Genomic DNA, 113,013 nt, shown 5'->3' with positions numbered 1-113,013 from the left:
ATCTCGCGAACCGCGGACACCGGGTCCATCCCCGCCTCGACCTTCTCGCTGACCAGATGGGCTACGACTTCGGTGTCGGTCTCGCTGGTGAAGGTCCGGCCGCGCGCGATCAGTTCGTCGCGCAGCGGCTTGAAGTTCTCGATGATGCCGTTGTGGACGACCGCGACTTCGCCGGTCGCATGCGGGTGCGCGTTGTTGGTGGTCGGGCCGCCATGCGTCGCCCAGCGCGTGTGCGCGATGCCGGTCTTGCCCGGCAACGGGTGCGCGGCGAGTTCATTCGCCAGGTTGACGAGCTTGCCCGATGCGCGACGACGCTCGATCGCGCCGTCGAAATCGGTGGCGATTCCCGCCGAATCATAGCCGCGATATTCGAGCCGCTTCAGCCCGTCGAGCAACCGCTCGGCGACGTCGGTCGTGCTGAGAATGCCTACGATACCACACATAACTTCTGTCCGTTCGTTCAGTCGACCGAGCGGAGCTGCTCGCCCCGCTCGATGACGACATGGGTCTGGTAATAATATTTGCCGGTCGGGCGACTGTCGGCGGTAAAATCGATCCGCACGCGGCGCGCCTCACCGTCGACGCGGATCGTACGTCCCTGCAACGCGGTTTCCGCAGACGCACCCAATCGGCTTTCGATCTGCGCCTGCGCGACCGGTCGCACCTCGAGCGAAAGGTTGCGCGGGTCGCGGTAATCGCTTTCCGAATTGAGATACAGGCTGGAACCCTGCCGGCCCGACGCGCGCACCGTCATCACGAACGTGCCGGGATAGCCGCCGGGGGCGAGCCCTGCGGCCCGCTCGATCGCCAGCATCGGCGGAATCGCATCGCCTTGCGATCGCACCGTGGCGCATCCCGCCAGCGCCAGCACGCCAAGTAGCGCGGCGGCCTTCATCCGCGCTTCTTCGCCAGCATCAGATCGCGAAAGCTCTTCGCCCAGCCCGGCTTGGCGACCTGCGGCGGGCGGACGAGCGCCAACGCATCGGCCTCGACGTCGCGCGTCACCACCGATCCCGCCGCGACGATCGCACCCGCACCGATCGTCACCGGCGCGACGAGCGCGGAGTTCGATCCGATGAACGCGCCCGCGCCCACGACCGTCCGGTATTTGAAATAGCCGTCGTAGTTGCAGGTGATCGTCCCCGCGCCGATGTTCGCGCCGGCACCGATGTCGGCATCGCCGATATAGGTGAGGTGGCTGACCTTCGCGCCGTCGCCGATAATCGCCTTCTTCACCTCGACGAAGTTGCCGACCTTGGCGTCCGCGCCCAGCTCTGCGCCGGGGCGCAGCCGTGCGAACGGGCCCACGCTCGCCCCCTTGCCGACGGTCGCGCCCTCGACATGGCTGAACGCGTGGATCGTCGCGCCGTCATCGACGCGCGCGCCGGGGCCGAAAACGACGTTGGGCTCGATCACGACGTCGCGGCCGATCACCGTGTCATGCGCGAACCAGACGGTATCGGGCGCGATCAGAGTCGCGCCGTCGGCCATCGCCTGCGCGCGCCGTATCGCCTGCCACGCGCCCTCGACCCCGGCGAGTTCGCCGCGACTGTTGACGCCGGCCACCTCGTCCGCGCCGGTTTCGATGACCGCGGACGCGCGGCCATCCGCGCCTGCCAGCCCGACGATATCGGTCAGGTAATATTCGCCCGCCGCATTGTCGTTGCCGAGCCGGTCGAGCAACGCGAACAGGTCGGTCGATCGCACCGCCATCAGCCCGGAATTGCACAGCGTCACCGCCCGTTCCGCCGCCGACGCGTCCTTATACTCGACGATCCGGTCCATCCGGCCGGCAGCATCGGCGATGACGCGACCATAAGCGCCGGGATCGGCGGGGCGGAAGCCGAGCACGACGACGGCCGGCGTGTCGTCGCCGTGCAGCCGGTCGATCATCCGCTGCATCGTCGCGGCGGTGACCAGCGGCACGTCGCCGTAGAGGATCAGCACGTCGCCTTCGAACCCAGCCAGCGCCGCGCGCGCCTGCGCGACCGCATGGCCGGTGCCGAGCTGCTCGGCCTGGAGCGCGGTGACGATGCCGAGCGGCGCGACCGCAGCCTCGACCTGCTCGCGCCCCGCACCCGTCACGACGACCGTTCTGGCCGGCTGCAACGCGCCTGCGCTCGCGACCAGATGCAGCAGCATCGGCCGCCCCGCGATCGGGTGAAGCACCTTGTGCAGGTCCGACTTCATCCGCGTCCCCTTGCCCGCGGCAAGGATGACGACAGCGACGGAGGCCGCATTGGGGTGGATCGGAATCGGCTGGTCGTTGGAATGCGTCGTCATGGAAGGATCGCTGCCACGAAAGCCTTGCCAATTCCATAGTGTCGCTGGCAGGTCCGCGCGCAATGACGCAATTTTTATTTAAGATCGTAGGCTTCGACCTCGACGGCACCTTGCTGGACACCAGCGGCGACCTTGCGGCGGCGGTCAACCACGCGCTGACATCGGTCGATCGTCCTGCGCTCAGCGTCGAACAGGTCAAGCCGATGATCGGCGGTGGCGCCCGCCACATGCTCAAGCAGGGCCTGACCGCGACCGGCGGCTATGACGAGGCGATGCTCGATACGCTCCACGCCAGGCTGCTCGCGTATTACGAAGCCAATATCTGCGTGCTGACCAGGCCTTATCCTGGCGTGGTCGACGCGCTCGATGCGCTGGCGGCAAAGGGCGTCACGCTTGGCATCGTCACCAACAAGATCGAACGGTTCGCGCGAACGGTGCTCGGCGAGCTTGGCCTGATCGACCGGTTCGCCTGCATCCTCGGCGGCGACACGATGTCCGAATCGAAGCCCTCGCCGATGCCGATCCACGAAATGGTCCGGCAATGCGGCGGCGGACGCGCCGCGTTCGTCGGCGATTCGATCTTCGACATCCAGGCGGGGCAAGCTGCGGGGCTGCCGACGGTCGCCTGCAGCTACGGCTTCCTCATGCAGCCGGTCGAAGACCTCGGTGCGGACGCGGTGATTGACGGGTTCGACGCGCTGATCCCGACGCTCGAAAGGCTCGGCGCATGAACCGCACGCTGCTCCTGCGCCTTGTACTGGTCGCCGCGGTCGTGTTCGCGGTCACGATGGCATTGCTGCCAAAGCCGCCGCATGTGCCGATCGACGAGTTCGGCGACAAGTTCGAGCATATGCTCGCCTTCGCGACGATCGCGCTGCTCGCGGCCTTCTCCTATCCGACCGCGCGGCTGTTCCGGATCGGCGAGCGATTGTCGTTCCTGGGCGCGCTGATCGAGGTGCTGCAATCGATCCCGTCGCTCCACCGCGACTGCGACATCCACGACTGGATCGCCGACACGCTGGCGATCACCGTGGTGCTGCTGATCGTCTGGGCGGTCCGACGCCAGCGCGGTGCGCGACTGCCGTAAGCCTCGTCCTCTAAGCCTTGCGGAACTTGGTCCAGAGATGCCGCGCGAGCATCGCCGGCGGCATCCGCAGCCAGTGCGAGCGGATATAAAAGGCCAGACGAGTAAGCGGTCGCGTCGGCCTGCCCCAGTTGTCTCGCGCGGTGATACGGCGGCGAAACAAGCGGTCTCTTGGCTGAGGCTCGAGATGAAAGCGGATCGGCAACGCATAGCCTTTGACCGGCGTGTCAAACATCTGGCTGGCCAATCGCAGCGCCCGAGCTACCTCATTCCGTAATCCGTGATGATGGCCAGCTTCCATCACGGTGAGACAGAAGTCAGGATCTTGATCGCCGAACTCCCGGCAGAGACGGTCGATATCCCACAGGTTGCGCAGTCCCCCGGCCAGATCGCCGTCGGCAAGTAGATGTGCCGCCGCGTGGACCACCATATTCTCGGGAGATAAAACGCGCAGCCCATTCTCCAGCGGCACGCTGTCGTCGATTAGCGCCACCGGATCGGGCGTGATCCGCGCGGTCAGCGGCAGGATCGTGTGATGGACGTCGATCATCCGGTCGCGCTCGCGGTGGATCAGCGGCGGCAGTTCGTGCATCCAGCGTCGATAATAGGCGTCGTCATACGGGTCGGGCTTCACCCATTCCCACCCCGCCGCCAGCAACGCCGCCTCGACCCTGTCGATCGACTCGCGCGGCACCAGGATATCGAGATCGCCGATCGAGCGCCCCTGCCCCGCCGACAGCCCCGCCGCGACGAACGCGGTGCCCTTCAGCAGGACGACGGGGCAGTCGACCGCGGCCAGTGCGCGCCGCGCCATCTCGGCCTCCCACAGCGCCGCGCGGCGCCCATGCTCGGCGGCCGCGCGGGCGTCGTCGAGAATGGCCTTCACCGCCGCCGGCATCGCCAAGCCGTCGACCCGCATCGCCAGCGTACCGATCAGCTGCTCGGCGCGCGCCATCGCCAGCAACGCGGTCCAGCCATCCGCATCGAGCCCGGCGACGCTCCCAGGATCGGCCAGCGCGCGGGCGAGTATCCGCGCGTCGTTCACAACGCGGACCATAAGGCTTCGACCTGCGCTACCGCGCTCATCCCGTCGGGATAATCGATGGCGACCGACGGAACCTGCGCGATCAGCCCGGTCAGCCCGCGGAACCCCGCTTCGCCGAGCGCGACGTAATTGGTCGAGGCCTGCGTCATCCGCACGAACGCCTCGGCCGGCGGTACCGGTCGGGTTTCGTTCGCAAATCCGTAACGCGGAAACGCCAGCAATGCGGGCGCGGCGGGCGTGTCCATCGCCGCGATCGCCCGCGCGTCGGGCACCATGTGGCGGATATCGCCCTTTGGCGTCGCGCGTAGCAGCGGCCCCATCCGCGCCGCGGGCCACGCCGCCTCGGCGGCCGCAATCCCCTCGTTCTTCAGGCTGATCAGCCGGGGAAAGGCGTGGACCAGCCCGGTCGCCGGGTCGAGCAGCGCGAACTCGTCGCCCATGAACCGCCAGCCCCTGGCGGCGAGCAGCGTCGCCAGCGTCGACTTCCCCGCTCCCGAAATCCCCGTCATCAGCACCGCACGGCCATCGCGCTCGACCGCCGACGCATGCAGCAGCAGATAGCGCCGCGCGCCCAGCGCCATCTGCAGGTTCATCGCCATTTCGGCCGCCAGCAGCCCCTGCCGCAGCGGCAGCGGCGCGGCTTCGGGCAGCATGTAGTCGCCACCGATCTCGACCGAGGGCCGAACGACCCGCCGCCACGGCCGCCGCGCGAACAGCCGGACGGTAAAGTCGGCGACGCCGTCGCGCGGGCCGGGATAGTCGCGGTACAACGTCTCGAGCGCGGCGATCGGCGCGCGCCAGTCGGAGCCGATGCGAAAGCCGACCGGGCCGATGCGGACGGAGAAGGCGTGCCTCATAGCCGCGCAACGAGCCCCGCCTCGACCAGCTCGTCGAGCCGCGCCGCCAGCGCCTCGCGCGTGCCATCGGCCAAGTCATAGTCCCGCTCGAGCCGGTCGAGCAGCGAGTCGAGCGACAGCGCCCTCTCCTGCAGGATCGCCAGGATCTGCGGCGCGGGCTCGGTCAACAGATGCGTAATGCCCGATGCCCGGTGATACACCGCGGTGAACGCGTCGAGCGGCGCGATCAGCAGCCCGTCCTCGGGCGGACCGCGGTAAAGCGCATCGGGCACGGCGTCAGCCGCGCGGCATCTGCAACGATGCGAAACAGGTGAAACCGCCCTGACCGCGCTGCAACCGGCGGATATAATTGACGTACGCCCGGCTGCGCTGCGAATCGGTGCCCGGCAACGTGCTGCCATTGGCCATCGCCCGCTTCACCTCCTCGCCCTTGAACGCGCGGGGCGATGGCGGGAAGGCGCCCTTCGTCCTTGCGGGCACGGTCTTGCCGTCCGGATCGATATAGCTGCCCGCGCGGCTCGGATCGGGAACCGGGATCTCGCAGTTCAACACCGACCCGACGGTCTGCGCGAGCGCAGGGCGGATCGACACGACCGCGCCTGCCGTCACCGCGCCAAGCGCCAGCACCCGGCGCCGCGTCGGCGTGCCGGCCGAGTCACCCGTGGCTGGGCCAGCGGCCGAGCCAGTATCTGGGCCAGCTACGGGAATCGGGTCCTGATCGGATCGCGTATCGTCGCTCATGCTACCCCTGCTAGACCACAGCCCTTTCACAATCCTGAAGCGCTGACAATATGGCCCCGCCGATCGTGCCGAAGCAGGACGGTCGTGGCGAGCGGTGGCGGTGCGCAGCGACACGACGGGGAATACCGGATTGCATCCGATCGCTGTAAGGCGGCCGGGTGGACGCCATTTCCGTCCCAGGAGACCGAGATGCTTTCCGGATTTGGCCTGCGCACCTTCTGGGCGATCGTCGTCGTCATCGTCGCCGCGATCGCAGTGTTCGCGATCACGCGCGACATCCAGGGCGCGATCGTCGCGGTCGTCGGCGGGATCGCCGCAGCGCTGGTCGCGGCCGGCACCGGCGACGAGACCGCGGCGCCCGACGAGTCCACCACGATGACGCCCTCGGTGCTCGACGATGTGCTCGATGCGATCGTCGCGCCGGTGATGCTGGTGCAGGACGGCCGCGTGGTGCTCGCCAATCGCGCCGCCCGGACGTTGCTCGGCACGCACATCCTCGGCGAGGACGCGCGCGTCGCGATCCGCCATCCCGCTGCCGCCGAGCGGCTGGGGACGCCGGGACCGATCGACGGCGAGCGACCGATCGAACTCGTCGGCTTGGGCACGCGCGACCAGCGCTGGGAGATGCTGCTCAGCGAGACGTCGGAGGGGCAGCGCATCGTCTATCTCGTCGACCAGACCGGCAACTATGCCGCCGAGCGGATGCGGATCGATTTCGTCGCCAATGCCAGCCATGAGCTGCGCACGCCGCTCGCGTCGATCCTCGGCTTCATCGAAACGCTACGCGACGAGGCGGGCGAGGATGCCGAGGTCCGCGCGCGGTTCCTGAAAGTCATGGACGACGAGGCGCGGCGGATGCAGCGGCTTGTCGAGGACCTGATCTCGCTGAGCCGGATCGAGGCGGAGAAATTCCGCCTACCCGACCAGGCGGTCGATCTTGCGCAGCTCGTCGAGGAAACGCGCGAGGAGCTCGCCGATGCGGCAGGCGATCGAGGCCAGGATCTGGTCGCGACGATCGCCCCGAACCTGGCCCCGGTGTCGGGCGACCGCGTCCAGCTGTCGCAGATGCTCCACAACCTCATCGGCAACGCGATGAAATATGGCCGTGCGGGCACGCCGGTGACGATCGCGTTGAAGCGCGACGATGCGGGCATGATCCGCCTGTCGATTCGCGACGAGGGCGACGGGATCGCCGCGGTGCACATTCCGCGGCTGACCGAACGCTTCTATCGCGCCGATGCCGGGCGCAGCCGGTCGCTGGGCGGCACCGGGTTGGGGCTCGCGATCGTCAAGCATATCGTCGAGCGCCATCGCGGACGGCTCGATATCGTCAGCCAGGTCGGCGTCGGCACCACCGTTTCGGTCATCCTGCCGCCCAGCAGCGCGACGCCCAAGGGCGGTGTCATAAAAGGGTAACCCAACTGTCACACAGGAGCGTCTTTAGTACCGCTAAGGCCGGTGCATGACGGGGATTCTGGTGCAGCGGTTTGTTCTTCTCGGCCTGATGGGGGCCCTTGCCGCGTGCGTCGATCAGGCAAATGGCGGCGGTGCGGGCTCGCGCGACCAGATCACCGCGGTCGGATCGTCGACCGTCTATCCGTTCACGACGATGATCGCCGAACAGCTCGTCGCCAACGATCCCGACGCCAAGGCGCCGGTGATCGAATCGACCGGCACCGGCGCTGGGATGAAGCTGTTCTGCGCCGGGATCGGCGCCGCGCATCCCGATATCGAGGACGCCTCGCGCCGGATGAAGGCGAGCGAGTATAAGAGCTGCGCCGCCAACGGCGTGCACGACGTCATGGAAATCCAGGTCGGGATCGACGGCATCGCGTTCGCGGAGGCGAAGAACGGCCCCAAGATGCAGCTGACGCCAACCGATCTCTACAAGGCGCTCGCCGCCAGTCCCGGCGGCAAGACCAATACCGCGCGCGTCTGGCGCGACGTCAATCCGGCGCTGCCCGCGGTGCCGATCCAGGTCTACGGGCCACCCGCTACGAGCGGCACGCGCGACGCGCTCGCCGAGCTGATCCTGACCAAGGGCTGCGAGGCGAGCGATCCGACCGCCAAGCCGCTCGCGACGTCCGATCCCGACGCGCACAAGGCGCTGTGCACGCGCGTCCGCGAGGACGGGGTGTATGTCGATGCGGGCGAGAACGACAATCTGATCGTCCAGAAACTCCAGTCCAATCCCAATGCGATCGGTGTGTTCGGCTACAGCTATCTCGAAGAGAATAAGGACGACGTGAACGGCGTGTCGATCTCGGGTGTCGCCCCGACCTATGCGACGATCGCGGACAATGCGTATCCCGGGTCCCGGCCGCTGTATATCTACGTGAAGAAGGCGCACCTGACCGCGATCCCAGGCCTGCGCAACCTGCTGAAGCTTTACGCGGCAAACTGGGGCATGACCGGACCGCTGGTAAAGCGCGGCCTGATCGCCGCCCCCACCGCCATCCAGGCGCGCTCGGCCGCGATCATCGCGAACGAGACGGTGCTCGATCCGGCGGTGCTGAAGTGATGCGTTCCCCCGCCCCTCTCGTCTTTCTAGTTCCCCCGCGAAAGCGGGGGCCCAGGAGCCACGCAAGCAACCCAGCCTTAGCTGGGCCCCCGCGTCCGCGGGGGAACGGAAGCTGGATGGCGATCTCATATCTCAAAGCCACCACCCCGGCGAAGGCCGGGGTCCAGTTGGGCACCGTTACCTTGGCTAAGGCTGCGCACCGTTACCCCGACCTTCCCACCTGGGCCCCGGCCTCCGCCGGGGTGGCGGCTGGCCGCGTGGCGGGCGGCGGAGTGGCGGCTGGCGGGGTAGCAGCGGTCGCGGCGGACGCGGTCACGCATATCCAGATCAAGCATCAGAGCGGGCGGGACCTGTAATGTCAGCCATCGCCCTCCTCTTTCTCGTCCTCGGTCTCGGCCTGATCGGCTGGCTCACCGCGCGCGTCCGCGCCACGCGCTTCCGCGCCGGCAGCACCGCGCGGTTCAGTTCGCTGCCCTCGCACCACGGCTGGTACGTCGCGCTGTGGACGGTGATCCCGCCGCTCGTCTTCCTCGTGATCTGGTCGATGACCGCGCCCGCGCTCGTCACGGACGCCGTGCTCGCCACGCCCGCCGCGATGCAGCTCCCCGCGCCGGGCTTCGATCGCGCGTCGATCCTGTCGGAGGCGCGCAGTCTCGCCGAAGGCCGCAGCTTCGGCGCGTTCCACGGGCTCGCGCAGACGCTGGCCCCCGCTTACGCCGCCGCGCAGTCGCGCTACGACTGGATTGCGAGCGCGCTCGCGTTGCTGCTCGCGTTCGCCGGCGGCGCGTTCGCGTTCACCCGCGTCAGACCCGGCTTCGGCGCCCGCACGCAGATCGAGCGCGTCGCCATGCTGCTGCTGCTTGGCGCCTCGCTGATCGCGATCCTGACCACGGTCGGCATCGTCGCCTCGCTGCTGTACGAATCGGCGCGGTTCTTCTCGGTCGTGCCGATCACCGATTTCCTGTTCGGCACGCACTGGAGCCCGCAGGTGATTGATGCGCGCGATCCCGGCGCGTCGCTCGGCGCGGTGCCGCTGTTCTGGGGAACGTTCTTCATCGGCGCGGTGATCGCCATGATCGTCGCGATCCCGTTCGGCCTGATGAGCGCGATCTACCTCACCCAATATGCCGCCCCGACGACGCGCAAATGGATGAAGCCGATCCTCGAGATCCTCGCGGGTGTGCCGACCGTCGTCTACGGCTATTTCGCCGCGCTCACCGTCGCCCCCGCGGTGCGCGACGTCGCGGTGTCGATCGGGATCAGCTGGGCCTCGTCCGAGAGCGCGCTGGCCGCCGGGCTCGTAATGGGGATCATGATCATCCCGTTCGTTTCGTCGATGGCGGACGATTCGATCGCCGCGGTCCCCTCGTCGATGCGCGATGGCAGCCTGGCGATGGGCGCGACTCAATCCGAGACGATCCGCCGCGTGCTGCTGCCCGCCGCGCTGCCCGGCGTCGTCGGCGGCGTGCTGCTCGCCGTATCGCGCGCGATCGGCGAGACGATGATCGTCGTCATGGCCGCGAGCGGAGTCGCCACGCTCACGCTCAACCCGTTCGCCAGCACCACCACCGTCACCAAGCAGATCGTCGACCTGCTGACCGGCGAGGCCGAGTTCGACAGCCCCAAGACGCTCGCCGCGTTCGCGCTGGGCCTGACATTGTTCGTGGTCACGCTCCTTCTCAACATCGTCGCGCTGCGCGTCGTCAAACGGTACCGCGAAGCCTATGAGTGACACGCTCGTGCCCCAGATCCCCGTGTCCAATGCGGAACCCGTGCGCCGCGTGCCGACCGACTGGACGACGCAGGCGATGCAGTCGCGGATCCGCCGCCGCTATGCGTCGGAGCGCCGCTTCCGCTTCGCCGGGCTCGCCGCCGTATGGCTGTCCGCGGCGTTCCTCGCCTATCTGCTGTTCTCGATGGTGAGCCAAGGCGCGAGCGGCTTCGTCGAGACGCGCGTGTCGCTGCCCGTCGATCTCGCCGCCGCCAAGCTGCCGGTCGAGCCCGCCCGCCTCGCCGGCCGCGGTGCCGATCTCGCGCTCGCGGGCGCAGGTCTCGAAGGCACCGTCGACCTCGCCGCCACCAAGGCGTTCGGCAAGGACGGCACCGACCTTCTCTCCGACGGCGCCTGGGCGGTGGTCCGCGACGCGATCAAGGCCGATCCGTCGCTGCTCCAGCGCAAGACGGTGTTCGACGTCCCCGTCTCCAGCCCGATCGACGTCGCCGCCAAGGGCAACGGCACGCGCGATGCAGAGGCCGTCGTCGCGCGGTTGAAGGCGAAGGGCGTTCTGACGCGCGGCTTCAACGCCGGCTTCCTGACCGCGGCGGACTCGACCGACGCCACGCGCGTGGGGATCTGGGGCGCGTTCAAGGGATCGCTGCTGACGATGGTCGTCACGCTGCTGCTCGCCTTCCCGATCGGCGTGCTGTCCGCGCTGTATCTTGAGGAATATGCGCCCAAGAACCGCTGGACCGACCTGATCGAGGTGTCGATCAACAACCTCGCCGCGGTCCCCTCGATCATCTTCGGGCTGCTGGGCCTCGCGGTATTCCTGGGCACGTTCGGCATGCCGCGCTCGGCGCCGATCGTCGGCGGCCTGACGCTGGCGCTGATGACGATGCCGGTGATCGTCATCGCCGGCCGCAACGCGATCAAAAGCGTGCCGCCGTCGATCCGCGACGCCGCGCTCGGCATCGGCGCGTCGCCCGTCCAGGTCGTGTTCCACCACGTCCTGCCGCTCGCCTTGCCCGGTATCCTCACGGGGACGATCATCGGCATGGCGCGCGCGCTGGGCGAGACCGCGCCGTTGCTGATGATCGGCATGCGCGCGTTCATTGCGGCGCCGCCGTCGGGCCTGAATGATCCCGCGACCGTGCTGCCCGTCCAGATCTTCCTGTGGTCCGATCAGGTCAGCCGCGGCTTCGTCGAAAAGACGTCCGCCGCGATCATCGTCCTGCTCGTCTTCCTGCTCGCGATGAACGGCGTCGCGATCTACCTCCGTAACCGATTCGAGACCCGCTGGTGATGCCAAAACCCATGAAAGCCCCCGTCCTGAAGATGACGGCGCGCAACGTCTCCGTCGCGTACGGCAGCAAGATCGCGATCAACGACGTGTCGATCGACGTCGACCAGGACGAGGTCGTCGCGTTCATCGGCCCGTCGGGCTGCGGCAAATCGACCTTCCTGCGCACGCTGAACCGCATGAACGACACCGTCGCCAGCGCGCGCGTGACCGGCGAGATCAAGCTCGACGGCCAGGATATCTATTCGCCCGACATGGACGTGGTGCAGCTCCGCGCGCGCGTCGGCATGGTGTTCCAGAAGCCGAACCCCTTCCCCAAGTCGATCTACGAGAACGTCGCCTATGGCCCGCGCATCCACGGGCTGGCGGGCGCGAAGGCGGATCTCGACCGGATCGTCGAGAAGTCGCTGCGCCGCGCCGGGCTGTGGGACGAGGTCAAGGACCGCCTGAGCGACAGCGGCACCGCGCTGTCGGGCGGGCAGCAGCAGCGACTGTGCATCGCCCGCGCGATCGCGGTCGACCCCGAGGTCATCCTGATGGACGAGCCGTGCTCGGCGCTCGATCCGATCGCGACCGCCAAGATCGAGGAGCTGATCCACGAGCTGCGCGGCCGCTATGCGATGGTGATCGTCACGCACAACATGCAGCAGGCCGCGCGCGTCAGCCAGAAGACCGCGTTCTTCCACCTCGGCACGCTGGTCGAATACGGCAACACCTCCGACATCTTCACCAATCCCCGCGAAGAGCGGACCAAGGATTACATCACCGGCCGGTACGGCTGAGTGGAGGACCACGCATGAACACGCATACGGTCAAGGCCTTCGACAACGATATCGGCGAGCTGCGCGGGTTGATCTCGCAGATGGGCGGGCTCGCCGAGGACGCGATCGACAAGGCGATGCAGGCGCTGCAACGCAACGACATCGCGCTCGCCGAGCAGGTGCGCGCCGCCGACAAGCAGATCGACATGATCGAGTCCGAGGTCGAGCGGCTCGCGGTGCGGATCATCGCGCTGCGCGCGCCGATGGCGGTCGACCTGCGCGAAGTCGTCGCCGCGCTGAAGATCGCGGGCGTCGTCGAGCGGATCGGCGATTACGCCAAGAACATCGCCAAGCGCGTGCCGATGATCGATGGCGAGCACCGGATCGAGCCGATCTCGATCCTGCCCGCGATGGGCCGGATGGCGAGCGAGATGGTCCACGACGTACTCGACGCGTTCGCCAAGCGCGATTCGGCGGAAGCGGTGCGCGTCGTCGAAAGCGACGCCGCGCTCGACGATTTCTACGACAGCATCTTCCGGACGCTCGTCACCTACATGGTCGAGAATCCGAAGACGATCAGCCAGGTCGCGCATCTGCTGTTCGTCGCGAAGAATCTCGAACGGATCGGCGATCACGCCACCAACGTCGCCGAGATGGTCTATTTTGCCGCCACCGGCACCCAGATGACCGACCGCGACCGCGGCGGTCTGCAGGAGTAATCGACATGGCCCGTGCAAAGATGCTGCTCGTCGAGGACGACGCCGCGCTCGCTGAACTGCTGGTCTGGCATTTCAAGCGCGAGGATTTCGAGATCGCGCACACCCCCGACGGCGAGGAAGCGTTGCTGCTCGCCAAGGAAAAGGTGCCCGACATCGTCCTGCTCGACTGGATGGTCGAGGGGCTGTCGGGGATCGAGGTGTGCCGCCGCCTGCGCCGCGCGCCCGAGACGCAAAACGTGCCGATCATCATGCTCACCGCGCGGGGCGAGGAAGAGGATCGCGTCCGCGGGCTCGAGACCGGCGCCGACGATTACGTGACCAAGCCCTTCTCGCCGCGCGAACTCGTCGCCCGCGTCGGCGCGGTCCTGCGCCGCGTCCGCCCCGCGCTCGCTGGCGAAGCGCTCAGCTATGCCGACATCGAGATGGACACGGTCGGCCACAAGGTCCGCCGCTCGGGCGAAGTCGTCTCGCTCGGACCGACCGAATTCCGGCTGCTCAAGCATTTCCTCGAACATCCCGGCTGGGTGTTCTCGCGCGAGCGGCTGCTCGACGCGGTGTGGGGCCATGACAGCGACATCGAGAGCCGCACCGTCGACGTCCATATCCGTCGGCTGCGCAAGGCGATCAACGTCGGCGAGCGTCCCGACATCATCCGCACCGTCCGTTCGGCCGGCTATTCGCTCGATACGGGGGGCTGACGACTCTGTCCCGATACGGGTCTGGCGGCGGGGCGAATGGAATCGGATGCGAAACGAAGGACCCAAGCGCGACTTAGTGCGTTGAGATGGCGCGCTACCAAAATGGTGCACCCATTTAGGAGATTCCTATGAAGTCCATCCTTCTCGCCGCCGCCGCTCTTCTCGCGTCGCCCGTGATCGCCCAGACGACGCCGCCGGCAGACCCCGCCGCGCAGACTGCGCCGGCCGATCCCGCGATGCAGACGGCACCGGCGGACCAGGCCGCCCCCGCGGATCCCGCAGCACCCGCCGATCCGGCAATGGCCGCACCGGCCGATCCGGCAGCAGCCCCCGCCGCACCGATGGCCGGCGCACCGATGGCAGGCGCAGGTCGCGTCACCTTCGGTCAGCCGACTGTGACGCCGCCGACCCCGGCACCCGCCGAGTATCCGGTGTGCTCGAAGACGGTCAAGGACGGCTGCCGTAACCGCGGCGGCAAGTAACTGACAGCCAGGCGGGCGGCGGACGATCCGCCGCTTGCACGGCCAGCTTTACGTTCTAGGAAAGGCGCTCCAACGATAAGAGAGGAGCGCCTTTTCCATGTCCGGAAACTTTGGGTCCATTCGCTTTGACGGCAAGGTGGCGATCGTCACCGGCGCTGGCGGCGGTCTCGGTCGCGAATATGCGCTCGAGCTCGCCCGTCGTGGCGCAAAGGTGGTCGTCAACGATCTCGGCGGCTCGCGCGACGGCACCGGCCATTCCGACGCCGCGCTGAAGGTCGTCGAGGAAATCGAGGCTGCGGGCGGCACCGCGATGTCGAACGGCGGCAGCGTCACCGACTATGACCAGATGGTCGAGATGGTCGCAAAGGCCTCAGAAGCCTGGGGCGGCGTCCATATCCTCATCAACAATGCCGGCGTCCTGCGCGACAAGAGCTTTGCCAAGATGGAGCCCGCCGACTTCAAGTTCGTCGTCGACGTCCATCTCAACGGCTCGGCCAACGCTACCAAGGCGGTGTGGGACATGATGCGCGCGCAGAATTACGGCCGCATCCTGATGACCGCATCGTCGACCGGTCTCTATGGCAATTTCGGCCAGGCGAATTACGGCGCCGCCAAGCTCGGCCTTGCGGGGCTGACCAAGACGCTCGCGATCGAGGGCGCGAAGAACAACATCCGGGTCAACACGATCGCCCCGACCGCGGGCACGCGGATGACGCAGGACATCTTCCCCGAGGAGGCGTTCAAGGCCTTCTCCCCCGACAAGGTCGCACCCGCGGCGGTGTTCCTCGTCTCGGAGGACGCGCCCACCAACATGATCGTCGGCGCAGGCGCCGGCGTGTTCCAGGCGGCCTATGTGACGCTGACGCAGGGCGCGCTGCTGACCGGCGACGACCTGTCGGCGGAAGGCGTCGCGGCACATTGGGACTCGATCATCGACCGCACAGGTGAGATCGTCCCGCAATCGGGGTCGGAACAGTCGATGACCATCCTGACCAAGCTCCAGGGCCGGTAACCAGACGCGGCTATCTACACCGTCATTCCGGCCACGACGCGCCGGTCGGGATGGCGGATAGGCGGGCCGCGATGCCGCTATTTCGCGTAGGGGTCGTTCAACTCGGCGAGCCATCCCGCTGCCGGTGGCGTGACGACATCGCCGGCGCTGCGGCGCAGCCGCGCCTGCGCGACATCGATCGGTTTGTGGAACCGCAATCCGGCAAGCCCGCCGCGCACCCAGACCACGTCCGCGGCGACCGGTGCGATCTGCCCGATCGCCACGACCACGGCGCTGCCGACTTCGAGCGCCTCGGCCTGCACGATGCAAAGCCCCGTCTCGGAGATATTCGTGACCCGGTGGCTTTCGGCGCCGGTGCGGTTCAGGCGAAATATGTCCGCCCTCAACATGACACTCGTTCGCGTCGCGCGCGATAAGGGAACGGCCCGGTCCATCAGTCACTCGATCGTTACGCTCGAGGTGCTAATCGCAAGCTCGGCCGTGCAGCGCAATACTATTCCGCGGGGCGTCAAGGTTGCGGTCGATCGGCTCCGTCTAGGGACTGGAGCGACGGCGTTCTTGCTCGTCCGTACGTCGCTCCACCCATTGCCTGACGCGGGCCTAGTGACCCCATTCGGCAGGCGCTCCGGTCATTTCGGGCCGTCGCCCCGCAGCGGCGCGACCGCGTCCTTGCCGAAACGCATGATCATCTCGCCGATCTCGCGCGCCTGGGTCATGCTGCGCTGGCTCTGCTCACGCAGGTAATCGCCCTGGATCTTCATGACCTGCGTCAGGTCCTTTGCGCTGGCCGCCTCGCGCATCGCCGCGAACGCCTCGCGCGCATTCTGCTCGGCCTGGTCGATCATCGTCTTGCCGATCGTCGCGCCGCCCTCGGCGATCTTGCCGCCGGTTTCCTTCATCGCTTCGCCCGCGCGCTTGGCCGGATCGACGACCTTCTCGGTAAAGGCATCGCGCGCCTGCTCGGCGCCCTGCCGCATCCTGTCGGTCGCATCCTTGGCGGCGCTCGCGGCGCGGTCCGTCGCCGCCTTGCTCTGCTCCGCACCCTTGTCGATCGCGCTCTTGATATCCTCTGCCATGCTATCGCTCCTCTGCGGTGAAGGATGTTGATGCCAGTTCAACCGGCGCGGTACCATTTGGTTGCGCGGGTGCGGCGCTGCCCGGGGCCCCGGTCCTTACAACTTCCCCGCGGGTCGCTTGCATGCCCCCGATTTTGACCCAATAGGGAGCGCGGGTTTCGAGGGACTTTGACTATGCGCATCACAATGATCGGTTCGGGCTATGTCGGTCTGGTGTCCGGCGCGTGCTTCTCCGACTTCGGACATGACGTCTGCTGCGTCGACATGGACCAGGCCAAGATCGACGCGCTCCACGCGGGCCGCATGCCGATCTTCGAGCCCGGCCTCGACCTGCTCGTCGCCTCGAACGTCGCGGCGGGCCGCCTCACCTTCACCACCGATCTCGCCAGCGCAGTCGCGGGCGCGGATGCGATCTTCATCGCGGTCGGCACCCCCTCGCGGCGCGGCGACGGTCATGCCGATCTGCGCTATGTCTTTGCCGCGACCGAGGAAATCGCCGCGGCGATCACGGGCCCGACCGTGGTCGTGACCAAGTCGACCGTCCCCGTCGGCACCGGCGACCGGGTCGAGGCGATCCTGCGCGAAAAGCGGCCAGACATCGACGTCGCGGTCGTCTCCAACCCCGAATTCCTGCGCGAGGGCGCCGCGATCGGCGATTTCAAGCGGCCCGACCGGATCGTCATCGGCACCGACGACGAACGCGCGCGGCAGGTGATGCGCGATGTCTATCGGCCGCTGTACCTCGGCGAATCGCCGATCCTGTTCACCAGCCGTCGCACGTCCGAGCTGATCAAATATGCAGCGAACGCGTTCCTCGCGACCAAGATCACCTTCATCAACGAGATTGCGGACCTGTGCGAGGCGGTCGGCGCCGACGTGCGCGACGTGTCGCGCGGGATCGGCCTGGACAACCGCATCGGCAAGAAGTTCCTCCATGCCGGGCCCGGCTATGGCGGCTCGTGCTTCCCCAAGGACACGCTCGCGCTGCTGAAGACCGCCGAGGACTACCAGACCCCGGTCCACATCGTCGAAGCGGTGGTGAAGGTGAACGACAGCCGCAAGCGCGCGATGGGCCGCAAGGTCCTGCACGCGCTCGGCGACAATCCGCGCGGCAAGACCGTCGCGCTGCTCGGCCTGACCTTCAAGCCCAACACCGACGACATGCGCGACGCGCCGAGCCTCGCGATCGCGACCGCGCTCGCCGATGCGGGCGTCACGGTGCGGACGCATGACCCGGAGGGCATGGGCCCGGCCAAGGCGATGATGCCCGATCTGGTCTATTGCACCGACGCCTATGACGCGGCCGAAGGCGCCGACGCAGTCGTGATCGTGACCGAATGGGATGCCTACCGCGCGCTCGATCTGCCGCGGCTCAAGGGGCTGATGGCCGGCCCGATCATGGTCGATCTGCGCAACGTCTATCAGCGCGCCGACGTCGAGCAGGCCGGGTTCACCTACACCGCCGTCGGCCGCTAAGGCCAGCCCCACCGCTGCGCCGTCGCCCCCGATCAAGTCCGGGGTGACGGCGCAGGGGCGGCGACCCGCTCAATACGCCAGCGCGCACCCGTCCGCGCGCATCTCGCTGGCCGCCGCATACACCCGTGTCGGCCCGTCCATCCGGTGCTCGACGCATTCGTAGCGGCCGAACCCGCCATCGGGATCGCCGATCGTCCAGCCGATCTCGGCCAGCCTATGCCGAGTCGCAAGCGGTACGCCGCTCTCCAGCCGCAACAGCCCGGTCGCGCCCAGCCCGGGCGAATCCTCGCCCATCGACTGCGACGAACCCTCATGATGCCAGCGCGGCGAATCCCCCGCCGACTGGATCTCGAGCCCGTAATCGACGCGGTTGACGATGATCTGCGTCTGCCCCTGCGGCTGCATGTCGCCGCCCATCACGCCGAAGCTCATCCAAGGATTGCGCCCCCGCGTCGCAAAGCCCGGGATGATCGTCTGGAATGGCCGCTTGCCCGGCGCATAGATGTTGGGATGCCCGTCCTTCAGGCTGAACAACTGCCCGCGATCCTGGAACATGAAGCCCAGCGTCCCTCCATCCGGCCCATCCGCGACCAGCCCCGATCCCATCCCGCGGAAATTGGACTGGATCATCGACACCATCAGCCCGTCCTTGTCGGCACAGCTGAAATAGGTGGTGTCGCCGCGGCTCGGCGCCTGCCCCGGATAGACCGGCGTCAGGATCCGGTCCGGCCGGATCAGCTGCGCCCGCTCGGCCGCATAGTCCTTCGAGATGAGCCACTCGACCGGCTGCTTGGCGAAATGCGGATCGGCATAATAGCGCGCGCGATCCTCATAGGCCAACCGCTTGGCCTCCGCCTGAAGGTGGATCGACAGCGCCGACTGGAACCCCGCCCCCTTCAGGTCGAAGCGTTCGAGGATGTTGAGCATCTGCAAGGTCGCCAGCCCTTGCGTGTTCGCGCCGAGCGCATGCACCGTCGTCCCGCGATAGTCGGTGCGGTTGGGCTCGATCCATTCCGATCGATGCGCGGCAAGGTCCTCGTAGCGCAGCCAGCCGCCGATCCGCTTGAAATACCGGTCGACCGTCCGCGCCAGATCGCCCTGGTAGAACGCGTCGCGGCCACCCAAGGCGATCGCACGATAGGTCCGCGCGAGATCGGGATTGCGGAACACCTGCCCCAGCGCGGGCCCCTTGCCGTCGGCCAGGCCGTAGGTACGCAGCGCGTTGGCCACTTCCTCCAGCCCGTTGTCCGGTCGCCGGAACGCGGCCAGGCTGCGGCGGATATAATAAGCGATGATGTCGGGCACCGGCGCGCCCGCCTCGGCATGCCCGATCGCGGGCTGGAACAGGTCGGCCCAGGGCAGCTTGCCGTAGCGCTGGTGCATCGTCCACCAGGCATCCACCGCCCCCGGCACCGAGACGCTGAGCGCACCCAAGGCCGGCAGCGCGCCGTTCTTCGCCCTAGCGCGCACCGTCTCCAGGCTCAGCCCGCGCGGGCTCCTGCCCGACCCGGCCAGTCCGACCACCTTCTTCAGCTTGGGATCCCAGATCATCGCATAGGCATCGCCGCCAATCCCGCTCGACGTTGGTTCGAGGAAGCCGAGGCACGCGTTGATCGCGATCGCCGCGTCGACCGCCGATCCCCCGCGCTTGAGGATGTCGATCCCCGCCTGCGTCGCCAGCGGATGCGCGGTCCCCGCCGCGCCGTTCAACCCATAGGCCGCGGTGCGCGACGCAAAGCTCGCACCCACCGGCCGATCGCCTGCATGTACGTCGGGCCGGATGAAGCGATCTTGGCCCGCCTCCCACACCGGCGGCAAGCGCGCTTCCGCGGCGGTCGCGGGCTGCGGCGCGCCGCCCTGCCCCGGCCCCTGCGCGCCTTGGGCACCCGGCGTCCCGCGCGTGCCGGACTGGGCTTGCCCGATCGCCGGCAACAGGGCGGCGGCGGGCAGAGCCGCGATGAAAGTCCGACGTTGCATGCTCTACTCCCGTGACTGCCGCGCATCCTCCCCCGCGTCGACGCGAAGGGCAACCCCGAAGGTCGGTCGCGCGCATCTCAACGCATTCTACTCGCTGGACCTTTGGCCCCGCATCCCTATATACCGAACGGTATGAATAGGCTTTGCACGCTCACCGCCCCCAAGGGCCGCCCCCGCGAGTTCGATCTCGACGTGGCGCTGGCGGGTGCGCTGCGCGTGTTCTGGCGCAATGGCTATGAGGGCGCATCGATGGCCGAGCTCACCGCGGAGATGGGCATCACCAAGCCCAGTCTCTACGCGGCGTTCGGCAACAAGGAGGCGCTGTTCCACAAGGCGCTCGACCTCTACGAGCGCGAGAAGCTGGCCTATATGACCTCCGCGCTCGAGGCGCCGACCGCGCGCGACGTAGCGGAAAGGCTGCTGCGCGGCGCGCTCCAGATGCAGATGAGCACCTGCGATCCCAAGGGGTGCCTCAGCGTCATCAGCAGCGTCGCGTGCAGCGCCGAAGCCGAGCCGATCAAGGCCGAAGTCGCCAAGCGGCGCGCCTCGTCGGAGGCCGCGCTCATGCGCCGTTTCGACGAGGCCAAGGCTGCGGGCGAGTTCCCCGACGGCCTCGAATCGCACGCGCTGATGCGGTATCTCTTCGCGATCATGCAGGGCCTTTCGATCCAGGCCGGATCGGGCGCGACGTGCACCGAGCTGAACCAGCTCGTCGAGACCAGCCTGTCGGTATGGCCGACCCGCTAAGCCCCGTCGGTTTGCCGACACGCCAGATCCGTCGGCACCGCCGACCGGGCACCTCCCCCATACACCGACAAAAAAGTCACGGTTCGTTACGGGCGCGATAAATAATACCGTCCGGTACAAAACTGTGTTGACGAGATGAACGCCAGGTTTATATACCGACTGGTATCGAAGCTTCCTCCTACTTCGGAAGAGGCAACCGGGGACACGCATCCATGACCACGGTTCAAACCTAAGACAGATCCAAGACCGGGCCTCATCGCCCGGACCAATTCTCCAACCATCCAAGCGGGCAAGCGCGGCACGATCCCGTGCCGGCAACGACCGCGCACGCCTTGCGACCAGCTGCCGTCGGTGGACCGCCCACCGACGAACGCCAGCGCTTGCCCAAAATCAAAAGGGGGACACTCCCATGGCCTATCTCGATCTCGACAACATGTTCGCTTCGCCCGTCACCAGCCGCGCGCAGACGGCAGCCGCCCCTGCCCCGACCGGTTTCTCGGCGCTGGAATGGAGCGTCATCGCGCTCGCCAAGCGCGATACGTTGCGCAGCCTCGCCGGCCCCAGCCGCATGTCGCGCGCGATGGGCAGCCTGTTCGGGCTCAGCACCGCATCGAGGCTCGCCGATCCCCGGCTGGAGGCGTTGCGCCGTCTGGCGGTGTACGCCTGGCGCCGCGGGTTCGCGCTGCCGATGGCCGAGATCCAGGGCTTCCTCGCCGCCGGCTTCGTCGAGGCGCAGATCGAGACTCTGGTCGAAAGCGTGACCGGCATGCGCGTCGGTGCGCAGCAGAAGCGGAGCATCGCGGCATGAACATGCTGACCACGATCACGGCCGCGAACGACGCCGATGTCGTCGCGACGCCGCCCGCCGGCCGCCATCGACGCCCCGGGTGGCAGCGCGGCGCGATGGTGCTCGTACCCGTCGCGCTGCTCGGTGCGGTCGGCGTGAAGCTGTTCGACCATCCCGACGCGGCGATGGCAGCCCCCCCGCCCGCCTCGGTCACCGTCGCCGCACCGCTCGTGCGACAGGTGAGCGAGTGGGACGATTATGTCGGCCGGTTCGCGCCGAGCCGCAGCGTCGAGATCCGGCCGCGCGTGGCGGGCGAAGTCACCGGCGTCCACTTCCACGACGGCGATATCGTCCGCAAGGGACAGTTGCTCTTCACGATCGACTCGCGCCCATTCGCAGCGGCCCTTGCCGAAGCCCACGCCAACGTCGCAAGCGCCAAGAGCGCCTTGTCGCTCGCGCGTACCGACCTCGGCCGCGCGCAGCGACTGGTCGCCGACGAGGCCGTCTCGGCGGGCGAAGTCGACGCGTTGCGTGGCAAGCTCGAAGCCGCCACCGCCGCGCTCGCTGCCGCGCAAGCGCGCGAACGCGCACGCGCGCTCGACGTCGGCTTCACGCAGGTTCGCGCGCCGATCGGCGGGCGCATCTCCGATCGCCGAGTCGATGCGGGCAACCAGGTCGCGGGCGGCGAAGGCACCGGCGGCACCGTGCTCACGACGATCAACGCGCTCGACCCGATCTACTTCAATTTCGACGGGTCGGAGGCGCTGTATCTCAAGACGCAGCGCGCGCGTCAGCCCGGCGCGACCCCCGCGGCGGTCGAGATCCAGCTGCAGGACGAGACCGAGCACCGCTGGAAGGGCAAGCTCGACTTTACCGACAACGGGCTCGACCAGCGCTCGGGCACGATCCGCGGCCGTGCGGTGATCGCGAACCCCGGCTATTTCCTGACGCCGGGGATGTTCGGCAACATGCGTCTCGCCAGTGCGGGGACGCGGCAGGCGTTGCTGGTGCCCGACGACGCGGTGCAGACCGATCAGGCGCGGAAGGTGCTGCTGACGATCGATGCCAAGAACCTCGTGAGCCAGAAGCCGGTCGAGCTCGGGCCGGTGGTCGATGGCCTGCGGATCGTCCGCTCGGGGATCGGGCCGAACGACCGGGTCATCATCCAGGGCACGCAGATGGCGATGCCGGGCGCGACGGTTGCGCCGAAGGCGGGCCGGATCGCGGTCGCGACCGGGGCGGCTGCGCCGGCCTCGGTCCAGCCCATCTCGGGTGAGGCCACGCTCTCCAAGTAACCACCGTTCCCCGGCGAAGGCCGGGGCCCAGGTGGGATAGCGTTTCGATTGAACACTGCGGTTCGCCCAACTGGACCCCGGCCTCCGCCGGGGAACGGCTGGTGTTGCGCGTCTCGCTCGCGAGGTCGCGCCCCCCTCTACCGAGGAAATTCTCATGCGCTTCTCGCGCTTCTTCATCACCCGGCCGATCTTTGCGGGCGTGATCGCGGTGATCATCACGATCGTCGGCGCGATCGCCTATATGGCGCTGCCGGTGTCGCAATATCCCGACATCGTCCCCCCCACCGTCACCGTCAGCGCGACCTATCCGGGCGCGTCGGCCGAGACGGTCGCAGAAACCGTCGCCGCGCCGATCGAGCAGGAGATCAACGGCGTCGACAACATGCTCTACCAGTCGTCGCAATCGACCGGCGACGGCAAGGTGACGATCACCGTCACCTTCAAGATCGGCACCGACCTCGATGCCGCGCAGGTGCTCGTCCAGAACCGCGTCGCGGTCGCGGTCCCGCGCCTGCCCGAGGACGTCCAGCGCCTCGGCGTCGTCACGCGGAAAACCTCGCCCGACTTCCTGATGGTGGTGAACCTCGTCTCGCCCGACAACTCGCTCGATCGCGGCTACATCTCCAATTACGCGCTGACGCAGGTCCGCGATCGCCTCAGCCGCATCGACGGCGTCGGCGACGTGCAACTGTTCGGCGCGCGCGACTATTCGATGCGCGTGTGGATCGACCCCGGCCGCGCCGCCGCGCTCGACCTCACCGCAGGCGAGATCGTCGCAGCCTTGCGCGCACAGAACGTCCAGGTCGCCGCCGGCACGCTCGGCCAGCCGCCCTATGACAAGGGCAACAGCGCGTTCCAATTGAACGTCGAGACGCAGGGCCGCCTGACCGATCCCAAGCAGTTCGCCGACGTCGTCATCCGCACCGACGCGCAAGGCCGCCAGGTCCGCGTCTCGGACGTCGCGCGCGTCGAGCTCGGCGCGCAGGATTACGGCGCCAACACCTATCTCAGCGGCAAGCCCACCGTCATCGCCGCGGTCTTCCAGCGCCCCGGCTCGAACGCGCTCGGCGCCGCGCAGGCCGTCACCGCCGAGATGGAAAGCATGTCGAAGCGCTTTCCCAAGGGCCTCGAATACAAGGTCATCTACAACCCGACCGAGTTCATCGCGCAGTCGATCGACGCGGTGAAGCATACCTTGTTCGAGGCGATGATCCTCGTCGTGCTCGTCATCCTCGTCTTCCTGCAGAAATGGCGCGCGGCGATCATCCCGATCGTGGCGATCCCGGTCTCGCTGATCGGCACCTTCGCGGTGCTCGCCGCGTTCGGCTACAGCCTCAACAACCTGTCGCTGTTCGGCCTTGTCCTCGCGATCGGGATCGTCGTCGACGACGCGATCGTCGTGGTCGAGAATGTCGAGCGCAACCTCGAACACGGGCTTTCGCCGCTGGAGGCCGCGCGCACGTCGATGGACGAGGTGTCGGGTGCGCTCGTCGCGATCGTGCTCGTGCTGTGCGCGGTGTTCATCCCGACGGTGTTCCTCACCGGGCTGTCGGGCGCGTTTTACCGCCAGTTCGCGGTCACGATCTCGACCGCGACGATCATCTCGCTGCTCATCTCGCTGACGCTGTCGCCGGCACTCGCCGCGATGCTGCTCAAGCCCACCGCCCCCGCCGGCTCGGGCAATCGCCTGACCCGCGCCGGCCGCCGCGCGGGCGACGCGTTCAACCGCGCGTTCGAGCGGATGAGCGAGCGTTACGCCCGCCTCACCGCACGCCTCGTCGCCGCGCCGAAGCGGATGATGATCGCCTATGCCGCGCTGATCGCGGTCACCGTCGGCGTCTTCATGGTCACCCCGTCGGGCTTCGTCCCCGCGCAGGATCAGGGCTATTTCCTGACCGTCATCCAGCTGCCGCCCGGCTCGTCGGTCGAGCGCACCGACGCGGTGATGCAGAAGGTCGCGAAACGCATCCTGCCGCTCGCCGGCGTCAAGGGCGCGGTCATGCTCGCAGGGTTTGACGGCCCGTCGCAGACGCTCGCCCCCAATTCGGCCGCCGCCTACATTCCGCTCAAGAGCTTTGCCGAGCGCAAGAAGCTCGGCGTCACGCTCGCCAGCATAATGGCGGAATCGCAGAAGGCGACCGGCGACATCACCGAGGCGCGGCTGCTGATCGTCCCGCCACCCTTGATCCAGGGGATCGGCTCGGCCGGCGGCTATCGCCTGATGGTGCAGGACCAGGGCGGCCACGGATACGGCGACCTTGGCAAGACGAGCTACGACCTGATCGGCAAGGCAAACCAGACCAAGGGCCTGGCGCAGGTCTACACCTTCTTCGACACCGCCACGCCGCGCATCTTCGCCGATGTCGACCGCGCCAAGGCCAATCTGCTCGGCGTCCCCCCCGAGCGCGTGTTCGAGGCGTTGCAGGTCTATCTCGGCTCCGCGTTCGTCAACGACTTCAACCTGCTGGGCCGCACCTACCGCGTCACCGCGCAGGCCGACGCGCCGTTCCGCAACACCACCGCGGACATCGCCAACCTCAAGACGCGCTCCAACTCGGGCCAGATGGTCCCGGTCGGCTCGGTCTCGACGTTCCGCGACAAGACCGGCCCGTACCGCGTCGTGCGCTACAACCTCTTCCCCGCGGTCGAGGTCGATGGCGACACCGCCAAGGGCTATTCCTCGGGCCAGTCGCTGGTGGCGATGGAGAAGCTCGCCGATGCGTCGCTGCCCACGGGCTACGCGCATGACTGGACCGGCATCGCCTACCAGCAAAAGGCCGCCGGCAGCACCGCCGCATTGGTCTTCGGCATGGCCGTGCTGTTCGTCTTCCTCGTGCTCGCCGCGCAATATGAGAGCCTGACGCTCCCGCTCGCGATCATCCTGATCGTGCCGATGTGCCTGCTCGCCGCGATGACCGGGGTGAACCTGCGCGGCATGGACAACAACGTCCTCACTCAGATCGGCCTGGTCGTGCTGATCGCCCTGGCTGCGAAGAACGCGATCCTGGTGGTCGAGTTCGCCAAGCAGGCCGAGGAACAGGATGGCCTGTCCCCGGTCGAGGCGGCGGTGCGCGCCGCGAAGGACCGGTTGCGGCCGATCCTGATGACGAGCTTCGCGTTCATCCTCGGCGCGGTGCCGCTGGTGATCGCCGATGGGGCCGGCGCCGAACTGCGCCAGGCGCTGGGCACCGCGGTGTTCTTCGGGATGATCGGCGTGACCGGCTTCGGCCTGCTCTTCACCCCTACCTTCTATGTCGTCGCGCGCGGCCTGGCGAAGCGGTTCGAACGCCGCCGCCCCGCTCCAGTCGCCCCTACGCTTCAGCCAGCCGAATAGGACCAGCCTCATGAAGTCCCTGCTTCTCGCGAGCCTCTCGGCGCTGACGCTCGCCGCGTGCGCCGCCGGCCCCGACTATGTCGCGCCGCTTACCCCGCCCAAGGCGACGGCGTCGTTCGTCACGGCGAACACGGCAACCGTCACGACGGCGCCCGACAACGACTGGTGGCGGATGTACCGCGACCCCGTCCTCGACGGCCTCGTCGCCGACGCGCTGGCGGCGAACACCGACCTGCGCGTCGCCGTCGCCCGACTCGACAGCGCCCGTGCGTCGCTGCGCGGGGCGAAGACCGACCGCGAGCCGCAGGTGAACGCGGGCGCAAGCGGCAACTACGCGCGCACCTCGCAACTCCAGAACCTGCCCGGCTTCGACCGCGAGCGCGCCACCTACGATGTCGGGCTCGACGTCAGCTACGAGGTCGATCTCGCCGGCCGCGTGCGCCGCAACGTCGAGGCCGCGCGCGGCGATGTCGGCGCGGCGCAGGCCGATGCGGACGCGGTCCGGGTTTCGATCGTCGCTGCCACCACGCGCGCCTATGTCGACGCCGCCTCGTCCGCCGAGCGCCTCGCGGTGGCGCAGCGGATCGTCGAGCTGCTCGAGAAATCGAACACGCTGACCGGCAAGCGAGTCGACGCCGGCCGCGCCGCGCGCCTCGATCAGGTCCGCATCGCTGCCCTGCGTGATCAGCGCGCCGCGAACATCCCGCAGATCGAAGCCGAGCGCCAGGCAGCACTCTTCCGCCTCGCCACGCTCACCGGCCGCACCCCGCAGGATCTCCCCGCCAGCGCCGGCGCGCGCACCACCACACCGCGGCTCGACCGGCCGATCCCAATCGGCGACGGCGCAAGCCTGCTCGCGCGCCGCCCGGACGTCCACGCCGCCGAACGTCGCCTCGCCGCCGCCACCGCGCGGATCGGCGTGCAAACCGCCGCGCTTTATCCGCAGATTGCGCTCGGCGGGTCGATCGGCTCGACCGCGCTCAGCGTCGGCGACGTGTTCACCGGGGGCCCGATCCGCTGGCTGCTCGGCCCGTTGCTCAACTGGTCGGTCAACCAGTCCGCCGCGCGCGCGCGCATCGCCGGTGCGGAGGCCGACACGCGCGGCGCGCTCGCCAATTTCGACGGCAGCGTGCTGACCGCGCTCGAGGAAACCGAAACCGCGCTGTCCAACTACGCGCGCGAACTCGATCGCCGCACGCAACTGCAATCCGCGCACGACAACGCCGCCACCGCCGCGCGCATCACCCGCGCCCGCCAGCGTGAAGGCCAGATCGACTTTCTCGACGTCCTCGACGCCGAACGCACGCTGGCCGACACCGATACGGACCTGGCGGCGGCGGACGCGCGGATCGCCGGCGCGCAGGTCGACCTGTTCCGCGCCCTGGGCGGCGGCTGGCAGACGCGGTCCTGACCCCATGATCCTCCCCCGCCCGGGGGAGGATCAGCCCATGCGAGCCCTACAGCCCGATCTGCAGGCTAGCGCGCAGCGACAGCGCCACGCGGCCCTGCTGCTGTTCGGCCCCGAACTCGCCGCCCATCCGGAACGCGGACCCGCCGCCGACCGCGCGCAGCTTGCCGACCCAGCCGCTCGTCCGCTCCTCGGGCGTCAGTATGAACGACGGCCCGCCCTCGAACGATGCGCTCGTCGCACCCAGCCCGCCGCCGACCAGCTCGCGCCGGCCACCCTCGGCCTCGACACGGAACCAGCCCTCGTCCGGGCTCGTGCCGCCGAAGTTCAGCCCCAGCGCGGTGCTCGCGGTCACCGCCAGCTCGTCGCTGGTCCGCGACTGGACGACCAGGTCGATCGCCTTGCCGCCGCCGGTCTCGCTGTAGCCATCCTCCTTGAGCATGTAATAGTCGATCGCGAGCACCGGCCGGAACACGAAGATGCCTTTGCCGCCGTCCCACGAGACGCCGCTCGACGCCGAGTAGAGCCTCCCGTTCCAGTCGCCGCGCGACGTCCGGTCGACGACTTCGCTGCCGATCGCGCCTGTGAAGTGGCGCGTGCCGTCGAACGTGATCTTCGCGCCCGACACGCGTGCATTCGCCTGCAGGTCGCCCCAATGCCCGCGCCAGTATCCGGCCAGTTCATACTGGCCCGACCGGACTTCGTTGTCGGTGCCGTCGTCCGCGTCCTGCCCGTTGAGATAGGCGAGCGACGTGCCGAAATTGCCCACCCCGGTCTTGTATTCGGCGCCCGCCGAAACGCCCCAGCCGCTGATGTCGTAGCCCGCGGTATCGGCGACGCTCTTCGACGTGCCCCATGCGACCTGAGTCACCCAATAGCCCCAGCTGCCCTCGTCCTTGAACGGCCCGTGCGGATCGGCGAGCACGCGGGCGGTCGCGCGCGAGCCCATCGTCACCGCCTCGAACGTGCCGCCGGCATGGTCGGGCAGCATCTGGCGAACCGAGCCCCGGAATGCGTCGCCATCGGTGATGTTCAGGAACGCACCGCCGACCTTCGCGTCGTTGCCGAGCGCCTTGTACACCGCGTCATAGGCCGATGCCTGCGAGCGGTTGAACCCGAGCTCGGTCGCCGATTTGCGCGCGACGTCGACGGCCAGGTCGTTGCCGGTGCCCGTCGCGATGCTCCCCTTGTACAGGAACGGCAGCAATGTCGTGGTCGCGGTCAGGTTCGCAGCGCCGGTCAGCGTCCCCGCCTTCAGCACGACGTAGCGGCCTTCCGCGTCGACCACGCTGGTCAGCTTCAGCGCGAGCTTCGAATCCTGGTCGAACGACGCGGTCCCCGCGACCTGGATCATCGTGCCCGTGCCGCCGGTCTTGTCGAGCGTCACCGCGAGAACCCCGCCGCCGCCGACCGACAACGACGCGATCGACGCCGCCTTGGTGATGTCGAGCGTCCCGCCAGTGACCGCGACCGCCAGCCCGCCGGCGTTCGCCAGCGTCCCCGAGAAGCGCGACGTGCCGCCCAGCGTCAGCGTATCGCTGCCGCCGCCGAAGTCCGCCGCGCCGCTGAAGACCGACGTGCCGGCCAGCGCGAGCGTATCGTTGCCCGCGCCGAACACCGTCCCGCCGGTGAAGATCGCGTCGCCCGACAGCGCCAGGCGGTTGGTGCCGCTGCCGAACCGCGCGATGCCCGCGACGGTGCCGTCGGCGACCTCGAACACATCGTTGCCGCTGCCGAAGCGGACGTCGCCGACGATCGCCGGCGCGGCGATGCCGGTGGCGACCGCGGTCTGGCGGACGATCGTCCCGGTCGTGGTCGCCGACAGGTCGATCGCGACGTTGCGCTCGGAGGTGGCTAGCGCCCCCGATGCGCCGATCGCGCCGCTATTCTCCACTAGGGTCACCGTGCCCGACCGGTCGATGATGCCGATCGCGGTGCCGTCGGCGGCCTGCGCGGTCGCCTTGATCGTACCGCTGTTGCGGATCGTGCCGACCGACGCGCCGCTGTCGACCAGCACCGCGGTGGATACCGATGCGGTCGTGCCGCCGCCCGCCGCGGAGATCGTGCCGGCGTTGCGGATCTCGGAAGTCGACGCACCGCGGCCCAACTTCAGCGCGGTCGCGCTCGCGCCGTTCGCGGTCGCCGCGACGGTGCCGTTGACGCCGATCCCGCCGGCGATCGTCACCGCTCCGCCAAGCCCGCCGATCGCCAGGCCATTGCCCTCGATGCCGCCATAGACGCCACTTCCCGCGATGCCGCCGTCGACGATCAGGCCGAACCCGGTGCCCGTTCCCGCCACCGCGCCGATCGCGACCGCGCGCGTGGCCGAACCGATCTGCACCGCCGGCGCCGCGCCGTACGACGTGATCGCCGCGGAGCCTTCGGTGCTGTCGAGCAGCCCGTCCTTGTCCTCGTCCGTATCGGTCGTGCTCGCATCCTTGGGCGGCACCGCGAAGATGATCCCGCCCGACACGTTGCCCGCAACGACCAGCGCGGACCCGCCCTGCAACAGATCGTCCGCATCGAGCTTGGACACGTCGGCCGGCGGCGTCACATAGCGATAGCCGGTCGACCCGAGCGCGCCCTGCACCACCAGCGCGCCCGCAATGTCGCCATCGACTCGCGCGGCGACCGCGTTCTGGCCGATCGCCGCGATCGTGCCTGCCAGCCGGACGTTGCCGGTGACGTCCGCGATCCGCACGCCGGTCGACCGATCGCCGGTGACCGATGTCTGGCCGTCATGCGTGAACGCGCCGGTCAGCGGGCCACCCAGCCAGATGCCCGCGGAGTCATTGCCCTTCACGGTGATCGCGCCGCTGTTGACGATCGCGCCGGTATAGGCGCCCGCGGTGCGGATCCCGGTCCGCCCGGTGCCCGCCGCGAACGGCCCGTCCAGGTCGCCGTCCTTGTCGGTGTCGGTCGCGACATAGCTCTCGTCGACGATGATCTTGCCCGCCGCCGCGTTGGTGATGCCGCCGCCGGTGCCGGCGTTGGCCAGGATGCCGGTCGATCCGTCGGCGTTGGTCACCTGGATCGTGCCTTCGTTGGCGATCGAATTGACGCTGTCGATCGTCACCGCGGTGCCGCTGGTCGGCGTCACCGATCCCGCCGCGACGATTTTCAGATTGTCGGGCGCGCCCGCCTTGATCGTCGACGTGCGCACCGCGTCGGTCCGCTTGGTATCGATCACGGTCTGCGCGTGCAGCGACGAGGGGATCGCGAACAGGCAGGTAGTGGTCAGCAGGAGACGACGCATACGGAACCCTTTTCGATGTGTTTTCGAAAGGAGGACGGAGGCGTCCGCGGCCAACCTTGGAGCCCGTCGCATTATCGCACGGCACCAGGATCGCGGCGGCGCGTTGTCGGCCGACATGTTCAGGGATTTATACCGCTATGATCAACACCATCGCCGAACTCGACCGCATCCGCGACGACAGCAAGAAGCTCGTCACCACGCGGGCGATGGTGTCGGCGGGGGCCGCGGTCGTGCCGATCCCGGGGGCGGACATCGTCGCGGACATCGGCCTACTCACCAAGCTGCTGCCGGAAATCAGCAAGCGCTTCGGGCTCGACCACGATCAGGTGCAAAAGCTCGAGCCGCAGCTTGCGCAGCAGGCGTTCGTCATGGCGTCGAGTCTGGGCAACACGATGATCGGCCGCATGGTCACCAAGCGCATCGTCGTCGCGCTGCTCCGCCGCATGGGTGCGCGCATCGCGGTCGGATCGATGGCGAAGTTCATCCCGTTTGCCGGCTCCGCGGTCGCCGCGACGATCAGCTTCGGCGCGATGAAGCTCGCCGGCAACTCCCACGTCGACGACTGCTACAAGACCGCCTTGGCCCTGCTCCCCGCCGACCAGCGCGCGCTGGCAAACGCCTGACCCCAATCCTCCCCCGCAAGGGGGAGGATCGCAACGCTAGAAGGCAGCATCCAGGCCGATCCGGATCGTCCGCGGACGCTGCGGCGTGATCTGCCCGTTCCCCAGCTGGAACGGAGTCCCCAGCGCGAACCGGTTGCCGACGCTGTCCGTCAGGTTCGTTACGCCGAGCGTCACCCCCAGCGACGGCCGCCCGACCCGCGCGGTCAGCGCCGTATCGAGATAATCCCCCTGCTCCTCGCCGAGCACCGGGCCGACACCCAGCCGCGACCGCCCGACATAGCGCGCCCAGCCGTACACGCGCAGTTCCAGATCCTTGCCCATATCGCGTCGGTAATCCGCGCCGAGCCGTCCGGCATAGCGAGCGATGTTCGGCACCTGGCTCATCCGCGCCAGCGCCACGAACAGCGCCGCGCTCGGCTCGGTCACGCGGCTGTCATTGTAGGTGAAGCCCGCGTCAAGCGTCAGGCCGGCCACCGGCTTCCACCCGCCCGCCGCGCTGAACGTCCAGATCCGCCCGTCGCCGATGTTCGCGGTGCTCGGCAGGCCGGTCGCATCGATGAAATCCGCCTGGATATCCTTCCAGACCGTGTGCGAGACGCTCGCCGACAGATAGGCGGTATCGGCACCCGCCAGCCCATAGCGGACGCCGCTTTCGAGCGTGGCCACGCGATCATTCTCGAACCGTCGTACGAAATCGCTTTCGATCGCCAGCCCGCCCGGCCGGAATCCCTGCTGATACCGACCGTAGAGCGACACCTTGGGCAGCACCGCCGCGATCAGCGAGGCGGTCGGAAGCACGCTCGTCTCGATCCGGTCCGCGGTCACGCGCGCGCGCGCTACCGCGACCGACTCCAGCCGCGCCGGCGCGATATCCTCACCCGTGCCCGCCAGCGATGCGCGCGTCACGCGTGCGCCCGCCGTCGCGGTCAGCCCGCGGACGAGCTGTACGCTGCCCTCACCGTACAGCGTCGCCTCGTCGATGCTGTTGGTGACGCCCGTCACGGGCGCGGGTGAATCGATCGGCCCAAGCGAGCGCGACAGCCGGGTCCGGTTGTGCGTGAAGCTTCCGCCCACCACCCAGCCGAAGCCGTGCCGCATCGGCCGCCACGCCCGCGTCTCGTTGGCGATCAGCGTGGTCGCGTTGCGCTGCGCGAACACCCGCGCATCGCCACCGGGCATCGTCGCGTCATAGCGTTCGGTCAGCGTCTGCCCGACGATCCCGGTCGACGACTTGACCCTCACCCCGCCGATCGCGCCCGACACGACCGCCTGCCCCATCGCATAGTCCGCCGAGAACCCTTGCACGATCGCACTCGACCGGGTCAGCGCGCCACGGCCGAGGCTCGGTGCATCGCGGTCGGCATATTGGCTGTCGTCGCCCTTGGTCCACTGCCCGATCCCGCCGAGATCGACGCTCCAGCCATTCCCCGCATCGAGCCGCAGCGCAGCGCGACCGCCGCCGATCCGCGTCCGGTTCACATCGCGCCGCGCAAGCACGGGATTGTCGATATAGCCGCCCTCGCTGACGCCGTAGCCGACCACGCGCAGCGCCACCCGTTCGCCCAGCGGCAGGTTCAGCGTCGCGCCCAGATCGGCCCCCGGATCGCCATGCCACGTCGCCGACAGCCCCCCCGCGATCGACGCCGACACCGCGCCCATCTCGGGCGCGTTGGGCACGGTGCGGATGATCCCGCCCAGCGAGCCTGCGCCATACAGCGTCCCCTGCGGCCCTTCGAGGACCTCGACCGAGGCGATATCGTACAGCCGCAGGTCGGGATCGGGCGCGTTGTAGCTGAGCCTCAGGTCACCGAAATATTGCCCGACCGTCGTCTGCGTCGGCCCGGTGAAGCTGGAATCGGCGATCCCGCGGATGAACAGCTTGTTGCGTCCGGCGCCGAGATGCGTCGACGACACGCTCGCCAGCCGCGCGAGGATCGCGTCGGTCCCCCCCGCACCGCCAAGCGCGAGATCGACGCCGTCGAGCAACGCCACCTGCCCCGCAAAGTCGCGCAGCGCCACGTCGCGCTTGCTGCCGGTGACGACGATGTCCGCGCCCGCCACCACCGGCGTCGCGACGCGGACCACTTTTGGCCGCGCCACCCGGACGGGTGCACGGCGCGCCACGCGTGGCACCAACCGCCAGCCGACCGATCCTGCCGCGACGACATCGGCGTTCGCCGCATCCGCCAGCCGGTCGAGCGCCTCGCGTGCGCTCATCCGCCCGCGCACCGCGGGCACGCGCCGCCCCCATAATCCCGGATCGCCGACGACGATGCTCGTCCCCGATTGCCGCCCGAGCGCGAGCACCGCATCGCCCAGCCGCCCCGCCGGCAGGTCGACCGCCCCCTGCCCCGCAACCGCAGGTGCGGCGACAACGAGCGCCGCGACGACCAGACACCCCTGCATTCTCACGAGCGCGCGGACATCACCCAGTGGCCACCCCGCTTGCGGATCGCGACGCCCAGCAGCGGCGCGGCCAGCGCCGGGTCGCCCGCCAGCTTTGCGGTCGCGATGCTGCCGCTGAACGCGCGCTTCGCCACGGTCGGATCGGCGCGCAGATCGACGCCGAGCGCGCGCGACAGATCGTCGGCGACCTCCGCCAGCGGCACGCCGTCATAGGCCAGCACGCTATCGCGCCACGATCCCACGCTGGCCACGTCGACGCTCGTCACGGTCGCCTTGCCGCCGCGCACGAGCAGCCCCTGCCCTTGCACGAGCCGGATGGCGTCGCGCCCCGGGTTATAATCGACCGCGCCCTCCGACACCGCGACGCGAGTCTCGCCGCGCGCGTGCTTCACGTCGAACGCGGTACCGACATCGACCAGCCGTGCGCCACCGACGCGCACCTCGAACGGATCGCGCGCATCGTGCCGAACCACGAACATCGCCTCGCCATGCTCCAGCGTCGCGGCGCGCGGGTCGTCGCGATCGAGCACCAGCCGCGTCGCACCGCCCATCGCGATCGAACTGCCATCCGCCAGCCGGATCGTCCGCATCGACCCCGCTTCTGTCTCGACCGCATAGGGATGCGACCGCGTTTCGATCGCCTCATACCCGACGAACAGCGCCAGCGACGCGGCGATCGCGCCGCCGGTCCACACCGGCCAGCGGCGCCGCACCGGCCGCACATCGACCGACGCGACCGGCACTGGCGGCACCGTCGCCGCGACGTCCTCGATATCCAGCGCCATCGCATGATAGGCCGCGGCATGACTCGGGTCCGCCTCCAGCCACGCATGGAATGCCGGCCAATCCTCGAACGCATCGCTGCCGGTCCGGACGACCCAGTCCAGCGCGCGCGTCTCCAGCGCGGTCAGCGCAGGCGCATCGGTATCGTCATGCTCCGCCATCATGGCCTCCTATAGCCGAAGACGGAGACGATCGGATCAAGCCTCATCATACCGCTGCTTCGCCTCGATCATCGCGCGATACGCCTTGCGCAGGTCGCCCTCGACCGTGCTGAGGCTCACCCCGAACTCCGCCGCGACCGCGCGCTGTTCGACCCCGTCGATGCGGTGGCGCCGGAAAATCCGCGCGGCGCGGTCGCCGACCGATTGCAAGGCGGCCTCCGCCAGCGCTGCCTGCTCGCGCGCGATCACGACGCGCTCTGCCGACGGTTCCTCGGAGCGATCGAGCGACGCGCCGCCCGTCGCCTCGGTCCAGGCGCGCTCACGCTTCTCCGCCTGCCGCACCGTGCGATGCCGGTCGAGCACCACGTTGTTCGCCATCCGGTACAGATACGAGAGCGGCGCCGCGATCGGGCCGGTCGGCGCCGACTGGATCCGCACCCATAGCTCGTGCAGCAAATCTTCCGCATCGCTCGCGCCAAGCGAACGGAGGAACCGCAGCAGCGTGTCACGGTTCGCGAGGAAAACGGCCTCAAGGCCCGAGGAGTCCATGTTTCGCCCGTGTCGATAGGCCGCCGATCGGCGCTCGACGGCGCCGTGTTCGCGGCGGGACCTACCGCGCTTGGGCCAACCACACAATCCGGACGCCGGTCCCCGGCTAGCTCCGGCGCGACCGCAGCTGATAGTCCGGGTGATCGCTCTGCACCGCGGCGAGGTGCGAATCCATCACCTGCCGCATCGTCTTCTCGGTGTCGGCAATCCCGGGCCCCGGCGTCCCGTCGCGATTGGTCGAGGCGGCATTGCACGGCGGATCGAGCAGCGTGACGATCCCCCGCTCCATCGCGCGCAGGTGCGGATCGAGCGTCGCCTTGTCCATTCCCGCGAGCCGGCCGTGCAGCGACGGCCGCAGATACACAAAGGCAAAGCGCGCCAGCATCGCCGGGTCAAGCAGCGCGAAATCGTCCCAGTGCCGCGACGCGAACCGGAACGTCGCATACTGCGTCTGCAGCATCCCCGCAGTCTTCGACAGCCGCGCCCGATCCGCCTCGAGCAGCAGCGCGCCGAGAGCCGACGGCGCATCCTCGGCAATCTGGTGGAGCGCGCGCTCGCCGATCGTGACGCCGTGGCCGCGAAAGGTCATGCCAGCGACGTGCTTAGTCCAGCGCTCGCGCGCGACGTTGCCGTTGGTCGGTCGCCCGGTGCCGGCAAACGTGCCGATGTAGAACAGCTCCCGGTCCCAGAAGCACGCATAGAGCCCGGGCCCGCTATGCCCGTCGCGCGCGATCGCCCGCTCGCCGGTGTCGGTCGGTCGATAGTCGACGCGCAGGTTCGCCAGCGCGTGCGTGCCGGGGGCGGTCGTGTACCGCAGTGCCAGCAGGTCGTCGCCGCGGACCGAGATCGTCGGCAGCACCATCGGGCTGATCTGCTCGCCCTCGATATTGTGATAATAATTCATAGTGCGTGGGCCGACATCGCATTTCCCGGACACTGGATCTGAAGTCCGTCGGTAGGCGTGACGCGATGGCGTCGTCAGTCAGGGAAAAACCCCCGGTCAGACGCGCCGGCCGGTACAATCCGGTTCATTCCGGGTATTTCCCTAGTTCTGCCGCGCGTGGTTCGCGGTATCGAGGTGGGGATGGCTTCCGTCCCCCTTCCTCCTGCCGATCGTGCGACCGCCGACATCGACGCTGTCGACGCACCCGGCGAGGCGCCATCGCTCCGCAGCCGCTCGCCATGGCTACCGCGCGATCGCGAATGGGTGGTACTGGCCGGCTATGGCGTGACCTTCCTCGCGCTCCACCGGCTCGCGATCCTGTGGGGCGGCGTCGGCTATTATTCGCTCTGGTTTCCGGCGGCCGGCGTCCGCCTCGCCTTGTTCTGGCGGTTCGGCGCGCGTCTCGCGCCTGCCACCGCGCTGACCGAGATCATCGTCCAGTGCCTGACCGGGATCATCGTCTTCACGCAGCCCGAATGGCCGCGCGGTATCTTCGGCGTCGCCAGCCCGGTCCTGGCCTATGGCATCGCGGTCGCGGTGGTGCGCCGGGTTGCCGACGGCGCCACCGGCAGCTTGGCGACCGCGCCGATGCCGCTCGGGCTCGCGTCGGTTCTCGCGCCGCTGATCGCCGTCGCGTTCGCGCTGCCATGGTCGATCGTCCGGCCCGACATCACCAACGTCGCCAATGTCCGCGACGTCATCGTCTCGCTGACCGGGTTCGCGGTCGGCGACATGCTCGGCGTGCTGCTCGTCGCGCCGCCGCTGTTGTGGATCGCCGATCTGTCGAGCGGCAGCACCGCAATGCCCGCGATGGTCCCGTCGCGCCGGGATATCGCCGAAGCCGTCATCGTGCTCGGCCTCGCGCTCGGGCTGGTCGGGATGCTCGCGTCGATCGGCCTGGGGCTTCCCGCGACGCCGGTATTGCTGGCGATCGCCTGGATCGGGCTTCGGTTCGGCCGCGCCGCCGCCTGGGCCGCGATCGTCGTCACCGCGATTCTCGTCCTGCCCGAAACGGTCGGGGCGATTCCGGTCGATCAGCGGCTGGCACTCCACATGAGCCTCGCCGCGGTCACCGTGGTCGGCTATCTCGCCGGCAGTTTTGCCGATGCCGAAGCGCGCGCGCTGGCGGCGGTGGCGCGGCGCGACCGGATGCTGTTCCAGGCCGAACGCCTCAAGACGCTGCGCGCGATGTCGGTCGCCGTCATTCACGAGATCAGCCAGCCCTTGTCGACGCTGGCGATCGAGGCGCGCCATCTGGTCGAGATCAGCGCCCATGCCGATCCCGATATCGCCGAGACCGCGCGGCTCATCGAGCGCAAGACCGTGACGCTGTCGACGCTCGTCCGTCGCCTCCGCCGGTTCGGCGGGCGCGCCGTCGACGAGCCGTCGCTGCTGCCGGTCGGGGCCCTGGTCGACACCGTCGCGGCGCTGGCCCGGCCGGAGGCGAGCGTTGCGGGCGTCGCGATCCGGATCGCCCCCGTAGATCCAGAATGGACCGTGCTGGCGCAGGAGATCGAGATCGCGCAGGCGCTCGTCAATCTGGTCCGCAACGCCGTGCAGGCGACCGACGACGGCGTGGTCGAAATCGCCGTCACCCGCCGCGACGAACGGGTTGCGATCGCGGTGGTCAATCACTGTGCCGATCACCCCCTCGTCCATGAGGGCATGGGTGTCGGCTCGCTCGTCGCCAAGGCGATCGTCGAGGCGCATGGCGGCACGCTGTCGCGCGCCGATCGCGGGCTTTTGCGGATTGCGCATGTCGTCACCCTTCCCCTCGTCGGAACGCTCACCGGAGACGCCGCGTGACCCTTTCAGCCTCCGCACCGGCGACGGTGTACGTCCTCGACGACGATGCCGATCTCGGCGCCAGCGTCGCGCGCCTGCTCGTGCGGCACGGCCACGCCGCGCGCGCCTTCGTCGAACCGGTCGCGCTGCTGCGCGATTATCCGCGCGATCCGGCCGCGTGCATCATCTCCGACGTGATGATGGGCGACATGGACGGCTTTACCTTTGCCGATGCGGTGCGCGAGCTCGATCCCGACGTCGCCTTGGTGTTTATGACCGCCTGGCCGACGACCGCCAACGCGGTCGACAGCGTCCGGCGGTATGGCGGGCTCGACTATCTCGAAAAGCCGATCGACGAGGATCGGCTGCTGACCGCGGTGGCCGAAGGCGTCGCATGGTCGAACGGCCGCCGCCTGCTGAACAGGCGCACCGCGCTGCTGACGGCACGCGAACGCCAGGTGTTCGACATGCTCGTCCGCGGCCACAGCAACAAGGCGATTGCGGGCGCGCTGGGGCTCAGCATCAAGACGATCGAGAACCACCGTGCCGCGGTCGTCACCAAGACCGGCACCAACGGTCTCGCCCAATTGATCGCGCTCGTCTCATGAGCGGGAGCCTGATTGCCGATGCACAGCGCACGCGGCACCAAGCTTTGGAAAAGTCTCTCTTTTTCTGGCGTCATCATGCCTCCCTGTCTCACAATTGAGCCCGGTAGGCATTTCGCGATTGTACAATTGAGATCAAACATTGGCCGTGGCGATGGCGGTGCGGCGGGGGTCGCCCAGGCTTGAAAATGGCCCAGGCTCGAAAATGGATGTGACGATGCTGATTGTTCCGATGCGATCGACGACGACCACCGACGGGGTGCTGGTTACGGCCCGCTCGGTCGAGGGCGAATTGCGCTCGCGGATCGATGCGCTCGGGATCGTCCACCCCCGGTCGACTGGCGCCTTCGAAATGTCGCGTCTGCCAGGGACCGCGCGGATCCTGATCATCCCGGAGAGCACGCGGGTATCGGCGCGGATCCGCAACCGCTTCTATGACCGGCTGACCGACGTCGTCGTCGTCGGTCCGTCGAGTCGCCCGGTCACGTTGCAGATCGAAGGCGCACCGCTGGTCGAGATCCCGCTGAGCCCGCTCGACTGGGCGCGGCTGACCTCCGTCGCCGCCACCGCGGTATCCGACCGGATCGTCGCCGCTCAGGATCTGGGCATAAAGTGCCTCGACGGCGTGGCCGACCGGGAGGCGAACGACATCGCCCGATTCGCGATCACCCGGCTGGCGGACGCCGTGGTCGCGCGCGGCACCGCGTCCCTCGACGCGACGACGACGACGCTGATCGCGCAGCTGACGGCGCTGATCGACGAGGGGCTGGTCTATGATGCGGCGACGGCCGCCGAGCAGGTCTTGACGACGCCGCATAATCTTCGCCGTATCGCGCTGCGCTGGTTCGGTTTTCCGCCGAAGACATTGCTGATGCGCCGCCGCTTCATTGCCGCACTCGGACGGTTTCAGGAAACCGGGATGGATTTCACCGCGATCACCCAGTTTGGCTATTTCGACGCCTCGCATTTCCTGCGCGACGCCAACCGGTTTCTGGGCACCACGCCGCGCCGCTATCTTCGCCGCATGGACGGCTCGTCTGGTGGCAAGGCGGCATCCATCAGGACCGTTTGACGGTAGCGGATCTGGCAGTGAACTAACCCAGATCAAGTTTACCTGTAAGGACATGCGGATGACAAGCGACCGGCGCGATCCCCCTACCCCGGCGCAGGCCTGGTCGGACCGGGTCGCCTACCACCGCGACCGCGCAGTTCAGGAGACGCTGCTCGCCGAACGTTCGCAGACCGAGGCTGGCCGCGCCGCGCACCATCTCCTCGCCGACCGGCACCGGCAGATGATGCGGTCCGCCGAACTCGCGATGACGATGGCAGATCCGGAAATGCCGGAGAGCACCTCGCTCCACATGACCGGCTGGCTCATGCGGCAAAGCTATGGCGATCAGGGCTGACTGCCGTCCGGCGACGCATCCGCATCGATCTTGCCCAGGTTGATGCCGTCATACAGCGCCAGCAACGCGGTCACTTCCTCGACGACCGTTTCCTGCTCGGCGCGCCACCGCGCGGTGGCGTCGTGCTGCGGCGTGCCGCCATGACCGTCGTGCAGGGTAAAACCCTGGTCGATCAACCAGATCGAATCCGCCGCCCGCGCGCGTTGCCGGCGCAGGTGAAAGACCCATTGTTCAATGATCCCCGATGGAACCAGCCTGTCTAGATCGCCCATCCGCATCCGGTAGGGCAAGCGCCACGCCAATGCCAGCGTGCAGCGCCGGCAATCCGCTCGGTACCGAAAATCGCCTGCAATCAACATCCTGTCAGCGGGCGTACGGCGATCGACAGCGGGCGGACACGCCCGTTCGCGTTGCGTCGGGCCGCACAAACGCGCCGACGACGCTTTGCGCGCGGCACGCAGGTCGCTAGAGCGCGCGGCGATGACCGACCCTTCCATTATCCGCCGCCTCTATGGGCGACGCCAAGGCCACAAGCTTCGCCTCGGCCAGGCCGCCCTTGTCGAGGAAACGCTCGCCGACCTCTCGGTGCCCGAAGAGGGTCCGATCAGCGCCGCGATGCTGTTCGGCGAAGACCGTCCGCTGCATGTCGAGATCGGCTTCGGCGCAGGCGAGCATCTCGCCGCGCAGGCCGCCGCAAACCCCGATATCGGCTTCATCGGCTGCGAACCGTTCCTCAACGGCGTCGTCGGCGCGCTGTCGCACATCCGCGATGGCGCGCTGACCAACGTGCGGTTGTACATGGGCGACGCACTCGAGGTGATCGAGCGGCTACCCGATGCGAGCCTCGACCGGCTCTATCTGCTGCATCCCGATCCGTGGCGGAAAGCGCGCCATGCCAAACGGCGCATGGTCAATCACGGGCCGCTCGACACGATCGCCGCCAAGCTGAAGCCTGGGGCCGAATTCCGGCTCGGTACCGACGATCCGACCTATTGCCGCTGGTCGATGATGATCATGGCCGCGCGCCGCGATTTCGTCTGGCAGGCCGAGACGCCGCATGACTTCCTCACGCGCCCCGACGACTGGCCGGAGACGCGATACGAACGCAAGGCGCGGCGGCAGGGCCATGAGGTCTGGTATTACCGCTACGTCCGGGTCTGACCGCCGGCAGGCCTGCGCATATCTCTGACACGCCGGGACAATCATCGACGGCGTCGGTGATTGTCCGGCATGCGGCTTCTCGCCTACAAGGGCGGTAACGAGGCGCGTCGGCTCGCGGTGCGCCCAGGGAGAGATCATGCCGCGCCAGCTCGAACGGTTCCCGAACCTCGTCACGATGTTCTTCGTGCGCGCTGCGGAAAAGGGCGAAGCGCCCTTCCTGTGGACGAAAACCGGCGGCGCCTGGGTCTCCACCAGTTGGGCCGATGCCGCCCGCCAGGTCGCCAGCCTCGCCACCGCGCTGACCGCGATCGGCCTCAAGCCCGGCGACCGGGTCATGCTGGTCAGCGAGAATCGCCCCGAATGGTGCCTCAGCGATCTGGCGATCATGGCGGCGGGCTGCGTCACGGTGCCGACCTACGTCACCAACACCGAACGCGATCACCTCCACATCATCGAGAATGCGGGCGCCTGCGCGATCATCGTCTCGACCGCCAAGCTGGCCAAGACGGTGCTGCCCGCAGTGCTGCGTTCGAACCAGGCGCAGATCGTGATCGGGCTCGAGGAGATGCGAGTCCCCGCCGCGATCGATTTCCACAACTGGCACGCGCTGATCGCCGCGCACCCGACCCCGCCCGAGGCCGCCGCCGCCCGCGCGAATTTTGCCCGCGAGGATCTCGCCTGCATCATCTACACCTCGGGCACCGGCGGCGCACCGCGCGGCGTGATGCAGCATCACGGCGCGATCCTGCACAATTGCGCGGGCTGTGCGGCGGTGATCTCGGAGGATTTCGGCTGGGACGACGAGGTCTTCCTGTCGTTCCTCCCCTTGAGCCACGCTTATGAACATACCGGCGGCCAGCATTTCCCGATCTCGCTCGGCGGCCAGATCTATTATGCCGAGGGCCTAGAAAAGCTCGCCGCCAATATCGAGGAGACGCGCCCGACGATCATGTTCGTCGTGCCCCGGCTGTTCGAGGTGCTGCGCACGCGCATTTCGAAGACGATCGAGAAGCAGGGTGGCGCCTCCGCTTATCTGCTCGCGCGCGCGCTCGACATCGGCGGCAAGCGTTATGCCGGCCGGCTACGCCTGATCGACCGGCCGATGCAGGCCGCCGTCGCGACGCTGTTCAAGCCGAAGATCGCCAAGAAGTTCGGCGGCCGGATGAAGGCGATGATCTCGGGTGGTGCACCGCTCAACCCGGAGGTCGGGCTGTTCTTCGAATCGATCGGGCTCACCTTCCTGCAAGGCTATGGCCAGACCGAGGCCGCCCCCGTCATCTCGTGCAACCGGCCGCAGGCGGGTGTGCGGATGGACTCGGTCGGCCCGCCGCTCAAGGACACCGAGGTCCGGATCGCCGAGGATGGCGAGATCCTAGTGCGCGGCGAGCTCGTCATGCACGGCTATTGGCGCAACGATGCCGAGACCGCGAAGGTGCTCAAGGACGGCTGGCTGCACACCGGCGACATCGGCGAGATCGATGCGAAGGGCCGGATCCGGATCACCGATCGCAAGAAGGACCTGATCATCAACGACAAGGGCGACAACGTCGCCCCGCAAAAGGTCGAGGGGATGCTCACGCTCCAGCGCGAGGTCGCGCAGGCGATGATCGTCGGCGACAAGCGGCCCTATATGGTCGCGCTGATCGTGCCCGATCCCGAATGGACGCAGGAATGGTGCGCGGCGAACGGCGATGCGTGTAGCTTTGCCCGGCTCGCCGAGAACAGCGAGTTCCGCACCGCGATCGGCCTCGCGATCGAGCGGGTAAACAAGGACCTGACGGTGACCGAGCGCGTGCGCCGGTTCGTGCTGGCGGACGGTCCGTTCACGATCGAGAACGAACAGCTCACCCCCAGCCTGAAGATCCGCCGCCACGTGCTCAAGCAGGCCTATGGCGAGCGTCTGGACGCGTTGTACAAACCCTAAAACCCCTCTCCCCTCGGGGGAGAGGGAGGGGCCCGCACGCGCTTGCGTGTGGGAGGGTGAGGGCAAGTGAGGCTCGGACCGTTCGTCCCAACGCCCCTCACCCTTCCGTCGCCAACTAGCTCCTCCCTCCCTCTCCCCGACGGGGAGAGGGACTAATCGGTCACTTCTTCGCCGGCACCGCAGTCGGCACCACCGCCATCGTCCAGTCCTTGTCCGGCCGCAGATACTTCGCGGCCGTCGCCTGCAACTCCACCGGCGTCGTCGCGACCAGATCGGACGCGATCCGCTGCGTCGCGGCGATCCGGCGTGGGTCGAACGTCGCGCCGCCCAGCTGCTGCAGCCAGAACTGGTTCCCGGTCGATGCGCGCAGGATATACTGCCCCATCGGCTTCTTGATCCGGTCAAGTTCGTCTGCCGCGATCGGCGTCGACACCAGCTCGGCCGCAATCTGCCGCGCGATCTGGAAAAAGAACGACACCTTGTCGGGCGCCACCTGCCCAATCGCGACCATCCGGCCGCCGGTGCTCATCCCGACCGGCCACTGGCTCGACACGTTGGGGCTATAGCTCGCGCCCGCTGCCTGCCGCAGCCGCTCGAACAGCCGGTCGCTGAACACCTGCGCCAGCACGTCGAGGCGGCGTGCCTCGACGATGTTGTCGATCCCGCCGCCGGTCGGCCAGGCGATCACCGCCGCCGCCTGGTTTTCAGGACCCGTATGCGCGCGCATCACCGGCGTCGCGTTATGCGCCGGGAAGCCGACCGGCGCGCCGATCATGCTCACCGCGGTCCGCGGCTTCATCGCGCCGAACGTCTTGCCGACTGCGGCGATCGCATCCTCGGTCTTCACGTCGCCGAAGATCGAGACCTCGATCGGTCCCGTCTTCAGGATCGGCTCCCAGAACGCGCGGAAGTCCTTCGCGTTCAGCGCCTCGACGGTTGCCTTGGACGGCGTCCCCCAGCGCGGATCGCCCGCGCGCAACAGGCCTTCGAGATCGCGCGACAGCACGCCGTCGGGCGACGAATCATAGCCCGCAAACCCCGCCAGCGCCGCAACGCGCGCGCGCGCGACGGGCGCCGGATCCCAGGCCGGGAACGCCAGCTTGGCCGCCATCAGCCGCAGCTGGTCCGCATAATCCGCCGGCGAGGTGATCGCGCCGAGCGTGAACGCGTCGTCGTCGATCCCGAAATCGAGCCCAATCCGCCGCCCTGCGGTCAACTGGTCGAGATCGCCCTGGTCCAGCTTGCCGATACCGCCCGCGACCAGCGCGAGATCGCCCGCCCAGGCCGGGGTCGGCCGGTTCGACGGGATCGCGGTATAGCCGCCGCCGAACCGCACGCGCACATAGACGCGCCCGGTCTCGCCGGCGTTCGGGAACAGCAGCAAGCGCGTGCCGTTGGCGAAGTTCACCTGCTCCATGTCAAACGCGGCGATCTTCTCGCGACTGGCCACGATGCCCGGCTTGCCGAGCGACGGCAACTTCGAGAAATCGACCGCGGCCTGCGCGCGCCGCTTGCCCGCCAGCCCCGAGACATCGGCCTTCAACGCCGTCGCCAGCTTGCTCGCCGCGCCCGGATCGAGCGTCTGCGTATTGACCAACGCGCGCGTCGCGGTCCCCTCGAAGATCGCCTTGCTCGAAGCGAGCAGCGTGGCGGGGGTGAACATGCCCTTTGCCTTCGCGTCCTGCAGGATCTTGTACGACGTCTCCGGCCCCGCGACCGTCTCGCGGATGTCGAGCGCGCCGACCATGTCGTCCGCCTGCTTCGATCCTGCCTCGACCTTCGCGGTCTCGACGCTGGTCCGCATGATCGTGTCGAAATCGGCATATTCGCGATCGACTTCGGCCTGGCTCGGCGCATTGGTCTGCGCATCGGCGATCACCGCGCGAACGTCCTTCAACGCCGCCGCCCAGTCGGTACCGATCGGCACGATGTTGACGCTCGTCAGGTTCGCAGAACGCGAGACGTCGTCGATCGACACGCCCGCCTGCAGGAAGCTCCCGCCCGCCCGCGCGCGAGTCTCGAGGCGGCGGCTGATGAGCCGCGTGGCCAGCACGTCGACCAGCCGCTTCTGGTTCATGATCGCGGTGTCGTCCTTATACTCCCACGGGCGCACGACGCCGAGCGTCACGACCGCGGGGATCGCCGGCTCGGCGATCGTCGCCGACACCGGCGCCTTGGGATCGGGCTTGCCGAAATCGGGTGCGGGCGTGAACGGACCGATCGCCTTCCAGTCGGCGAAGTTCTTGACGATCAGCCGCCCGAACAGCGCGGGGTCCATGTCGCCCGAGATGATCACGACGGTATTCTCGGGGCGGTACCAGCGATCGTGGAACGCCTTTACGCTGCCGCCGGTCGCGGCCTCCAGCGTCTTGATGTTGCCGATCGGCGACCGATCCGCGAGCGGCTGCCCGGCGAAGAAAGTGGCGCGGATCGCATCGCCGAACCGCACCTGCGGCCCCGGCTGCTCGCGCTGCTCGGCGAGCACGACGGGGCGCTCGGCGGTCACCGACGCATCGGTGATGACGGGCTTTTCCATCATCCCCGACATGATCTTCAGGCTCTCGTCGAGCCCCGCCTGTGTCGCCGACGGCAGATCGAGCTTGAACGTGGTCGAGGTCGGCGTGGTCTGCGCGTTGGTGTCCGATCCGAACGTCGCGCCGAACCGCTGCCACACGCGCTTGGCCTCGCCATCGGGGACGTATTCGGACCCCCGGAACGACAGATGCTCGATGAAATGCGCAAAGCCGCGTTCGCTGTCGGTCTCGTTGAGCGATCCCGCATCGATGCGTACGCGCACCGAGACCTGGCCCGGCGGCACGCCGTTCTTGCGGACCGCGAAGCGCAGGCCGTTGGGCAACGTACCGAACTTCCACTCGGGGTCGCGCGTGAGGTCGCTGCCCTTGTAGAGCCATGCGGTCGTATCGACACCCTGCAGCTCGGGAAGCGTCGGCGCTTCCTTGCCCCCCCCCTCGGCAGATGTGGAGGCGGCCTGCTGAGTCGCCATCTGCCCGCTCGCCGGGATAGCGAGACCGAGCACGAGGGGGAGCAGAACGGGAGCGCGATACAAGCGCGGGAAGGATACCATCGCGCATCTGTAGCGCCCCCGCGCACGCATCGCCAGCGCCGCGCCCCGCTGGCCGTTGCAACTGCCATCATTTCGTCCAACACCGGCGGTATGTCGTGTCCGAACAAGGGGATCGGCGCCGCGGTGCGCCTGGATGCAGGGTAGAGATGACGGTCGAAGCCGAACTGAAGCAGTCGTCATTGTGGCGGGATTTGGGCGAGCCCACCGCTCGGCGCAGCGCCCGCAAGCCTGATCTCACCATCATCTCCGGTGCACCCAAACCCGGCGCACCGATGGTGGCGGAGTCCAACCGGCCGCTGATCATCCGCGTCGGCAAGCATCTGCGCGGCGTGTTCGACAGGATGATCGCCACGTCCTCGCTGGTGTCGAACGACCCGGTGCTCGACGTCCGCGACTTCGCCTGGACCGCAGGCCTGCGCGAAAGCTGGACCGAGATCCGCGACGAGGCGGTGCAGGTCGCGCTGCAAGGCGAGGCATCGCCCAGCCTCGCGACGATCTCGCCCGATCACCGCTCGATCGCCGAGATCGACAAATGGCGGTCGTTCTTCCTCTACGGCTATGGCTACCCGATCGAGGAAAGCCTCGCGCGCTGCCCCCATACGGCGGAGGCGGTGGCGCGCATTCCCGGCCTCAACAGCGCGTTCTTCTCGATCCTCGCGCCCGGCACGCATATCCCCGAGCATCGCGGCGTGACCAAGGGGCTGATCACCTGCCATCTCGGCCTGATCGTACCGCGCGACGGCGACGTCCGGATGCGCGTCCACGATCGCACCGTCCGCTGGGCGGAGGGCGAGACCTTGGTCTTCGACGACACCTACCAGCACGAGGTGTGGAACGACACGAGCGGGACGCGCGTGGTGTTGTTGATCCAGTTCGAACGCCCGTTGCGCAACCCGGGCAAGTGGATCGCCGACCTGTTCCTCGGGATCGTCCGCCGTTCGGCGTTCGTCCAGGACGCGGTGCGCAACATCGGCAGCTGGAACGCCGCGGTGAAACAACTCGACGTCTGACGTTAAAGACCAGGCTGGACAGACAAGGCCGGGCGCCCCTCCCCACACCGCCCGAAAGAAACCGTTTCCCGTTCGGCGCTTGATCCCCCGCGTCCGCCGGGCCACATGCATCCCATGCTGATCGAAACGGAATCCACCCCGAACCCCTCGACGTTGAAGTTCCTGCCGGGCCGTACCGTCATGGACGCCGGCACGCGCGACTTCGCCACGCCCGAGGAGGCCGAGACCAGTCCGCTGGCCGAGGCGATCTTCAATCTCGGCGACGTCACCGGCGTGTTCTTCGGCCGCGATTTCGTCTCGGTGACCGCCGGGCCGGGCGTCGCCTGGTCGGACTTGAAGCCCGACGTGCTCGCGATCCTGCTCGATCACTTCTCCGCCGCGATGCCGCTGTTCAAGCCGGCGCGCGCCGGCTTCTCGGTCCCCTCGGACGAGCCGGCGCTGTCGGACGATCCCGCCGATGCCGACATCGTCGCGCAGATCCGCGAGCTGATCGACACGCGCGTCCGCCCTGCGGTTGCCAACGACGGCGGCGACATCGTCTATCGCGGCTTCGACAAGGGCAAGGTGTTCCTCCAGTTGCAGGGCGCGTGCGCCGGCTGCCCGTCGTCGAGCGCCACGCTCAAGAACGGCATCGAGCAGCTCCTCAAATATTACGTCCCCGAAGTCACCGAAGTGCGAGCCGTCTGATGATCCTCGACGATAGCGTCCTCGACCACGTCTTCCGCAAAGCGCGCAGCTACAACGGCTATACCGACGAGCCCGTCGCCGAGTCCGAGCTGCACGCGATCTGGGACCTGATGAAATGGGGTCCGACATCGGCCAACCAGCTTCCGGCGCGGCTGATCTGGGTGGTCAGCGACGCGGCCAAGCAGAAGCTCGCCGACGCCTGCAGCGCACAGAACCAGCCCAAGATACTGAAGGCGCCCGTCTCTGTGATCATCGGCATGGACACCAACTTCCACGAGCATCTGCCGGAGCTGTTCCCGCACGCCGATGCGAAGGCCTGGTTCGACGGCAATGCCGAACTGCGCGAGGCGTCCGCATTCCGCAACTCGACGTTGCAGGGCGCCTATTTCATCATCGCGGCGCGGATGCTGGGGCTCGATACCGGGCCGATGTCGGGCTTCGACGCGGGCAAGGTCGACGCCGCGTTCTTCCACGAGACGCCGGCAGTACGGACGAATTTCATCTCGACGCTCGGCCACGGCGATCCCGCGACGATCTACGGCCGCTCGCCCCGCCCCGACTTCGCGAAGTTCAATACGATAGCCTGAAGCGGGACCTACGCCCTCTCCCCCGCGGGGAGTGGGTCGGGGTGAGGGGCAGTTGGGAAGGACAGCGCTCGCGGCGCCCCTCACCCTAGCCCTCTCCCCGAGGGGGAGAGGGAATAAGACGTGCGCACCTTAGTCATCGAAACATCCACCACCGCCTGCTCGGTCGCGCTCATCGAAGCGGGTGCGGTCATCGCCCGCACGCATGACGTCGTCGGCCGCGGCCATGCCGAACGCCTGATCCCGATGATCGCCGACCTCCCCGATGGCGGCCGCGCCGACCGTATCCTCGTCGACTGCGGCCCCGGCAGCTTCACCGGCGTCCGCGTCGGGATCGCCGCCGCGCGCGGGCTCGCGCTCGGGTGGGGCGCGGAGATTGCAGGCTTTTCCTCGCTCCCGCTGATCGCCGCCGCGGCTTTTTCCGAGCGACCAACCCACGATATTGCGGTGGTGATGGAAGGCGGGCATGGCGAGGTCTTCATGCAGGCCTTCTCCGCCGATCTGTCGCCGCGCACCGACATGGTGTCGTTGAGGCCGGACGCCGCGCTTGCCGCGCTCGCCGGACGTCGCGCGGTCGGCAACGGCATCCGCTGGCTTGCCGCACTCGACCCCATGCTCGATCTCACCGAGGCGCTACCCGATGCCGCCGCCGCAATCCTGCTCCCGGATTCGCTGACCGCGCTGCCCCCCAGCCCGATCTATGGCCGCGCGCCCGACGCCAAGCCGTCGGTGCCGAAATAATGGCCACGCGACAGGTCACGACGCGCGCAGTGGCACTGCGCACCGGCGACGCGCGCGATCTCGCAATCGTCGACGCGCTGATGACCGAGGCGTTCGACCCGCGCTATGGCGAGGCATGGACGCGCAGCCAGTGTCTCGGCGTGCTCGCGCTGACCGGCGTCCAATTGACGCTCGCCTTCGTCGACGAAGTCCCCGCCGGTTTCACGATGACCCGTGCGGTCGCCGACGAGGCCGAATTGCTGCTGATCGCGGTCGCACCCGCGCAGCGTCGGCGCGGCGTCGGCACCGCGCTGATCCGTGCCGCGATCGCCGAATGCTCGGCGGGCGCCATTGCCAAGCTTCACCTCGAGGTGCGCGCCGGCAACGACGCGGTCGGGCTGTACCGGGCACACGGCTTCACCAAGGTCGGCGAGCGCCGTGCCTATTACCGCGGCAAGACCGGCGTCGCGCATGACGCACATACATATTCGAGAGATATCAACAGCTAAACCTTATTGCGAGTCACTATCCCTTTTCGCAACAGCGCGAACGCCCTACATGGCCCCTAACAAGGGAAAGACACATGCCGCGCAAGATCGATCTGGAAGCCCTCTGCAACGAGAAGGGCCTGCGCATTACCGAGCAGCGCCGAGTCATCGCCCGCGTGCTGTCCGAGGCGGACGACCACCCCGATGTCGAGAAGGTCTATGAGCGCGCGTCGCAGATCGATCCCGGTATCTCGATCGCGACCGTGTACCGCACCGTTCGCCTGTTCGAGGAAGCCGGCATCCTCGACCGCCACGATTTCGGCGATGGCCGCGCGCGCTACGAGCCTGCACCCGAGGCACATCACGACCATCTGATCGACGTCGAGAGTGGCAAGGTAATCGAATTCGTCGATCCCGAACTCGAACAGCTGCAAAAGGCGATCGCCGAGAAGCTTGGCTTCCGGCTCGTCGACCATCGCATGGAGCTCTACGGCGTCGCGCTGACCCGCAAGGACTGACGCGATCGGCCGGCTCCGCCTTGGCGCGCGGTTGGCGGCGCTCCTGCTGGCGTTGCTCGTCGCGCTGCCGTTGCATGGCGCCTGGCGGGTGCTCGGTCGCAAGTCGCCTTGGCCGCCGCGGTTTCTGGGGCTGGTCGCGCGAATCGTCGGCGCCAGGGCCCGCGTCGCCGGAACCCCGCTCTGCCACAATGTCGTCTTCGTCTCGAACCACCTGAGCTGGATCGACATCCTGCTCCTGTCCGGCGCGACCGGCAGTGCGTTCGTGGCGAAATCCGAACTGCGCGGCGTACCGCTGGTCGGCTGGCTCTGCACGCTCAACCACACCATCTTCGTCAGCCGGGCCGACCGCATGGCCGTGACCGCACAGATCGCCGAAATCCGAGGCGCACTGGCGGCGGATTGGCCCGTCACGCTGTTTCCCGAGGGCACGACCGGCGACGGCACCACGCTCCTCCCTTTCAAGGCCGCGTTGCTGGCAGCGCTCGATCCGCCGCCGCCCGGAGTCAGGATCCAGCCGGTCCGGATCGACTATGGCGCGGCGACGCACGAACTCGCCTGGGTCGGCGACGAGCCCGGCCAACACCACGCCGCCCGCGTACTGAAACGCCGGGGCAGCTTCGTGGCGACGCTGCACTTCGCAGAAGATTTTAATCCCGCGGACTATGGCGACCGGAAAGCCATCGCCGCCGAAGCACGCCGCCGCATCGAAGCGCTCTGACGCCATGTTTCCCCGCGAAGGCGGGGATCCAGTCTGGGCTCCCGCCTTCGCGGGACCAGGGGGGACCGAGTTGCCCTCCAAACCGCAAACACCACCCCGGCGAAGGCCGGGGCCCAATTGGAGAGGTCGCAGTAACAAAGCGCCGCCCTCGGTTAGCGACGTCCCCCAACTGGGCCCCGGCCTCCGCCGGGGAAGTGCAGGTGGTTCGTGTCGTTGTTGCACTCTCGACTGCGTAGCAACGCCCCCTCCCCCCGCCGCCGCAAATTTGATAGGGCGCGCGCATGACCTCGAAACCCAAGACCTACCACGTCAAGTCGTTTGGCTGCCAGATGAACGTCTATGACGGCGAGCGCATGGCCGAACTGATGGCCGCGCAGGGCCTCACCCAGGCCGATGCGGTCGACGCCGACGTCGTCGTGCTCAACACCTGCCACATCCGCGAACGCGCCACCGAAAAAGTCTATTCGGACATCGGCCGCGTTCGGAAGGACCAGTTGCGCAAGAACGGCAAGACGCCAATGATCGCGGTCGCCGGCTGCGTCGCGCAGGCCGAGGGGCAGGAGATCTTCACCCGCGCCAAAGTCGATGTCGTCGTCGGCCCGCAGGCCTATCACAACCTCCCCGACCTCGTCGCCAAGGCGGCCGCGGGGACGCCGTCGCTTGACACCGACATGCCGCTGCTGTCGAAGTTCGGCGCGCTCCCGACCCGCCGCAAGGTCGCGCCGTCTGCGTTCCTGACCGTGCAGGAAGGCTGCGACAAGTTCTGCACCTATTGCGTCGTCCCCTACACGCGCGGCGCCGAGATCAGCCGGCCGTTCGCGGCGATCGTCGACGAGGCGAAGGCGCTCGTCGACGCAGGCGCGCGCGAGATCACGTTGCTCGGCCAGAACGTCAACGCGTGGTCCGAGAATGCCAATACTCCAGAAGGGCGCGGCCTCCACGACCTGATCCGCGACCTCGACCGCATCCCCGGTCTCGCGCGGATCCGCTACACCACCAGCCACCCCAACGACATGACGCAAGGCCTGATCGACGCACACCGCGACGTCGAAAGCCTGATGCCGTTCCTCCACCTCCCCGTCCAGGCGGGCAGCGACCGCGTGCTGAAGGCGATGAACCGGTCGCACACCCGCGACTCCTATCTCCGCCTGCTCGACCGAGTCCGCGCGGTGCGCCCCGACATCGCGCTGTCGGGCGACTTCATCGTCGGCTTCCCCGGCGAGACCGACGCCGAGTTCGAGGACACGCTGAGCCTCGTCGACGCGGTCGGCTATGCGCAGGCCTACAGCTTCAAATACAGCCCGCGCCCTGGCACCCCCGCAGCGGCGATCGTCGAGCAGGTTCCCGAGTCCGTCATGGACGAGCGCCTCCAGCGCCTCCAGGCCGCGCTCAACCGCGACCAGCACGCCTTCAACGCCGCCACCGTCGGCCGCAGCTGTACCGTCCTGCTCGAACGTCCCGGCAAGCTGCCCGGCCAGCTGATCGGCAAGTCGCCCTGGCTGCAATCGGTCCACCTGATCGGCGACCACGCGATCGGCGACCTGGTCGAGGTAACGCTCGCCGCCGCCGGCCCCAACTCGCTCACCGGCATCGAGCGCATCGCCGAAGCCGCCCGACCCACCCCACTAATCCTCCCCCGCCAGGGGGAGGTGGCAGGCGCAGCCTGACGGAGGGGGAGGAAAGGGAAACCGCCGTTGCGCATCCTCCCCCTCCGTCGCCTACGGCGCCACCTCCCCCTTGCGGGGGAGGATCGAGCAGCCCCCGACTGAGTCCCCACGGCAACACTCAAACGCCCTCCCCACAGCCCCCCGCGATTTCGCTGTCCCCCACCCAAATCCCCTGCCACACTCGCCCCCGATGCAGCTTCGCCCACGCGACTCGAATCATCTCCACGCAGGCGCCCCGGCGCCGCTTGAACGCGCGGGCTCCCATGCTCATCTTTGGTCGAACGCCATCCCAGGCGTGATGCGTGTCGGCCCGGCCATACCCGATCATCGATCCGACACGCCTGCCCCCGAAAGGACCGCATGAGCCGTAAACCCGTTCCCGCCCAGTCCGGTGACCGCGCCCGAGTCGAACTGCTGTTCGACAAGCCCCAACTCCTCGTCCGGCTGTTCGGCCAGTACGACCAGAATCTGGTAGCGCTCGAAAACCGCCTCGGTGTGTACATCACCGCGCGCGGCAACAAGATCGGGCTGGAGGGTACCGCGGAACAGGTCGCCAAGGCGCGCGACGTGCTCCACGATCTCTATGCCCGGATCCAGCGCGGCGAGGATGTCGATACCGGCCTCGTCGACGCGTCGATCGCGATGGCCGACGAACCCGTGCTCGAAGGGATCATTCGCGCGGATGCCGGCGGCGGCGCTGCGCCTCCGATCATGATCCGCACGCGGAAAAAGACGATCGTCCCGCGCACGCCGGCGCAGGCGCATTACATGCGCGAGCTGACCAACAACGACATGATCTTCGCGCTCGGGCCGGCGGGCACCGGCAAGACCTATGTCGCGGTCGCGCAGGCGGTGCAGCAACTCATCACCGGCAGCGTCCAGCGCCTCATCCTGTCGCGACCCGCGGTCGAGGCGGGCGAGCGGCTCGGTTTCCTCCCCGGCGACATGAAGGAGAAGGTCGATCCCTATCTCCGCCCGCTCTACGATGCGCTCTACGACTGCCTCCCCGCCGAGCAGGTCGAACGCCGTATCGCATCGGGCGAGATCGAGGTCGCACCGATCGCCTTCATGCGCGGCCGGACGCTGGCGGACGCGTTCGTGATCCTCGACGAGGCGCAGAACACCACACCCGCGCAGATGAAGATGTTCCTCACGCGCTTCGGCCAGAACAGCCGCATGGTGATCTGCGGCGATCCCAAGCAGGTCGACATCCCCGGCGGCGTCGCGGCCTCGGGTCTGGCCGACGCCGTGCGGCGTCTGGAGGGGGTGGAGAGCATCTCGATGTGCCGCTTCACCGTCGGCGACGTCGTCCGCCACCCGATCGTCGGCCGCGTCGTCGAAGCCTATGAGGGCAGCGACGCCTGACCCCGCGCGCGGCTATCCCGGACACCCCGGGATAGCCGCCGGGCCATCCGCATACCGCAAGGGGTGCGGAACTTTGCCACATGTGTAATGATTTCGCCCTGACGTTTCCGCCGGAAGGACCCGCATGCTCGAAATCGCGCTCTCTTCGGAGGCTCCCTGGCCCGACCAGGATTGGGACGGCCTCGCCCAGCGCGCCGCGACCGCGGCGATCGAGCGCACGCCGCACGGCGAACTGCTGACCAGCGCCGCCACGGTCGAGATCTCGTTCCGGCTCGCCTCGGACGATGAGGTCCACACGCTCAACAAGCAGTATCGCCAGAAAGACAAGCCGACCAACGTGCTGTCCTTCCCGATGGTGCAGGCCGACCTGCTCGAAACCATCACGCAGAATTCGGATGATGGCGAGGTGCTGCTCGGCGACATCATCCTCGCGCACGGCGTCTGCGTCGCCGAGGCGGCGGAGCGCGGCATTTCGGTCGAAGATCATGCGATGCATCTGATGGTGCACGGCACGCTGCATCTGCTAGGCTATGACCATATCGACGACGACGAAGCGGAGGGTATGGAGCAGATCGAACGCGACGCACTCGCCGCGCTCGGGCTCCACGATCCCTATTTGATAACAGAGGACTGACGACCACGATGGCCGATGGCCCCACTGCCGGAAACGGCGATAGTACCGACAGTATCTGGCGCGGGCTGAAAGGCCTGATCTTCGGCACCCCCGACGAATCGCTGCGCGACCAGCTCGAGGAGGCGATCGACCGGCACGAGGGCGATCCCGCCCCCGATGCCAAGGGCGATCTCACCCCGCTCGAACGCCAGATGGTCCGCAACCTGCTGCATTTCAGCGAGCGTGACGCAGGCGATGTCGGCGTACCACGCGCCGACATCATCGCGGTCGAGGAGGACACACCGTTCGCCGACCTCGTCAAGCTGTTCGCCGAAGCGGGCCACAGCCGCCTGCCGGTCTACCGCGACAATCTTGATACGATCATTGGTATGGTCCACATAAAAGACGTCTTCAACATCCTGGCGACCGGCGCCGAACACCCCGCGTCGATCGCCGGGCTGATCCGCGAGCCCCTGTACGCGCCGATGTCGCGCGGGGCGCTCGATCTGCTCGCCGACATGCGGCAGAAGCATGTCCACCTGACGATCGTGCTCGACGAATATTCGGGCACCGAGGGCCTCGTCACGTTCGAGGACCTGATCGAGGAGATCGTCGGCGATATCGAGGACGAGCATGACGACGCGCCGCAGGTCTTGATGACGCCGATCGACGGCGGTGCCTGGGACGTCGACGCGCGCGCCGAGCTGGAAGACGCAGCCGAGCTGATCGATGCGCGTCTGGCCGAAGTCGATGGCGATATCGACACGCTGGGTGGATTGGCGGCGTTGCTGGCCGGCCACGTGCCGCAAGTCGGCGAATGCGTCGATCATCCCAGCGGGTGGAAGCTTGAGATCACCGACGCGGACGAGCGGCGCATCAATAGGTTGCGCCTGCATCCGCCGGTGGTGCCGGTTGAGGATGACGACTGAGGGACGTGTCACCTTGCTGTTATCCCGGTGCCGTCATGGTCGTTCCAGAGCGCTCAACGCTACCACGACACTTTGACAATGATCCCAGAGAGAGTAGGGATCCCCGGGTTCGGGCCACCGCATTTGCCTCGTGGATATCCCCGCTTTCGCTGTAATGACGGAGGGGGCAAGTTTTGGGGCAACGAGGGGGCGCCGTGACCATTGCCCCCGCCCTCTCGCCCCCCTAATCTCCCCCTCATGCGCAAACACATCCTCATTGTCCTCGGCTTGATCCTTCTCGTGATTGCCGGGGGCGTTACCTATCTCGCTTGGCCCGACACGGCCGAACTGTCGGTCGACCAGGTCGCCGGCAAGCTGCCCAAGATCACCGATCCGCGCATCCAGACAATCCCGACCGTCAAGGTCGCCAAGGTGGTCGGCTGGCAGAACGGTACGATGCCGACCCCCGCTGCGGGCCTGAAGGTCCAGTCGTTCGCGACCGGGCTCGATCACCCGCGCTGGATGTACCGCCTGCCCAATGGCGACGTACTGGTCGCCGAGACGAATTCGCCACCGCGCGAAGGCGGCGGGATCACGGGGTGGGTGATGAAGGTGCTGATGGGCCGCGCCGGCGCCGGCGTGCCCTCGGCCAACCGCATCACGCTGCTGCGCGACGCGAACGGCGATGGCGTTGCGGAGACGAAGTCGGTGTTCATGACCGGCCTTAACTCACCGTTCGGCATGACTTTGCTCGATGGCCAGCTCTATATCGGCAACACCGACGCGCTCGTTCGCGTGCCCTATACCGAAGGCGCGACGAAGATTACCGCCAAGCCCGAGCTCGTCATCAAGCTCAACCCAGGCGGCAACCACTGGGCGCGCAACGTCATCACGGCCGCGGACGGCAAGACGCTGTACGTCGGCGTCGGCTCGTCGTCGAACATCGCCGAGAACGGCATGGACGCCGAGAAATACCGCGCGAACATCCTGCAGGTCTGGCCAAAGGACAAGAACTGGCGGATCTATGCCGCCGGCCTGCGCAACCCCAACGGCATGGCAATCAACCCCAAGTCGGGCGGGCTGTGGACCGTGGTCAACGAGCGCGACATGCTCGGCTCCGATCTCGCGCCCGATTACATGACGCAGGTCGAGTTCGGCGACAATTTCGGCTGGCCCTGGTATTATTGGGGCGGCTATCCTGACAGCCGGGTCGAGCCGAAGAACCCCGCGCTCCAGCAATATGCAAAGCGCCCTGACTATGCACTGGGGCCACACGTCGCAGCCCTCGGCCTGACCTTCTCGGCCGATGCCATGCTCGGCGCGAAGTTCGCCAACGGCGCGTTCGTCGGCGAGCATGGTTCGTGGAACCGCAAGCCCGTCTCCGGCTACAAGGTGGTCTACGTGCCGTTCGGCGACACCGGCTTCCCGGCGGCGAACGCCAAGCCGGTCGACGTGCTCGGCGGGTTCCTGAACAAGGACGGCGACGCGCAGGGTCGCCCGGTCGGGGTCATCACCGACAAGACCGGTGGCCTGCTCGTGGCGGACGACGTCGGCAACGTGATCTGGCGAGTCAGCGCTGGGCGGTAGGAGGCGGAACAGCCCGCTTCAGTCACTGCAAGACAGCTTAAGACGGGTCCTATCAGCAAACACCACCCCGGCGAAGGCCGGGGTCCAGTCGGGAAACGGGCGTAACGACGGGCTGCGCCTAGTTACATCGACCTCTCCAACTGGACCCCGGCCTTCGCCGGGGTGGTGGCTATTGTTAGGGATATAGCCGGCACCCAGATGTCGGCAAATTACGCGCCGCCACCGTCCGGCAAGACCGTCGCAACGCGCACCGGCAACCCGTCGATGCTCTTGGTCCGCCCGGCCCATTTTGCGAGCCGCTCGGTCCCAGCCTGTGCCGCGTGATATTTCGACAGAGTCTGCCGCTCGCGCTCCAGCGCCATGAACGGCACGCCCCAGCCGCAACTCGTCTGCACCTCACCAACCGAGATCACGAAGATCTGTCGCGTGCCCGGCAGAGGCGTGAACCTCGCGTACAGTTCCGCCCATTCGGTATCCTGCGGCAGCACCGCGCGACCCGTGCCATAGATCCGGAAGATCAGCGCGGGCTGGTCGAAGGCGCAGAACATGATCGTGATCCGCCCGTCCGCGGCGAGATGCGCGTTGGTCTCGTTCCCCGAGCCACCGACGTCGAGATACGCGACGGTGTTCGCATCGAGCACGCGAAAGCTGTCCATGCCCTTGGGACTGAGGTTGATCCGCGCGCCCTCCGCCGCCGTCGCGACGAAGAACACCGGCTGCCGCGCAACGAATGCGCGGTGATCGTCGGTGAGCGCGGGGAAGAATTCCATCGATCGACTCCGGATTGACGCGCGCCAGCTACGCGCATAACTTGTGCGCATGAAGCATGATCCCATCGCCACCGGCAAGCGCAAATCGGTCAATATGTCGCTGGATACCGGCATTGTTGCGGCGGCACGGGAAGCGGGACTCAACCTTTCGCAGATCAGCGAACAAGCGATCCGGCACGCCACGAAGGTCGAGCAGGAGCGGCGCTGGAAGGAAGACAATCGTGAAGCAATCGACGGTTGGAACCGCTGGTACGACGAGAATGGCGATCCGCTCGCGCATCTGCGGCCGCTCTGAGTGGCACAGTTCGACGTCTATCGAGTCCGAGGCAACGTGCTGGTCATTGATTGCCAATCAGATCTGTTGTCCGACCTTCAGACGCGCTTCGTGGTGCCGCTCCGTCCAACCGACGCGGTCATCGTTAAGAGGCTGACACCGAGCTTCACAATCAACGGCCAAGCCCTGACAATGGTCACGCCGCTAGCCCGTGCAATCGACATCCGCGATATCGAAGCCATCGTGACCACGCTCGAGGCGGCACAGTCCGAGATCAAGGCCGCACTCGATATGCTGATCTCAGGCTATTAAGCCGCCGTCCCGCCGACCGTAAGCCCGTCGACCAGCAACGTCGGCTGGCCGACGCCCGCGGGCACCGACTGCCCGCCCTTGCCGCAGATCCCGATACCCTCGTCGAGCGCGAAGTCGTTGCCGATCCCGCGCACCTTGGTCAGCGAGCTCGGCCCGTCGCCGATCAGCGTCGCGCCCTTGATCGGTGCGCCCAGCTTGCCGTCCTCGACCAGATACGCCTCGGTGCAGCTGAACACGAACTTGCCCGACACGATGTCGACCTGCCCGCCGCCGAACGCCTTGGCGAAGATGCCCTTCTTGACGCGACTCAGCAGCTCGGCGGGATCGTCGTTGCCCGCCTTCATGAAGGTGTTGGTCATCCGCGGCATCGGCGCGTGCGCATAGCTTTCGCGGCGGCCATTGCCCGTCGCCTCGACGCCCATCAGCCGCGCGTTGAGCCGGTCCTGCATATAGCCCTTGAGAATGCCGTCTTCGATCAGCACGGTCTCGCGCGTCGGCGTGCCCTCGTCGTCGATCGTCAGCGACCCGCGGCGATCCTGGAGCGAGCCATCGTCGACCACGGTCACGCCCTCGGCCGCGACGCGCTCGCCGATCCGCCCCGAAAACGCCGACGTGCCCTTGCGGTTGAAGTCGCCCTCGAGCCCGTGGCCGATCGCCTCGTGCAGCAGGATGCCCGGCCAGCCATTACCGAGCAGCACGGTCATCTCGCCCGCGGGTGCGGCGATCGAGTCGAGATTGACCAGCGCCTGCGACAAAGCCTCGTCGATCGCGCGGTTGTACGTCGCGGGCTCGAACAGGTCGGTGTAGAGATAGCGGCCGCCGATGCCGTAGCTGCCCGTCTCGCGCCGGCCATTCTGCTCGGCAACGATCGAGACGTTGAGCCGCACCAGCGGCCGCACGTCGGTCGCGACGAAACCGTCGGCGCGGACGATCTCGACCACCGACCATGTCCCCGACAGGCTGACCGAGACCTGCGCCACGCGCGGATCGCGCGCGCGCGCGGCGGCGTCGATCGTCTGGCACAGGTTCACCTTGTCCGCGAACGGCACGAGGTCGAGCGGGTCGGCGGCAGTGTAGCGGTAGCGGTTGGTGCCCTGTGGTGGGCCCGCCTTGGCCGCGACGCCCGGCTCGATCAGCGCCATCGTCTCGGCGGCGCGACGGATCGCGGCGGGGGTCATCTCGTTCGAATGCGCGAACGCGGTCATCTCGCCGGACACCGCGCGGAGGCCGAAGCCCGAGCTGGTATCGTAGGACGCGGTCTTCAGTCGTCCGTCGTCGAACCCGAACGCCTCGGCCTTGCGATATTGGAGATAGAGTTCGCCATCATCGGCCTTGCCGAGCGCCTTGGCGGTCAGCGCCTGCGCCTGCTCGGGGTCAAGCGTGTCGCGGTAGAGGAACGAGCGGGGATCTGCAGCTATCGTCATCCGATAGATATAAGGGGCTTAGCGGCCCGCGCCATCCCCATGGTCGCGCAATGTCGACTGGTCCGCGCCATCGGCGGCCCCGCCGACCAGGATGAAGCGCCGATCGCAATAGCCGCAATCGACATATCCGGTCTCGTCGATCTGCAACCACACGCGGGGATGGCCGAGCGCTGCGCCGCCGGGAATGTCGGTGGCGCCATCGCAGGCGACGCGGGCGTGGGTGACGCGGGTGGTTTCGAGCGGCGGATGCATGCCGGCGCGATAGCAAGCGCGGGCGGGGCGGGCAATTGGTTCTTCTGTGTCGGGGAGAAGGAAGGATTTGTTCACGCGGAGGCGCGGAGGTGTTGCGCTGGTCGCGAAGTGACCCTCACATCAGGAACGGCTGGACAGGAAGTGCGTCTCCCGACCGACAGGCTGGATACGACATCTCCGCGCCTCCGCGCGAACAAATCTTCTTTGCGACGCCCGAGGGGATGACCCGCCCTTCCCGCCCCGCTATGCCGCAGCCATGACCGAAGCCGCGATCGCAATCTCGAATCTCTGCAAGACCTACGCCCCCGTGGGCACGGCGGCACCCAAGCGCGCGCTCGACGGCGTGACGTTCGACGTGCCGCGCGGCCAGATCTTCGGGTTGCTTGGCCCGAACGGCGCGGGCAAGTCGACGCTGATCAACATCCTCGCAGGACTCGTCAACAAGACCGACGGCAACGCCGCGATCTGGGGCTTCGACACCGACGAGCATCCGCGCAACGCCAAGGCCTCGATCGGTATCGTCAACCAGGAGATCCTGTTCGATCCGTTCTTCTCGCCGTTCGAGACGCTGGAAATCCAAGCTGGGCTTTACGGCGTGCCCAAGGCGAAGCGCCGGACGATGGAGCTGCTCCGCGCGGTGCATCTGGAGGACAAGGCGCACGCCTATGCGCGCACGCTGTCGGGGGGCATGAAGCGCCGCCTGATGGTGGCTAAGGCGATGGTCCATTCGCCCCCCGTGCTCGTGCTCGACGAACCGACAGCGGGAGTCGACATCGAACTGCGCCAGCAGCTCTGGACCTATGTCCGCAGCCTCAATGCGGCAGGCGTCACGGTCGTCCTGACGACGCATTATCTGGAGGAAGCCGAGGAGCTCTGCGACCGGATCGCGATCATCAACAACGGTCGCCTGATCGCCAACGAACCGACGCGTGAGCTGGTCGGCAAGGCGCAGGAGAAGATCGTCGCGGTGACGGTCGACCGCGACGTGACCGATATCCCCGCGAACATTTGCTTCGAGAAGATCACGCTCAAGGGCGATCGGACGCTTGAGATCACATACAAGAAGGATCGCGTCAACGCTGGCCAGGTGCTGGCGGCGATCCAGGGCGGCGGGTTCGGGATCGTCGACGTCTCGACCAAGGAACCCGATCTCGAGGACGTCTTCCTGAGCCTGACGCGCGCCGCCAACGCCTGACATCACGGCAGGCGCTACACCGCGGGCCGGTGTCGTGCGCCTGCGGGTTCGGCAGGACCGAGCGCTGCGGCGTAGCCAGCGAGCGCGATCGCGACCAAGGCGGCGATCCACAATCCGTCGGTGCCAAGCCGCGCATAGGCGAGCGCACCGCCGATCGCCCCGCCGACCAGCGCGGCCCATAGCACCAGATAGGGCAGCCACGCCCAGCGCGGCCCGCCGATCAGCGCGCCCGCCAGACGCTGGCCGAACTTGACGAGCGTTCCGGTCATATAGGTCACGCCGATGCTGACCTCGCCCGCGCGCTGGAAGACAGTGTTCGCGGATCCCATCGCCGCTGCCATCATGGTCGTCGTCCAGCCGATCGAGGCGCGGCCGTCGATGCCCGCCGCGATCGCCAGGACTGCGGCGACGAAGACCAGGACGGCGGACTTGCGATAGCGGCCGGCGATCTCGGACAGCAGCGTGCCCGCGACAACCCCGCCGACGAACCCGAGCACGAGCCGCCCCGCCATCGCCGCCATTGGCGGATCGAGCACCGCGCCGACCGCAAGCTGGGTCGAATTGCCGCTCATGAACGACACGAACAGGCCACCCAGCTTGAGGAAGCCGATCGCGTCGACATAACCGGCCATGCCCGACAGGCCGGCGGCGAGACTCCAGAAGCGCGCGTCATAGGTCTTCACGCGCTCCAGCCTAGGCGCGATCCGGTCCGTGTTCGACCCCCGGAACTCGGGTTCGCGCATCGACGCGGCTTGGCGTCTGCGGCAAACCCTGTCCTGCCGCCCCGTTTTTGTGCCACAGCGGCGCAATGCAGGATTTTCTTCCCTCGTCGCGCGACGATACGCGGCCTTCCGACACGACCGGCATGACCAGCGATATCCTCATCGTCGGATCGGGTGCCGCCGGACTGACAGCCGCGCTTACGCTCGCCGATCGGCTTACCGTGACGGTGCTGGCCAAGGGCGCGCTGAATGAAGGGTCGACCGCCTGGGCGCAGGGCGGGATCGCCGCGGTGCTCGAACCCGGCGACACGTTCGAGAATCATGTCGAGGACACGATGGTCGCGGGCGCTGGGCTCAACGACCGCGCGATCGTCGAGATGGTCGTCGAGGGCGCCCCCGCCGCGATCGAGCGGCTCAGCCGTCTCGGCGTGCCGTTCGAGACCGAGGGCAACGCGCTCCACCTGACGCGCGAAGGCGGGCACAGCCATCGCCGGATCGTCCATGTCGCCGATGCGACCGGCTGGGCGGTGCAGGAGGCGCTGCAACGCGCGGCCGAGGCGCATCCCAACATCACGCTGGTCCCCGATCAGATCGCGATCGACCTGGCAACCGGGCGGCATGAGCTACGCTATTCGGGCGCGGGCAATGTGTGGGGGGTGTACGCGGTCGACCGCAAGACCGAGCGCGTTGGCCTTTACACCGCGCGCGCGACGATCCTGGCGACGGGCGGTGCGGGGCGGACCTATCTGTTCTCGACCGCGCCGCGCGGCGCGACCGGCGACGGGATCGCGATGGCATGGCGGGCGGGTGCGCGGGTCTCAAACATGGAAATGATGCAATTTCACCCGACCTGCCTCTACAATCTGGAGGTCAAGAATTTCCTGATCACCGAGGCGGTTCGCGGCGAAGGGGGGCGGTTGATCAACCCGTCGACGGGCAAGCGCTTCATGACCTATTACGATGCGGCGCGGATGGAACTCGCCCCCCGCGATATCGTCGCGCGCGCGATCGACGCGGAGATCAAGCGCTATGGTCTCGACTACGTCCATCTCGACATCAGCCACATGCCCGCCGACTTCATCCGCCATCACTTCCCGAACATCCACGAGAAGCTGCTGACGGTCGGCATCGACATGACCACGCAGCCGATCCCGGTCGTCCCTGCGCAACATTACACGTGCGGCGGGATCGTCGTCGACGAGCACGGCAAGACCGACCTGCCCGGCCTGTATGCCGCGGGCGAATGCACCGAATCGGGTCTGCACGGCGCGAACCGGCTGGCGTCCAACTCGCTGCTCGAATGCTTCGTGTTCGGCGAGGCGGCCGCGGACAGCATCGCCGCCGCGTGGGACAGCCTGCCCCTGCCCCCGCCGATCCGTCCCTGGGACGAAAGCCGCGTCACCGATTCGGACGAGGAGGTGGTGATCAAGCAGACCTGGACCGAAATCCGTCGGTTCATGTGGAATTACGTCGGCATCGTCCGCACGACCAAACGGCTCGAACGCGCACAGCACCGGATCAAGCTGCTCAACGACGAGGTCGCCGAATATTACCAGCATTTTCGCGTCACGCCCGACCTGATCGAACTGCGCAACCTGCTCCAGACCGCCGAGTTGATCGTCCGGTCCGCGCTGCACCGGCATGAAAGCCGCGGACTGCATTTCACGCTCGATTATCCCGACACGTTGCCCGACGCGGTCGACACGGTTCTCGTTCCCTGACCGCGGCGCGATTGGGCGCAACCCCCGCGCGCTTCGTCGCAGCGGTGCGGAGGCGCTGTTTCGCGCGCCCGAGCAACCGATAAGGATCGATGCTCCAGTGCAGGGCCTTCAATCCATCATGACATCGGCGAGTGCGTTCAAGCGTCTTCTGGCAACCACCCTGTTCGGTGTGGCGCTCGCCGGATGTGGATCGGCATCGCGGCCCACCCCGCCTGCGGTCAGCCCGGTGAATCAGGCCGGGGGATTCGTCTCGATTCCGGTGCCGCCGCCGCTGCCGCGCACGGCGCGCCCCGCGCCTGCCAGCCTGGTCAACGCAATTTCCGAACTGCAGAGCGGCTTCCAGGGCAAGGCGGGAATCGCGGTGCGCGCGGTCGACGACGGCTGGACGGTCGAGGCGGGCGGGCGCCAGTTGCTGCCGCAGCAATCGGTGAGCAAGCTGTGGGTCGCGTTGACCGTCATGGACCTGCGCGACCAGGGCAAGATCCGCCTCGACGAGCCGATCGTCGTCCGCCCGCAGGACCTGACGCTGTTCCACCAGCCGATCGCGATGCTGGTCAAGGGCGATGGCTATCGCACGACGGTCGGCGACCTGCTCACGCGCGCGCTGACGCATAGCGACAATACCGCGAACGACCGGCTGCTCACGCGCGTCGGCGGATCGGCCGCGGTGCGGTCGATGATCGCGCGCAAGCAACTCGGCGCGATCCGGTTCGGGCCGGGCGAACGGCTGCTGCAGAGCGGGACCGCGGGGCTGACGTGGCAGCCTTCCTATGCGGTCAATGGCGGCTTCCTGACCGCGCGCAACCAGCTGTCGCCGGCGGTGCGCGCCGCCGCGCTCGACGCCTATGTGCGCAATCCACCGGATGGCGCTGCGCCGATCGCGATCGCCGATGCCATTGCGCGGCTGGCGAAGGGGGATCTGCTGTCCGAGACCTCGACCAAGATCCTGCTCGATACGATGGGCCGGTCGGTCACCGGTCGTGCGCGGTTGCGCGCGGCGCTGCCCGGCGGGTGGGAGATCGCGCACAAGACCGGGACGGGGCAGGATCTCGGGCGGCGCAACGCGGGCTTCAACGATGTCGGGCTGCTGACCGCGCCGGATGGGCGTCGCTACGCGATCGCGGTGATGATCGGCGACACGATCCGGCCGATGCCGGAGCGGCAGAAGCTGATCCAGAATGCGGCGGCCGCGGTGGCGACTTATGCGGGGTCCACGCGGCCGTTGAACTGAGCCTGCCACTAGAACCCGGTCACTAAACCCCCGTCATCCTGACGAAAGTCAGGATCCAGAGCCAGATACGGTATCGCCCGTAACCCTGGATCCTGACTTTCGTCAGGATGACGGAGTGGGGGGACGCCGCGGAATGGGGAGATGCGGCGCGCGCCCTCAGTCGAAGCCGTTCGTCAGGAACCGCTCCGCCACCGCGCAGTGCATGGCGATGCCGTGCGCCATCACGCGTTCGTTGATCGCCATCCTCGTGTTGTGCAGCGGCGGATTGGTGCGCGGGTCGCTCCCCTCGGGCGCGGCGCCGATGAACGCCATCGCGCCGGGGAGCTTCTGGAGCACGTAGGAGAAGTCCTCCGCGCCCATCATCGGCGGCATCACCTGATACGCGCCCTCGCCGCCGATCGCGGTCGCGCACGCCTTCATCAGGTCGGTGGCGCGTTCGTCGTTGACGGTGACCGGATAGCCTTCTTCGATCGTCGGCGTGCCCACCGCGCCGTGCGCGGCGGCGATGCCCTCGACCATGCGGATGAACGCCGCGCGGACCTGCTCGCGCGTGCGCTCCGACAGCGTGCGCATCGTGCCGAGCATCTCGACGGTCGACGGGATGACGTTGTGCGCGGAGCCTGCGTTGAGCTTGGTAATCGACAGCACTGCCGGGTCGGTGACCGCCACCTGCCGCGCGACATAGGTTTGGAGCGCGGTGACGATCTCGCACGCGATCGGCAGCGGATCGAGGCAGTCATGCGGCATCGCTGCATGGCCGCCGCGCCCGGTGATCGTCGCGCGCAGCGTGTCGGTCGAGGCCATCAGCGTGCCTGCGCGGCTGACGACATGACCCATCGGCATGTTGGGCGAGATATGCAGCGCGAACCCCGCCTCGGGCAGCGGCGCATCGAGCAGGCCGTCGGCGATCATGTGGCGGGCGCCGTGATGCCCCTCCTCGCCGGGCTGGAACATGAAGACGACGGTACCGGGAAGGTCGTCGCGGCGGGCACACAAGGCTTTGGCCGCGCCGACCAGCATCGCGGTGTGCGAATCATGGCCGCAGGCGTGCATCGCGCCGTCGATCTTCGACGCGAAGGGGAGCCCGGTTTCCTCCTGCATCGGCAGCGCATCCATGTCGCCGCGCAGCAGGACCGTGCGGCCGTTGCCGCCGGCGGTGCCGCCGCGTCCGCCGCGCAGGATCGCGACGAAGCCGGTGGTCGAATTGCCCTCGCGAATCTCGAGCGGGAGGCCGGCGAGCGCGGCCTTCACCTTGTCCGAGGTGCGCGGGCAGTGGAGGCCGACTTCGGGGTCGGCATGGATCGCGCGGCGCAGCGTGATCGCATCGTCGAGGCTGTTCTCGCCGATGCTGGTCCAGTCGGTGGTGGATTCGAAATCGAGGGACATGGTTTGACTCCTTGAACGGCTTGACCATCACCCCGGCGAAGGCCGGGGCCCAATTGGGAAGGTCGATGTGACGGAGCGCCTCCCGACGTTACCTCCGTTCCCCAATTGGGCCCCGGCCTCCGCCGGGGTGGTATAATTGTTTTGAGGGCAGCCCGCCCCCGGTCACGCTGCAGTCTACCCCCGGAACAGCCCGCCTAAAACCCCGCGCAGCACGGTGCCGACCAGGCCGCCGCTCGACGACCGCCGGCGCGACGTCGTGCCGAACACCTGTTTGCCGATCTCGTTCGCGACCTGCCGGCCGATCGACGAGCTGGCCGCCCGCGTCGCTGACGAGGCCATCTTGGTCCAGGGCGAGTTCGCCGCCGCGCGGTCGTCCTCGCGTTGCTGGCGATCCGCCTCGCGCTGGTCCGCGACACGCTGGCGTTCCGCCTCCTTCGCCGCCTTCGCATCGACCTTGGCCTGCGCCGCCGCGGCCTTCTCCGCCTCGGTCGTCGCCTTCGCCTCGGCCGCCGCGGCGCTCGCTTCCTCGGTCTTGGCCGCGAGCAATTCCTCCGCCGATTCGCGATCGACCAAAGTGTCGTATTTCGCGCCGATCGCATCGGTCTCGATCATCACTTTGCGCTCGGCGGGCGTGATCGGTCCGACGCGCGACGCGGGCGGCTTGATCAGCGTGCGCTCGACCGGGGTCGGCGCGCCGTCGGTCTGGAGCAGCGACACGAGCGCCTCGCCGACCTTCAGCTCGGTGATGACCGTGGCGACATCGACGCCCGGATTGACGCGGAACGTCTCCGCCGCCGCGCGCACCGCCGCCTGGTCGCGCGGCGTGAACGCGCGCAGGGCATGCTGGACGCGGTTGCCGAGCTGGCCGGCGACGGTGTCGGGAATGTCGATCGGGTTCTGCGTGATGAAATACACGCCCACCCCCTTCGAGCGGATCAGCCGGACGACCTGTTCGATCTTCTCGAGCAGTGCCTTGGGCGCGTCGTCGAACAGCAGATGCGCCTCGTCGAAGAAGAAGCAGAGCACCGGCTTGTCGGGATCGCCGATCTCGGGGAGATGCTCGAACAGCTCGCTCATCAGCCACAGCAGGAACGTCGCATACAGCTTGGGTGAAGCCATCAGCTTGTCGGCAGCGAGGATGTTGACGATGCCCCGACCGCGATCGTCGACGCCGATGAAGTCGTTCATCTCGAGCGCGGGCTCGCCGAAGAAATTCTCCGCGCCCTGGGTGCGCAGCTGGAGCAGCGACCGCTGGATCGCGCCGATCGACTGCTTCGAAATATTGCCATAGGTCACCGTCAGCTCATCCGCGCGGCCCGCGCACTCGGTCAGCATCGCCTGCAGATCGTCGAGATCGATCAGCAGCAACCCCTCCTTGTCGGCGACGTGGAAGGCGATCGTCAGCACGCCCTCCTGCACGTCGTTCAAATCCATCAGCCGCGACAGCAGCAGCGGCCCCATCTCGCTGATCGTGGTGCGAATCGGATGCCCCTGCTCGCCGAACAGGTCCCAGAACTGCACCGGATTGTCGGCATAGGCCCAGCTGTCGTCGCCGATCGCCTTGGCGCGCTCGGCGAACGTCGCATGCGTCTTGGCGGTCGGCGATCCGGCCATCGCGAGGCCCGACAGGTCGCCCTTCACGTCGGCGACGAAGCACGGCACGCCGTTTGCCGAGAACCCCTCGATGATGCCCTGCAGCGTCACCGTCTTGCCGGTGCCGGTCGCGCCCGCGATCAGGCCGTGGCGGTTCGCGCGCTTCAACGCCAGCATCTGCGGCTTGCCGTCCACGCTTGCGCCGATGAAGATGCCGTCGCTCATGCTCTCGTCCTCGTTATCCGGCACCGACCCTATCCCCGTAGCCTGCAAAGAAAAAGGACCGCCGCTCGGGTGAGCGACGGTCCTTTTCGGATCAGTCGTGACGGTCGTGGATTACTTGATCTTGACCGGCAGGAACTGTGCCGGGCTGCGTCCACGCTTTACCTGCAGCAAGACCTGCGGGCGACCCGCGGTCTTCGCGGTGTTGACCGCGTTCTGGAGGTCGGCCGCGGTGCGAACGGGCGAGCCGTTGACCGACATGATGACGTCGCCGCGCTTCAGCTTGCCAAAAGCGTCGCTGGTCTGCGCAACGACGGCGATGACGACGCCCTGCGTGCTCGCCTCGACGCCGACCGCCTGCGCGATCGCCGGGGTGAGCGGCTGTACGCCGATCCCGAGCACGGCGCCCGCCGTCGGTGCGGCGGTGGTGGCATCATCGCCGTCATCGCCATCGTCGGTGCCGAAGCCCTGTGCATCGCCGCCCAGCGTCGCGGCCAGCTTGTCCGCGCTCGGACGCGGCACGACGACCACGTTGGCGACAACAGGCTTGCCGTTGCGCAGGATGTCGAGACGCGCGGTCTGGCCCGGCTTCACGTTGGACACGAGATAGGACAGCGACTGGTCGACGGTCACGACCTGGCCGTTGACCTTGGTCACGACGTCGCCTGCGCGGACGCCGGCCTTCGCCGCGGGGCCGCCTGCGGTCACGTCGTTGATCAGTTCGCCCTGGTTCTTGGCGATGCCGAGTGCGGCCGCGGTATCCTCGTTGATCGTGCCGCCCGGCTGCAGCTGGACGCCAATATAGCCGCGCTCGATCGTGCCGCCCTTCATGAAGGTGGCGATGATCGGCTTGGCAACGGCTGCGGGAATCGCGAAGCCGATACCGATATTGCCGCCCGACTGGCTGAAGATCTGCGAGTTCACGCCGATCACGTTGCCGTTCAGATCGAACATCGGGCCGCCCGAATTGCCCTGGTTGATCGACGCGTCGGTCTGGATGAAGCGGTCATACGCACCGCCCTGACCGGTGACGCGGTTGATCGCCGAGACGATGCCCGCGGTCACGGTGCCGCCCAGGCCGAACGGCTCGCCGATCGCGACGACCCAGTCGCCGACGCGCGCGCCGTTCGAATCGCCGAACTTCACGAACGGCAGGTTGGCCGCGTCGATCTTGAGCAGCGCGAGATCCGATTCCTGATCCTTGCCGATGACCTTGGCGACATATTCCTTCTTGTCACTGAGCGTCACGGTGATCGAATCGACCGTCGCGCCCTGCGCGCCCGGCGAGATCACGTGATTGTTCGTGACGACATAGCCGTCGGGCGAGATCAGGAAGCCCGAGCCGAGCGAGGCACCCTCGCGCTTGACCGGCGCGCCGCCCTGGCCACCACCGCCCATGCCGCCGAACAGGTCGCCGAACGGCGTGCCCGCGAACGGATTGGCCTGCTGCTTCTGGACGATCGTCTGCTTGGTCGAGATGTTGACGACCGCGGGCTGGAGCCGCGCGACCATGTCGGCAAAGCTCATCGGCGCGCCGGGCTTGGGCGACACGGCCTGGATCGCGCCCGGCTCGTTCTGCGCGACCTGCGCACCGCTTGGCTGCAGCGCGAGCGTGGCGGTCGCGCCGCCGAGGAGAAGAGCACTGGTAATGGCGTAGGCGTAACGCACTAGATGTTGTCCTCTCGTTTCATCAATCGAAACAGATCGCCGTTAGGCGGGCCGTCCTGAATGATGCTTGAATATGAACGGCGTTCGAAGGTTCCGCAGGCTTAACGCCCGCGGCCCTCGAATTCCCTCAGATAGCTGTTGTTCGGCGAAAGAATGATCGAGGTCGATCCTTCGGGTGCCGCCCCGCCATCCGCGCCGAACGTGTGCCGGTACGACTGCATCGCGCGGTAGAAATCGTAGAAGTCGGCATCCTTGCCGAAGCTCTCGGCATAGATCTTCGCCGAATCCGCGTCGGCCTGCGCGCGGACGATCTGCGCCTGCTTCTGGCCTTCGGCGCGGATCGTGATCGCCTCCTGCTGGCGTGCGCTCGACATGCGCTTGAGCGCGCTTTCGAGCGGCAGGCCGACGGGCAGGTTCGCCTGCTTGATGCGGACGTCGACGATCTCGACGCCGTACTGGCTCGCGACGCGCTGGAGGCCCTTCTGGATGTTGTCCATCAGCTCGGAGCGCTCGGGGCTCAGCAGTTCGACGAAGCGCCGCTTGCCAAGTTCGTTGCGCAGCGCCGAGCCCAGGATCGGGCGCAGCTGATCGGGGATCCGGTCCTCGCTGCCGACCGCGTTACGCATCTTGCGCGGATCGACGATCCGGTAGCGCGCATAGGCGTCGACCTCGAGCCGAAGCTGGTCGGTCGACAGCACGAGCGTGTTGTCGAGTTCGAGATCCTGGACGCGCTTGTCGATCCAGACGATCCGGTCGACGAACGGAATGCGCGCGATCAGCCCCGCGCCGGTCTGGCCGAACGGCGTGTTGGGCTGCCAGGCGTTCACCGTGCGGATCGGCTGGCCGAACCGCAGGATCACCGCCTGCTTCGTCTCGGGGACGATCGCGAAGGTCGATGCGGCCAGGATAACCAGCAGCAGCGCGACGATGCCGGCCACGATCGGGTTGCGGAAACTCACGGCGTTCACTGGGCAGCTCCGGACTGGGGGGCAGCCGTCGCCGCGGCCGGCGCTGGCGTCGCCTGGACAGCCTCTGGGTTCGGCAGGCGCTTGGCATTCGACAACGGCAGGTACGGCACCACCCCGCCCGGCGTCTCGACGATCGTCTTGTCGCTCTTGGCGAGGACCGCCTCCATCGTCTCGTAATACATGCGGCGACGAGTCACCTCGGGGGCGAGCTTATACTGCTCGTACACCTTGTCGAACGACGCGGCCTCGCCCTGCGCGCGCGCCACGACCTGCTGCGCATAGGAGCGCGACTGGTTGAGGTTGGCGATCGCCTCCTGCTGCGCGGCGGTGACGGCGTTGAAGTCCTCTACGATCCGGGCGGGCGCGGCCGCCTGCTTGATTGCGACGCCCTGGATGCGGACTCCCGACTTGTAGTCGTTGAGGATCTGCTGGGTCAGCTCGGCCACGCGCTGTTCGATGACCGTGCGCCCCGTGCCGATCGCCTGGTCGAGCGTGGTGGTCGCGACCACCGCGCGCATCGCGCTCTCGGCGGCCGCGCGGACGGTGTCGTTCGGCTCGGCGAGCTGGAACACGTAATCGCGGGGATCGGCGATGTCCCAGCGGACCGAATAGGCGAGGTCGATGATGTTCTGGTCGCCGGTCAGCGTCAGATTCTCGCCGTCGCCGACGGGGAAATTGTCGGTGCGGATCTTCTGGACGTCGACCACCGTCACGTCGGCGATCGGCGCTGGCATCGTCAGGCGGACGCCCGGGTCGAGCGTGCCGGCATATTTGCCGAAATAGGTGACGACGCCACGCTGCTGCGGGCCGATCTGGTGCACCGAGGTGAACAGGATCCAGACGACCGCGATGATCGCAACGCCGATCGCCCAGAGCGCACGGGCATTGGCGCCCGACGGCATGCCGCCGAAACCGCCATTGCCGCCACCGCCGCCGCCCGACCCACGCGCCTTGCGCAGGAATTCGTCGAGCGCGGTGGGCTTGGCGGCGGGTTTGCGTCCGCCGGGGGGAAGCGCCCATGGATTGCGCGGACCGTTGCCGCCAGTCTTGCCGTCGTCGCCCGAGCCGCCCCAGGGGCCTTTCGGAGTTTCGGTGGCAAGGATATCGGGGCGCTGGAACCAGCGCGAGAAGATCGTCATGCTAACCTTTATAGGTAGGCGGCGGCGGAAAAACAGTGCCAAGCGGCCCCGGCGGCCCTATCTGGCCCCGATGATCGATCTAGAAGCGGTAAAGGCGGCAGTTGCCGCAGTGGCGGGCAAGCGGGCGACCGTCCGGCTCGAAGGGACGCGTGCGGGCATCATCATCGATGCGACCGGGCTCGACCCGCAGGAACGCGATGCGCTGGAAGCGACCGTCCGCATGGCGGCCACTCAGCCCGGCGTCACCGAGGTGCGGATCGCCGTCACTGCCGAACGCTCGACCCGCAGGCTGATCGCGGTCGCCAGCGGCAAGGGTGGCGTCGGCAAGTCGACGTTGGCCGCCAATCTCGCTATCGCGATGTCGCGCGCCGGGCGCCGCGTCGGCCTGGTCGATGCCGATATCTACGGGCCGTCGCAGCCGCGCCTGATGAACGTCGAGGGCACGCGGCCGACCGCCAAGGACAAGGTGCTCGATCCGGTCCCGACGCCGTACGGCGTACCGTTGCTGTCGATGGGGCAGCTCGTCGAGCCGGGCAAGGCGATCGCATGGCGCGGACCAATGGCGGCAGGCGCGCTCGGCCAGCTGGTCGAGGCGGACTGGGGCGCGACCGACACGCTCGTGCTCGATCTGCCACCCGGCACCGGCGACGTGCAGCTGACGATGGTCCAGAAATACCGGCCCGCAGGCGCGGTGATCGTTTCCACCCCGCAGGACCTCGCGCTGATCGACGCGCGCCGGGCGATCGACCTGTTCGAGAAGGCAGGGATTCCGATCATCGGGCTTGTCGAGAACATGGCGGGCTATGTCTGTCCGCATTGCGGCGAGGCGTCGGACCCGTTCGGCAATGGCGGCGCGGAGGCGGCGGCGCGCGAACTGGGCATCCCGTTCCTCGGCCGCGTGCCTTTGAAAATCGGGATCCGCACCGCCTCCGATGCGGGTACGCCGCCCGCGGCGGATCCTGATGATCGCATTTTCATGCCGATTGCGGCTCAGGTCGTCGCATGGCTCGGAAAACTGTGAAACCCGCGGGGCTGATCGACGTTGTCTCATTACCGGTCGTACCCGACGCGTAGAGTTGCGGTACGAGCGGACCAGGTTTCCCCCGATAGGAGGCATCGATGCCGTTGACCGCCGATGCCGACATCAAGGCTCTGCTCGAGAGTGCGCGGACGATCGCGATGATCGGCGCCTCCGATCGCCCCGATCGCGCTTCTTACGGCGTGATGGCCAAGCTCCAGGCGCATGGGTACCGCGTGATCCCGGTCAATCCGCAGATCACCGGTGAGCATGTCCATGGCGAGTTCGTGTTCCGCGACCTCTCGCAACTCGGTGACCCGATCGACATCGTCGACATCTTCCGCAATTCGGCTGCGGCCGGCGACGCGGTCGATCAGGCGATCGCGGCTGGCGCGAAAGCCGTGTGGATGCAGCTCGGGGTGATCAACGAGGACGCGGCGGCGCGTGCCGAGGCGGCCGGACTGAAGGTCGTCATGGACCGCTGCCCCGCGATCGAGATCCCACGGCTGGGCGTCGCCACGATCGGGGAATGACTCTTGCCCCCGCCGACGAACGCGCCCAGTCTGCGCGTCTGTCCGGGAGGCGCTCATGCTCGCGATGCTGTTGTCGATGATGATCGAGGACCCGCTGATGGCCGTCGCGAAGGCTCGGATGGCTGCCGAGCAGACGTGTACCCCGAGCGCTGACGCTACCGATATTACGGTCTGCGGGCTACGGACTGCCGACCGGTTCCGCGTTCCCTTCATCGTCCATGATCCCGGCGATCCGGCGCATGAGAGTCTCCGCGACGAACGCACCCGCCTGCTTCACCGTAGCACGCCGCTTGCCGATCTGAGCCCGTTCCAGGTCGGCGGCGGCATGGCAGGCGTCACCATGACCGTCGGGGGCGGAGGCAGCACTTCGTTCCGCAAGTCTGCGCCCTAAGGATTCCGATCATTCTCGCACCCATCCTGTTCGCGCTGCTCCAGCTGGCCGCAACAAGCCCCGCCCCTGTGCCGCCGCCCGTCCCCGAGCGCTTCTCGATCCTGGTCGACCCGTGCGCCACGCAGACGCAGGACGGCAACGAGGTCGTCGTCTGCGGCACGTCGGCGACCACCACCCCGCGCTTGCCGATGCGAGACGATCGCGGGCCGCCCGACCACCCAGTCGCCTCCAATCCCGAACTGAGCGCGGTCCGCGCGCTGCAACTGGAGAACACGCCCTGTGCGGCCACCCAATGGGGATGCCAGGTCGGCTTCGGACCGCCGATCGCCCCGATCGCGAAGGCGGCGGTCGGGCTGATCAAGAGCGCCCTCGCGAAAAAGCCGGACAAAAGGGGCCGCGTACCGATCGACCTCGATGGCCCGGTCGGCACCGTCAACTAGGGTGAGGCGCTTGCGATGATCCTAATGACACTGATGCTGCAATCCGCGACCGCATCCGCCACCCCGATAGTCGCCCCGCCGCCGCAAAGCTGGTCGATCCTCACCCCGCCTGCCTGCCCCGGTTCGAGCCCGTCCGAGGTCGTCGTCTGCGGTACCAACGGTACCCCCGCGCCGCGCCTCCCGCTCCCCGACGAACGCCTGCCGCAGGATCGCCCGCGCCAGCCCACCGGCGATCCGCGCGCGGCGCTCGACAATGCCGGCCCCGTCTGCCCGCCGGGTGGCTGCACCGGGGTCGACCTGCTGACCGTCCCGGTCGTGCTGATCCGCGGTATCGGCGCGCTGATCGATCCGCATAGCTGTTGCGAGAATGGCGAAGGGAAGGATCCGATGGCGCTGCTCCGCGACGTCGGGCGGAAATTCCGGAAGAAGCCGGACAAGGCGAACCGAGTTCCGATCGTGCTGGACGAGCCGGTTAGGTAAGTTCGTCCTTCCATGTTTCCCCGCGAAGGCGGGGACCCAGACTGGGCTCCCGCCTTCGCGGGAGAACAAGCGGGAGGCTGCGTTACTGTCCTCCACCCCGGCGAAGGCCGGGGCCTAATTGGTGTGGACGCAGTAACGACGCGTGCCCTTCGTTAGTACCGTCCCCCAATTGGGCCCCGGCCTTCGCCGGGGTGGCGGCCATGAAAGAAGCCGCACACGGCCTCAATCCAGGATATGCATCCACATCGGCTGCCCGACGAGGCTCTGCGACCCGCGCAACTTCTCCAGCGCCTGCGCGATCGAACGTTCGGGGCTTTCGTGCGTGACGATCGCCACCAGCACGCTGCCATCCGAAATCGCACCGCGCTGGATCAGGCTCTCGATCGACACGCCTGCATCGCGCATCGCCGCCGCGATCTCCGCGAGCACGCCGACGCGGTCCGCCACGGTGAAGCGCAGATAGGCACGTCCCCGCCGTTCGCCGCTGTCCGCCTTGGGCGCGGCCGACAGCGAGGCGACCGGCATCGCGAACGGAGGCCCGAACTCACCGCGCGCGATGTCGATCAGGTCGGCGACCACCGCGCTCGCCGTCGGGCCATCGCCCGCGCCAGCGCCCTGGAACAGCAGCCGGCCGACGAAGTTGCCCTCGGCCACCACGGCATTGAGCGATCCGGTGACGTTCGCGAGCGGATGATCGATCGGCACGAGATGCGGATGGACGCGCTGGAACAAGCCGTCCGTCCCCGCTTCCGCCAGCCCCAGCAGCCGCACGCGGTAGCCGAGCGCCGCCGCCTCGGCGATGTCCGCGCCCAGTAGGTGCCGGATGCCGCTGATCGCGACGTCGTCGAACGCCGGCTGCGTCCCGAACGCGACCGCCGCCAGGATCGACAGCTTGTGCGCCGCATCGACGCCATCGATGTCGAAGCTCGGATCGGATTCGGCAAACCCCAGCGCCTGCGCTTCGGCGAGCACCTCGGCGAAATCGCGGCCTTCCGATTCCATCTTCGACAGGATGAAATTGCAGGTGCCGTTGAGGATGCCGTAGACGCGCGCAATCTCGTTCGCCGCGGCGCCTTCGCGCAGGCCCTTGATGACCGGGATGCCGCCGGCGACCGCCGCCTCGAACTTCAGCGCGACCCCCGCGGCTTCGGCCGCCTGCGCCAGCTCAAGCCCGTGATGCGCGATCATCGCCTTGTTCGCGGTGACGAAATGGCGTCCCGCCGCCAGCGTGCTGCGCGCCAGCGTCAGCGCCGGGCCGTCCGACCCGCCGATCAGCTCGACCACCACGTCGGCGCCCGGCTGCTTGGCCAGCGCAGTCGTGTCGTCGACCCACGCGAACCGCGACAGATCGACGCCGCGATCCTTGCCGCGATCGCGCGCGGAGACCGCGACGATCTCGATCTCGCGCCCGGCCCGCCGCGCAATCAATTCGCGGTTCGCATCCAGCAATCGGATCACACCGCCGCCGACGGTCCCGAGCCCGGCAAGGGCCACACGCAATGGTTCGCTCATTTTCGTCCTCCACTCGCGCGTCCGGTTACGTTTCGCGGGCAGTTTGCGCAATCCTGATGACGCATGGCACTGCGCACCCTATCTGGGCGCAATGTCCGGCCGCTTCGATCACCTCCCCAACCGTCGCACGATCATCGATCGCCGCGCCGTCGCCGAAACCATCGCAGCGCTGGAGGGCGTCGATCCCACCGCGCTGCGCCGCGACGCGACCATGTTGCTGAAGGCGGCCCTCGAGAAAGGCCGGATCGAGGTCGAGCGCCGCCTCGTCGAACATCCGTCGCGTGGGCTCGAAGCGTCGAGCGCGCAGGCCTATCTGATCGACCAGCTGCTGCGTATCCTGTTCGATTTCACCACGCACAGGCTCTACCCGCTCCCCAATCCCACCGCCGGGGAGCGGCTCACGCTGATCGCGGTCGGCGGCTATGGCCGGGCCGAAATGGCGCCGCATTCCGATGTCGATATCGGCTTCCTGACGCCCGGCAAGCAGACGCCCTGGGCCGAGCGCGTGATCGAATCGATGCTGTACGCGCTGTGGGATCTCGGGCTGAAGCTCGGCCAGTCCAGCCGCTCGCTCGACGAGATGGTGCGCCAGGCCAAGGCCGACGTCACCGTACGCACCGCGCTGCTCGAGGCGCGGTTCGTCTGCGGCGACACCGAGCTGTACGAACAGGCCTCGCACCGGTTCAAAACCGAGGTCCAGGCCGACACCGCGCGCACCTTCATCGCCGACAAGCTCGCCGAACGCGACGCGCGCCACCGCAAGATGGGCGACACGCGCTACGTCGTCGAGCCCAACGTCAAGGAGGGCAAGGGCGGCCTGCGCGATCTCCACGCGCTGTTCTGGATCGGCAAATATATCTACGACGTCCAGCGCGCCGCCGAACTGGTCGAGGTCGGGCTGTTCACCAAGGCCGAATATCGCCTGTTCCACCGCGCCGACAACTTCTTCCAGGCGGTGCGCTGTCATCTGCACAGCATCACCGGCCGCGCCGAGGATCGCCTCACCTTCGACCTGCAACGCGAGATCGCCGACCGGATGCGGTTCTCCGATCGCCCGGGCAAGTCGAAGGTCGAGCGGTTCATGCAGTTCTATTTCCTGCAGGCCAAGACCGTCGGCACGCTCAGCGGCGTCTTCCTCGCGCATCTCGACGAGAAGTTCGCCGCGCGCGGACGGCGCTTCGGCCTGCCGACTATCCGCCGCTCCCCGCGCAAGCTCAACGGCTTCGTGCTCGATCGCGGTCGGCTCGCGCTGCCGAGCGACGACTATTTCCAGGCCGATCCCGAACGCCTGATCGAGATCTTCCAGCTTGCCGACAAGCATGGCGTCGAGATCCACCCGCTCGCGATGCGCGCCGCCGCGCGCGACGCAAAGCTGGTCGACGACGTCCGCACCAGTCCGACCGCCAACGCGCTGTTCCTCGACGTGCTGACGTCCCCGCGCGATCCCGAACTCGTGCTGCGCTGGATGAACGAAGCGGGGGTGTTCGGCCGGTTCGTGCCCGATTTCGCGCGCGTGGTCGCGCAGATGCAGTTCGACATGTACCATCACTACACCGTCGACGAGCACACCATCCGCGCGATCGGCCTGCTCGCGCGGATCGAGAATGGCGTGCTGAAGGAGGATCATCCGCTCGCCAGCGCGATCTTCGAACAGATCGTGTCGCGCCGCGCGCTGTACGTCGCGGTGCTGCTGCACGACATCGCCAAGGGCCGTGGCGGCGATCATTCGATCCTGGGCGCCGAGGTCGCACAGCGGCTGTGCCCGCGCTTCGGGTTGACGCCGGCGGAAACTGAAACGGTCGCCTGGCTGGTTCGCTGGCACCTGCTGATGTCCGCGACCGCGTTCAAGCGCGACCTCAGCGACTTCAAGACGATCCTCGATTTCTGCGACGTTGTGCAGAGCCCGGAGCGGCTGCGGCTGCTCCTGACGCTCACGATCGTCGATATCCGCGCGGTTGGTCCGGGCGTGTGGAACGGCTGGAAACGCCAGCTGCTCGGCGATCTGTACGAAGCCGCGGAAGAGGTCCTCCGACTGGGTCACAAGCAGAAGGGTCGCGCCGAGCGGATCGCCGCCAAGCAAGACCATCTGCGCGACGCGCTCGGCTGGGACGCGGAGTCGTTTGCCACGCTCGTCCACCGCCTGCCCGAAGCCTATTGGATCGCCGAGCCCGAGGACGTGCTCGCGCACAATGCGCGCTTTCTCGCGACCACGTTCGATGCGCAGCTCGCGATCGACGCGCATGTCTATCCGGGGCGCGGCGCGACGCTGGTGACGATCTACGCGGCGGATCATCCGGGGCTGTTCTACCGTATCGCCGGCGCGATCCACGTCGCGGGGGGCAACATCATCGACGCGCGCATCCACACGACGCGCGACGGGATGGCGGTCGACAACTTCCTCGTCCAGGATCCGTTCGGGCGGCCGTTCGATGAATCGGGCCAGCTGTCGCGGCTGAAGACCGCGATCGAGGATGCGCTGGCCAACCGCGGCAAACTGGCCGACCGGCTGGTCGCCAAACCCCTGCCCCGCACGCGCGCGGAGGCGTTCGACATCGTTCCCAACGCGCTCGTCGACAACAAGGCGTCGAACCGCTTCACCGTGGTCGAGGTCAACGCGCGCGACCGGCCCGCGCTGCTCAATCAGCTCGCCAACGCGCTGTTCCAGTCGAAGGTGACGATCCATTCCGCGCATGTCGCCACCTATGGCGAGCGCGCGGTCGATACGTTCTACATCACTGACCTGACGGGCGACCGGATCACCCAGCCTGCGCGATTGAAGACGCTGGAGCGGCGATTGCTCGCGGCGGCAGCGGGCGAGGATATCGACCTCGCGGCGTAGCGATCACTGCGCATCCTCCGTCGTCCCCGCGCCGTCGGGAATGACGCGGCGCAGGACACGAAAAAGCCGGCCCGCAGAGACCTGCGAGCCGGCTTTTCCCGTTAGGCTACCCGATCAGAAGCGCGAGCGCAGCGTCAGGCCGTAGGTGCGCGGCTCGGCGAGGAAGGCCGAGTAGAGCGCGTTGCCGGTGCCGCCATAGGCTGCGACGTTGGCCGACGACCCAGCACCCTGGAACGGCGTGTTGAACGCGACCTGGATGTAGTTCTTGTTGAACACATTCTGTGCCCAGAACTCGAGTGCCCAGATCTGGTCCTTGCCGCGCAGACCGACGCGGGCGTTGACCACCGCAAAGCCATCCTGCTTCTTCTCCGGCGCCAGATCCGACCCGGTGTTATAGTCCGACGACAGGCGGCTATCGACGTAGAACAAGCCCGACAGGCCGTTCTTGCCGATGTCCGGCGTCCACGCGAACGACGTGGTCACGACGTTCTTCGGGGCGTTCGACAACTGGCTTCCCGGGAGCAGGAAGAGAGCGCGGTCGAGCGCCTCGCCGGTAGTCGAGCTGCCGACCAGGTTCTTGCGGGCAAACGTGTCGGCATAGGTGTAGCCTGCGGTGAAGGTGACCTGCTTGATCGGCGACATCGTCGCTTCGAGCTCGACACCCTGCGAGATCACGCCTGCCTTCTTCGCCCGGTTCGGGGCGCAGGTGCCGGTCTGCGCACCGGTGACGGGGTTGAAGCCGTTATCGCTGTCGAGACCGTTGAGGTTGTCCTTGCAGCCCTGGACGTTCTGCACGACGAAGATCGAGCCGTTGAACGTGTTGAGCTGGAAGTCGGTGAATTCCTGGCGGAACGCAGCGACGTTCAAGGTAAACTGGCGCGTGTTGAACTTCGCCCCGATCTCGTAATTGTTCACCTTCTCGGCGTTGAAGCGCAGGCCAGCCGCATCGGCGTTGCTGCGCGCCGAGAGCACGCCGTTGACGCCGCCCAGATCGGACCGGTCGAGATTGTAGCCGCCCGCCTTGTAGCCCTTGGCATAGGAGGCATAGGTCAGCAGCTTGGTGAACGGCTTCCACGAGAGGACCGCCGTGCCGGTGAATTCGCCGTCACCAAAGCTGTCGTTGAGGTTCAACCCGTTCAGCGCGGTGCTCGAATTGCCCGTGCAGGTCAGCGTAACGATGCCCTGTGCGAACGCCGTCGCGCCGCTCTGAGTCCGGGTCAGGGGCGCGAGCGCTGCCTGCTGGATCGGGCAGACGCTGTTGTTGTTGTTGAACTTGGCGTTGAATTTCTTCGTTTCGTGCGTGTAGCGAAGACCGCCCGTCAGCGACAATTTGTCGGTCAGGTGGAGAATGTTGTGCGTGAAGAACGCGTAGTTCTCGCTCTTCTGCCGGTAGATCGAGCCCGAATCGCCCACGTTGTTCACGCCGCCGCCAAGCCCCGGACCACCCGTCAGCCGATCGAGTGCCGAGGTGATCAGCCCACCCGCCGCGCCGAACGCACCGGTGATCGTCGCGCGGCCAATGGTGCTCATGCAACCCGGATTGTTCTGGTTCTGCAGCGCCACGTTGGGGCTGACCGTCGCGACGAGGCGGCAAGCCGCGAACTGGCCGTATTGCGAGCCGAACACCGCATTGTCGACGAGCTTCAGATTCTCCTTCGAATAGAAGCCGCCGACGAGCCAATCGAGCTTGTCGTTGAACAGCGAGCCCTGCAGTCGCGCTTCCTGCGTGAAGGTGTGGAACTGGCGATACGCGTTGCCGTCGTCGGCGCGGTGGGTCAGATCGATGTTGGTATAGTCGATGTCGCTCGCATTGCCCGACTTATACTCGCGGTACGCGGTGATCGAGGTGAAGGTCGCGCCGCCCAGATCCCAGTCGGCCTGCACCGAGCCGCCATAATCCTTGGTCGTGTTGCGATAGGTCTGGCCCGGAGTCACCGCGACCTGGCGGCTGAACGGATCAGCCTTGTTGCCCGCGAGCGGGAACACCGCACCCTGACGACGCAGGATATCGACGATGCGGTTGCTCGCATTGTTTGTGACCGCGCCGTCGGCGTTGACGGTGCCGAAGAACGGCGCGACGCCAGCGGTATTCGCCGTGGGATCGGTCGTCTCGACCTGGCTGTAATAGACCGCGCCGCAGCAGCTTTCCTTGCGATGCGAATAATCGCCGATCACGCGGAAGCTCAGCTGGGAAGTCGGATTGAACAGCAGCTGGCCGCGAACGAAATAGCGATCGCGGTCGTTGATGCGGCTTTCGGTGCCGTTGGCGGCGGTGACGTTCTTGTAGAAACCGTCGCGCTTCACATAGACGCCGTCGACACGGAAGGCGAGCTTCTCGGCGATCAGCGGTCCGGTGATGCCCGCTGCGATGCGCTTCTGATCGTAATTGCCATAGGTCGCCTCGGCATTGCCGTGCCAATCGAACTCGGGCGAGCGCGTGATGATGTTGATCAGGCCTGCCGACGCGTTGCGCCCGAACAGCGTTCCCTGCGGACCGCGCAGCACCTCGACCCGGTCGATCTCGCCGAGTTCGTTGAGGCCGACGCCGGTGCGGCTGCGATAGACACCGTCGATGAACACCGCGACCGAGCTCTCGAGGCCGGGATTGTCGCCGACCGTACCGATACCGCGAATACGCGCCGACGCGTTCGATTCATTGCCCGTCGACGAGATCAGCAGCGACGGCGCGAGCTGGTTGAGCGAGCGAATGTCGCTGCCGCCGGAATTCTGGAGCGCGGCCTGACCGACCGCGGATACCGCGATGGGTACGTTCGACAGACGCTCCGAACGGCGGGTCGCGGTGATCACGATGTCGCTCGAGTTGCCGGTCTCGCTAACTGCGCTGGCAGCACTGGCTGCGCGCGTCGTGTCGGCGTCCGTCGCTGCGTTGGTCTGGCCATCCACCGATGCATTCGCCGTCCCCTGCGACGGCGTGGTCTGCGCCTCGACGGTCGAGGTCGCCTGCTGCGCAAAGACCGGCGTGACGAGCGTCGTGGTTGCTGCTGCGGACAACAGATATGCGATCATGCGCATCGGCGTTCTCTCCTGAGTGTTCGAACTTTTCGAACTTATGGTTTGGACGTTAGGTAGAGGCCTTCTGTTGTTGGCGTCTAGCAATTTCCGCAAACGGAAACCGATTTTTGAACATTGTGTCTCAAAACCGCCACAGAGTGACAGGCAGCAAACCCTAGTTTCAAATCACAACTGGTTTGACGGGATTGTCGTAAGCCGGTGCGGCGGCTGGAAGCACCCCGCGAGGACGTGCGAGCGTAGCAATGTGACGGAGCAGACAGGCCGCCGCCACTACGCGCAGGAACTCTTCAAGGCATTCGTCCGCCCAGGGGCTGCAGAGCAGGCCTAGCAGCCTCATAGGGGCGCCTCGCGCACGCCACACAGCACTAAGCGCCCCCCGCGGGCGCGGGGGGCGCTAGGCACGATCAGACTATTAGAGAGCGGCGCGCCGCCGGGTCAGGCCTGCGCGAAGACCTTTGTTCCGACGATCCCGACGACGGTGAGCGCCATGAAGCAGGCCTGGATACCGCTGACCTTGTCACCGAAGAGCAGGACGCCGCCGATGATGACTCCGATCGCGCCGGCCCCCGTCCAGATGGCATAGGCCGTGCCCGCAGGCAGGCCGCGCATTGCCAGCGCAAGCAGGCCCATGTTGACGAAGCTCAGGATGATCGGGACGCTCGATGCCTGCCACGTGGCGATGGTGGCCGCCCATTTCAGGCTGAGCGCCCAACAGATTTCAGTGACGACGGCGACCGCGAGGATGAGCCAGGACATGATTCTTCTCCAACGGGCTCAGATTGGAGACTCGGCCGCCGGAAACCCGGGAAGAGACGGCCGTCAAACATGTTTGCGTGGGAGGGACACATGCCCTCACCGTCCCACTGCTTTGCAGCGGGCCCCTTCCTCTCCCCCGAGGGGAGAGGAGAAGACTTAGTTCAGGCGGGCCAGGCCCGAGATCGAGCGGTCGACCATCAGGCGGTCGGCGGCGGCGTCGTGGTGTTCCGCAATCAGGATACCAGCAGCCTTGGCGGCGGCATCGGCTGCGCGGGCGCGGACTTCGGCGATCGCAGCGCGCTCGGCAGCGGCGATCTTGTCCTCGGCCATCTTCGCGCGGCGAGTCATCAGGTCTTCGGCACCAGCCTTGGCCTTTGCGATGATCGCGGCGGCCTCGTGATGTGCATGCGCCTTCATAGCCTCGGCCTCCGCGTGCGCGGTCTTGGCCTTTGCTTCATACTCGGTGCGGATCGCCTCGGCTTCGGCACGGAGCGCCTTGGCCTCGTCGAGCTGCGTACGGATACCGGCGATGCGCGCGTCGAGCATCTTGCCGATCATCCCCGGAACCTTCTTCCAGATCATCAGCACGATCACGATGATCATCGCCACCGCGACCCAGCCGGTCGAGGTCAGGCCGAGCGCGGTAGGATCGGCGACATGCTCGACGCCGCCGGGTGCAGTCGTGTGACCCTGGATGCCCTGGTTGTCGATCGCACCTTCGGGCGCCATGCCCTCCTCGTGGATCACCTTGGCTGCTGCGTCGGGATTAGCCATGCGCCGTCGTCCTGCGTACCGCGTCACTCGCCGCATCCAGGCTGACCTGGAGTCCGGCGACCTTGGCGGCCAATTGCTGTGCTGCTTCGGCGACGACGCCCTGAAGGTTCGAGAGTGCCTCGGCCTTCGCGTTCGCGACCGCGAGATCGTGATGACCCAGACGCTCGGCGAGCTCGGCGTCGGCGGCATGCACCTGCTGCTCGAACGCCATCGCCGCACGCTTTGCCGCCGCGGCGGTTTCGGCATGGGCTGCGGCGCGCGCCGCGTCCATTTCGGCCTGCCAGTTCGCCTGGACCGTATCGGCCTGCGCACGGGCAGCGACCGCCGCCGCCAGATCACCGGCGATTCGGCCTTCGCGCGAGTCCACGTTGGACACGATCTTGGGCACCATTCCCTTGCCGATCCCGAAATACAGGATGCCGAAGGTGAGCAGCAGCCAGAAGATCTGCGAGGCGTAGGTAGCGGCTATCTGGGCAATCTGGGGCATTGGTCTGTCCTGCGTTAATCCGGCCGGGCGCGGTTGCCCGGCCAAATCACCGAGTGGTTAGGCGACGAACACCAGGATGATCATGGTGACGAAGGCGAGCAGGCCGAGAAGCTCGGCTGCTGCGAAACCGATGAACAGACGGCCCTGCTGGCTGTCGGCTGCGCCCGGGTTGCGGAGAGCGCCGGCGAGGAACTGAGCGAACACGTTGCCCACGCCGAGTGCGGCGAGGCCCATGCCGATCGCTGCGAGGCCGGCGCCGATCATCTTTGCTGCGTTGACGTCCATGATAAATTCCCTTTGAAAATTAGGTAGGTAAACGGAAAACTTAGTGAAGGTTGACGGCGTCGTTCAGATAGACCGACGTCAGCAACGCGAACACATAGGCCTGGATCGCGGCGACCAGCAGCTCGAGCAGCGTGATGCCGATCATCAGCAGCATGCTCGGCGCGGTCACCAGACCGATGTACATCCCGCCGAGGTTCAGGCCATTGATCACGAACGCGGCCAGCACCTTGAGCAGGATATGGCCCGCGGTCATCGCCACGAACAGTCGCAGACCGAGCGAGAAAGGACGCACCAGGAACGACATCAGCTCGACCACGAAGATCAGCGGGATCATCAGCGCGGGCGTGCCGCTCGGCACGAACAGCGAGAAGAAGTGGAAGCCATGCTTGCCGAAGCCGACGATCAGGACGATCGCAAAGCTGATCAGCGCGAGCACGCCGGTCACCGTCATGTGGCTGGTCACCGTGAACGGGTGGACGCCGGGGACGATGCCGAACGGCAGCAGGCCGATGATGTTGGCGAACAGGATGAACATGAACAGCGAGAAGACATAGGGCACGAAGCGCTTGCCGCCGGGGCCGACATTCTGCTCGAGCATGCCCGAGATGAAGCCGGTAAAGCCCTCGACCGCCATCTGCCACCGGCCGGGAACGAGCTCGCGCTTCATCCCGCCGATCATGAACGCCCACAATGCGACCAGCGTCACCACCATCCACAATGCGGAATTGGTGAAGGACAGGTCGTAACCACCTACGATCCAGTGCGAGCCGAACGCCGGCTCGATCAGGAACTGGTGCATCGGATCGATCTTGCCGCCCTGTTCTGCCGCCACGTGGAATCCCTGCCGTCTTGATACGACAAACGCCCGGTTACTCCGGGCGTTCGCCTGAAATTCGAATGATCTGCCTGAACGCGACCGCTATCCCGAGGAACAGCAACACGATCAGTCCCCAAGGGCCAGTACCGAACCAGCGGTCTATCAACCAGCCGATCAGCGCACTGCCGACGAGACTCCCGATCAGGGCGGAAATGACGCGATTGCCTTGCGAGTATCCCCGCTCGGCGTCCGCCCCCTTCTGCCCCTTAGCGAGCGTCTCCCGAGCCTTGACCTCTCTCAATCGCTCATCGAGCGCGGAAAGTCGCGGATCGTCAACACCCTGGGGGTCCTGTCCGGGTTCGATCTCCGCCACGCACGTTCCTCCACCTGATTTCGCATCGGGGAGGAAGCAAGCAGCGACGAGCGATCCCGCCAAGGCGCGGTCCGTTTAGAAAAGGGGGGGGTGCAAGTCAACCGGTGTGACAGGGGCGTCATCAATCGGGCTTTTGGAGGCGCCCCGCTTCCCACCTCCCCGGCGAAGGCCGGGTCCAGCCGGGAAGGCCATGGTAACGAAGAACCGCCCTAAACTATCAACCGCTCCCAACTGGACCCCGGCCTTCGCCGGGGAGGTGCCCCTGTTGCGACTCCCGCCGACTGTCAGACGCAGCGCGAATCACGCTCCGGGGCGGCCGCCGTGCGGGTCTTCCAGACACCACCCGGCGTCTTGTACTTCTCGCCGGCGTTGGTCTGCAGGATCAGGTTGCAGCCGCTGGTGAACGCCAGCTGCTCGACCGTTGCGCCGCTCGCCTGCGCCTTTTGCGTGTACGCCGACTTGCGCTGGATATTGATGTTGTTGACCAGCGCGCGCAGGTCGCCGCTCGCCGCACCGACTAGGCCGAGATAGCCGTCAGGCTGTTCGCCGACCTCGCCGCCCGCGCGCGCCGCGGCATAGGCCGGGTCGCGCTGCGCCGAGGCGGCCACCGAAAGGCCGCCGAGAGCCACCGCTGCGGCAACCATCATCATGACCTTGGTCTTCATCTTAGAATATCCCTGGATTCTGCTGGATCAGCGACTTCGCCTCGCCATCGAGACGATAGACCACTTCCTGCGTCACGTTGATGTTGAGGTTGATCTCGATCGGCTTGTCGGGGGCCGACACGTTGATGCAGCCCGGCAGGGCGGCGGTCAGCCCGATAATCGCGATCGTCCTCGTCATCATCCGCAAGATCGGCCTTTGCTCCAGCTTCTTCAATCCTGTTTCGGTCATGGCACAATACTGCTTTCCGGGGCCTGAATGGTGGGGGGTTTCGGAGGCGGCGGCGCGGCTTGCTGCTGGAGCAACGCGGGCAGGTTGCGCTGGATCAGCCGCTTGGGATCATAGAAGCTCTGTGCCGAATCGAGCAGCCCGCGGAACGGCGCCTTGATGCGGATATTGAACACGAATGGCAGCTTCTGCAGGCGGCGGACGATGAAGTTCGACTTCGCGCCCTCGCCCTGGCTGATCCCGGCGAAGCGCACGTCGGTGACCATCTCGCCCGCCAGCGGGCCGTTCATGCCAACTCGCAGCGACTGGTAGCGCAGCGACTTGAGCGCCTGGAACGCGATGTTCGCCCAGATGCCGAGATCCTTCTGGCTCAGATCGCCGACATAGGCGAGCGTCCCGCCGCCCGGCCGCACGCGCAGGTCGCCGCCCTCGATCCGGCCGCCGGTCTCGTCGAAGATCATCGGCAGCACGCCGTCGAAGATGCCGGTCGCGTCGAGATTCTTGAAATCGAACTGCTGGAGGAACTGGTCGGCGGCCATGTTGGCGACGTGGAACGTCATCCGCCGCTCGGACGCCGCGGAGAAATCGAGCAGCGTCGGGTCGAGCGTCAGCGATCCGCCCGCGAACGGCCACGCGCCGCCCTCGACCTGCACGCGCGCGCCGGGCAGCGTCTGGTAGCGGATCGTGCCGTCGGTGACGGGGATGCCCGGGTTGAGCGTGCGGATCGTCGCCACCTGCCCCGGCGCGCTCTGCAGATTGAGCAGGTCGGTGAAGCGGATCTCGGTCGCGATGCCGGTGACCGGGCCGAACGCGGCGGCGAGGTCGGTGCCGGCGGTGCGGAACACGCCGTTGCTCGTCACGCCATCGGGGTTCCAGACGATGTGCCCCTCGCCGCTGACGGATCCGTTGACGTCGGCGATCACGCCGAAGGTCAGCGGGGTGAGCGCGTCGGGTTGCAGCCTGTCCTTGGCGAACGCGATTCCGGGGACGGCGAGGTCGGCCTTGCCCGCCCCTGCCCCGAGCGCGTGGGTGAGCGTGACGTCGGCGACCTTGGTGTTCGTCGTCGGCTCGAACAGCGTGCCCGCCGCGGTGATCGTGCCGTTGACCAGCGCGAGCGTCACGGTGCGCGCGGCGAGCGGCTTGAACCGCGGGGTCGGCGCGGCATCGGACACGCCCATCGCGCCGGTGAGGTTGAGTGCGCCGCCGACCAACGTCCAGTCGCCGGTCGCGTCGCCGAGCAGCAGCGGCACGTTGGCGATCTGCCCCGCGCCGCCGGTAAACGCGCCCGCCAGCCCCTTCGGGGTCATCCGGCCGGTGACGGTGCCGAAGTCGAGTCGCGTGACTCGCTCGGGCGCACCGATCCGCGTCTGCACGCGCTCGATCGCAAACCCGCGATCGGCGAGCCGCACGGTTGCTCCAGCGGTCGCGAGCGTGATCGGGGTGGTGCCGAGCCGTCCGGTCAGGCGTGCCGCCGCAATCCGGGCGCCGCCGCCGATCCGCGTACCCTTCACCTGCACCAGCGCGCCATCGACCGGGCACAAGGTCAGTCGCGACAGGTCGAGCACCAGTCCGGATAGCGCGAACCGCTGCACCGCCAGGGGCGTGCAACCGGTGTTGACGACCAGTCGGCCGCGACCGTCCCACAGCGCGGCAACCGGCATCGCCAGACCATCGACCCGGTTGGCGGATCCGCCGCCGCCGATCGGCCCCGAAAGCGTCACGCGCGTCGCGATCGACGTCGCGCCGCCCGGAGTCGCGCTGAAGGAGACGGGGGTCAGCGCCAGACGCGCGGCCCCCGCCACATAGGGCGCGATGGTGGCCACACCGCGGATCGCCGCACCGGGTTTCGCCTGCGCGAGCGACACGCGCGCCTCGGGCAAGCCGCCGCCGCGCATCGCGAGGTTCGTGTCGAGCCGCACGCTGCCCTTCGGCCAGTCCAGCGCGACCCCGCTCCCGCCGCCGAGCGCCACGCGCGCACCGCTGGCAGACGCGAGCGCGAGACGGGACAGCAAAGCCTTGCCGCGGCCGCCCTCGATCTGCACGCGCACGTCGGCATCCGCCGCAAACCCGCGACCTGCCTTCTGTATCGCCTGCGCCGCTGCGGCCGCCAAGGGTGCAACGGGCGTCCCCGCGGCCGCGCCGCCGATCCCCGTCAGTCCAGCGAGTCGTTTTTGCGCCACGGCGGCACCGCTCGCCTGGACGCGCCCGTCGAACGCGATCTGCTTGCCGATCCGGTAGGCGCCCGCAACCGAAACCCGTCGCGCGCCGCCCTCGAGGGTGCGCACGGTATCCGCGGCCATGTCTACCTTCCCTGCGGTGGCCGCCGCGCTTCCGGTGAAAGCGATCGTGCCGCTCGCGCCCGCCAAGGTGCCGCCCGGCGTCCGTGCCGCGCCCGTCTTGAGCGTCGCCTTGCCCTGCCAGCGGTCGAGCGCCGCGGAGAGGCCGACGTCGAGGTCTGCCACCAGCCGGTCGACTCGCGTCGTGCCGCAGGCGAGCCGTGACACGCGCACCGGCCCCGTGACGGTCGGCTTGGCGGCGTCGATCCGCAGTTTGACGGTCGCCGCGAGCCGGTCGATCGCGCACCCGCCGATATCGAGTCGCTCGCTGATCGCCGCGAGCGTGCCGCGAAACCCGTCGTCGAGCTTGCCCGACCCGGCCAGCTTCAGCCCGACGATCCCTTGCGGAGTCTCGAGCCGCATCCGCCCGTCGGCGACCGACACGTCGAGCGCGGGCAGCGCAAACGGCTTGCCCGACGACGGCGGCAGCAATTTGTCGATCGCGCCGAGCGAGACTTTCCCGTTAATTAGCCGACCGCGCAGCCGTACCTTCCCCGCGCGCACGCCTTCCAGATAGGGGCCAAGCAAGCCGATGCCCGTGCGGGTCTCGACCCAGTCGGCGACGAGATCGGGATGCTCAGGATCGCCGATAACGACATTGGTCAACCGCTGGCCGCCCAGCGCGAGGTCGGCGATGGCGTAGCGCGCCGGCACGCCGGCCTTGGCGAGCTCGCGGTCGATGAACCCTTCGGCGATCGGCTTGCGCCCCAGCCACAAGACGAACAGCCCGGCGAGAAGAAGCAGCGCGATCACGAGCGCGACGCGGCGGGCAGTCGCAGGACGGCGAGGGTTGCCCCCTGTCTCGCTCGTCTCGCTCACCCACGCACTCCGCTACAGTCGAAGCCCTGCATAGGCGGGTGCAGGGGCGTCATGCAATTGCGCAGCGATGTGCTAGCATCGCGCCATGGCCGAACCGGACGACGACGCCGCTGCCCTGGGGAATGATCTTAAGGGTCATCGCGGACGCTTGCGCAAACGGCTGTTCGACGGCGGGGGCGATGCGCTGCTCGACCATGAACTCATCGAGTATCTGCTCGCGATCGCGATTCCGCGCGGCGATACCAAGGCGCTCGCCAAGGCGCTGATGCGCGAGTTCGGCGGGATCGGCGGGGTGCTCACCGCGGATGCCGAGGCGCTCGGCCGCGTGAAGGGGATGGGCGAGATCTCGACCGCGGCGATCAAAATCGCGCACGCCGCCGCGATCCGCCTGCTGCAATCGCAGGTCAGCGACCGCCCGGTGCTCGCCAACTGGCAGGCACTGCTCGATTATCTCCGCGCGGACATGGCGCACCACGCGATCGAGCGGTTCCGGGTACTGCACCTCAACACGAAGAACATGCTGATTCGCGACGAGGTCATGAGCAAGGGCTCGATCGATCAGGCCGCGGTCTATGTCCGCGAGGTCATCCGCCGCGCGATCGATCTCGGCTCGGCTTCGATCATCCTTGTCCACAATCACCCGAGCGGCGACCCCTCCCCGAGCCGCGCCGATATCGAGATCACGCGCACGATCGCCGAGGCGGGCAAGCGGCTCGGGATCACGGTCCATGACCATATCGTCATGGGAACCGCCGGCCATGTCAGCCTGCGTGCGCAAGGCTTGATCTGACGGCGGCCGGGCCTTTTTACGTGCTCCGTCGTTGTCGCTGCGAAGGACGTGCACCATGGACAACAAGATTCACAACGAGCCCTCAACTGTGATCGCGGAAAACGGGCAGGTTCTCGTCGACGGCCCGGACGGGGTGGCCGTTTCGCTGACGCCCGACGCGGCGGTCGAGACGTCCGAGCGCCTGCTGCAGGCAGCGGTCGAGGCGCAGGGTCAGATGCTTGGCGAGGCGCGGGTCGAGAAGGAACGCGCGGCGCGCAAGGCCCTCTGACGTACGGCGCCCGAGTGGTGGCGGATCGACGATCGTCGATCCGCCACCGTAATCCAAGGCGCCGCTACGGTCAGCCTTGCGTCAGAAAGCCGGTGACTTCGGCCTTTGTCAGCGACTTGTTCTTGTCGGCATCCGCCTGGGCGAACGCCGCGGACACCCACTTTTTCGTCTCGGGTGCGTCGGGCTTGGTCGCCGGGTCCGTCTTGGTCTTCAGCGCAACCATCCAGCCGCCGAATTCGGCCGCGCTGAGCTTGCCGTCGCCATTCTTGTCATAGGTCGGGAACTCGCTGTCGACGACCTGCGCGACCTGGCTGCCCGTTGCCGGCTGTTCGCGCGCGGCGGACTGCATCGGCACCGGGTCGGTCGGCGCGCCGGACTGGGGAGTCGTCATCGCGCCAGACTGCGACGTCTGCGCGGCAACACCGCCACCGGTCGCAGAAGCTTGCGAGGATGGTGTGGCCGTCTGTGCCAATACGGGGGCAGCAATCAGAGCCGCGCCTGCCAACATAGCATATTTCAACATTACGTCTCTCCAATGCTGTTCTACAGATTCACTAAGCTGCTCTGCAACCAAGCCTGAGATCTACTCGGGGATGCGAACCGCTCACCATCTTTATACGCGCCAGATCGGGACTTTTATACGCGGTGAGGGGTATTTGAACCTTTTCCTGCGTCCTGCTACCGCGTTTTCCGCCTGCATCGGCGAGACCTCCGAACGGAGACCGCCACCGCAGCATTGCCATCACGCCCGTCATCAGCCCCGAGGAAACCCATGGTCCCCCGCTATTCCCGCCCCGACATGGTCGCGATCTGGACGCCCGAAGCGCGCTTCAAGATCTGGTTCGAGATCGAGGCGCACGCCACCGACGCGCTCGCCGAGCTCGGCGTCGTCCCCAAGGAGGCGGCCGCGGCGATCTGGGCGAAGGGCGCGTTCGAGGTCGACCGGATCGACGAGATCGAGCGCGAGACCAAGCACGACGTCATCGCGTTCCTGACCAACGTCGCCGAGCATGTCGGCCCCGAGGCGCGCTTCATGCACCAGGGCATGACCTCGTCGGACGTGCTCGACACCTGCCTCGCGGTGCAGCTGGCCAAGGCGAGCGACATCCTGATCGCCGATCTCGACGCGTTGCTTGTGGTGCTCGAACGCCGCGCGCGCGAGCACAAGATGACGCCGACGATTGGCCGCAGCCATGGCATCCACGCCGAGCCGGTCACGTTCGGGCTGAAGCTCGCGCAGGCGCATGCCGAATTCGCGCGCAACCGCGCGCGGCTGATCGCTGCACGCGACGACGTCGCGACCTGCGCGATTTCGGGGGCGGTCGGCACGTTCGCGAACATCGATCCGTTCGTCGAGGAGTATGTCGCGGGCAAGCTCGGGCTGTCGGTCGAACCCGTCTCGACGCAGGTCATCCCGCGTGATCGCCACGCGATGTTCTTCGCCACGTTGGGTGTGATCGCCAGTTCGATCGAGCGGCTCGCGACCGAGGTCCGGCATCTGCAGCGCACCGAAGTGCTCGAGGCGGAAGAATTCTTCTCGCCCGGCCAGAAGGGGTCTTCGGCGATGCCGCACAAGCGCAACCCGGTGCTGACCGAGAACCTCACCGGCCTCGCGCGGATGGTGCGCGGCTATGTCACGCCGGCGATGGAGAACGTCGCGCTGTGGCATGAGCGCGACATCTCGCACTCGTCGGTCGAGCGCTATATCGGGCCCGATGCCACGATCACACTCGACTTCGCGCTCGCGCGGCTGACCGGCGTGATGGACAAGCTGGTCGTGTACCCCGAGCGGATGCTGAAGAATCTCAACAAGATGGGTGGCCTGGTCCATTCGCAGCGCGTGCTGCTCGCGCTGACGCAGGCAGGCGTGAGCCGCGAGGACGCGTATCGCCTGGTCCAGCGCAACGCGATGAAGGTGTGGGATTCGGACGGCGCGCTGTCGCTGCTGGAGTTGCTCAAGACGGATCCGGAAGTGACGCTGTCGGATGCCGAACTGGAGGACAAGTTCGACCTTGGCTATCATCTGAAGCACGTCGACACGATCTTCGCACGGGTGTTCGGCGCGGCTTGAGGGCGCCAATTAGCCCGTCATCCTGATGGACGTCAGGACCCAGAGCCACGCAGGGCAGCACGCGGTACTCTGGGTCCTGACTTTCGTCAGGATGACGGTTGGTAGCTGAGAAAGCGCCGCGTCAGCCCCCAAAGTGCGCGTAACGCAATTGCGATTACGTGTTACAAAATTGCGACAACACGCAACTATATCCATATCCCGGTTGCCGGATATTGTTCCGGCATCGGAGACCTTCCCATGCGTATGTTCGAAACCGTGTCCAGCACCATGCTGGCGATCGCGGCTCAGGCGCTGGTGGTCGGCGTGGTCATTTCCACGCTCTGACGCATCGGCCCGCCCGCCCCCTTGCGAGGGGGCGCGGCCAGGCTGGTACATATCCTATTCTTCTTCAGGCCACGCGCGCCAGCAGCCCCGGCTCGTCGTCATTATCGGCTGCGGACGGGCGCATCTTGCGCGACCGGCGCGCACGATCTGTCGCGCGAGCGCGGCCACCGCGAGCAAAAATGCCTGCATACCGCGCTATGGCACCGCGTAGGTGGAGACCCGAGGCGGCTGCGCCCAAGGCGATGATGACGTCGACATACGCCGACACCTCGAACGTGGTGATCCAGACTGCAATGTCGGGCGCGCCCATCGCCAACATCCCGATGCCGTCACCTTCGCCAACAAGCGTGACCATTGCCGCCGTCATCATCAGCAGAACCATCACGGCGGCGTCACCCCGGGTCACCCGCATCAGCCGAGCCGCCGGGCGGTCGATAAGGGCATGACGGAGGGCGATACCGATCGGCGTGTCGGGGAAGGCGGCAATGACCACCCAGCATGCAATCATCGTGAAAAGACATGCCAGCATTGCGCCCCCCCTGATACCTGATCCGGCCTATTCGCCCGCGAACACGCCCTTGAGTTTTGCGAAGAAGCCCTGGCTTTCGGGGCATTCGTCGCCGGTCTCGGTCTCGCGGAACATCTCGAGCAATTCCTTCTGGCGGTTGCTGAGACGCGTCGGCGTTTCGACATCGATCTGGACGACGAGGTCGCCATGTCCGCGGCCCTGCAGGACGGGCATGCCGGCGCCGCGCTGACGAAGCTGCTTGCCCGACTGGATCCCCGCGGGGATCTTGATCTCGTGCGTGCGGCCGTCGAGGCCGGGGATCGACAGCGACCCACCGAGCGACGCGACGGTGAAGCTGATCGGCGCGCGCGCGAACAGGGTCGTGCCCTCGCGCTCGAACAGATTGTGCTTCGTCACGTGGAGGAAGATGTACAGATCGCCCGCCGGAGCACCACGCGCGCCGGCTTCGCCTTCACCCGTCATGCGGATGCGCGTGCCTTCGTCGACGCCTGGGGGGACGTTGATCGAGAGTGTCTTGGTCTTGTCGACGCGGCCCTCGCCGCGGCAATCGGGACACGGATCGGCAATGACCTGGCCCGCGCCGTTGCAGACCGGGCAGGCGCGCTCGACGACGAAGAAGCCCTGCTGCGCACGCACCTTGCCGTGGCCGCCGCAATGCTGGCAGGTCTTGGCGCGGGTGCCGGCGCGCGCGCCGCTGCCGTCGCAGGTATCGCAGGGTGCCGAGACGTCGATCGTGACCTCGGTCGCCTTGCCGTGATATGCCTCTTCCAGGCTGACTTCCATGTCGTAGCGCAGGTCTGCACCGCGGCGTGCCGAACTGCGGCCACCGCCGCCGCGCTGAGCGCCGCCCATGAATTCGCCGAAGACGCTTTCGAAGATATCGCTGAAGCCGCCGAAATCCTGCGCGCCGCCACCATGACCACCGCCGCCGCCGTTCTGGAACGCGGCATGGCCGAAGCGATCATAGGCCGCACGCTTCTGCGGGTCCTTGAGGCAGTCATATGCCTCGCTGACCGCCTTGAACTGCGCCTCGGAATCCTTGCAGCCGGCATTCTTGTCCGGGTGATATTTCATCGCGAGCTTGCGGTAGGACGACTTGATCGTCCCCGCATCCGCGGTCCGCTCGATCTCGAGCAGTTCGTAATAGTCTGTCTGGGTACTCATAGCGGCCCTCTTAGCCCTCTCCCCTCCGGGGAGAGGGTTGGGTGAGGGGCGATGTCTCACCGAGAATGCGCTCTCTGCGAGGCGCCTGCCCCTCACCCCGCCCCTCTCCCCGGAGGGGAGAGGGAGCAGTAGGTTGTTACGCCTTCGGGTTGTCGTCGACTTCCGAGAATTCGGCGTCGACAACGTCGTCGTCCTTCTTCGCCGCGTCGCCATCGGCCGACGGCGATGCGTCCGCCTGGGCCTGCTTCTCGTAGATCGCCTGGCCGAGCTTCATCGCGACCTGGGCGAGCGCGGTGCTCTTCTCGGTCATCGCGTCCGCATCGCCGCTCTCGACCGCAGCCTTGGTCGCGTCGATCGCGGCCTGGATCTCGGTCTTGAGCGACTCGTCGACCTTGTCGCCATTGTCGGCGAGCTGGCGCTCGGTGGTGTGAACCAGCGACTCGGCGTTGTTCTTCGCCTCGGCACCCGCACGACGCTTCTTGTCCTCCTCGGCGAAGGTCTCGGCATCGCGGACCATCTGGTCGATGTCGCTGTCCGAAAGACCACCCGACGCCTGGATGCGGATCTGCTGCTCCTTGCCGGTGCCCTTGTCCTTGGCCGAGACGCTGACGAGACCGTTCGCGTCGATGTCGAACGTGACCTCGATCTGCGGCACGCCGCGCGGTGCGGGCGGGATGCCGACGAGATCGAAGTTGCCGAGCATCTTGTTGTCGGCCGCCATCTCGCGCTCGCCCTGGAACACGCGGATCGTCACCGCGCCCTGGTTGTCGTCGGCGGTCGAATAGGTCTGCGACTTCTTGGTCGGGATCGTCGTGTTGCGATCGATCATCCGGGTGAACACGCCACCCAGCGTCTCGATGCCGAGCGACAGCGGCGTCACGTCGAGCAACAGCACGTCCTTGACGTCGCCCTGCAGCACGCCGGCCTGGATCGCGGCGCCCATGGCGACGACTTCGTCCGGGTTGACGCCGGTGTGCGGCTCCTTGCCGAAGAACTGCTTCACGACTTCACGGACGCGCGGCATGCGCGTCATGCCACCGACGAGCACGACTTCCGAAATGTCCTCGGGCTTCAGGCCGCCGTCTGCGAGCGCCTTGCGGCAAGGCTCGAGCGTACGCTTGACGAGGTCCTCGACCATCCGCTCCAGATCGGCGCGCGTGATCGACTTCACCAGATGCTTCGGGCCGTTCTGGTCCGCGGTGATGAAGGGCAGGTTGACCTCGGTCGACTGCGCCGAGCTGAGCTCGATCTTCGCCTTCTCGGCGGCTTCCTTCAGACGCTGCAGCGCCAGCTTGTCCTTGGCGAGGTCGATGCCCTCGGCCTTCTTGAACTCGTCGGCGAGGAACTGGACGATCTTGTTGTCGAAATCCTCACCGCCGAGGAAGGTGTCGCCGTTGGTGGCCTTCACCTCGAACACGCCGTCGCCGATCTCGAGCACCGAGATGTCGAACGTGCCGCCACCGAGATCGTAGACCGCGATCGTCTTGCCGTCCTGCTTGTCGAGGCCGTAAGCCAGCGCCGCCGCGGTCGGCTCGTTGATGATGCGCAGCACTTCGAGGCCGGCGATCTGGCCGGCGTCCTTGGTCGCCTGGCGCTGTGCGTCGTTGAAGTAGGCCGGGACGGTGATGACCGCCTGCGTGACCGTCTCGCCGAGATACGACTCGGCGGTTTCCTTCATCTTCTGCAGCGTGAACGCCGAGATCTGCGACGGCGAGTAATCCTTGCCGCCGGCCGAGACCCATGCGTCGCCGTTCGGCCCGCGCGAGATCTTGTACGGGACCAGCTCGGTGTCCTTCTTGGTGATCGGATCGTCGAAACGACGGCCGATCAGGCGCTTCACTGCGAAGATGGTGTTGTCGCCGTTGGTCACTGCCTGGCGCTTGGCCGGCTGGCCGACCAGTCGCTCGCCATCCTTGGCGAACGCGACGATCGACGGCGTGGTGCGCGCGCCTTCGGAATTCTCGATAACCTTGGGCTTGCCGCCTTCCATGACGGAAACGCAGCTGTTGGTCGTGCCGAGATCGATACCGATTACTTTAGCCATGAGTTCTGATTAGCCCCTCACTTGAAACGAAATACGAAATCGGTTCCGCCCCGTTACGGGAGTGGAACCTTTCTGATGATGGGCGCGATATAGGTGGCCTCGCGCTTGCCGCAAGATTGTACCGGCCATAGGATGCACAAGAGGCAGGGGCCGGAGAAAAGTAACCTATGCGTATCGTTTTCGGACTGGGTGTCGCCGCGATGGCACTGGCGTCGTGCTCGCAGCCCAAGGAGCTGTCAGTCGACGGCGCGTGGGTGCGGCTGGGCGCGGTGACGGGGCGACCGGCAGCGGCCTATTTCACGGTGCATGGCGGGCCTGCGCCCGCGACGCTGATCTCGGTCACGACCGACGTCGCGATCAAGGCCGAGATGCACGAGACGATGGACAAGGGCGGCATGTCGACGATGGCGCCGATCGCCAAGGTCGAGATCCCGTCAAACACCGATGTGAGCTTTGCGCCGAGTGGGCGGCATGTGATGCTGTTCAGCATGAATTCGGGGATCAAGCCGGGTGATCGCGTGATGCTGACGTTTGCGTTCGCGGACGGGACGCGGATCCTGAACAACGCGAACGTCGTGGCTGCGGGGACACCTGCGGGCAAGTGACCCGCGAAAACGCAAGGCGCGCGCTGACCGAGGGGGAGACGGCGCTGGCGGCGTCGATGTTCGGAGGCGCGATCGACTATGCGCAAGTGCGCCTGTCGCGCAGCAAATGGGCGTTCTTCCAGCCGCGCGACACGGTGATGGCACCACGCGGGTGCATCCACTTCCATCCCAAGGGCGATTTGTGGTGCGACGATTTCACGCACGCGAACCTCACCTTGCAGGGGCTGTTCGTCCACGAGATGACGCATATCTGGCAGCACCAGCGCGGGGTGTTCCTGCCGCTCGCCCGGCATCCGTGGTGCCGGTACGATTATGCGTTCCGGCCTGGGGTGGCGCTGCACCGCTATGGGATCGAGCAGCAGGGCGAGATCGTGCGGCACGCGTTCTTGTTGCGCGCGGGAGCGACGGTGGCGGGTGCGCCCCCGCTTGCGCAGTATGAGAGCGTGTTGCCGTTCGTGCCGCAAGTGTTGATCTGAACGCGTCGATCCTCCCCTGCAAGGGGAGATGGCGCGAAGCGACGGAGGGGTATCGCCCTATCGAGAACGGATCACCCCTCCGTCATCGCTGCGCGCTGCCACCTCCCCTTACAGGGGAGGATAGAAATCGTCCGCCGTCATCCCAGCGAACGCTGGGATCTCAAGCGGCAAAGGCCCGCGCTATCACGGGGAGATCCCAGCTTTCGCTGGGATGACGAGGGGATAGTCCATGACGACAGTCTCAGAGCCAGCTACGACCATCCGGCCCGCCACATCCATATGGCGGCAACTGGCCTGGGAACCGCGCCTGCATCTTGTGGCAACCCCATGCCCGCATCGGCCCCGGTGCATAGCCGTTCAGCGCGATGCCGACCTCGTCATACGGGCTCGAGCCCTGCGCGACGTACATGTACCAGCGCCCGCCGAACATTACCGCTGCCGCAATGAGCACTACGCACACGACCTGAATGATTTTCTGCATTGAAGACCCCTTTTGTGATGAAGGGCGCCCCGTTGCAGACAACATGGATCAATTTCAACCATGGATCTGGTAGATCGCGACCTACCAGATCCGGGTTGGTCCGCGGCTTACAGCACGTCGAAATCGATAGGTTGTGTTCTATCAAGCGCTTGCGGTGCTTCGGGCATCGGATATTTCAAGCCGGTCGCGCAATTGAAAAGAACGACCTTGTCGTCTTCGTCGACCAGCCCGGTGTTCAGCGCCTGATGATAGGCCGCGAGCGTCGCACCACCTTCGGGGCACAATAGCAGGCCGTCCTGCTTCGCCGCGGCTTCAACGGCCTTTAGGATGGCAGGATCGCCGACCGCCAGCGCCTGGCCGCCGCTCTCGCGGACCGCGCGGAGAATCAGGAAATCGCCGACCGCCTTCGGCACGCGGATGCCCGCCGCGACGGTGCTTGCATCCTCCCAGCGTTCGGCATGCTCCTCGCCCGCCTCGAACGCGCGGACGATCGGTGCGCAGCCACTAGCCTGCACCGCGAACATCTTGGGGCGCTCAGAGCCGATCCAGCCGAGCTTCTCGAGCTCGTCGAACGCCTTCCACATCCCGATCAAGCCGGTGCCGCCGCCGGTCGGGTAGAAGATCGCATCGGGCAGTTTCCAGCCGAACTGCGCCGCGAGTTCGAGCCCCATCGTCTTCTTGCCCTCGATCCGGTAGGGCTCCTTCAGCGTCGAGAAATCGAACCAGCGCCCTTCGGCGGCGCCCTTGCCGACGATCGCACCGCAATCGTCGATCAGGCCGTTGACGCGCCAGACGCGTGCGCCCTGCATTGCGATCTCGCGGACGTTGATCTCGGGGGTATCGTCGGGACAGAACACGATCGTCTCGATCCCGCAGCGCGTCGCGTAGGCGGCCAGCGCCGCGCCGGCATTGCCGTTGGTCGGCATCGCGATCTTCTTGACGCCGAGTTCCTTGGCCATGGCGACGGCCATGACGAGCCCGCGCGCCTTGAATGACCCGGTCGGCAGGCGGCCTTCGTCCTTGACCAGAACGTTCGGACCGCCTGACTTGGTCAGCGGCACCAGCGGCGTCTCGATCTCGCCGAGGCTGACGATGTTGGCGGTCTGCCGCACGGGCAGCAGCTCGCGCCACCGCCACAGATCGGTCGGCCGCGCCTCGATCGTGTCACGCGAAATCGCCGAACGCACCGCGTCGAGGTCGTAGCGGACGAGCAGCGGCCTGCCGGCGCGTGACAGGCCATGCAACTGATCCGCCTCGTAACGTTCGCCGGTGATCGAGCATTCGAGATGCGTGGCGAAGGTCTGGCGATCGGTGGTGAGGTTCTGGTTCATATGTTTATCCTGACGAAGCCCAAAACCCCCGTCACCCGAACCTGTTCCGGGGTCCACCGCTCCGCCGATCCAGCGAGCGTAAATGCGCGGCACGGTGGATGCCGGAACGCTCCCGGCATGACGGCGCGGCTAGAAGAATAGGAACAAGAGACCGGACAGTACCGCAACTACGGCCAGCCAGATTAAAAACTGCTTCCACGTGTCCGGGATAGCGGCGCCCAGTCCCTCGATCAGCACTCCGACCAGATCGTGCACGCCGCTCTCCCCGTACGTTACCCGGCCTTGGCGACACCGACCATCGCAGGACGCAGCAGGCGGTCCTTGATCATGTAGCCTGCCTGCATTTCCTGGACGATCGTGCCGGCCGGCTGGTCGCTCGGGATTTCCAGCATCGCCTGATGCTTGTTCGGGTCGAGCATCTGGCCCTCGGCGGCAATCTTGGTAATGCCGTGACGCTGGAACACGCTCTCCAGCTCGCGACCGGTCGCTTCGAGCCCGGTAACGAGGCCCTTCATCTTGTCGTCCGCACGCAGGTCGGCCGGGATCGCCGACAGGCCGCGCGCGAGGTTGTCGGCAACCGACAGCACGTCGCGTGCGAACGCGGTGGCGGCATAGGCGCGGGCGTCCTGCGCTTCCTTCTCCGCGCGGCGGCGGACGTTCTGGATCTCGGCCTGCGCGTAGAGGACGTTCTGCTTGGCTTCGGCCAGCTGGTTCTCGAGCTCGGCGACGCGGTCGTTCGTGGCGACTTCGGGCGCGTCTTCGGCGGTCTCTTCGCGCAGGTCTGCAGGAGCGTTCTGGTCGGTCTCGGACATGGTTTTCCCTATAAGTTGGGCCGGCTCAACCCATCAACCGGGCGAGCGTTGCAGCCGTGAAATCCACCATGGGCACGACGCGCGCATAGTTCAACCGCGTCGGGCCAATCACGCCCACCACGCCGACCACTCGGCCGTCTAATCCCCGGAACGGTCGCGCTATGACCGAAGACCCTGACAACGCGAACAATTTGGTCTCGGCACCGATGAAAATCCGCGTCGAATCGCCGGCGCGCGCACTGTCCAAAAGCGATGCGACTTCCTGCTTTCCCTCGAGATCGTCGAGCAGGTCGCGGACCCGGTCGAGATCGGCGGCGGCGGCGGCATCGATCAGCCGCCCCTGCCCGCGCACGATCAGCACCGGGCGGCGATCCGCATCCTCGCTCCACACCGCAATCCCGCGCTCGACCAGCGTCCGCGCGGCGCCGTCGAGTGCCGCCTGCCCGTCCGCCAGCTCGCGCTCGATCCGACCCCGCGCTTCGGCCAGCGTCAGCCCGCCGAGCGTCGCCGACATGTAGTTACCCGCCTCGACCAGCGCGGACGGCGTCAAGCCGGGCGGCATCGCGATCACGCGGTTCTCGACCGAGCCATCCTCGCTGACCAGCACCGCGAGCGCCTGTTGCGGCGACAGCGTGACGAACGCGATCTGGCGCAGTCTCAGCTCGCGCTTGGGCACCATCACCAGCCCCGCGCACGCCGACAGCCCCGACAGCGCGAGCGTGGTGGCGGCGAGCGCCTCCTCGACCGGACCGCCGACGCCCGCGCGTGCCTCGATCGTCTGGCGCTCCTCGAACGAGGGCTCCATCGCCTGCATCATGCCGTCGACGAACAACCGAAGCCCCAGATCGGTCGGCATCCGCCCCGCGCTGGTATGCGGGCTGGCGAGCAAGCCGAGCCCCTCGAGTTCGCCCATCACGCCACGAATCGAGGCGGGCGATAGGCTCAAGCCCGTCAGTTGCGCGATCGTCTTCGATCCCACCGGCGTACCGCTGGCGAGATAGCTGTCGACGACCGCGCGGAAAATGTCGCGCGCGCGGTCGGTCAGTTCTGTGACGGGGGGCGTGGCCATCGCTTTGATCTAGGGCGGATCGATGGGCGGACAAAGAGGAATGCGCCCCCCGTCCCCGTCATCCTGACAAAAGTCAGGACCCAGAGCCACACGGGACGCCGTTCGGTCACCCTGGGTCCTGACTTTCGTCAGGATGACGGCGGTAGTTGGGCTGGCGAGCGGCCGGACGAAAGGCTAGGCAGCGGGCAACCATTCACTTCGCTTTTAGGATACCGACCATGCGCCCATCCGGCCGCGCCCCAGACCAGATGCGTGAGATCACGATCGAGCCGCGCTTCACCAAGCATGCCGAGGGCTCCGTGCTGATCGGCTTCGGCGACACCAAGGTGCTCGTCACCGCCAGCGTCGAGGAAAAGGTCCCGCCATTCATGCGCGGCAAGGGCGAAGGCTGGGTTACCGCCGAGTACGGCATGCTCCCGCGCGCGACCAACACGCGCAACAACCGCGAAGCCGCCAAGGGCAAGCAGTCGGGCCGCACGCAGGAAATCCAGCGGCTGATCGGGCGTAGCCTTCGCGCGGTCGTCGACCTCAAGCTGCTCGGCGAGCGCCAGATCGTGATCGACTGCGACGTGATCCAGGCGGATGGCGGCACGCGCACCGCGTCGATCTCGGGCGGCTGGGTCGCGCTGCGGCTCGCGATCGACGGGTTGCTCGCGAGCGGCAAGCTGACCGCCGACCCGCTGACTCAGAAGGTCGCGGCGATTAGCTGCGGCATCTATCAGGGCAATCCGGTGCTCGACCTCGACTATATCGAGGATTCGGGCGCGGATGCGGATGCGAACTTCGTCCTGCTCGAAAACGGCAACATCGCCGAGGCGCAGGCCACCGCCGAGGGCGCGACCTATGACGAGGAGGCGCTGCTCCGCCTGCTGCGTCTCGCGCGGATCGGCTGCACCGACATCTTCGCCGCGCAGGCGAAGGCCGTCGCGAAATGAGCGGCGAGGGGAAAGAGCCGCAGGCGATCCGCAAGCTCCAGCCGGGCAAGCTGGTCATCGCCAGCCACAACAAGGGCAAGGTCCGCGAAATCGCGGCGTTGCTCGAAGGACGCGGTCTCGAGGTCGTCTCGGCGGCCGAACTCGACCTGCCCGAGCCGATCGAGACGGGTACGACCTTCTTCGCGAATGCAGAACTGAAGGCGCGCTCGGCGGCTGACCTGTCGGGCTATCCTGCGCTGGCGGACGATAGCGGGCTGTGCGTCGATGCGCTGAACGGCGATCCGGGCGTCTACACCGCCGATTGGGCGGAGACGCCGACCGGCCGCGACTGGATGATGGCGATGCAGAAGGTCGAGGATGCGGTCGTCGCCAAGGGCCCCGATGCGACCCGCGGTGCGCATTTCGTCAGCGTGCTCGCGCTCGCGTGGCCCGATGGCCATGTCGAGTGGTTCGAAGGGCGTGCTGAGGGGACGCTCGTCTGGCCGCCACGCGGGAATGTCGGGTTCGGCTATGATCCGGTGTTCGTGCCGCTCGGCTACGATCAGACCTATGCCGAACTGCCGCACGAGACCAAGAACGCGATCAGCCACCGCAACGAGGCGTTCAAGCTGCTCGAAGCCGCGGTGTTCTGAGCTGTTGGCGGCGGACAACATACCGCCGCCTACCCCCTCTACGTCATCCTGACGAAAGTCAGGATGACGGACGCGAAGCGTTCAGACCGCCAGCTTTTGCCGCACCGGCCATTGCACGGCGGGCAGCGCCTCGAACGCCGGTTTTGCCAGCAGATATCCCTGGATATACCGTACGCCGAGCGCGCGGAGTGCGTCGTATTCGCCCAGCGTCTCGACCCCCTCGGCGATCACCCGGATCCCGAGCGCGGCGCACATCCGCACCATTCCCTCGACGATGATCCGCCGCGGCGAACTCGTGTCGATGTCGCGGATCAGCTCCATGTCGAGCTTGATGATGTCCGGCTGGAACCGCGCGAGCAGATTGAGCCCGGCATGCCCCGCGCCAAAATCGTCGAGCGCGGTGCCGAACCCCATCTTCTGGTACGTCGCGATGATGTTGGCGACATGCGCGGGATCAAGCATCTCCTCATTCTCGGTGAACTCGAAGATCAGCCGGTCGGTCGGCATCCCCACCGCCCCCGCGGTCTTCAGCGTCAGCTGGATGCACGCCGCCGGCGAATAGACCGCGTTTGGCAGGAAATTGATCGACAGCCGCGCGGACGTATCGAGCAGCCCCGCCTTCACCGACGTCTCGATCGCGCGCACGCGGCACTGCTGGTCGAATGCATACAGGTTCGCCGAGTCTACCTGGCTGAGAACGCTCTGCGCCGACTGCCCCTCGGGACCGCGAACGAGCGCCTCATAGGCGAACACCGTCTCGGTGTCGGCATCGACGATCGGCTGGAACGCCATCGAGAAGGTAAAGGACAACCCGGCGCCGTCGCGACATCCGGGACAGCCGCCACGCGCGCCGTCAGACGGGGTTACTGAACTCATTAAAATATATTAGCCCCGAACGGCTTAACAAAATACCACCGATTCAGTCGGCGATCAGACCCATATTGATCGGGATCAATAGGCTTTCTCGCCGAACACGTTGCCCGGCGGCGAATAGCGGCACACCAGGTAATCGTCGGTCTTGCTGCTCGCCATCGCGCAGCCGACCCGGGTCGAGCCGCGCCACACGATCTGCGTATAATGCGCGACATCCTCGACCTTGCCGGTGCGACTGAACCCGGGTGTCGGCATGTTGATGAAGTCGCGTTGCTCGGCGACCCAATGCCCCATCATCTCGGCATAGGCATAGGCGTAGCGCGTCCCCGTCCAAAGGTTTTCGCCCTCGCGGGTCATGCCCTGCGGCTGGGGAGCATGGGCGAACTTGCCCGTGCGTGCCATTTCCTCCGCATAGGCGCGCGCGGTGGTCGCCAGCGTATCGCTCCAGGTCAGCGGCGCGACGCCGACCGCGGCGCGCGCGGCGTTGTGACCGTCCATCATCGCGGCCTTCAGCAAGCTGGGCCCACGCGGTGCCGGGGCCTGCGTCTCGCGACGCTCGACCACGCGCTCGGGGCCTTGCGCGCACCCTGCCACCATCAGCGCCGCGGCGACCGCCAAACCCAACCGACCCGTCATAGCGCTTCCTTCGATCGCCTCGTGCGACCATATGCGCCAGATAATGCCCGCATCCCAAACACCAAGCCCCACGCGCTCGTCCGATCTGGCGCTCTACGTCCATTGGCCCTTCTGCGTGTCGAAATGCCCCTATTGCGATTTCAACAGCCATGTCCGCGAGGAGGTGGACCAGGCCGCGTGGCGCGCCGCGCTGATCACCGACCTTGCGCATGAGGCGCGCGTACTGCCCGGGCGAAAATTGCAGTCGATCTTCTTCGGCGGCGGCACGCCGTCGCTGATGCCGCCGTCAACGGTCGCGGCGGTGCTGGACGCGGCCGAGAAGGCCTGGGGGTTCGCGGACGGGATCGAGATCACGCTGGAGGCCAACCCCTCCTCGGTCGAGGCCGCGCGGTTTGCGGATCTCGCGCGCGCCGGGGTCAACCGAGTGTCGCTCGGGCTGCAATCGCTCGACGATGCTGCGTTGAAGTTCCTCGGGCGCGCGCATGACTTGAACGAGGGGCAGGCCGCGCTCGCGACCGCGCAGGGGGTATTCCCGCGCGTTAGCTTCGACCTGATCTATGCGCTGCCGGGGCAACGGCTTGCCGCGTGGCGCGCGGAGTTGGCGCGTGCGCTTAGTTTCGGGACCGAGCATCTGTCGCTGTACCAGTTGACGATCGAGCCCGGCACACGGTTCGCGACCGAGGCATTGGCGGGACGGATCGTGATCCCCGACGGCGACTCGGCCGCCGATCTGTTCGAGGCGACGCGTGCCGATACCGCCGCAGCCGGGCTGCCCGCCTACGAGACGTCGAACCACGCACGGCCCGGGTCCGAGAGCCGCCACAACCTCGCTTACTGGCGGTATCAGGATTATGCCGGGATCGGACCGGGCGCGCATGGGCGGCGTGGCGGGCTGGCCACGGTGCGGCGGAAGAAGCCGGAGAACTGGCTGGCCGCAATCGAGCGCAATGGCCACGGCATGGAAGTGGAGGATCCGCTTTCGCCTGCGACCCGCGCGACCGAGGCGTTGCTGATGGGCCTGCGGCTGGCCGAAGGCGTCGACCTCGACCGGATCACCGGGCTGAATGCCGGCGTGGTTCCGGTCGACATGGCGGCCGTGGCACGCCTGGAGCAGCTGGGGCTGATCGAGCACATACCGGGTCGGCTCCGCGTCACCGAAGCGGGCGCCCTGTTGCTGGACGCGATCCTGCCCGAAATCGTGACCGCATAACCCCGGCATGCTCGGGACAAAGAGCCGGCACGTTCAGATTGGCGCAAGCGGGGATTTGCTCTAAGTGGCGGCAGCCTGGTTGCGCCGGGCCTCTTGCGAGTGGGAATTTGATGCGCTTTTTCGTCGGAATGTTCGCGTTGCTCGGGTGCCTGGTCACGGTGCCGGTCGCGGCGCAGAAGAATGTCGTTGCCGCCCCCGCGCGCGCGACGCCACCCCTCACGACCGATACGCAGAATCTGCTGCTGCTCGATCTCTCGACCGGCGGCCGCGTGACGATCTGGCTGCGACCCGATGTCGCGCCGCTGATGGTCGAGCGGATCAAGACGCTCACCCGCCAGCATTTTTATGACGGGCTCGCGTTTCACCGCGTGATCGACGGGTTCATGGCGCAGGGCGGCGATCCCAAGGGTGACGGTACCGGCGGCTCGACGCTGCCCGACGTGAAGGCCGAGTTCAACTATCTGCCACATGTCCGCGGTGCGGTGTCGGCCGCGCGATCGGACAAGGAAGACAGCGCGAACAGCCAGTTCTTCATCGTGTTCCAGCCGCGCCTGAGCCTCGACAAGAAGTACACCGTGTTCGGGCGCGTGCTCGACGGGATGCAATATGTCGACGCGATCCAGCGCGGCGAGCCGCCGGCGAACCCGTCGCGCATCGTCCATGCCTATATCGCCGCCGACAATCCCCCCGCTTATGTCGCGGGTCCGCCCCCGGCCGCACTGGGTGCGCCGGTGACGTTGCCGGGCACGGCGAGCGGTCCGGATGCGGCCAAGCCCAAGCTTGCGCCCGCCACCCGCAAGGCACCGGCCAAGAAGGCTCCTGCGAAGAAGTGAGACTCCGTTGAACGTCGACCTTTTCGACTTCGACCTGCCACCTGCCAACATCGCGCTCCGCCCCGCGGCGCCGCGCGATGCTGCACGGATGCTGGTGCTCGAAGGTGACGCCACGCGCGATGCGGGCGTCGCGGACCTGCCTTCGTCGCTGCGACGCGGCGACATTCTCGTCTTCAACGATACGCGCGTGATCCCGGCGCAGCTCGACGGGCGGCGCGGCGATGCGAAGATCGGCGCGACGCTGCACAAGCGCGAGGGGCCGCGGCGATGGCGCGCGTTCATTCGCAACGCGCGGCGACTGCGCGACGGCGACGTGATCGATTTCGGCAACGGCGTCAGCGCAGCGGCGGTCGATCGCGAGGATGACGGCAGCTACGCCCTGGTGTTCGCAGGCGACGCGCCGGTCGAGCTGCTGCTCGAACGCGCCGGTCACATGCCGCTGCCCCCGTACATTGCGGGCAAGCGCCCGACCGACGAACGCGACGCGGACGATTACCAGACGATGTTCGCTGCCGAACCGGGCGCGGTGGCCGCACCGACCGCGGCGCTGCATTTCACGCCCGCGCTGATGGCGGCGCTCGAGGCGGCCGGGATCGGCCATGCCACGCTGACGCTGCACGTCGGCGCGGGGACGTTCCTGCCGGTCAAGGCGACCGACACGACCGAGCACCGGATGCACGCCGAATGGGGCCGGATCGATGCCGCGACCGCCGACCGGCTGAACGCGGTGCGTGCGGGCGGCGGTCGCGTGATCGCGGTCGGGACGACGTCGCTGCGGCTGATCGAGAGCGCGACCGGCGAAGACGACGTGATCCGGCCGTTCGACGGCGACACCGCGATCTTCATCACGCCGGGATACCGGTTCCGCGGGATCGACGGGCTGATGACCAATTTTCATCTGCCGCGCTCGACGCTGTTCATGCTCGTCTCCGCGCTGATGGGACGCGAGCGGATGCAAGCGGCGTACGCGCATGCGATCGCAGCGAAGTATCGCTTCTACAGCTATGGCGACGCCTCGCTCTTGCTGCCATGACGGGCGGCATGCTTGTCGCCATCGCCTTGCTCCAGGCCATCGTCGCCGCCCCGCCGCCCGCAGGCACGCCGCAGCCGCCAGCGACGATCTTCGCCGAGCCGGCCGCGCTGTTCATCGCCGCGTGCGATGCGAACGGCGATGGCCGCGTCACCCAGCCCGAACTGACCGCATGCGTCGCTCGCAGCTATGCTACCGCCGAGGGGGCCGCATCGGGTTCGATCGGTTATATTGCCTATGCCGACTGGGCGCAGGCCTGGCTGGGCGATCGCAACGCGTTGCCGAGCCCGTTCGAGGTCGATCGCGATGGCGACAACCGGATCACGCTCGCCGAACTCCAGACCCGGTTCGCGCAGTTCTTCACGCGGTTCGACCGCGACAAGGACGGCATCCTGACCCGCTCCGAACTCATCACGATCCGCGCCGCCGCCCCCGGCGAGCGTTACGGCATCCGCAAGAAAAACTGACATCATGACCCGTCCCCGTTTCGACTTCACGATCTCCGCCACCGACGGCAAAGCGCGCACCGGCGTCATCGCGATGCAGCGCGGCGACATCCGCACGCCTGCGTTCATGCCGGTCGGCACGGCCGCCACCGTCAAGGGGATGAAGCCTGCCGACGTGGTCGGGGCTGGCGCCGACATCATCCTCGGCAACACCTATCACCTGATGCTGCGGCCGGGCGCCGAGCGCGTTGCGCGGCTGGGCGGGCTGCATGCGTTTTCAGGCTGGTCGAAGCCAATTTTGACCGATTCCGGCGGCTATCAGGTGATGAGTCTCGCCGACCTCACCAAGCGGTCCGAGGAAGGCGTGTCGTTCAAGTCGCATCTCGACGGGACGCGGCATCTGCTGAGCCCCGAGCGGTCGATCGAGATCCAGCGGTTGCTCGGCTCGAACATCGTCATGGCGTTCGACGAACTCGTGCCGACGACGTCGACGCGCGAGGTCCAGGCCGCGGCGATGGAGCGATCGATGCGCTGGGCGAAGCGATCGCGCGCGGCGTTCGACGCGGGCGAGGCGCATGCCGAGAACAACGCGATCTTCGGGATCCAGCAGGGTGCGCTGAACGAGGGGTTCCGCAAATCCTCGGCAGATGCGCTGATCGACATCGGCTTCGACGGCTATGCGGTCGGCGGGCTGGCGGTCGGCGAGGGCCAGGAAGCGATGTTCGGCTGCCTCGACTTCGCGCCGGACCAGTTGCCGGTCGACAAGCCGCGCTATCTGATGGGCGTCGGCAAGCCCGACGATATCGTCGGCGCGGTCGAGCGCGGGATCGACATGTTCGATTGCGTGATGCCGACCCGGTCGGGCCGCACCGGCCAGGCCTTCACGCGGACCGGGCCGATCAATATCCGCAACGCGAAGTTCGGCGAGGATACCGGGCCGCTCGACCCCGCCTGCCCCTGCCCCGTGTGCGCGACGTGGAGCCGGGCGTATCTGCATCACCTCGTCCGATCGGGTGAAATGCTCGGCGCGATGTTGATGACCGAGCATAATATCTGGTTTTATGAGACATTGATGGCGGACCTGCGGGCGGCGATCGCTGCTGGTGCGTTGACGCAGTTCGCGAACGCGTTCCGTGCGCAGTACGTGCGGAAGAGTGAAGGAGAACAGACATGACCAAGCCGATCGATAGCGACACCCCGAACGAGATCCTCGCGGCAGCGAAGGAAGCGAAGTTGCAGGCGGAGGCGGTCGCACACAACGCGGTCGAAAAGGCGAAGAGCTGGCCGCTCGCCAAGATCGGTCTCGGCGTCGGGATCGGGTCTGCGGCCATCGCCGGTGCGGTGCTGTTCGCCAACCGCAACAAGTAGGGACCTCGATGCGCCTCCTCCGCTCCGCTCTGCTGCTCACCGCGGCATGTTTCCCCGTAGCGGCGGCGGCGCAGACCGCGCCCGGCCAGGCACCCCGACAGATCGGGGTCAAGCCGATCGCCTATACCCAGCGCACGCTGCCGAACAGGCTGCGTGTCTATGCGATCCGCGATACCGGCACGCCGAACGTGTCGGTGCAAGTCTGGTACGATGTCGGATCGAAGGACGACCCCAAGGGCAAGTCCGGCTTCGCGCACATGTTCGAACATCTCATGTTCAAGTCGACGCGCAACCTGGTGTCGGAACAGATGGACCGGCTGACCGAAGACGTCGGCGGCTACAACAACGCGTCGACCAACGACGACTATACGAATTATTACGAGGTGATCCCCGCCAATCACCTCCAGCGGCTGTTGTTCGCGGAGGCCGACCGGATGGCGAGCCTTGTCGTTGAGCCCAAGAGCTTCGGCTCGGAACGCGACGTCGTGAAAGAGGAACTGCGCCAGAGCACGCTCTCGCGGCCCTATGGCAAGCTGTTCTCGCTCTATTATCCGGCGCTTGCCTACACGGCGCATCCCTATGCGCGGGGCACGATTGGCAGCCTGGAGAATCTCGAAGCCGCCGGGATCGAAGACGTGCGCGCCTTCCATGCGACCTATTACCGGCCGGACAATGCAATCCTGGTCGTGTCGGGCAATTTCGATCCTGCGCAGCTGAACGGCTGGGTCGACCAGTATTTCGCAGGAATCAAGCAGCCATCGGCGGCGATCCCGCGGGTAACGGTGGCCGAGCCTGCGCGCACGAAGGCGGTGACGCGTACCGTGTACGAGCCCAATACGCCGCTGCCTGCAGTGCTCGTCAGCTACCATGTCCCCGCGGATCGCGATGCCGACATCGCTGCGCTGACGGTGCTGAAGGCGGTGCTGGCAACGGGCGAGAGCTCGCGGCTGTACGAGAGCGTCGTGTACCGCGATCAGCTCGCGCAGTCCGCGGAAGCCTTCCTCGACACGAAGCAGGCGACCGGCAATCTGGTGGTCTATGCGATCCTCGCGGGCGGCAAGACGGCCGAGGCGGGCGAAGCAGCGCTGAAGCGCGAGATCGCCCGGTTCCGCGATGCCCCGGTAACGGCCGCCGAACTGGCCGAGGCGAAGAACGAGATCCTCACTCAGTCGATCGAGTCGCGCGAGACCGCGGAGGGCAAGGCGAGCACGTTGGCGGCCGCGGTGCTGATCGATGGCGATCCGCAGGCGGCGGACAAGCAACTCGCGGCGATCGCGCAGGTCAGCGCGGCGGATATCCAGCGGGTCGCGCAGAAATATCTCGGCGACACCCAGTCGGCGACGATCCGGTATCTGCCGATCGGCGACAAGCCCGCCGGTGCGGTCGCCGATGCGATCACGGTAGCGCCGACCGTAAGGGTTGCCGACCTGACGGCGCCGGCCAACGTCGCGATCGTGACGCCTGCGCCCGACGGACAACGCGTCCAGCCCCCTGCCCCTAGCGCACCCGTATCGCCGACGATCCCGCAGCCCGTCGAGGTCCGGCTCGCCAACGGCATGCGGCTGGTCACGGTGGAGCGGCACGACCTGCCGATCGTCACCGCCTATCTCGTAACCGCCGGCGGTGCAGCGACCGATCCGGCGAACCGCCCCGGCGTCAGCAACCTGACCACCGAGTTGATGACCAAGGGTACCAAGACGCGCTCCGCGACGCAGATCGCGCGCGCTATCGAAGGCCTTGGCGGCGCGATCGGCAGCGACGCGGGGAGCGACGGCGCCTCGGTCGCGGTGACGGTGAAGTCGGACCAGCTCGATCCGGCGATGGCGATCCTCGCGGACGTTGCCGTAAACCCCGCCTTCGCGCCCGACGAGATCGAGCGGGTGCGGACGCAGCAGATCGACGCGGTCACGCTGGCGTTGAAGGACCCGGCGCAGGTCGCAGCGCTAGTCGCCGATCGTGCGGTGCTCGGCGCCTCGCCTTATGGCGCGCCCACCGGGGGTACGCCGCTGTCGTTGCGGGCGATCACCCGTCCGGACATTCTCGCTGCCTATGCGCGGAGTTTCCAGCCGGGTCAGGCGACGCTCATCATGGTCGGCGACGTCAGCGCGGCGCGTGCAAAGGCCTTGGCGGAGGCAAGGTTCGGTGGCTGGACATCCGCCGGCCGTGCCACGCCCAAGGCACCCGCGATCGTGTACCCGAAGCCCCGTGTCATCGTCGTCGACATGCCCGAGGCGGGCCAGGCTGGCGTCGTCGTCGCCCGCCCCGCGATCGCGCGGCGCGATCCGCGTTATTATCCGCTCGCAGTCGGCAACACCGTGCTTGGCGGTGGCTTCTCGTCGCGGCTGAACCAGGAGATCCGCATCAAGCGCGGGCTGGCCTATGGCGCGAGCAGCGGGCTGGACGCGGGCAAGACGCAGGGCACGATCGCCGCAAGGACGCAGACCAAGAATCCCACGGCGGCCGAGGTCGTGACGTTGATCGCCGCCGAGATGACGCGGCTTGGATCGGCGCCCGTCCCGACCGCCGAACTCGACACGCGCAAGGCGGTGCTCGTCGGCAATTTCGGACGCGGGATCGAGACCACGTCCGGCGTCGCCGGTATCCTAGGCGCCTATGTCCAGAACGACGTGCCGCTCGGTGAATTGCAGCGATACACGGGCGCGGTCGGTGCAGTCGATCCGGCGGCGGTGCAGGCGGCAGCCACCGCGCTGCTCGATCCGACGGAAGCGAGCATCGTCGTGGTCGGCGATGCGAAGCAGTTCATCGAACCGCTGCGCAAGGCTTATCCGTCGGTCGAGGTGATCCCCGAAGCCGCGTTGAAGCTCGACACGGCAACGTTGCGGTAAGCCATGCCTGCTAGGGTGCCCTGTCGTCCCGTGCTGGGACGGACGGATTCGGTGGAGGATCGTGCGCGTCCAATCGGCTATGCGCGACGTTCATGGTCCTTGCGGCAGTCTTGCCCCGGGGCAGGTAGAAGGTAACAGCGTTGCGCGTTCGGTTGCAGACGGTTCGACTGATGCGCCGCATCTGGCTTGCGATGGTTGCCGTGTTGCTGGTGATCGGCGCCGGCATGTCCGCGCACGCTGCTCTGCGCGTGATCTCCGAACGGAACGCGGCGCGGGATCGCGCCATGGTCGCGGCGGATGCGCGGGCGGCCGCCCCTGGCTCCACGGTTTTCGCCGACCAGGAAACCGCAGCGCCTGCAGCCGGCGTGACGGGGACCATCGACCTGCCCGACTTGCCGATCCCCGCGGGCGTGGCTCTCGATTCCGGCGTCGTGCCTGCACGGCCCTTCTCGATGGCGGGCGCCTCGGCGATCGACCGCGACCGGGCGCGGCAATGTCTGACCGCCGCGATCTATTACGAGGCGGCGTCGGAGCCTGACGCGGGGCAACAGGCGGTTGCGCAGGTGATCCTCAACCGCGCGCGGCATCCGGCATTCCCCGGCACCGTGTGCGGTGTGGTGTACCAGGGATCGGAGCATGCCGGTTGCCAGTTCAGCTTCGCCTGCGACGGGGCGATGGCTCGCGTGCCGGCGCGGGCTGCCTGG

Annotated in this window: 111 protein-coding genes (2 of these 111 cut by a window edge); 63 read left to right on the top strand and 48 right to left on the bottom strand. The window is 67.3% G+C overall.

Features of this window, described 5'->3' with window-relative positions:
- The 3 genes in view from glmS to glmU are tightly spaced (at most 17 nt apart) and all read right to left on the bottom strand, a layout consistent with a single transcriptional unit that may run on beyond the window.
- On the bottom strand, positions 1-443 hold the 5' end (the start) of the coding sequence (gene glmS, locus ASE79_RS12570; RefSeq protein WP_056416895.1) for a glutamine--fructose-6-phosphate transaminase (isomerizing). The gene continues 1,381 nt to the left of window position 1, outside the view; 443 of the gene's 1,824 nt are visible here — the first part of the coding sequence; its start codon is at positions 441-443; its stop codon lies off the left edge, out of view.
- A gap of 17 nt (positions 444-460) precedes the next feature.
- On the bottom strand, positions 461-895 hold the full coding sequence (locus tag ASE79_RS12565) for a hypothetical protein (RefSeq protein ID WP_056416892.1): 435 nt from the start codon (positions 893-895) through the stop codon (positions 461-463).
- Positions 892-2,283 (bottom strand): bifunctional UDP-N-acetylglucosamine diphosphorylase/glucosamine-1-phosphate N-acetyltransferase GlmU, encoded by a 1,392-nt coding sequence (glmU, locus tag ASE79_RS12560; protein ID WP_056416889.1) that lies wholly within the window; start codon positions 2,281-2,283, stop codon positions 892-894. The genes ASE79_RS12565 and glmU overlap by 4 nt, the downstream gene beginning before the upstream one ends.
- A gap of 62 nt (positions 2,284-2,345) precedes the next feature.
- Between glmU and ASE79_RS12555 the strand changes: the two genes are divergently transcribed.
- Together ASE79_RS12555 and ASE79_RS12550 are read left to right on the top strand one after the other, a co-directional pair.
- A complete protein-coding gene (locus ASE79_RS12555; RefSeq protein ID WP_056417324.1) occupies positions 2,346-3,014 on the top strand; it encodes an HAD family hydrolase in 669 nt (222 codons plus the stop codon).
- Positions 3,011-3,370, top strand: a complete 360-nt coding sequence (locus ASE79_RS12550; RefSeq protein ID WP_056416887.1) for a hypothetical protein — start codon at positions 3,011-3,013, stop codon at positions 3,368-3,370. The genes ASE79_RS12555 and ASE79_RS12550 overlap by 4 nt, the downstream gene beginning before the upstream one ends.
- Before the next feature lie 10 nt (positions 3,371-3,380).
- On the opposite strand, the gene ASE79_RS12545 is transcribed toward ASE79_RS12550, so the two are convergent.
- Genes ASE79_RS12545 through ASE79_RS12530 form a run of 4 tightly spaced genes read right to left on the bottom strand, consistent with a single transcriptional unit; the run spans position 3,381 to position 6,010 of the window.
- Positions 3,381-4,424 carry a nucleotidyltransferase family protein gene (locus ASE79_RS12545; protein WP_056416884.1) on the bottom strand — a complete coding sequence of 348 codons (1,044 nt, stop codon included), beginning with the start codon at positions 4,422-4,424 and terminating at the stop codon, positions 3,381-3,383.
- A complete protein-coding gene (locus ASE79_RS12540; protein ID WP_056416882.1) occupies positions 4,409-5,269 on the bottom strand; it encodes an HprK-related kinase A in 861 nt (286 codons plus the stop codon). Before ASE79_RS12540 ends, ASE79_RS12545 begins: the two co-directional genes overlap by 16 nt.
- Positions 5,266-5,541: an HPr-rel-A system PqqD family peptide chaperone gene (locus ASE79_RS12535; protein WP_056416880.1), complete on the bottom strand. Its 276-nt coding sequence runs from the start codon at positions 5,539-5,541 to the stop codon at positions 5,266-5,268. The genes ASE79_RS12540 and ASE79_RS12535 overlap by 4 nt, the downstream gene beginning before the upstream one ends.
- A gap of 4 nt (positions 5,542-5,545) precedes the next feature.
- Complete coding sequence (locus ASE79_RS12530; RefSeq protein WP_056416877.1) at positions 5,546-6,010, bottom strand: hypothetical protein; 465 nt, start codon at positions 6,008-6,010, stop codon at positions 5,546-5,548.
- Between the two features lie 189 nt (positions 6,011-6,199).
- On the opposite strand from ASE79_RS12530, the gene ASE79_RS12525 reads away from it, so the two are divergent.
- From ASE79_RS12525 to ASE79_RS12480, 10 genes are all read left to right on the top strand, one after another.
- The gene (locus tag ASE79_RS12525; protein WP_056416874.1) at positions 6,200-7,426 is read left to right on the top strand and encodes an ATP-binding protein; all 1,227 of its coding nucleotides are present in this window, start codon (positions 6,200-6,202) and stop codon (positions 7,424-7,426) included.
- A gap of 46 nt (positions 7,427-7,472) precedes the next feature.
- Complete coding sequence (locus tag ASE79_RS12520; RefSeq protein ID WP_056416872.1) at positions 7,473-8,531, top strand: substrate-binding domain-containing protein; 1,059 nt, start codon at positions 7,473-7,475, stop codon at positions 8,529-8,531.
- A gap of 116 nt (positions 8,532-8,647) precedes the next feature.
- Positions 8,648-8,887 carry a hypothetical protein gene (locus ASE79_RS12515; RefSeq protein ID WP_056416869.1) on the top strand — a complete coding sequence of 80 codons (240 nt, stop codon included), beginning with the start codon at positions 8,648-8,650 and terminating at the stop codon, positions 8,885-8,887.
- Positions 8,887-10,263 (top strand): phosphate ABC transporter permease subunit PstC, encoded by a 1,377-nt coding sequence (pstC, locus tag ASE79_RS12510; RefSeq protein WP_056416866.1) that lies wholly within the window; start codon positions 8,887-8,889, stop codon positions 10,261-10,263. Before ASE79_RS12515 ends, pstC begins: the two co-directional genes overlap by 1 nt.
- Positions 10,256-11,554, top strand: coding sequence for a phosphate ABC transporter permease PstA (gene pstA / locus ASE79_RS12505; protein WP_056416864.1), 1,299 nt, complete (start codon positions 10,256-10,258; stop codon positions 11,552-11,554). Before pstC ends, pstA begins: the two co-directional genes overlap by 8 nt.
- 11 nt (positions 11,555-11,565) lie before the next feature.
- Positions 11,566-12,333: a phosphate ABC transporter ATP-binding protein PstB gene (gene pstB / locus ASE79_RS12500; protein ID WP_234422594.1), complete on the top strand. Its 768-nt coding sequence runs from the start codon at positions 11,566-11,568 to the stop codon at positions 12,331-12,333.
- 14 nt (positions 12,334-12,347) lie between these two features.
- Entirely contained in the window at positions 12,348-13,031 is a 684-nt protein-coding gene (phoU, locus tag ASE79_RS12495; protein ID WP_056416861.1) for a phosphate signaling complex protein PhoU, read from the top strand.
- A gap of 5 nt (positions 13,032-13,036) precedes the next feature.
- Positions 13,037-13,729: a phosphate regulon transcriptional regulator PhoB gene (phoB, locus tag ASE79_RS12490; protein ID WP_055873047.1), complete on the top strand. Its 693-nt coding sequence runs from the start codon at positions 13,037-13,039 to the stop codon at positions 13,727-13,729.
- A gap of 128 nt (positions 13,730-13,857) precedes the next feature.
- Positions 13,858-14,211 carry a hypothetical protein gene (locus ASE79_RS12485; protein WP_056416858.1) on the top strand — a complete coding sequence of 118 codons (354 nt, stop codon included), beginning with the start codon at positions 13,858-13,860 and terminating at the stop codon, positions 14,209-14,211.
- Positions 14,212-14,308: 97 nt separating this feature from the next.
- Positions 14,309-15,223: an SDR family NAD(P)-dependent oxidoreductase gene (locus ASE79_RS12480; protein ID WP_056416855.1), complete on the top strand. Its 915-nt coding sequence runs from the start codon at positions 14,309-14,311 to the stop codon at positions 15,221-15,223.
- A gap of 77 nt (positions 15,224-15,300) precedes the next feature.
- Here the strand turns inward: ASE79_RS12480 and ASE79_RS12475 are convergent, their stop codons facing one another.
- Together ASE79_RS12475 and ASE79_RS12470 are read right to left on the bottom strand one after the other, a co-directional pair.
- Positions 15,301-15,612: a PilZ domain-containing protein gene (locus ASE79_RS12475; RefSeq protein ID WP_056416852.1), complete on the bottom strand. Its 312-nt coding sequence runs from the start codon at positions 15,610-15,612 to the stop codon at positions 15,301-15,303.
- A gap of 240 nt (positions 15,613-15,852) precedes the next feature.
- A complete protein-coding gene (locus ASE79_RS12470; RefSeq protein ID WP_235516908.1) occupies positions 15,853-16,299 on the bottom strand; it encodes a phasin family protein in 447 nt (148 codons plus the stop codon).
- 174 nt (positions 16,300-16,473) lie between these two features.
- On the opposite strand from ASE79_RS12470, the gene ASE79_RS12465 reads away from it, so the two are divergent.
- Positions 16,474-17,775: a UDP-glucose dehydrogenase family protein gene (locus ASE79_RS12465; RefSeq protein WP_056416849.1), complete on the top strand. Its 1,302-nt coding sequence runs from the start codon at positions 16,474-16,476 to the stop codon at positions 17,773-17,775.
- A gap of 69 nt (positions 17,776-17,844) precedes the next feature.
- On the opposite strand, the gene ASE79_RS12460 is transcribed toward ASE79_RS12465, so the two are convergent.
- Entirely contained in the window at positions 17,845-19,752 is a 1,908-nt protein-coding gene (locus tag ASE79_RS12460; protein WP_056416847.1) for a gamma-glutamyltransferase family protein, read from the bottom strand.
- 132 nt (positions 19,753-19,884) lie between these two features.
- On the opposite strand from ASE79_RS12460, the gene ASE79_RS12455 reads away from it, so the two are divergent.
- From ASE79_RS12455 to ASE79_RS12435, 5 genes are all read left to right on the top strand, one after another.
- The gene (locus tag ASE79_RS12455) at positions 19,885-20,499 is read left to right on the top strand and encodes a TetR/AcrR family transcriptional regulator (protein WP_056416843.1); all 615 of its coding nucleotides are present in this window, start codon (positions 19,885-19,887) and stop codon (positions 20,497-20,499) included.
- 409 nt (positions 20,500-20,908) lie between these two features.
- Positions 20,909-21,307 carry a hypothetical protein gene (locus ASE79_RS12450; RefSeq protein WP_056416841.1) on the top strand — a complete coding sequence of 133 codons (399 nt, stop codon included), beginning with the start codon at positions 20,909-20,911 and terminating at the stop codon, positions 21,305-21,307.
- Complete coding sequence (locus ASE79_RS12445; RefSeq protein WP_056416837.1) at positions 21,304-22,581, top strand: efflux RND transporter periplasmic adaptor subunit; 1,278 nt, start codon at positions 21,304-21,306, stop codon at positions 22,579-22,581. The genes ASE79_RS12450 and ASE79_RS12445 overlap by 4 nt, the downstream gene beginning before the upstream one ends.
- A 154-nt stretch (positions 22,582-22,735) precedes the next feature.
- On the top strand, positions 22,736-25,915 hold the full coding sequence (locus ASE79_RS12440; RefSeq protein ID WP_056416834.1) for an efflux RND transporter permease subunit: 3,180 nt from the start codon (positions 22,736-22,738) through the stop codon (positions 25,913-25,915).
- Between the two features lie 10 nt (positions 25,916-25,925).
- Positions 25,926-27,326: an efflux transporter outer membrane subunit gene (locus ASE79_RS12435; RefSeq protein ID WP_056416829.1), complete on the top strand. Its 1,401-nt coding sequence runs from the start codon at positions 25,926-25,928 to the stop codon at positions 27,324-27,326.
- 46 nt (positions 27,327-27,372) lie between these two features.
- Here ASE79_RS12435 and ASE79_RS12430 read toward each other — a convergent pair whose 3' ends face one another.
- Positions 27,373-30,579, bottom strand: a complete 3,207-nt coding sequence (locus ASE79_RS12430; RefSeq protein ID WP_056416828.1) for an autotransporter outer membrane beta-barrel domain-containing protein — start codon at positions 30,577-30,579, stop codon at positions 27,373-27,375.
- 137 nt (positions 30,580-30,716) lie between these two features.
- Between ASE79_RS12430 and ASE79_RS12425 the strand changes: the two genes are divergently transcribed.
- Positions 30,717-31,202, top strand: a complete 486-nt coding sequence (locus ASE79_RS12425; protein WP_056416823.1) for a hypothetical protein — start codon at positions 30,717-30,719, stop codon at positions 31,200-31,202.
- 36 nt (positions 31,203-31,238) lie between these two features.
- Here the strand turns inward: ASE79_RS12425 and ASE79_RS12420 are convergent, their stop codons facing one another.
- The 4 genes from ASE79_RS12420 to ASE79_RS12405 form a co-directional block, all read right to left on the bottom strand.
- The gene (locus ASE79_RS12420; protein ID WP_056416819.1) at positions 31,239-33,608 is read right to left on the bottom strand and encodes a TonB-dependent receptor domain-containing protein; all 2,370 of its coding nucleotides are present in this window, start codon (positions 33,606-33,608) and stop codon (positions 31,239-31,241) included.
- A 2-nt stretch (positions 33,609-33,610) separates the two neighbouring features.
- The gene (locus ASE79_RS12415; RefSeq protein ID WP_162237039.1) at positions 33,611-34,552 is read right to left on the bottom strand and encodes a FecR family protein; all 942 of its coding nucleotides are present in this window, start codon (positions 34,550-34,552) and stop codon (positions 33,611-33,613) included.
- A 36-nt stretch (positions 34,553-34,588) separates the two neighbouring features.
- Positions 34,589-35,101 carry a sigma-70 family RNA polymerase sigma factor gene (locus tag ASE79_RS12410; protein ID WP_056416814.1) on the bottom strand — a complete coding sequence of 171 codons (513 nt, stop codon included), beginning with the start codon at positions 35,099-35,101 and terminating at the stop codon, positions 34,589-34,591.
- A gap of 106 nt (positions 35,102-35,207) precedes the next feature.
- A complete protein-coding gene (locus ASE79_RS12405) occupies positions 35,208-36,005 on the bottom strand; it encodes a hypothetical protein (protein ID WP_056416811.1) in 798 nt (265 codons plus the stop codon).
- Between the two features lie 180 nt (positions 36,006-36,185).
- On the opposite strand from ASE79_RS12405, the gene ASE79_RS12400 reads away from it, so the two are divergent.
- From ASE79_RS12400 to ASE79_RS12385, 4 genes are all read left to right on the top strand, one after another.
- Entirely contained in the window at positions 36,186-37,850 is a 1,665-nt protein-coding gene (locus ASE79_RS12400) for a sensor histidine kinase (RefSeq protein WP_235516906.1), read from the top strand.
- Positions 37,847-38,437, top strand: coding sequence for a response regulator transcription factor (locus ASE79_RS12395; RefSeq protein ID WP_056416808.1), 591 nt, complete (start codon positions 37,847-37,849; stop codon positions 38,435-38,437). Before ASE79_RS12400 ends, ASE79_RS12395 begins: the two co-directional genes overlap by 4 nt.
- A 214-nt stretch (positions 38,438-38,651) precedes the next feature.
- Positions 38,652-39,506, top strand: coding sequence for a helix-turn-helix domain-containing protein (locus ASE79_RS12390; protein ID WP_162237038.1), 855 nt, complete (start codon positions 38,652-38,654; stop codon positions 39,504-39,506).
- Positions 39,507-39,564: 58 nt separating this feature from the next.
- On the top strand, positions 39,565-39,840 hold the full coding sequence (locus ASE79_RS12385; protein ID WP_130326709.1) for a hypothetical protein: 276 nt from the start codon (positions 39,565-39,567) through the stop codon (positions 39,838-39,840).
- On the opposite strand, the gene ASE79_RS12380 is transcribed toward ASE79_RS12385, so the two are convergent.
- Complete coding sequence (locus ASE79_RS12380) at positions 39,831-40,112, bottom strand: hypothetical protein (RefSeq protein ID WP_056416799.1); 282 nt, start codon at positions 40,110-40,112, stop codon at positions 39,831-39,833. The two genes, ASE79_RS12385 and ASE79_RS12380, sit on opposite strands and share 10 nt — an antisense overlap.
- A gap of 208 nt (positions 40,113-40,320) precedes the next feature.
- Between ASE79_RS12380 and trmB the strand changes: the two genes are divergently transcribed.
- Together trmB and ASE79_RS12370 are read left to right on the top strand one after the other, a co-directional pair.
- Positions 40,321-41,001: a tRNA (guanosine(46)-N7)-methyltransferase TrmB gene (gene trmB, locus ASE79_RS12375; RefSeq protein WP_056416796.1), complete on the top strand. Its 681-nt coding sequence runs from the start codon at positions 40,321-40,323 to the stop codon at positions 40,999-41,001.
- A gap of 136 nt (positions 41,002-41,137) precedes the next feature.
- Positions 41,138-42,925, top strand: a complete 1,788-nt coding sequence (locus ASE79_RS12370; RefSeq protein WP_056416794.1) for an AMP-dependent synthetase/ligase — start codon at positions 41,138-41,140, stop codon at positions 42,923-42,925.
- Between the two features lie 160 nt (positions 42,926-43,085).
- On the opposite strand, the gene ASE79_RS12365 is transcribed toward ASE79_RS12370, so the two are convergent.
- Entirely contained in the window at positions 43,086-46,010 is a 2,925-nt protein-coding gene (locus tag ASE79_RS12365) for a M16 family metallopeptidase (RefSeq protein WP_056416789.1), read from the bottom strand.
- A gap of 146 nt (positions 46,011-46,156) precedes the next feature.
- Here ASE79_RS12365 and ASE79_RS12360 point away from each other — a divergent pair, with 146 nt between their 5' ends.
- The 12 genes from ASE79_RS12360 (at position 46,157) to ASE79_RS12300 (ending at position 56,875) form a co-directional block, all read left to right on the top strand.
- Entirely contained in the window at positions 46,157-47,020 is an 864-nt protein-coding gene (locus ASE79_RS12360; protein WP_082445280.1) for an aspartyl/asparaginyl beta-hydroxylase domain-containing protein, read from the top strand.
- A gap of 114 nt (positions 47,021-47,134) precedes the next feature.
- Entirely contained in the window at positions 47,135-47,707 is a 573-nt protein-coding gene (locus tag ASE79_RS12355; RefSeq protein ID WP_056050182.1) for a NifU family protein, read from the top strand.
- A complete protein-coding gene (locus tag ASE79_RS12350; RefSeq protein ID WP_056416785.1) occupies positions 47,707-48,294 on the top strand; it encodes a malonic semialdehyde reductase in 588 nt (195 codons plus the stop codon). The genes ASE79_RS12355 and ASE79_RS12350 overlap by 1 nt, the downstream gene beginning before the upstream one ends.
- A 120-nt stretch (positions 48,295-48,414) precedes the next feature.
- Positions 48,415-49,032, top strand: coding sequence for a tRNA (adenosine(37)-N6)-threonylcarbamoyltransferase complex dimerization subunit type 1 TsaB (gene tsaB, locus ASE79_RS12345; protein ID WP_056416782.1), 618 nt, complete (start codon positions 48,415-48,417; stop codon positions 49,030-49,032).
- Complete coding sequence (locus tag ASE79_RS12340; RefSeq protein ID WP_056416778.1) at positions 49,032-49,520, top strand: GNAT family N-acetyltransferase; 489 nt, start codon at positions 49,032-49,034, stop codon at positions 49,518-49,520. The genes tsaB and ASE79_RS12340 overlap by 1 nt, the downstream gene beginning before the upstream one ends.
- Before the next feature lie 74 nt (positions 49,521-49,594).
- Positions 49,595-50,017 carry a Fur family transcriptional regulator gene (locus tag ASE79_RS12335; RefSeq protein WP_056047123.1) on the top strand — a complete coding sequence of 141 codons (423 nt, stop codon included), beginning with the start codon at positions 49,595-49,597 and terminating at the stop codon, positions 50,015-50,017.
- A gap of 31 nt (positions 50,018-50,048) precedes the next feature.
- A complete protein-coding gene (locus ASE79_RS12330; RefSeq protein ID WP_235516904.1) occupies positions 50,049-50,735 on the top strand; it encodes a lysophospholipid acyltransferase family protein in 687 nt (228 codons plus the stop codon).
- A gap of 281 nt (positions 50,736-51,016) precedes the next feature.
- The gene (gene miaB / locus ASE79_RS12325) at positions 51,017-52,402 is read left to right on the top strand and encodes a tRNA (N6-isopentenyl adenosine(37)-C2)-methylthiotransferase MiaB (protein WP_082445279.1); all 1,386 of its coding nucleotides are present in this window, start codon (positions 51,017-51,019) and stop codon (positions 52,400-52,402) included.
- A 360-nt stretch (positions 52,403-52,762) separates the two neighbouring features.
- Positions 52,763-53,767, top strand: coding sequence for a PhoH family protein (locus ASE79_RS12315; protein WP_056409148.1), 1,005 nt, complete (start codon positions 52,763-52,765; stop codon positions 53,765-53,767).
- Positions 53,768-53,891: 124 nt separating this feature from the next.
- Positions 53,892-54,401: an rRNA maturation RNase YbeY gene (gene ybeY, locus ASE79_RS12310; RefSeq protein ID WP_056416769.1), complete on the top strand. Its 510-nt coding sequence runs from the start codon at positions 53,892-53,894 to the stop codon at positions 54,399-54,401.
- An 8-nt stretch (positions 54,402-54,409) separates the two neighbouring features.
- Positions 54,410-55,309: a hemolysin family protein gene (locus ASE79_RS12305; RefSeq protein ID WP_056416767.1), complete on the top strand. Its 900-nt coding sequence runs from the start codon at positions 54,410-54,412 to the stop codon at positions 55,307-55,309.
- Between the two features lie 237 nt (positions 55,310-55,546).
- Complete coding sequence (locus ASE79_RS12300) at positions 55,547-56,875, top strand: PQQ-dependent sugar dehydrogenase (protein ID WP_056416762.1); 1,329 nt, start codon at positions 55,547-55,549, stop codon at positions 56,873-56,875.
- 209 nt (positions 56,876-57,084) lie between these two features.
- Here ASE79_RS12300 and ASE79_RS12295 read toward each other — a convergent pair whose 3' ends face one another.
- Positions 57,085-57,645: a pyridoxamine 5'-phosphate oxidase family protein gene (locus ASE79_RS12295; RefSeq protein ID WP_056416757.1), complete on the bottom strand. Its 561-nt coding sequence runs from the start codon at positions 57,643-57,645 to the stop codon at positions 57,085-57,087.
- A 49-nt stretch (positions 57,646-57,694) separates the two neighbouring features.
- Between ASE79_RS12295 and ASE79_RS12290 the strand changes: the two genes are divergently transcribed.
- Both ASE79_RS12290 and ASE79_RS12285 read left to right on the top strand, forming a co-directional pair.
- Positions 57,695-57,940, top strand: a complete 246-nt coding sequence (locus tag ASE79_RS12290) for a type II toxin-antitoxin system CcdA family antitoxin (RefSeq protein ID WP_056416754.1) — start codon at positions 57,695-57,697, stop codon at positions 57,938-57,940.
- Positions 57,941-58,231 carry a CcdB family protein gene (locus ASE79_RS12285; RefSeq protein ID WP_056416751.1) on the top strand — a complete coding sequence of 97 codons (291 nt, stop codon included), beginning with the start codon at positions 57,941-57,943 and terminating at the stop codon, positions 58,229-58,231.
- Here the strand turns inward: ASE79_RS12285 and tldD are convergent.
- Both tldD and ASE79_RS12275 read right to left on the bottom strand, forming a co-directional pair.
- A complete protein-coding gene (tldD, locus tag ASE79_RS12280; RefSeq protein ID WP_056416748.1) occupies positions 58,228-59,655 on the bottom strand; it encodes a metalloprotease TldD in 1,428 nt (475 codons plus the stop codon). The genes ASE79_RS12285 and tldD overlap by 4 nt on opposite strands.
- An 18-nt stretch (positions 59,656-59,673) precedes the next feature.
- On the bottom strand, positions 59,674-59,907 hold the full coding sequence (locus ASE79_RS12275; RefSeq protein ID WP_031393477.1) for a zinc-finger domain-containing protein: 234 nt from the start codon (positions 59,905-59,907) through the stop codon (positions 59,674-59,676).
- 256 nt (positions 59,908-60,163) lie between these two features.
- Between ASE79_RS12275 and ASE79_RS12270 the strand changes: the two genes are divergently transcribed.
- Entirely contained in the window at positions 60,164-61,102 is a 939-nt protein-coding gene (locus tag ASE79_RS12270) for an ABC transporter ATP-binding protein (protein WP_056416746.1), read from the top strand.
- A gap of 14 nt (positions 61,103-61,116) precedes the next feature.
- On the opposite strand, the gene ASE79_RS12265 is transcribed toward ASE79_RS12270, so the two are convergent.
- Positions 61,117-61,785, bottom strand: a complete 669-nt coding sequence (locus ASE79_RS12265; RefSeq protein WP_107958180.1) for a YoaK family protein — start codon at positions 61,783-61,785, stop codon at positions 61,117-61,119.
- Positions 61,786-61,967: 182 nt separating this feature from the next.
- Between ASE79_RS12265 and nadB the strand changes: the two genes are divergently transcribed.
- Positions 61,968-63,545: an L-aspartate oxidase gene (gene nadB / locus ASE79_RS12260; protein WP_056417306.1), complete on the top strand. Its 1,578-nt coding sequence runs from the start codon at positions 61,968-61,970 to the stop codon at positions 63,543-63,545.
- 118 nt (positions 63,546-63,663) lie between these two features.
- A complete protein-coding gene (locus tag ASE79_RS12255; RefSeq protein ID WP_056416742.1) occupies positions 63,664-64,776 on the top strand; it encodes a serine hydrolase in 1,113 nt (370 codons plus the stop codon).
- Positions 64,777-64,932: 156 nt separating this feature from the next.
- On the opposite strand, the gene ASE79_RS12250 is transcribed toward ASE79_RS12255, so the two are convergent.
- The 5 genes from ASE79_RS12250 to hflK all read right to left on the bottom strand — a co-directional run bounded on the left by ASE79_RS12250 (position 64,933) and on the right by hflK (position 71,752).
- A complete protein-coding gene (locus ASE79_RS12250; RefSeq protein WP_056416739.1) occupies positions 64,933-66,162 on the bottom strand; it encodes a M20 metallopeptidase family protein in 1,230 nt (409 codons plus the stop codon).
- A gap of 174 nt (positions 66,163-66,336) precedes the next feature.
- Positions 66,337-67,980: a helicase HerA-like domain-containing protein gene (locus ASE79_RS12245; protein WP_056416735.1), complete on the bottom strand. Its 1,644-nt coding sequence runs from the start codon at positions 67,978-67,980 to the stop codon at positions 66,337-66,339.
- A gap of 111 nt (positions 67,981-68,091) precedes the next feature.
- Positions 68,092-69,645: a Do family serine endopeptidase gene (locus tag ASE79_RS12240; RefSeq protein WP_056416732.1), complete on the bottom strand. Its 1,554-nt coding sequence runs from the start codon at positions 69,643-69,645 to the stop codon at positions 68,092-68,094.
- A gap of 101 nt (positions 69,646-69,746) precedes the next feature.
- Positions 69,747-70,613: a protease modulator HflC gene (gene hflC, locus ASE79_RS12235; RefSeq protein WP_235516902.1), complete on the bottom strand. Its 867-nt coding sequence runs from the start codon at positions 70,611-70,613 to the stop codon at positions 69,747-69,749.
- Positions 70,610-71,752 carry a protease modulator HflK gene (gene hflK, locus ASE79_RS12230; protein WP_056416729.1) on the bottom strand — a complete coding sequence of 381 codons (1,143 nt, stop codon included), beginning with the start codon at positions 71,750-71,752 and terminating at the stop codon, positions 70,610-70,612. The genes hflC and hflK overlap by 4 nt, the downstream gene beginning before the upstream one ends.
- 70 nt (positions 71,753-71,822) lie before the next feature.
- On the opposite strand from hflK, the gene ASE79_RS12225 reads away from it, so the two are divergent.
- The 5 genes from ASE79_RS12225 (at position 71,823) to ASE79_RS12205 (ending at position 74,614) form a co-directional block, all read left to right on the top strand.
- The gene (locus tag ASE79_RS12225) at positions 71,823-72,773 is read left to right on the top strand and encodes an Mrp/NBP35 family ATP-binding protein (protein ID WP_056416726.1); all 951 of its coding nucleotides are present in this window, start codon (positions 71,823-71,825) and stop codon (positions 72,771-72,773) included.
- Between the two features lie 98 nt (positions 72,774-72,871).
- Positions 72,872-73,303 carry a CoA-binding protein gene (locus tag ASE79_RS12220; RefSeq protein ID WP_056416723.1) on the top strand — a complete coding sequence of 144 codons (432 nt, stop codon included), beginning with the start codon at positions 72,872-72,874 and terminating at the stop codon, positions 73,301-73,303.
- Between the two features lie 55 nt (positions 73,304-73,358).
- The gene (locus ASE79_RS12215; RefSeq protein ID WP_056416720.1) at positions 73,359-73,694 is read left to right on the top strand and encodes a hypothetical protein; all 336 of its coding nucleotides are present in this window, start codon (positions 73,359-73,361) and stop codon (positions 73,692-73,694) included.
- A 68-nt stretch (positions 73,695-73,762) separates the two neighbouring features.
- A complete protein-coding gene (locus ASE79_RS12210) occupies positions 73,763-74,134 on the top strand; it encodes a hypothetical protein (RefSeq protein ID WP_235516900.1) in 372 nt (123 codons plus the stop codon).
- 15 nt (positions 74,135-74,149) lie between these two features.
- Positions 74,150-74,614, top strand: coding sequence for a hypothetical protein (locus tag ASE79_RS12205; protein ID WP_151991748.1), 465 nt, complete (start codon positions 74,150-74,152; stop codon positions 74,612-74,614).
- 222 nt (positions 74,615-74,836) lie between these two features.
- Here the strand turns inward: ASE79_RS12205 and ASE79_RS12200 are convergent, their stop codons facing one another.
- A complete protein-coding gene (locus ASE79_RS12200; RefSeq protein WP_056416712.1) occupies positions 74,837-76,126 on the bottom strand; it encodes a homoserine dehydrogenase in 1,290 nt (429 codons plus the stop codon).
- Between the two features lie 91 nt (positions 76,127-76,217).
- Here ASE79_RS12200 and ASE79_RS12195 point away from each other — a divergent pair, with 91 nt between their 5' ends.
- Complete coding sequence (locus tag ASE79_RS12195) at positions 76,218-78,965, top strand: [protein-PII] uridylyltransferase (protein WP_056416709.1); 2,748 nt, start codon at positions 76,218-76,220, stop codon at positions 78,963-78,965.
- Positions 78,966-79,079: 114 nt separating this feature from the next.
- Here the strand turns inward: ASE79_RS12195 and ASE79_RS12190 are convergent, their stop codons facing one another.
- The 10 genes from ASE79_RS12190 to ASE79_RS12145 form a co-directional block, all read right to left on the bottom strand.
- Positions 79,080-81,998 carry a TonB-dependent receptor gene (locus ASE79_RS12190; RefSeq protein WP_056416705.1) on the bottom strand — a complete coding sequence of 973 codons (2,919 nt, stop codon included), beginning with the start codon at positions 81,996-81,998 and terminating at the stop codon, positions 79,080-79,082.
- Positions 81,999-82,433: 435 nt separating this feature from the next.
- Positions 82,434-82,754, bottom strand: coding sequence for a DMT family transporter (locus tag ASE79_RS12185; RefSeq protein ID WP_056416700.1), 321 nt, complete (start codon positions 82,752-82,754; stop codon positions 82,434-82,436).
- 156 nt (positions 82,755-82,910) lie between these two features.
- Positions 82,911-83,483, bottom strand: coding sequence for a hypothetical protein (locus ASE79_RS12180; RefSeq protein ID WP_200910382.1), 573 nt, complete (start codon positions 83,481-83,483; stop codon positions 82,911-82,913).
- A gap of 37 nt (positions 83,484-83,520) precedes the next feature.
- Positions 83,521-84,015 carry an ATPase gene (locus tag ASE79_RS12175; protein WP_056416695.1) on the bottom strand — a complete coding sequence of 165 codons (495 nt, stop codon included), beginning with the start codon at positions 84,013-84,015 and terminating at the stop codon, positions 83,521-83,523.
- A 57-nt stretch (positions 84,016-84,072) separates the two neighbouring features.
- On the bottom strand, positions 84,073-84,300 hold the full coding sequence (locus ASE79_RS12170) for a F0F1 ATP synthase subunit C (RefSeq protein WP_031394300.1): 228 nt from the start codon (positions 84,298-84,300) through the stop codon (positions 84,073-84,075).
- Between the two features lie 40 nt (positions 84,301-84,340).
- Complete coding sequence (locus ASE79_RS12165) at positions 84,341-85,099, bottom strand: F0F1 ATP synthase subunit A (RefSeq protein WP_056417298.1); 759 nt, start codon at positions 85,097-85,099, stop codon at positions 84,341-84,343.
- A 70-nt stretch (positions 85,100-85,169) separates the two neighbouring features.
- Entirely contained in the window at positions 85,170-85,490 is a 321-nt protein-coding gene (locus ASE79_RS12160; RefSeq protein ID WP_055873233.1) for an AtpZ/AtpI family protein, read from the bottom strand.
- A gap of 284 nt (positions 85,491-85,774) precedes the next feature.
- Positions 85,775-86,155 (bottom strand): YdbL family protein, encoded by a 381-nt coding sequence (locus ASE79_RS12155; RefSeq protein WP_056416692.1) that lies wholly within the window; start codon positions 86,153-86,155, stop codon positions 85,775-85,777.
- Between the two features lies 1 nt (position 86,156).
- Complete coding sequence (locus tag ASE79_RS12150) at positions 86,157-86,333, bottom strand: YnbE family lipoprotein (RefSeq protein ID WP_082444354.1); 177 nt, start codon at positions 86,331-86,333, stop codon at positions 86,157-86,159.
- 47 nt (positions 86,334-86,380) lie between these two features.
- Positions 86,381-89,536, bottom strand: coding sequence for a YdbH domain-containing protein (locus tag ASE79_RS12145; protein ID WP_082445277.1), 3,156 nt, complete (start codon positions 89,534-89,536; stop codon positions 86,381-86,383).
- An 85-nt stretch (positions 89,537-89,621) separates the two neighbouring features.
- Between ASE79_RS12145 and radC the strand changes: the two genes are divergently transcribed.
- Positions 89,622-90,326, top strand: coding sequence for a RadC family protein (gene radC, locus ASE79_RS12140; RefSeq protein WP_056416686.1), 705 nt, complete (start codon positions 89,622-89,624; stop codon positions 90,324-90,326).
- Positions 90,327-90,381: 55 nt separating this feature from the next.
- Positions 90,382-90,594: a hypothetical protein gene (locus ASE79_RS12135; protein WP_056416684.1), complete on the top strand. Its 213-nt coding sequence runs from the start codon at positions 90,382-90,384 to the stop codon at positions 90,592-90,594.
- Between the two features lie 70 nt (positions 90,595-90,664).
- Here the strand turns inward: ASE79_RS12135 and ASE79_RS12130 are convergent, their stop codons facing one another.
- Complete coding sequence (locus ASE79_RS12130; protein WP_235516898.1) at positions 90,665-90,985, bottom strand: EF-hand domain-containing protein; 321 nt, start codon at positions 90,983-90,985, stop codon at positions 90,665-90,667.
- A gap of 381 nt (positions 90,986-91,366) precedes the next feature.
- Between ASE79_RS12130 and purB the strand changes: the two genes are divergently transcribed.
- Positions 91,367-92,665, top strand: coding sequence for an adenylosuccinate lyase (gene purB / locus ASE79_RS12125; protein WP_082445276.1), 1,299 nt, complete (start codon positions 91,367-91,369; stop codon positions 92,663-92,665).
- 388 nt (positions 92,666-93,053) lie between these two features.
- Here the strand turns inward: purB and ASE79_RS12120 are convergent, their stop codons facing one another.
- From ASE79_RS12120 to dnaK, 3 genes are all read right to left on the bottom strand, one after another.
- The gene (locus ASE79_RS12120; RefSeq protein WP_235516897.1) at positions 93,054-93,482 is read right to left on the bottom strand and encodes a hypothetical protein; all 429 of its coding nucleotides are present in this window, start codon (positions 93,480-93,482) and stop codon (positions 93,054-93,056) included.
- A 63-nt stretch (positions 93,483-93,545) separates the two neighbouring features.
- Positions 93,546-94,682 carry a molecular chaperone DnaJ gene (gene dnaJ, locus ASE79_RS12115; protein WP_056416672.1) on the bottom strand — a complete coding sequence of 379 codons (1,137 nt, stop codon included), beginning with the start codon at positions 94,680-94,682 and terminating at the stop codon, positions 93,546-93,548.
- Between the two features lie 136 nt (positions 94,683-94,818).
- Positions 94,819-96,726 carry a molecular chaperone DnaK gene (dnaK, locus tag ASE79_RS12110; RefSeq protein WP_056416669.1) on the bottom strand — a complete coding sequence of 636 codons (1,908 nt, stop codon included), beginning with the start codon at positions 96,724-96,726 and terminating at the stop codon, positions 94,819-94,821.
- A gap of 167 nt (positions 96,727-96,893) precedes the next feature.
- Here dnaK and ASE79_RS12105 point away from each other — a divergent pair, with 167 nt between their 5' ends.
- Both ASE79_RS12105 and ASE79_RS12100 read left to right on the top strand, forming a co-directional pair.
- Positions 96,894-97,331, top strand: coding sequence for a copper chaperone PCu(A)C (locus tag ASE79_RS12105; RefSeq protein WP_056416666.1), 438 nt, complete (start codon positions 96,894-96,896; stop codon positions 97,329-97,331).
- 56 nt (positions 97,332-97,387) lie between these two features.
- Positions 97,388-97,807: a hypothetical protein gene (locus ASE79_RS12100; protein ID WP_056417294.1), complete on the top strand. Its 420-nt coding sequence runs from the start codon at positions 97,388-97,390 to the stop codon at positions 97,805-97,807.
- 241 nt (positions 97,808-98,048) lie between these two features.
- On the opposite strand, the gene ASE79_RS12095 is transcribed toward ASE79_RS12100, so the two are convergent.
- The 5 genes from ASE79_RS12095 to hrcA form a co-directional block, all read right to left on the bottom strand.
- The gene (locus tag ASE79_RS12095; RefSeq protein WP_056416663.1) at positions 98,049-98,288 is read right to left on the bottom strand and encodes a hypothetical protein; all 240 of its coding nucleotides are present in this window, start codon (positions 98,286-98,288) and stop codon (positions 98,049-98,051) included.
- A 107-nt stretch (positions 98,289-98,395) separates the two neighbouring features.
- Positions 98,396-99,619, bottom strand: a complete 1,224-nt coding sequence (locus ASE79_RS12090) for a threonine synthase (protein WP_056416662.1) — start codon at positions 99,617-99,619, stop codon at positions 98,396-98,398.
- A gap of 129 nt (positions 99,620-99,748) precedes the next feature.
- Positions 99,749-99,874 carry a hypothetical protein gene (locus tag ASE79_RS21890; RefSeq protein ID WP_268796163.1) on the bottom strand — a complete coding sequence of 42 codons (126 nt, stop codon included), beginning with the start codon at positions 99,872-99,874 and terminating at the stop codon, positions 99,749-99,751.
- Between the two features lie 17 nt (positions 99,875-99,891).
- Positions 99,892-100,431, bottom strand: a complete 540-nt coding sequence (gene grpE / locus ASE79_RS12085) for a nucleotide exchange factor GrpE (protein WP_056416658.1) — start codon at positions 100,429-100,431, stop codon at positions 99,892-99,894.
- Between the two features lie 25 nt (positions 100,432-100,456).
- Positions 100,457-101,500 carry a heat-inducible transcriptional repressor HrcA gene (gene hrcA, locus ASE79_RS12080; protein ID WP_056416656.1) on the bottom strand — a complete coding sequence of 348 codons (1,044 nt, stop codon included), beginning with the start codon at positions 101,498-101,500 and terminating at the stop codon, positions 100,457-100,459.
- Between the two features lie 218 nt (positions 101,501-101,718).
- Between hrcA and rph the strand changes: the two genes are divergently transcribed.
- A complete protein-coding gene (rph, locus tag ASE79_RS12075) occupies positions 101,719-102,435 on the top strand; it encodes a ribonuclease PH (RefSeq protein WP_056416653.1) in 717 nt (238 codons plus the stop codon).
- A complete protein-coding gene (rdgB, locus tag ASE79_RS12070) occupies positions 102,432-103,067 on the top strand; it encodes an RdgB/HAM1 family non-canonical purine NTP pyrophosphatase (protein WP_056416649.1) in 636 nt (211 codons plus the stop codon). The genes rph and rdgB overlap by 4 nt, the downstream gene beginning before the upstream one ends.
- An 81-nt stretch (positions 103,068-103,148) precedes the next feature.
- Here rdgB and ASE79_RS12065 read toward each other — a convergent pair whose 3' ends face one another.
- Both ASE79_RS12065 and ASE79_RS12060 read right to left on the bottom strand, forming a co-directional pair.
- Entirely contained in the window at positions 103,149-103,859 is a 711-nt protein-coding gene (locus ASE79_RS12065) for an EAL domain-containing protein (protein ID WP_056416645.1), read from the bottom strand.
- 159 nt (positions 103,860-104,018) lie between these two features.
- Positions 104,019-104,576 carry a CAP domain-containing protein gene (locus ASE79_RS12060; RefSeq protein ID WP_056416641.1) on the bottom strand — a complete coding sequence of 186 codons (558 nt, stop codon included), beginning with the start codon at positions 104,574-104,576 and terminating at the stop codon, positions 104,019-104,021.
- Positions 104,577-104,619: 43 nt separating this feature from the next.
- Here ASE79_RS12060 and hemW point away from each other — a divergent pair, with 43 nt between their 5' ends.
- The 8 genes from hemW to ASE79_RS12020 form a co-directional block, all read left to right on the top strand.
- Positions 104,620-105,786 (top strand): radical SAM family heme chaperone HemW, encoded by a 1,167-nt coding sequence (gene hemW / locus ASE79_RS12055; protein ID WP_056416639.1) that lies wholly within the window; start codon positions 104,620-104,622, stop codon positions 105,784-105,786.
- Between the two features lie 110 nt (positions 105,787-105,896).
- Positions 105,897-106,619, top strand: a complete 723-nt coding sequence (locus tag ASE79_RS12050) for a peptidylprolyl isomerase (RefSeq protein WP_056416635.1) — start codon at positions 105,897-105,899, stop codon at positions 106,617-106,619.
- Positions 106,620-106,626: 7 nt separating this feature from the next.
- A complete protein-coding gene (queA, locus tag ASE79_RS12045; RefSeq protein WP_056416631.1) occupies positions 106,627-107,652 on the top strand; it encodes a tRNA preQ1(34) S-adenosylmethionine ribosyltransferase-isomerase QueA in 1,026 nt (341 codons plus the stop codon).
- Between the two features lie 8 nt (positions 107,653-107,660).
- The gene (locus tag ASE79_RS12040; RefSeq protein ID WP_235516896.1) at positions 107,661-108,116 is read left to right on the top strand and encodes an EF-hand domain-containing protein; all 456 of its coding nucleotides are present in this window, start codon (positions 107,661-107,663) and stop codon (positions 108,114-108,116) included.
- A 4-nt stretch (positions 108,117-108,120) separates the two neighbouring features.
- On the top strand, positions 108,121-109,269 hold the full coding sequence (gene tgt / locus ASE79_RS12035; protein ID WP_156359673.1) for a tRNA guanosine(34) transglycosylase Tgt: 1,149 nt from the start codon (positions 108,121-108,123) through the stop codon (positions 109,267-109,269).
- Positions 109,266-109,463, top strand: coding sequence for a hypothetical protein (locus ASE79_RS12030; RefSeq protein WP_056416621.1), 198 nt, complete (start codon positions 109,266-109,268; stop codon positions 109,461-109,463). Before tgt ends, ASE79_RS12030 begins: the two co-directional genes overlap by 4 nt.
- Before the next feature lie 8 nt (positions 109,464-109,471).
- Positions 109,472-112,309: a M16 family metallopeptidase gene (locus ASE79_RS12025; RefSeq protein ID WP_056416620.1), complete on the top strand. Its 2,838-nt coding sequence runs from the start codon at positions 109,472-109,474 to the stop codon at positions 112,307-112,309.
- A gap of 170 nt (positions 112,310-112,479) precedes the next feature.
- Positions 112,480-113,013 carry the 5' portion of a cell wall hydrolase gene (locus ASE79_RS12020; protein ID WP_056416617.1) on the top strand. 465 nt of this gene lie beyond the right edge of the window, so 534 of the gene's 999 nt are visible here — the first part of the coding sequence; the start codon lies at positions 112,480-112,482; the stop codon falls past the right edge of the window.

Source organism: Sphingomonas sp. Leaf28, from assembly GCF_001421685.1.
Taxonomy (GTDB): Bacteria; Pseudomonadota; Alphaproteobacteria; order Sphingomonadales; family Sphingomonadaceae; genus Sphingomonas; species Sphingomonas aurantiaca.
The sequence above is the reverse complement of the archived record's forward strand: the minus strand, read 5'-3'. Positions and strand labels throughout refer to the sequence as shown.

Bases quoted from the DNA above. Each gene is read 5' to 3' on its own strand.
- ASE79_RS12435 (WP_056416829.1), top strand. From the start codon at position 25,926: ATGAAGTCCCTGCTTCTCGCGAGCCTCTCGGCGCTGACGCTCGCCGCG.
- ASE79_RS12400 (WP_235516906.1), top strand. From the start codon at position 36,186: ATGGCTTCCGTCCCCCTTCCTCCTGCCGATCGTGCGACCGCCGACATC.
- ASE79_RS12530 (WP_056416877.1), bottom strand. From the start codon at position 6,010: ATGAGCGACGATACGCGATCCGATCAGGACCCGATTCCCGTAGCTGGC.
- ASE79_RS12350 (WP_056416785.1), top strand. From the start codon at position 47,707: ATGATCCTCGACGATAGCGTCCTCGACCACGTCTTCCGCAAAGCGCGC.
- tgt (WP_156359673.1), top strand. From the start codon at position 108,121: ATGACCCGTCCCCGTTTCGACTTCACGATCTCCGCCACCGACGGCAAA.
- ASE79_RS12250 (WP_056416739.1), bottom strand. From the start codon at position 66,162: ATGTCCCTCGATTTCGAATCCACCACCGACTGGACCAGCATCGGCGAG.
- ASE79_RS12205 (WP_151991748.1), top strand. From the start codon at position 74,150: ATGATCCTAATGACACTGATGCTGCAATCCGCGACCGCATCCGCCACC.
- ASE79_RS12050 (WP_056416635.1), top strand. From the start codon at position 105,897: ATGCGCTTTTTCGTCGGAATGTTCGCGTTGCTCGGGTGCCTGGTCACG.
- ASE79_RS12315 (WP_056409148.1), top strand. From the start codon at position 52,763: ATGAGCCGTAAACCCGTTCCCGCCCAGTCCGGTGACCGCGCCCGAGTC.
- ASE79_RS12290 (WP_056416754.1), top strand. From the start codon at position 57,695: ATGAAGCATGATCCCATCGCCACCGGCAAGCGCAAATCGGTCAATATG.
- ASE79_RS12300 (WP_056416762.1), top strand. From the start codon at position 55,547: ATGCGCAAACACATCCTCATTGTCCTCGGCTTGATCCTTCTCGTGATT.
- phoB (WP_055873047.1), top strand. From the start codon at position 13,037: ATGGCCCGTGCAAAGATGCTGCTCGTCGAGGACGACGCCGCGCTCGCT.
- ASE79_RS12180 (WP_200910382.1), bottom strand. From the start codon at position 83,483: ATGGCGCCCGAAGGTGCGATCGACAACCAGGGCATCCAGGGTCACACG.
- ASE79_RS12480 (WP_056416855.1), top strand. From the start codon at position 14,309: ATGTCCGGAAACTTTGGGTCCATTCGCTTTGACGGCAAGGTGGCGATC.
- ASE79_RS12370 (WP_056416794.1), top strand. From the start codon at position 41,138: ATGCCGCGCCAGCTCGAACGGTTCCCGAACCTCGTCACGATGTTCTTC.
- ASE79_RS12470 (WP_235516908.1), bottom strand. From the start codon at position 16,299: ATGGCAGAGGATATCAAGAGCGCGATCGACAAGGGTGCGGAGCAGAGC.
- ASE79_RS12455 (WP_056416843.1), top strand. From the start codon at position 19,885: ATGAATAGGCTTTGCACGCTCACCGCCCCCAAGGGCCGCCCCCGCGAG.
- pstA (WP_056416864.1), top strand. From the start codon at position 10,256: ATGAGTGACACGCTCGTGCCCCAGATCCCCGTGTCCAATGCGGAACCC.
- ASE79_RS12175 (WP_056416695.1), bottom strand. From the start codon at position 84,015: ATGCCCCAGATTGCCCAGATAGCCGCTACCTACGCCTCGCAGATCTTC.
- ASE79_RS12445 (WP_056416837.1), top strand. From the start codon at position 21,304: ATGAACATGCTGACCACGATCACGGCCGCGAACGACGCCGATGTCGTC.
- ASE79_RS12335 (WP_056047123.1), top strand. From the start codon at position 49,595: ATGCCGCGCAAGATCGATCTGGAAGCCCTCTGCAACGAGAAGGGCCTG.
- ASE79_RS12460 (WP_056416847.1), bottom strand. From the start codon at position 19,752: ATGCAACGTCGGACTTTCATCGCGGCTCTGCCCGCCGCCGCCCTGTTG.
- ASE79_RS12440 (WP_056416834.1), top strand. From the start codon at position 22,736: ATGCGCTTCTCGCGCTTCTTCATCACCCGGCCGATCTTTGCGGGCGTG.
- rph (WP_056416653.1), top strand. From the start codon at position 101,719: ATGCGCCCATCCGGCCGCGCCCCAGACCAGATGCGTGAGATCACGATC.
- ASE79_RS12060 (WP_056416641.1), bottom strand. From the start codon at position 104,576: ATGACGGGTCGGTTGGGTTTGGCGGTCGCCGCGGCGCTGATGGTGGCA.
- ASE79_RS12065 (WP_056416645.1), bottom strand. From the start codon at position 103,859: ATGGCGTTCCAGCCGATCGTCGATGCCGACACCGAGACGGTGTTCGCC.
- ASE79_RS12025 (WP_056416620.1), top strand. From the start codon at position 109,472: ATGCGCCTCCTCCGCTCCGCTCTGCTGCTCACCGCGGCATGTTTCCCC.
- dnaK (WP_056416669.1), bottom strand. From the start codon at position 96,726: ATGGCTAAAGTAATCGGTATCGATCTCGGCACGACCAACAGCTGCGTT.
- ASE79_RS12360 (WP_082445280.1), top strand. From the start codon at position 46,157: ATGACGGTCGAAGCCGAACTGAAGCAGTCGTCATTGTGGCGGGATTTG.
- dnaJ (WP_056416672.1), bottom strand. From the start codon at position 94,682: ATGAGTACCCAGACAGACTATTACGAACTGCTCGAGATCGAGCGGACC.
- ASE79_RS12165 (WP_056417298.1), bottom strand. From the start codon at position 85,099: ATGCACCAGTTCCTGATCGAGCCGGCGTTCGGCTCGCACTGGATCGTA.
- ASE79_RS12295 (WP_056416757.1), bottom strand. From the start codon at position 57,645: ATGGAATTCTTCCCCGCGCTCACCGACGATCACCGCGCATTCGTTGCG.
- ASE79_RS12555 (WP_056417324.1), top strand. From the start codon at position 2,346: ATGACGCAATTTTTATTTAAGATCGTAGGCTTCGACCTCGACGGCACC.
- ASE79_RS12525 (WP_056416874.1), top strand. From the start codon at position 6,200: ATGCTTTCCGGATTTGGCCTGCGCACCTTCTGGGCGATCGTCGTCGTC.
- ASE79_RS12420 (WP_056416819.1), bottom strand. From the start codon at position 33,608: ATGCAGGGGTGTCTGGTCGTCGCGGCGCTCGTTGTCGCCGCACCTGCG.
- ASE79_RS12475 (WP_056416852.1), bottom strand. From the start codon at position 15,612: ATGTTGAGGGCGGACATATTTCGCCTGAACCGCACCGGCGCCGAAAGC.
- pstB (WP_234422594.1), top strand. From the start codon at position 11,566: ATGAAAGCCCCCGTCCTGAAGATGACGGCGCGCAACGTCTCCGTCGCG.
- miaB (WP_082445279.1), top strand. From the start codon at position 51,017: ATGACCTCGAAACCCAAGACCTACCACGTCAAGTCGTTTGGCTGCCAG.
- ASE79_RS12430 (WP_056416828.1), bottom strand. From the start codon at position 30,579: ATGCGTCGTCTCCTGCTGACCACTACCTGCCTGTTCGCGATCCCCTCG.
- ASE79_RS12190 (WP_056416705.1), bottom strand. From the start codon at position 81,998: ATGCGCATGATCGCATATCTGTTGTCCGCAGCAGCAACCACGACGCTC.
- hrcA (WP_056416656.1), bottom strand. From the start codon at position 101,500: ATGGCCACGCCCCCCGTCACAGAACTGACCGACCGCGCGCGCGACATT.
- ASE79_RS12090 (WP_056416662.1), bottom strand. From the start codon at position 99,619: ATGAACCAGAACCTCACCACCGATCGCCAGACCTTCGCCACGCATCTC.
- ASE79_RS12170 (WP_031394300.1), bottom strand. From the start codon at position 84,300: ATGGACGTCAACGCAGCAAAGATGATCGGCGCCGGCCTCGCAGCGATC.
- ASE79_RS12520 (WP_056416872.1), top strand. From the start codon at position 7,473: ATGACGGGGATTCTGGTGCAGCGGTTTGTTCTTCTCGGCCTGATGGGG.
- ASE79_RS12565 (WP_056416892.1), bottom strand. From the start codon at position 895: ATGAAGGCCGCCGCGCTACTTGGCGTGCTGGCGCTGGCGGGATGCGCC.
- ASE79_RS12410 (WP_056416814.1), bottom strand. From the start codon at position 35,101: ATGGACTCCTCGGGCCTTGAGGCCGTTTTCCTCGCGAACCGTGACACG.
- ASE79_RS12365 (WP_056416789.1), bottom strand. From the start codon at position 46,010: ATGGTATCCTTCCCGCGCTTGTATCGCGCTCCCGTTCTGCTCCCCCTC.
- ASE79_RS12220 (WP_056416723.1), top strand. From the start codon at position 72,872: ATGCCGTTGACCGCCGATGCCGACATCAAGGCTCTGCTCGAGAGTGCG.
- grpE (WP_056416658.1), bottom strand. From the start codon at position 100,431: ATGTCCGAGACCGACCAGAACGCTCCTGCAGACCTGCGCGAAGAGACC.
- ASE79_RS12415 (WP_162237039.1), bottom strand. From the start codon at position 34,552: ATGGCGGAGCATGACGATACCGATGCGCCTGCGCTGACCGCGCTGGAG.
- ASE79_RS12275 (WP_031393477.1), bottom strand. From the start codon at position 59,907: ATGCATCCGCCGCTCGAAACCACCCGCGTCACCCACGCCCGCGTCGCC.
- ASE79_RS12130 (WP_235516898.1), bottom strand. From the start codon at position 90,985: ATGACGACTCCCCAGTCCGGCGCGCCGACCGACCCGGTGCCGATGCAG.
- ASE79_RS12485 (WP_056416858.1), top strand. From the start codon at position 13,858: ATGAAGTCCATCCTTCTCGCCGCCGCCGCTCTTCTCGCGTCGCCCGTG.
- tldD (WP_056416748.1), bottom strand. From the start codon at position 59,655: ATGACGATAGCTGCAGATCCCCGCTCGTTCCTCTACCGCGACACGCTT.
- ASE79_RS12195 (WP_056416709.1), top strand. From the start codon at position 76,218: ATGTCCGGCCGCTTCGATCACCTCCCCAACCGTCGCACGATCATCGAT.
- ASE79_RS12515 (WP_056416869.1), top strand. From the start codon at position 8,648: ATGGCGATCTCATATCTCAAAGCCACCACCCCGGCGAAGGCCGGGGTC.
- ASE79_RS12550 (WP_056416887.1), top strand. From the start codon at position 3,011: ATGAACCGCACGCTGCTCCTGCGCCTTGTACTGGTCGCCGCGGTCGTG.
- ASE79_RS12200 (WP_056416712.1), bottom strand. From the start codon at position 76,126: ATGAGCGAACCATTGCGTGTGGCCCTTGCCGGGCTCGGGACCGTCGGC.
- ASE79_RS12355 (WP_056050182.1), top strand. From the start codon at position 47,135: ATGCTGATCGAAACGGAATCCACCCCGAACCCCTCGACGTTGAAGTTC.
- ASE79_RS12215 (WP_056416720.1), top strand. From the start codon at position 73,359: ATGCTCGCGATGCTGTTGTCGATGATGATCGAGGACCCGCTGATGGCC.
- pstC (WP_056416866.1), top strand. From the start codon at position 8,887: ATGTCAGCCATCGCCCTCCTCTTTCTCGTCCTCGGTCTCGGCCTGATC.
- ASE79_RS12040 (WP_235516896.1), top strand. From the start codon at position 107,661: ATGCTTGTCGCCATCGCCTTGCTCCAGGCCATCGTCGCCGCCCCGCCG.
- nadB (WP_056417306.1), top strand. From the start codon at position 61,968: ATGACCAGCGATATCCTCATCGTCGGATCGGGTGCCGCCGGACTGACA.
- ASE79_RS12305 (WP_056416767.1), top strand. From the start codon at position 54,410: ATGGCCGATGGCCCCACTGCCGGAAACGGCGATAGTACCGACAGTATC.
- ASE79_RS12385 (WP_130326709.1), top strand. From the start codon at position 39,565: ATGACAAGCGACCGGCGCGATCCCCCTACCCCGGCGCAGGCCTGGTCG.
- ASE79_RS12340 (WP_056416778.1), top strand. From the start codon at position 49,032: ATGGCCACGCGACAGGTCACGACGCGCGCAGTGGCACTGCGCACCGGC.
- ASE79_RS12100 (WP_056417294.1), top strand. From the start codon at position 97,388: ATGTTCGGAGGCGCGATCGACTATGCGCAAGTGCGCCTGTCGCGCAGC.
- ASE79_RS12155 (WP_056416692.1), bottom strand. From the start codon at position 86,155: ATGAAGACCAAGGTCATGATGATGGTTGCCGCAGCGGTGGCTCTCGGC.
- ASE79_RS12245 (WP_056416735.1), bottom strand. From the start codon at position 67,980: ATGAGCGACGGCATCTTCATCGGCGCAAGCGTGGACGGCAAGCCGCAG.
- ASE79_RS12030 (WP_056416621.1), top strand. From the start codon at position 109,266: ATGACCAAGCCGATCGATAGCGACACCCCGAACGAGATCCTCGCGGCA.
- ASE79_RS12405 (WP_056416811.1), bottom strand. From the start codon at position 36,005: ATGAATTATTATCACAATATCGAGGGCGAGCAGATCAGCCCGATGGTG.
- ASE79_RS12095 (WP_056416663.1), bottom strand. From the start codon at position 98,288: ATGCAGAAAATCATTCAGGTCGTGTGCGTAGTGCTCATTGCGGCAGCG.
- hflK (WP_056416729.1), bottom strand. From the start codon at position 71,752: ATGACGATCTTCTCGCGCTGGTTCCAGCGCCCCGATATCCTTGCCACC.
- rdgB (WP_056416649.1), top strand. From the start codon at position 102,432: ATGAGCGGCGAGGGGAAAGAGCCGCAGGCGATCCGCAAGCTCCAGCCG.
- ASE79_RS12450 (WP_056416841.1), top strand. From the start codon at position 20,909: ATGGCCTATCTCGATCTCGACAACATGTTCGCTTCGCCCGTCACCAGC.
- ASE79_RS12225 (WP_056416726.1), top strand. From the start codon at position 71,823: ATGATCGATCTAGAAGCGGTAAAGGCGGCAGTTGCCGCAGTGGCGGGC.
- trmB (WP_056416796.1), top strand. From the start codon at position 40,321: ATGACCGACCCTTCCATTATCCGCCGCCTCTATGGGCGACGCCAAGGC.
- glmU (WP_056416889.1), bottom strand. From the start codon at position 2,283: ATGACGACGCATTCCAACGACCAGCCGATTCCGATCCACCCCAATGCG.
- radC (WP_056416686.1), top strand. From the start codon at position 89,622: ATGGCCGAACCGGACGACGACGCCGCTGCCCTGGGGAATGATCTTAAG.
- ASE79_RS12255 (WP_056416742.1), top strand. From the start codon at position 63,664: ATGACATCGGCGAGTGCGTTCAAGCGTCTTCTGGCAACCACCCTGTTC.
- purB (WP_082445276.1), top strand. From the start codon at position 91,367: ATGGTCCCCCGCTATTCCCGCCCCGACATGGTCGCGATCTGGACGCCC.
- ASE79_RS12540 (WP_056416882.1), bottom strand. From the start codon at position 5,269: ATGAGGCACGCCTTCTCCGTCCGCATCGGCCCGGTCGGCTTTCGCATC.
- ASE79_RS12380 (WP_056416799.1), bottom strand. From the start codon at position 40,112: ATGGGCGATCTAGACAGGCTGGTTCCATCGGGGATCATTGAACAATGG.
- ASE79_RS12105 (WP_056416666.1), top strand. From the start codon at position 96,894: ATGCGTATCGTTTTCGGACTGGGTGTCGCCGCGATGGCACTGGCGTCG.
- ybeY (WP_056416769.1), top strand. From the start codon at position 53,892: ATGCTCGAAATCGCGCTCTCTTCGGAGGCTCCCTGGCCCGACCAGGAT.
- hemW (WP_056416639.1), top strand. From the start codon at position 104,620: ATGCCCGCATCCCAAACACCAAGCCCCACGCGCTCGTCCGATCTGGCG.
- ASE79_RS12270 (WP_056416746.1), top strand. From the start codon at position 60,164: ATGACCGAAGCCGCGATCGCAATCTCGAATCTCTGCAAGACCTACGCC.
- ASE79_RS12150 (WP_082444354.1), bottom strand. From the start codon at position 86,333: ATGACGAGGACGATCGCGATTATCGGGCTGACCGCCGCCCTGCCGGGC.
- ASE79_RS12185 (WP_056416700.1), bottom strand. From the start codon at position 82,754: ATGTCCTGGCTCATCCTCGCGGTCGCCGTCGTCACTGAAATCTGTTGG.
- ASE79_RS12465 (WP_056416849.1), top strand. From the start codon at position 16,474: ATGCGCATCACAATGATCGGTTCGGGCTATGTCGGTCTGGTGTCCGGC.
- phoU (WP_056416861.1), top strand. From the start codon at position 12,348: ATGAACACGCATACGGTCAAGGCCTTCGACAACGATATCGGCGAGCTG.
- ASE79_RS12545 (WP_056416884.1), bottom strand. From the start codon at position 4,424: ATGGTCCGCGTTGTGAACGACGCGCGGATACTCGCCCGCGCGCTGGCC.
- ASE79_RS12390 (WP_162237038.1), top strand. From the start codon at position 38,652: ATGCTGATTGTTCCGATGCGATCGACGACGACCACCGACGGGGTGCTG.
- ASE79_RS12135 (WP_056416684.1), top strand. From the start codon at position 90,382: ATGGACAACAAGATTCACAACGAGCCCTCAACTGTGATCGCGGAAAAC.
- ASE79_RS12425 (WP_056416823.1), top strand. From the start codon at position 30,717: ATGATCAACACCATCGCCGAACTCGACCGCATCCGCGACGACAGCAAG.